This is a genomic window from Plantibacter flavus (assembly GCF_051487245.1).
Taxonomy (GTDB): Bacteria; Actinomycetota; Actinomycetes; order Actinomycetales; family Microbacteriaceae; genus Plantibacter; species Plantibacter flavus_B.
In genome coordinates, this window is the sequence record NZ_JAHVDH010000001.1 from 1 (window position 1) to 115,343 (window position 115,343).

Genomic DNA, 115,343 nt, shown 5'->3' on the forward strand with positions numbered 1-115,343 from the left:
GCGTAGTACACGGTGTTCTCCAGCAGCGACTTCTCGACGAGCACGTTGTCGCCGTGGATCTTGATCGAGTCGACGTTGCCGACCACGTGCACGTTCCGGGCGGTGAAGTCCCAGCCCTTGATGCCGTCGAAGTACACCGAGGGGAACTCAGCGACGACGTCGACGTGGTCGATGACGAGGTTGTCGAAGCCGTAGTTCGTGATCAGGCCGGTGGCGAAGCCTTTGGCCTTGCCGCCGCGGACGATGGAGTTCTTGATCGTCACGTTCGGGGCCTTCACGTTCACGAAGCCGTGGATGTCGAGACCGTCGATCACCGTCCCGGCTTCCGTCACCGTGATGTCGCCGTCGAAGCGGGTGAGGCTCGTGCCCGCGGGAACCCCGGTCGTCGTGGCGGAGGGCTTGGCAGGGGCAGGAGTGCTTCCGCCACCGGTTCCGGCGGTGGCGGTCACGGTCGCAGCGTTGCCGAACGCGATCTTCGCGGCGGAGGCGGCCGTACCGGACAGGTAGCTCCACACACGCACCGGGCCGGCAGCGCTCACACGGGCGGCCGAGGTGTCCGAGGCGCTCTGCTGCCAGGCCGGCTTCGTCGCGCCGTCCACCCAGGCGCGCACCGAGAGTTTGACCGGGTTGGTGCCCGAGACGACGCCCTCGAGGTTGAGCTTCTGGCCCGTCTGCACGGTGACGCCCGTGGCGCCGCTGACGAGTGCCGTCTCGACCCCGCCGACGACCCGTGCGATGCTGACGGTCACCTCACCCGTGGAGAGGATCCGAGCCTTCGCGCGGTAGCCCGCTGCGGTCGACGCCGAGCGGAGCTGCACGGCGACGTAGGCGGTGCGCTGGGCAGGGACGGTGAACTGGGCTGAGGCGGTGACGTCGCCGAGGTTCGTCCCGGTCACGGTCGCGGCGGCGGATGCACCGGGAGCGACGGTCAGTGAGCCGGTGGTCGCCGCGTTCGCGGCTGTGGGGATGGACACCAGTGTGCCGATCGCGATGACGAGCGAGGCGAGGACTGCGACGAGTCGTCGTGACCTGGAGGTCGAGGTGGTCGGGTTGCTCGGGTGGTGCGTGGGTGCTGAGGCGTGCTTCGGGCGCGGTGAGAGATGGGTCCCAGTCATGGGTGAAGTCCTCCGTCGGACGTTGGATTACGGTTCGGCGGATCCTGGCCCCCCGGTCAGTCCCTGTTATCTGTTCGTTAACCTTGCAGGACTGCAGAGGGGAGCGCAAGTTCCCCCTGACCAGGAAATTTCTGATGCCCCCCCACCCGGGGTACCGAGCTTGTCGACACACTTTCCGGCTCGTTCGAGCTCGTCCCCGCGAGGTGATCCGTGTCGTGCGTTGACAACCGCGGCCGTGGCACATTCAGTGGCCCGGAGCGCCGAGGGCCACGATGCGCCCGTCCAGGGCATCGACCCGTCCGTGCATGATGTCCCCCGCTGGAGCTGAGGGTCAGCTGGGAAGTGGCGCGGCAGGAGTGGTGGGGTGGCGTCCGATGGCGTTCTGAGCCGGACGGATCACTCCGTGAAGCGGGCGCGGCGCACGGCTTTTCCCGTGCGCAGGGCGTCGCCGAGCGAACGGCCGATGAGGCCTTCGCGAGCGAAACCGCTCAACAGTTCGGCCGCGAGTGCTCCGCGGTCGACCTCGGGCTCCGGGCCGTCGTCGACGCCGTCTGCGGGGCCCGCGAAACCGTCGTGGGCGAGGAGGATGGAACCCTGGTGGCAGTGGCGCACGGCGTGGGCGACCCGCTCGTGCTCGCCGACGTCTTTGACGTCCCAGGCCGTGGCCGTCCACAGCACCGTCTGCAGACCGGCGCGCTTCACGGCCTGCCATGTGTCGATGCTCTGCGCACCGTAGGGCGGACGGAACCACTCGACGGTCTGGCCGCTCAGCGCTTCGAGCTCGCGCTTCGCGTCGAGGGTGCGTCGGTAGGCCTCCTCCTCGGAGAAGTCGGTGAGGCGGAGATGGTCGCCGCCGTGCAAGGCGATCTCGTGGCCCTCGGCGACGATGCGCGCCAGGAGGTCCGGGTGTTGCCTGGCTCGGCCGACGAGGACGAAGAACGTGGCTGTCGCGCCGGCCTCGGCGAGCGCGTCGAGGACGCCGGGAGTGCCGTCGGGACTCGGGCCGTCGCCGTAGGTGATGACGACGGTCCGCTCGTCAGTGGCGACGCCGACGATGGAGCCGTAGACAGGCAGCGAGCCGGTGAGGCGTGCCAGCAGTGCCTGCCGAGCCTTCGTCATGTTCTGCACCGCCCTGTGTGTCGATCCGCCGTCCAACAGTACCTCCCCGTCGAGTCGTTGGGGGAGTGGGTGGCGGAAGGTCCCGGGTGGTGCAGTGTGGTCAGGCTTGGACGACGAGCGTGCTGTCGGCGGTGCGCTGTTCTTCGAGCTGCGCGAGGGCGCGGCGGAGCGCGGTGCTCGACGTGCTCATCGTGTACGGGAAGTACACGACCTCGACGCCGACCTTCGCGAACTCAGCCTCGAGGCGCAGGCCCTCGGCGGTGCCCCGCCAGTCGTCGCCCTTGAAGAAGATGTCGAAACGGAGGGCTTCCCAGGCTTCGAGCTTGTCCTCCCAGGTCTCCTCGACGGCCTCGTCGACGAAGCCGATGTGGCGGACGATCTCGAGGCGCTCGGTGAGCGGGACGACGGGTTCGATGCGCTTGCGGGTGCGGAGCAGCTCGTCGGACACGACCCCGGCGATGAGGTAGTCGCATGCACTCTTCGCGTGGCGGAGGATGTTCAGGTGTCCGACGTGGAAGAGGTCGAAGGCGCCGGCTGCGTAGCCCACGCGGCCCTGTCGTGCTGTCGCCTGCTGATCGGTCATCGTCCGAACGCTCCCCACTCGAGTGTTTCCCTGTCGTTGTCGGCGCGTTCATTGAGCCATCTCCGAGGCTATGAGGGTCATCAGCGCTTGCCGAGTCCACTTTCAGGTGCCACCCGAGGAGGGGGTGCCGAGTAGCTGTGAGCGGGATGTGCCAATATGCTGCTGTCTCGGGTGCGTCGCTCTGACACCGCCCGAGACCGAAGACGAGCGCGAGCTCGGAATGGGGTACAGCGGTGAGCGAATTCGATGGAGACCAGCCGGCCGGGGAACGTGCACCGGGCCACGGCGCGCCACGATCCACGCGACGCACCGTCCTCATCGTCGCGGGTGTCGTCGTCGTCGTCGCCCTGATCGCGGTCTCCTTCCTCCTCTTCCGGCCCGGTGCGACACCCGATGCCGCCGCTTCCGGTTCGCCGAACGCGACCTCGTCGGCGTCCGCGAGCCCCGGTGCGACCACGCCGACCGGGGACGCGTCACCCAGCGGTGACGCCGCCGAGCCCGGCACCCGCCCCACCGATCCACCACTCGCCTTCGACGAGGACGGCGAAGCGCTGCCCGGGGTCACCGTGAGCGTGACGAAGCTCACAGCGGTGGAGGGCGAAGCGTCGGGCGTCGGCGAGATCGCCGGCCCCGCCGTGCAGGTCTCGATCACGGTGAAGAACGGCACCGATGCGAGCCTCGACCTGCGGACGATGCAGGTCACGGCCGATGCCGGTGCCGATCGGTTGTCGAGCAGCGAACTCAGTGGCCCCGGTGTCGTGCCGTTCCCGTCGGACCTCGCAGCGGGGGACAGCGCCACGGCGGTCTACGTGTTCGGGGTCGCTGCGGGCGACCGCGACGTGTTCCGCGTGTTCGTCGACACCGTCGTGACCGCCCCGGTGCTCGCCTTCGAAGGTGCGGCACCTCCGGCCTGAGTGAGGCATCGGCGCCGAACCGAATCCGGCGCGTGGAGTCGCCCGGCGAGGGGCGCAACGGTGGGGGTCAAAATGACCCGTGTTTGAGGGATGTTGGCCGCTTCCAGGCGCTGATAGCATCCGATCGCGCCATAGCACCCGAAGCTGTGCCGTGCTCTTCTTTCACCGTTACCGGTCGCTGTCCAGGCGACTGATGGGGGCACCCGATCATGACCCGAACTCTCTTCTCGAAGGCCGCTCTGGCTGCCGTGGCTGTCGCCGCGGTGCTGACGAGTGCGCTCATCGCGACACCCGCGTACGCCGACACCGCACCGGTCGATCCCGCGAGTCCCGCGTCGCCGACCACGGTGAGTGCTGACGCGCTCCCGACCGTGCAGGTGAACGGCGTGGTCTGGCAGCAGGCCATCGTCGGCGACACCGTGTACGCGGTGGGCAACTTCTCGCAGGCGCGTCCTGCGGGAGCCGCCGCCGGCGTGAACACGACCGCCCGGAGCAACATCCTCGCCTACAAGCTGTCGACGGGTGAACTCATCCAGAGCTTCGCGCCGAGCCTCACCGGAGGCGAGGCCATCAGCGTCGCCGCCTCGCCCGATGGCTCCCGCATCTACGTCGGTGGCTCGTTCACCGCGGTCAACGGTGCGACCGTCTGGCGCATCGCCGCGCTCAACCCGACCACGGGTGCGCTCATCACCTCCTTCCTCCCGAAGCCGGCTTCGACGGTCCGCGCAATTGTCGCGACGAACGACGCCGTGTACTTCGGTGGTCTCTTCACCTCCGTCGGCACCGACCAGCGCCTGCGTCTCGCCGCCGCGAAGGCCTCCGACGGTTCGCTGCTGCCGTGGGCCCCTGCGGCCGACGGTGGCCGTGTGAACGCGATCGTGCTGTCGCCCGACAAGACCAAGGCGGTCGTCGGCGGTCAGTTCACGACCGTGAACGGTTCGAGCAACCCCGGCTACGGCGTCGCCGCCGTGAACCTCACGGACGGTGCGCTGCTGCCGTTCGGCGCCAACAGCCAGGTGCGCAACGGTGGCACGCAGGCCGGGATCACGAGCCTCACCTCCGACAACGACAGCGTCTACGGCACCGGGTACGTCTTCGGCAGCGGGGGCAACCTCGAGAACAGCTTCCGTGCATCGTGGGACGGCGGTGACCTCAAGTGGGTCGCGGACTGCCACGGTGACACCTACAGCGCAGCGGTCGTCGGGGACGTCGTCTACACGGCGGGTCACGCGCACTACTGCGGCAACATCGGCGGTTTCCCGCAGACCGACCCCTGGTCGTTCTACCGCGGCATCGCGTTCAGCAAGTCCGCGACCGGCACGGCCACCCCGGACATCTACGGCTACCCGAGCTGGGGCGGCACCGCCTCCCCGACGCTGCTGAACTGGTTCCCGAACCTCGACACCGGCACCGCGACCGGCCAGAACCAGGGCCCGTGGGCCGTCAGTGCCAACACGCAGTACGTCGTGATGGGTGGCGAGTTCAAGAACGTGAACGGTTCGGGCCAGCAGGGTCTCGTGCGGTTCGCCGTCTCCTCGAAGGCGCCCAACACCCAGGGTCCGGTCGTCACCGGCTCCCGCTTCAACCCGACGGTCACCTCCTCGGTGAACGGGCAGGCCCGCATCCGCTGGACCGCCAACTGGGACCGTGACAACAAGAACCTCACCTACCAGGTGATCCGCGACGGCAACACGGCCCGTCCGGTGTACACCACCACCCAGGAGTCCACCTTCTGGCAGCGTCCGTCGATGGGCTACGTCGACACCGGTCTTACCCCGGGCCAGACGTACCGGTACCGGGTGTTCGCGACCGACCCGTTCGGCAACATCGCGCGCTCCGACACCATCACGGTGACCATCGCGTCCGGCGGCCAGAGCTCGAGCGCGTACTCCGCATCGGTGCTCGCCGACAGCCCGCAGACCTACTACCGCTTCGGTGAGTCCAGCGGGACCACGGCTGAGGACTGGGCAGGCTTCGCCGACGGCAACCTGAGCGGCACCATCTCCCAGAACCAGGACGGCTCCGGCATCGGGGACACGAACACGTCCTACGGCTTCGCGGGCGACAACAGCACCGTGACCACGCCTGACCCCTCGCTCGGCCCGGACACGTTCACGGTGGAGAGCTGGGTCAAGACGACCACCACGAACGGTGGCAAGATCATCGGTTTCGGGAACACCGCGACCGGGAACTCGAGCAACTACGACCGCCAGGTCTACATGGACAACGCCGGCCGCATCTGGTTCGGAGTCCACCCGGGCGGCGTGCGCACGGTCAACACCTCGAAGAGCTACAACGACGGCCAGTGGCACCACATCGCGGCTTCGCTGAGCAGCGCGGGGATGAAGCTGTACGTCGACGGGCGACTCGTCGCCAGCCGTGCGGACGTCACGTCCGGCCAGCCCGGCTTCACCGGGTACTGGAGGATCGGCGGTGACAACCTCGGCGGTTGGACGAACCAGCCGAACTCGTACTACCTGGCCGGCAACATCGACGAGGTGGCGATCTACGACACCGCGCTCTCGCAGGACTCGATCGTGAACCACTTCGTGGCCTCCGGTCGTACCTCCCCGATCCCGGCGGCTCCGGCCGACAGCTACGGCGCGTCCGTGTACAACCTCGACCCGTCGATCTACTGGCGCCTCGGTGAGACGTCGGGCCAGGTCGCGGCCGACTCCTCCAAGAGCGACCACGCCGGCACCTACACCGGACGGGTGAACCAGGGTGTCGACGGCGCGATCGCGGGTTCGGCGAACAAGGCTGCGACCTTCGACCCGATCAACCAGGGCGGCTGGCAGCAGGCCGGCGTCGCGAGCCAAGACCAGTTCAGCAGCCCGTCGAGCTACGCACTCGAGCTGTGGTTCAAGACGACCACGACCCGTGGCGGCAAGCTCATCGGCTTCGGCAGCAGCCAGACCGGCACCTCCGGCAGCTACGACCGGCACGTCTACATGGAGCCGAACGGTGCACTGACCTTCGGCACGTGGACGGGCCAGACGAACACGATCACCTCGCCCGCGGGCTACAACGACGGCACCTGGCACCACCTGGTGGCGGAGCAGTCGAGCGCCGGGATGAAGCTCTACGTGGACGGCTCGTTGAAGGGCACGAACCCGCAGACCTCTGCGCAGGACTACTCCGGCTACTGGCGGATCGCCGGTGACACCACGTGGAACGGCACCGACCCGTTCTTCGCCGGGACGCTCGACGAGGTCGCCGTCTACCCGACCCCGCTGACGAACGCGCAGGTGGAGAACCACTACGCACTCGGCACAGGTGTCGTCCCGAACGTGCCACCGACCGCATCCTTCACCGCCACCGCCACCGATCTGCACGCGCAGTTCGACGCGACGGCCTCGACGGACTCGGACGGCACGATCGCTTCGTACGCCTGGGACTTCGGTGACGGCACGACCGGCACCGGCGCGACCACCACGCACGACTACACGACGGCCGGTGCGCACACCGTGACGCTCACGGTGACGGACAACAAGGGCGCCACGGCGACCACGACCCGCTCCGTGACCACGAAGCTCCCGAACGTCGCTCCCGTCGCCGCGTACAGCCCGAGCGCCACGAACCTCCAGGTGGCCTTCGACGCTTCGGCCTCGGCCGACTCGGACGGCACGATCGCCTCGTACGCCTGGCAGTTCGGCGACGGCACGACCGGCACCGGCGTGACGACGAACCACACCTACGCAGCAGCCGGCAGCTACCAGGCCAAGCTGACGGTGACGGACAACGAGGGTGCCATCGGCGAGGTCACGCAGACCATCGTCGTCAGCGCTCCCGTCCTGGTCGCCCCGACCTCGCACTTCACGGCGGCGGCCGCCGGCCTCACCGTGAACGTCGACGGTTCGACCTCGACCGACGCCGACGGGACGATCGTCTCGCACGCCTGGAACTTCGGTGACGGGCAGACCGGCACCGGCGCGACGGCGACGCACGGTTACGCGGCGGCGGGCACGTACACGATCACCCACACCGTGACGGACAACGACGGCCTCACCGGCTCGAGCAGCTCCTCGGTGACCGTCACGGCGCCGGCGAACGTCCTGCCGACCGCAGCCTTCACGGCCACGCCGAACGGCCTGACCGTGGCGGTCGACGGATCCGCGTCGACCGACAGCGACGGCACCATCGCCTCGTACGCCTGGAACTTCGGCGACAACGGCACCGGTACCGGCGCGACGGCGTCGCACACCTACACGGCCGCCGGGACGTACACGGTCTCGCTCACGGTGACCGACAACCGCGGCGGGACGAACACCATCACGCACAGCGTCGTGGTGACCGCTCCGCAGACGCCCACCTCGCTCGCCAACGACACCTTCACCCGTGCGGTGACCGGTGGTCTGGGTGCGGCGAACAGCGGCGGCACCTGGAGCATCACCGGTGGCACCGCGAACGCGAGCGTCACGGGCGGCAAGGGTGTCCTGAAGCTGACCAAGGCGGGAGCCGGCGTCAACGGTTCGCTCTCGGGGGTCTCCTCGACCTCGACCGACGCCTCGGTGACCTTCAGCCTCGACAAGGTGGCCGACGGTGGTGGAGCGTTCGTCTCCCTCGCCGGACGTCAGGTCTCCGCGGGCAACGACTACCGGGCGAAGGTGAAGGTGGCCTCCAACGGCGCACTGACCCTGTACATCACCCGCACGGTTGGCGGCGCTGAGACGACACTCAAGACGGTCGCCCTCACCGGGACGTACACCGCCGGCACCGAGTACACGGTGCGGGTCCAGGTGGACGGCTCCAACGCGACGACCATCAACGCGAAGGCGTGGCGGACGTCCACGGCCGAGCCCGCCACCTGGCAGACCACGACGACCGACACGACGGCAGCCCTCCAGGCCGCTGGTACGGTCGGCGTCATGACCTACCTGTCCGGCAGCTCGACGAACTTCCCCGTCGCGGTCTCGTTCGACAACCTGTCTGCGGTCCCGGTCGGTGCGCCGACCACGCCGCAGCCACCGGCGAACGTCGCTCCGACGGCAGCCTTCACGCAGTCGGCGGCCGACCTGGCACTGACGGTCGACGCATCGACGTCGTCCGACAGCGACGGGACGATCGTGTCCTACGCCTGGGACTTCGGAGACGGCACCCTCGCCACCGGGGTCACCGCAACGCACAGCTACGCTGCGGCCGGCTCCTACACGGTCCGACTCACGGTCACCGACAACGCCGGTGCCACCGGTACGGTCACCAGTGTCGCGACGGTCACCGCTCCGGTGGTGCCGCCGGTGGACCCGCCGGTGGATCCTGCTGCGGCCTTCGCGACGGACACCTTCGAGCGGACGCAGGCGGGCGGCTTCGGCACCGCCGACACCGGCGGGGCGTGGACGATCGCGGGCGGCGCGGCCAATGCGTCGGTCGCTGCCGGCAAGGGCGTCCTGAAGCTCACCAAGGCGGGGGCTGGCGTCAACGCCTTCCTTCCGGGCGTCTCGGCGGCGAGCGCTGACGTCGCAGTGAACTTCACGCTCGACAAGCTGGCAGACGGTGGCGGAGCGTTCGTCTCCCTCGCCGGTCGTCAGGTCTCTCCCGGCAACGACTACCGGGCGAAGGTGAAGGTCGCCTCGAACGGTGCGATCACGCTGTACATCACGAAGACCGTCGCCGGCGTGGAGACCACGCTGAAGACCGTCGCCGTGGCGGGGGCGTTCGCTCCGGGAACCGAGTACACGATCCGCACCCAGGTGTCCGGCTCGGGTACGACGACGATCAACGCCAAGGTGTGGAGCACCGCGGGCGCTGAGCCGGCGGCGTGGCAGACCACGACGACCGACACCTCTGCCGAGCTCCAGGGCCCCGGGACCGTCGCGCTGCTCACCTACCTGTCAGGCAGCTCGACGAACTTCCCCGTCTCGGTGCTGTTCGACGGCCTCGTCGCCCGACCCGTGCAGTGATCGGACGTTGATGGCATCGGATCAGTCCAGGAGCGCGCCGTCGCCCAAGCAGGGCGGCGGCGCGCTGCGCCGTGCGCGGAAACGCGCGAAGCACTTCGTCGCCAGACTCGACACCTTCTCGCTGGGACTGTTCCAGCAGCGTCGGAGACGCTCGCTGCTCGGCACCGGTGAGGTCGTCGTGTCGCTCACGAGCTACGGCGTGCGGACGCAGGCCGTCCACACGACGATCGAGTCGATCGGCCGCGGCAGGGTCCGGCCGCGTCGGATCATCTTGTGGTTGGACGACCCGTCCGCCATGGACACGCTGTCCCCGGAGCTCCGCAGTCTGCAGGCACGCGGGCTGGAGATCGCCCTGTCGGACAACCTCGGGCCGCACACGAAGTACTGGCCGTACGTCGCGTCGCTCGGGGAGCACACCGTGCCGCTCGTGACCGCGGACGACGACATCATCTACCCGCGCGGTTGGCTCGAGGAGCTCCTCAGCGCCCACCACGCCCGTCCGGGTCTGATCTACTGCTACTGGGCCCGTGTCGTGCAGCAGGACGCCTCCGGTGACTTCACCCCGTACGAGTCCTGGCCGTCCGCGACCAGCACTGTTCCGTCGCCGGCGAACTTCGCCCTCGGCGTCTCCGGGGTGCTCTACCCGCCGGTCATGCTCAACGCGCTCCTGGCGGCGGGTCGGGCGTTCGAGGCCGTCACGCCGAAGGCCGACGACATCTGGCTGCACGCCGTCGCGCTCCGCGGGGGCATCCCTGTCGCGCAGGTCCACGAGAAGGCCGTCCACTTCCTCACCGTCCCGGGCACGCAGGTCATCAGCCTGCGCTCGGACAATGTGGCGGGAACGGGGAACGACGATGCGATCGCGCGCGTGTACAGCGCAGCGGATCGGACCGCGCTGGCGGACTACACCTCGAGCGTCACGCGCGACGGACGCTGAGCCGCGCGTCTGGCCGCTCGTCGGGCGGCGACGGTTCGCGGAGGGAGGGTCCGGAGCAGCTGCTCACGACCGAGCGAGGCGTCGGCCGTCGCGATGCCGATCACGGCCCAGACGAGCACCCCGGCCACGGATCGGGTGGCCAGGGCGCTGTAGGTCTGCGGGATGATCACCGCGAGCACCCCCGCCAGCATGATGCCCGGCATCGTCACCGTCCTCCGTGCGACGACGAGGAGGTAGACCATCGTGCCGAAGTACAGCAGCGCGAACAGGATGCCGATGTCGATCGAGTACATGAGGATCGAGCTCTCGAGGCTCGTCCCGAGCCCGGCGGCCGAGCCGATCCGGTAGCTCGAGGAGATGCCCTGACCGGTGATGAAGTAGTCCGGCCACTCGCGGGCGAAGAAGTCGAGGGCGAGGACTCGTGCGCGCGTCGAGCCCGTGTCGTCCTGCACGCGCCCGAGCACGCCGGTCGCGAGCGGTGACAGGGCAGCGGCCACGATCGCGGCTGCCGCGAAGACGAGACCGACGATCCGTGCGCCGGCGCTCCGCGTCGACATGCCGATGACGTAGAGCGCCGCCACGATCATGACGATGAGTCCGAGTCGGGACTGCGAGACCAGCGCCCCAGCGAACATGAGTGCGAGCAACGGGATCCGGACCCACCAGTGACGCAGCCCGGACAGCAGTGGGGTGACCACGCAGACCGCGAGCGAGAGGGCTAGCGGCTGGTCGAGGGTCCCCATCCAGCGGTCGTGCTTCGGGTTGAACCAGTACTGGGACTCGAATCCGGCGGCGTACACGACCGGTTCCTTGAGGGACCACTGCAGGATCGCGACGGCGACCGCGATGGAGGTGAGCAGGATCAGCAGGTTCCTGAGCGCTAGCAACCGCTCCCGGGTCGCGCTCTCCAGGATGAGGAGGAACAGGACGACGGGCACGAGGATCTGGTCGACCAGCAGGTTCATGCCACCGCCGTAGTTGCCGAGGCGGGTCGTGAGAAACGCGACGACGAGGACCACGGCCAGACCGCTGAACAGCAGCACGTGCTGCGCGAGCACGTCGCCGAGGCGCGGTCCGTTGTGGATGATCTGCATCGCGACCGTCGCGACCACCAACCAGGTGGCCGGGTGGAAGGCGAGGGGACCCGCGTTCTGCCCGGTGAGCACGTACCCGCCGACCGTCGGCACCAGGAACCAGAGGGAGATCGCGAGGCCGACGCTCACGATCGGCCGGTTGCGGAGGATCAGCGCCAGCGCGACGCAGACGAGGATCCAGACCAGGAGTTGGGTCATGGGGTCCGCTGCCGATCAGCTCGCGGGTTGTGTCGCAGACGGCGCAGGCTGGGCTGAGGCGTCCTCGGACCCGTGGTCGCCGATCAGGAGCGTCCCGAGCGCCTTGTCCATCCGCTGCGCGCGACCGCTGGTCGTGCGTCGTGGCGGTCGTGGCGAGGAGTTGAGGACGGTGCCGAGGATCAGCGTCTCCGCGGGGGCCAGGGTCTCGATCGCGCGCACCAGCTGCGGCTTGGTCGAGCGGTCTCGGCCGACGACGAGGACGGCGCCGTCGACCTCACGGCCGATGAGCGATGCGTCGATGCGGGGGAGGAGCGGTGGCGTGTCGAGCAGCACGATCGGCGCCAGATCGCGCAGTTCCTCCACGAGCGTGGCGAATCGCGGCGAGGCCAGCCCCTGGGCGCCGTCGATGCGGGCCGTGCCGGCCGGGACGAGGAGGAGCCCGGAGAGCGGCGTGCGCACCACGATGTCCGACACCTCGGCCGTGCCGGCCAGGTAGTCGCTGAGACCCGGACGGTCGGTCGAGCCGAACGCGGTGGTGAGCGAGGGATGCTGGAAGTCGGCGTCGACGACGATGACCGAGCTGTGGAACCGGGTGAGGACCTTCGCGAGCTGCCCCGTGATGAGGGAGCGGCCGTCGCCGGCGTGCGCGCTCGCAACCTGGAGGACGCTGTAGCGCGGCGTCGCGGACTCGAGTTCGAGGTTCGCGATCAACCGCTCCACTGCGATGTCGACCTTCGTCACGGAAGCGGGCTCCCGACCGCTCTCGCGCTGCAGGAGGAGCGGGTTCGGGTGCAGCCGGGGAAGCGTCGCGAGCACGGGCAGGTCGAGGGCGTCCTCCAACTCCGTCGCCGTTCCGACCGACCGCCGACTCGTCTTCCGGACGATCGCGATCGTCGCACCCATCGCCAAACCGATCACGGCGCCGAGCGCCAGGTTCAGCTGCTTGCGAGGGGAGACCGGCACCTCGTTGAGGGTCGGACCCGACACGACGTTGAGCTTGACGTTCGCCAGTTCGGCGTCGCCACGGTTGTCGAGCGACGACACGAGGACACCGAACTCGTCGGCGACGGCCTTCGCGAGCGCGTAGGAGCGTCCCTTGTCGGTGTCCTGCACCTCGACGCCGAGGAGCACCGTCTCGGGGTCGGAGTAGGCGTTGATGCGCGCGGTCACGTCGGCGACCGAGAGGTCCACGTCGCTCGCGTCGATGATCTGCCGGACCATCGACTCGCTCGTCAGGAGCTGGACGTAGGAGTTGATGCGGCGCTGGGCGAACTCGTCGGCCGCGAGCGCCGAACCGCCGACGTCGGTCTGCGTGGAGACGAAGAACTTCACGGTGCTGGCGTAGACCGGGGTGCTGATCGAGTTGTACACGCTGGCGAGGCCGAGGCCTGCCACGAGGGCGATCACGACGATCCACCAGCCGGTCACGATGGCACGTAGATATCCGAGCAATGTCACGCGTGTTCTCCTCGGGTGCTGGGCGTGTCTCGAATCATACGTCCCACTGGCGTCCCATTCTGCCGCATGCGCGGTATCCTGCGCGCGGTCCGGTACTCTGGTCGAAGCGCGCATCCTCTTCTCCGCCGCCCGTCCGCACCCGAAGCGCCGACTGGCATGAGTGCTCCGCGCGATCTGCTGAGACGAGATGGGGTCGACTCGATGAGAGTCCTGATCATGCACCCGAGCGCGGAACTCTACGGTTCCGACCGCGTCCTGTTGGAGAGCGTCGCCGCATACACCGCACAGGGCGACGACGTCACCGTCGTGCTGGCCTCCAACGGTCCCCTGGAGGAGGAGCTGCGTCGCGCGGGCGCAGCGGTCGAGGTGCTCGACCTGCCGGTCCTCCGGAAGTCGATGCTCTCGCCGATCGGCCTCGTGAAGCTGGCGTCGAGCTCGCTCGTCTGGCTGTTCCGTGGCCGTCGGTTGGTCGCCAGGCTCCGCCCCTCGGTCGTCTACGTGAGCACCGTGACGATCCCGATCGCGAACCTCATCGCACGGTTCGCGCGGAAGCCGCTCGTCGTCCACGTGCACGAGGCCGAACGCAGCGCGGGTAGGCTCGCGCGCTTCGCCCTCTCGGCGCCGCTCCACCTCGCCGACCGCATCATCTACAACAGCGACTTCTCGAAGCAGACCGTCGAGATGATGTTCCCGGCGCTCGCCGCTCGGTCCGAGATCGTCCTCAACGGGGTGACGGGGCCCGCCCAGGTGGAACCGGCACGCCAGTCGCTCGACGATTCGGTCGAGCTCGTCTACATCGGCCGCCTGTCCGCGCGGAAGGGCCCGGACGTGATCGTCGAGGCCATCGACCGGCTTCCCGCCGGCCTCGGCGCGACCCTCACGCTCGTCGGCGCGGTCTACCCGGGCTACGAGTGGTTCGAGGAGGAACTGCGTGCGCGGATCGCGGAGCTGGGCCTCGCGGAGCGCGTCGTCTTCACGGGCTTCGTGGACGACGCGTACCCCTACATCTCCGCGGCCGACATCATGATCGTCTCGTCGCGCGTGGACGAGCCGTTCGGGAACACGGCCGTGGAGGCCATGCTCGCGGCCCGTCCGGTCATCGTGAGCGACACCTCGGGGTTGCGCGAGGCGGCCGGTGGGTACGAGTCGGCGGTCTTCGTCGAACCGGGCGACGCCGACGCGATCGCTCGCGCCATCACCGCGACCGTCGACGACTGGGAGCAGCGGCGCTCGGCAGCACTCCGCGACGCCGCCCTCGCAGAGCGTCGACACGGGACGGACGCCTATCGCGCCCACCTGCGTGCCGCCGTCGCCCGGGCCGGGACCGGCCGGTCGACGCGGCACCAGACGCCCCAGGCGGCGTCGTGACGTCCGTCGGGCCCGACGAGGGGGAACCAGCCGTCAGACGCCCGCAGACGGCCGCCCAGGGCGTGAAATGGTCGGCCATCGCCGTCATCCTCCGCCAGCTGGCGCAGGTCGCGAGCGCGCTCGTCATCGCGCGCATCCTCGGTCCCGCGAGCTACGGCGTCGTGAGTGCGGCGACCATCTACGTGACGCTCACGACGCTCATGCTCGACCAGGGCCTCTCGTCGGCGCTCATCCAACGTCCGGTGCTCGAGCGCCGCGCGGCCGGCGCGGTGGCCAGCCTCAACATCCTGCTCGGTGTGGCCCTCGGCGCACTCACCTGGTTCATCGCGCCCGCGATCGCCGACTTCTTCGGCGTCGACGCCCTGACCGACGTCCTCCGCATCCTCGGCTGTCTCCTCCCGCTCAAGGCCCTCGCCATCGTCCCGCGGGCCATGCTGTCGCGCGGCCTGCGGTTCAAGAGCATCGCGGTCGCCGACGTCGTCGGAGCCATCGCCGGAGCGGCAGCCGGTATCGGTTCCGCCCTCCTTGGCGCCGACTTCTTCTCCACCGTCTACCAGACGCTGTTCACCGACGCGCTCGTCGCCATCGTGCTCCTCATCGTCTTCCGCGGCCCTCTGCCGAACCTCGCCTTCCGCAGCATGAGCATGCTGCTCGGCTACAGCGTCAAGGTCTTCGCGACGAACTGCATCGCCTACTTCTCCCGGAACATCGACAACATCCTCGTCGGTCGTGTCCTCGGCGTCACCTCGCTGGCCTTCTACGGCATGGCGTATCGCGTCCTCTCCATCCCGGTCCAGCTCATCGGGCAGACCGTGAACCGGGTGCTGTTCCCGATCTTCTCGCGGAGCGCCGGCGACCGGCGTCGCGTCGCATCGCAGCTCACCGATGCGACGGAGATGCTCGCGACGACGGTGGTCCCGATCATGGCGCTCATCTCCGCCGCGGCACCACAGCTCGTGTTCATCGTCCTCGGGCCGGAGTGGATGGCCGCGGCCGCGCTCATCTCGGTGCTCGCGATCGGCGGAGCCCGCGAGACCATCTTCTACATCACGCCGTCGCTCATGAAGGCGCTCGGGTTCGCCTCGCTCAACCTGCGGTACGAGCTGCTCGCGACGGGCATGCAGGTCGCGGGCATCGTGATCGGGCTGCAGTTCGGGGTGCTCGGCGTCGCAGCCGGCTACACGATCGCCGGATTCCTCCTCATCCCGGTCCTGCTCCTCATCCAGCGACGACTCACCGGCGTGCACGTCCGCGCCCAGCTCGGCGTGATGCTCCCGGCGATCCACGCGAGCCTGTGGGGGGCTGCGGCCTATCTCGCCATCGGCCTCATCGGGATGCCCGACATCATCCACCTCCTCGTCGGCGGGACGGCGTTCTTCATCTGCTGCGTCGGTGTCTTCCTGCTGTTCCACCGCCCGACCGCCCGCCGCTACCTGCAGCGCGCGAAGGAGACCATCGGATCCGGCAACCGCCGCAGACCGAGCACACCAGGAGCTGATGCCGCATGAGCCGCCAGTCGTTCGACACCCTCACCATCGCCGTCTTGACCTACCGCCGTGTGCCGCAGGTCGTCTCCCTCATCCCGCAGCTCGTGGCGCAGGGGCGTTCGATCGACGCGGACGTGCGCGTCCTCGTCGTCGACAACGATCCGGAGGCGAGCGCCCGCGAGGCCGTCCTCAGCGCGTTCGCCGAGGCCGACGACGCAGGTGTGTACGTGCACGAGTCGACCCCCGGAATCGTCGCCGGGCGGAATCGCGCACTGACCGAATCCGCGGATCAGGACCTGCTGGTCTTCATCGACGACGACGAGGTCCCCTCCGAGCGCTGGCTCGCCGGGCTCGTCGCCGAGTTCGTGGCGGCTCGACCGCCCGTCGTGGCGGTCGTCGGCTCCGTCGTCTCCGTGTTCGAACGCGAACCCGACGCCTGGGTCGAGGCCGGGCGCTTCTTCGACCGTCGTCGCCTCGCCACCGGGACGTCGATCGAGGTCGCCGCGACGAACAACCTGCTTCTGGACCTGCGCTGGTTGCGCGAGCAGTCGATCACGTTCGACGACCGCTTCGGGCTGTCGGGCGGCTCGGACACGCTGTTCTCCCGCACGATCGTGGCCCGCGGCGGCCGCATGGTCTGGTGCGACGAGGCGGTCGTCACGGATGAGGTCCCGGCGAGCCGGATCACCCGCGAGTGGGTGCTGCAGCGGGCGTACCGGAGTGGGAACTCGTGGAGCAGGACCTCGCTCGTCCTGCAACCGACCGCCGTCGGACGGTTCCGGGTGCGTGTGCCGCTGCTGCTCCGCGGTTCCGTGCGCTTCGTCGGCGGGACCGCCCAGCACGTGGTCGGCCGGCTGACCGGATCGCTGCGCCACGACGCGAAGGGCAAGCGCACCGCCAAGCGCGGCGCTGGCATGCTGTCCGGTGCCTTCGGTGGCGTCTACAGCGAGTACGCCCGCGACCAGAACGGGTGACCCGTGGCGGCCCGCTCGCGCAGACGGCTCATCGTGGCGCTCGCCGTGGTGGCGGTCGCCGGCCTGATCGCGACCGCCGTCACCGTCGTGGCCGCTTCCGCACCCTGGCGCGCTGGGGCTGATCTCGCCGCCGACACCTTCGACCGCACGGATCAGCCCGGATGGGGAGTCCCGGACCTCGGGGGACCGTATCGGCTCTCAGGGGCGTCGGCCTTCTCGTTGGCAGCCGGAACCGGCATCGTCTCACTCGAGGCCGCCGGGACCGCGGCCGAGGCGGCGTTCACGGGAACGGTCCTCGACGACGGCCTCCTGAGCGCGAGCTTCACCCCCACGACCATTCCCGCGACGGGATCCGGCCTCCGCATCGGCCTGGTGGCCCGTTCCTCGGAGGGATTCGCCTATCGGGCGGTCGCGAAGATCGCACCGTCGGGTCGGATCGATCTGACGGCCGACCGCGTCGACGGGACGCCTGACGCGGTGACCGCGCTCGGCACGTTCGAGGGTGCCATCACGACGGATGCCGGCACCCGGACGACGCTGCAGTTCCGGGTCACGGGCACCGGACCGGTCTCGCTCGACGCGCGGGTGTGGACCGGTTCGTCGGCGCAGGCGCCCGAGTGGCGCACCCTCGCGCAGGACGGCAGTCCGGAGCGGCTGCAAGCGGCGGGCGGAGCGGCGCTGTGGGCGTACGCCTCGGCCTCCGGAGGGCCGGCGGCGCTCGCCGTGTCGAGTCTCTCCGCACGGCCCGTGGAGCGCAGCGTGCTGCCGGGTACCGAGCAGGACGACGCCGTCACGCCGCCGCTCGACCCGGACGCCGCTGGAGCGCTTCCGGTCGCGGACTTCGGGTATCCGACACCTGCGGGAGCCCGATTCGTCGATCGCGCGTCGGGTGACGACACCGGAGACGGGAGCAGGCTCCATCCGTTCTCGACGATCTCGGATGCCATCGTCGCCACACCGACGGGCGGGACGATCATCGTCTCGGCGGGTGTCTACCGGGAGACCCTGGTCGTGCCACCCGAGAAGCGACTCACGATCCAGAACGCCGTCGGTCAGGAGGTGTGGCTGGATGGGAGTCGCCCCGTCACCGGGTTCCGTGAGGCGACCGATGGGACCTGGGTGCGCGACGGCTGGTCGACGCACTTCGACGACAGTCCCTCCTATGCGCGGGGGAAGCCAGACTCGACCGAGCCCGGCTGGTCGTTCGTCGATCCTGCCCACCCGATGGCCGCGCACCCGGACCAGGTGTGGGTCGACGTTCGAGCGCTCAGCCAGGTCGCGAGCACGCAGTCACCAGGGGAGGGCGAGTTCGCCGTCGACGAGACACGCGACCGCCTCATCCTCGGCTCCGACCCGTCCTCGGCGACCGTGGAGGCGAGCGTGCTCGTGCGGGCCGTGACCATCCAGTCCTCCGGGAGCGTGTTCCGCGGGATCAACGCACGCCGGTTCGCGCCGTCGGTGCCGGACATGGGGGCAGTGCGGGTCGACCGCGGGGCGACCGACGTCACGATCCAGAACATCGTCGTCTCGGAGAGCGCGACGACCGGGGTGAGCGTCGGCGCCCAGCGTGCCGTCCTCGACCGCGTCACCAGCACGCACAACGGCATGCTCGGCGTGCACGCGGTCTACGCGGACGGGTTCATCGGGAGTCGACTGCGGGTGGAGGGCAACAACACCGAGCACTTCAACGCGGCACCGGTCGCCGGGGGCCTGAAGCTCACCAGGTCGCGGGACGTCACGGTGAGCGGCGGGACGTTCAGCGGGAACGAGGGCAACGGACTGTGGTTCGACGAGGCCGTGGTCGGGGTCGAGGTGCTGGGGAACCGCGTCGCGCACAACACCAAGCACGGGGTCATGTTCGAGCTCTCCACCGACATCCTCGCTGCGGGCAACACGGTGACCGGCAACGACGACGCGGGGATCAAGGCGTTCAGCTCCGATCGCGTCCGCCTCTGGAACAACACCGTGCTCGACAACTGGATGGACATCGTCCTGTCCATCGACGGGCGGGTCGCGACGGACCCCGACGCCGTCGGACGAGACCCTCGCCAGGCCTTCCCCGATCCCACCCTCTCCTGGGCGATGACCGACGTCCTCGTCGCCAACACCGTGGTCGGAGAGCCGAGGCAGGGAACCGGGTGCGTGGTGTGCGTGACGGACGCGCGGTCAGACGGGCGCACCGAACTCGGGGTCCGTCTCGCGGGCAACCTCTACCAGCGAGCCGACCGGTCCGCACCGAAGTCGCTCATCGTCTGGCCGGGGCGAGCGGCGAAGGAACAGTACGCGGACCTCGCCGAGTTCGAGTCGGCGAGGCGTCAGCCCGGTGCCGGCGTCGAGGTGGACGGGCGGTTGCCGGTCGACGCGCACGGGCGCCTCTCAACGGCCGTGCAGCGCGAGCTGGCGCCGGACCAGGTGCCGATCCCTGGGGACCTCCGCAGCCTGCTCGGACTCGCCCCGGGGCAGACCGGCGCCGGCCGCCGCTGAGCAGTGGAACGCCGCGGCGTGGATCGCATGTCGATCCACGCCGCGGCGAGTGGGGAGAGCCGGGTCAGTCGGCGGTCACCGGCGTCGCGCCCAGGCGGTCCATGTCACGGAACCACTTCACCGAGGCGAGCATGAGGTGCCCGGCGTTCGCGACGAACATCAGCGTGTACGCGGCGAAGAAGAGGACCGGGGCTCCGAGCAGCAGGAAGATCATGCAGAGGAAGCCGTAGTCCGTCGGGATGACGAGCAGCGACCGCAGCGGCGAGCTCTTGCGGTCGGTCGCCGCCGGCTTGTGGCCGTAGGCGGCCTTCAGCTGGTCGTTGAGGATCATCGCGAAGAACGAGACCGCTGCGACGACCGTGTAGCCCATCGGGATGAGGTACAGCGCCGGGTTCGTGAACTCGAAGTGTCGGAACACCATGATGAGCACGGCGAGGTGCAGGGTCGAGATCTTCGTGGCGTCGACCACGTGGTCGAGCCACTCCCCACTCGGCGAGCCGCCGCCGCGGAGCCGTGCGACCTGGCCGTCGGCCGAGTCGAACGCATACCCGATCGCCAGGGCCAACCACACCGCGACACCGAGCCACCAGGTGGGTGGGAGAATCGCGAGCATCGCGATGCCGGAGAAGGTGAACAGTGCGCTGATCGCGGTGACGACGTTCGGGGTGAGGCCCACCTTGTACGCGCCGGCGGCCAGGTAGCGGCCCGCCTTGCGGTTCACGTAGATGGAGTACGCCGGGGCGCCGGCGGCGCGCTTCTTCTGCGCGCCCGCGAGACGGGCGACGATGTCGGCGTACGAATCGGTCGTGCTGGGGGCGGTCGAACGGGTGTCGGCAGTGATTCGGGTCATGCCAATCCTCCGGTGCTCTCGGTGATGCGTGTCGGGTGGGGGCGATCGACCGGTTTCGGGTTCCAGTCGATGGGGAGGCGCGTAAAGCGTCCGGTGCCGTGGATGGTCGCGCCGTCGGCGAGACGCAGGGCGAGCGCCTCGTAGCCGTCGGCGATGTCGTCCCAGCGGTAGGTGGCTGCAGCGCGCGCCTGGAGGGCTGCTCCGAACGCGGCCGTCGCAGCAGGGTCCTGCTCAGCGAGCTCGACGAGTTCGGTGAGCTGCTCTGCGGTGGAGAAGAACGTCCCCTGTTCACCGACGACCTCGTGGTTGAACACGGAGTCGAAGCCGATCACGGCGGTTCCCGCGCCCATGGCGCGGAGCAGCGAGGGGTTCGTCCCGCCGACCGAGTGGCCGTGCAGGTACGTGAGCGCACCGGCGTACAGCTGGTCGAGGAGCTCCTGGTCCCAGACGCCACCGAGGAGGCGTACGCGCGGGTCGGAGGCGGCGAGGGCAGCGATGCGCTCGCTGTGTTCTGCGCCGTAGGGAGCTGAACCGACGACGACGAGCGGGTGCTTCGCGTCGCTCTTGATGAACCCCTCGACGATCAGGTCGACGTGGTTCTCCGGTTCGAAGCGTGCGACGACGAGGTGGAACGCCCCCGCCTCGACGCCGACGTTGCCGAGCAGGTCGGTGCGGGGCTGCTCGAGGATCTTCGCGCCGTAGGTGAGGAGTTCGGTCGGGACGCCGAACTGCTGCTCGTAGTAGTCGGCGATGCCGGCGGCGTCTGCGATCAGTGCGTCGGCCGTGCGCACGGACCGCTCCTCGGCCCAGCGGTAGTACCGCTTGCCGGAGCCGCTCCACTTCGCACGCTTCCACTCGAGACCGTCGACGTGCACCGCGGTCGGAACGCCCTTGGCCCGGATGAAGGGGACGAAGGGGGCGTTCGCCGCGTTGAAGACGAAGGCGGCGTCGTGGCGGCGGGTGAACATCATGTTGAGCACGGACAGCGCGGTGTGGCTGAGGGTCTCCGCCACCTTCATGCGAAGCGCCGGGAGGTGCACGAGGCGCATGCCGAGGTGCTCGGCCGGCTGCTCGGCGGCGGTGCGGCGGCAGTAGACGGTGACGTCGTGGCCACGAGCGGCGAGCCGGCTGCCGATCTCCTCGACCGCGGTCTCGAATCCGCCGTATGCGGCAGGGACGCCGCGCGTGCCGACCATCGCGATGCGAAGCGTGCCGTCGGCCTGGCGGCCGTGGGCGACGCTCCGTCGGGGACGGGTGTTTCCGTCACGACCGATCATCGGATCATCTCCGATGCGGACGGTGGGAAGAACGTCAGGGTACTGGACATAGCTGAGTTCGGGTCTCTCATGTATGCGCGACGGCCGCAGTGGTTTCGGGTCTGCGGGACGAGGCGTGGTGTCGACGTTTCGGGCGTCGGTACTCGGGTATCGGGTGTCCGGTGGGTTGCCGGTGCACGACGACGATGGCGTCGCTCGCGAGCATGCGCCTGATGCGTCCACGCTCGGGTGAGGGCGGAGTGGAGGCGCGGTCGGCTCGGGTAAGCGTCGCGGGTCTCGTCGCAGGATCGGGTTCATGCGTGCGAGTGGCGTCATTGACCAGGTGGCCCGACTCGGCGGGTTCGGGTGTTTCGGGTGCCGAGTGGTTCACCAGTTCGCGGTGGTGAAGACGACTGTATCGAAGTGTTGTCCCCTCTGGAAGGGATTTTGTCCTCTTTTTGCAGGACACCCCTCGGTTTGGGGGCATCACCGCCTCGGCGGAGGGCATCAGTACGCGCCGACGGGCTTGAGGACCACCTTCACCGTCTGCCACATGATCATGAGGTCGCCGGTGATGGACCAGTTCTCCACGTAGTAGAGGTCGAGTCGGACGCTCTCCTCCCAGCTGAGGTCGGACCGTCCGCTGACCTGCCACATGCCGGTGAGGCCCGGTTTGATGTGCAGACGACGGTGGACGTCCTTCTCGTACTCGGCGACCTCGCTCGCCAGCGGAGGGCGCGGTCCGACGAGGCTCATGTCGCCCGTCAGGATGTTCCAGAGCTGTGGGAACTCGTCGAGCGAGAACTTGCGGAGCACGCGGCCGACGCGGGTGACACGCGGGTCGTTCTTCATCTTGAAGAGCACGCCGTTGCCCTCGCTCTGGGCCATGAGGGCGGGCAGCGCGGCTTCAGCGTCGGTGATCATCGAGCGGAACTTGAACATCGTGAACCGCTCGCCGTTGCGGCCGACGCGCTCCTGGCGGAACAGCACCGGGCCAGGGCTGTCGAGCTTGACCGCGAGGGCGATGAGGGCCAACAGCGGGGAGATCAGCAGCAGACCGATGCTCGTGAGGCCGACGTCGAGGGCGCGCTTCATGATGTGGTGGCCGCCTTCGAACTGCGGGATCTCCACGTGGATGAGCGGCAGCTCCTCGACAGGACGGAAGTGGATGCGGGGGCCGGCGACGTCCGTCAGGCGGGCAGCGAGCACGAGTTCGGTCGCGGTGCCCTCGAGGTCCCAGCCGAGGCGGCGGATATAGTCGCGACCGCCGTCGACGGGACCCGCCATGATGACGGCGTCGGCCGTGAGGTTCGCGGCGGCCTGCGCCACACCGTCGACGTGGGAGACCACGGGGACCGAACGTCCGCGGCTGCGGAACGGGCCGGTCTCGTCGTCGTCCAGCACGGCTGCACCGACGACGGTGTAGCTGAGGCTGTGCTGCTTGGCGACCTGCTCGAGGACGTACTCGACGTCCTCCCGCTTGCCGACGACGACGGTGCGTGCCGTGTACTCACCGAGGTGGCGGCGGCTGATGAGCCACTTCCGCCAGATCCAGCGGGAGACGAGGAGCGCGAACGTGCCGATCGGCAGCGCGAGGATGAAGTAGCCGCGGGCGATGTCGATCTTCGCGATGAGGAACACGATCGCGAGGATGCCGAATGCGAAGGCGCTGGAGTTCACCACGCGCTTGTACTCGGTGACGCCCGAGCCGATGATGCGGCTGTCCCTGGTGCGGGTGAAGGCGAGGAACGCGAGCCAGACGGTGACGATGACGCCCGAGAGGACGACGTACATCTCCTGCGCCTGCCTGCCGAAGGGCTCGTCGCCGAAGCGCACGAGGAACGCAGCGGAGACGGCTGTGATCGCGATGAGCGTGTCGGTCAGGACGACGCGGCGGCGGTACCGCTTCGACCACTCGCGCTGCGTGAGGGTCTTCACGGAGGCGTTCGACCGCGCGGCGACGCGTGCTGCGCGGCGCCGTCGACCGATCGTGATCGGTCCGGTGAGGGGGCCGGCGAGGGGGAACGGGTTGTCCTTCACTTCGGCGCTCATGCGCCGGCTCGCTGCGTGCTCGGGTGCTGCAGGAGTGAGGAGATCGGGTGCTGACAATGGGCCCATCGGGGGTACCGACGGCGATTCGGGTGCGTCGTCATGAGGCTGCTATCCACTTGTGATGTCGGGTGGGATTCGGGTGTTCGTGTCTCGAGCGATTCGGGTCGCCCGCGGAGACGCGACGTCGATCGTGTTGCCCACGAACGGCCGACGAAGTCAGTCGTGATGAGCGTCCCCCTTGGATATCTTTCGAGTGTATGGAGCGGGGGTCATCGACGATTCCCCCACTCCAGGGGGGTCCTGGCCCCCAGTTCTGGGGGTCTAGCCCGGCTGCGACGCGCGATTCCGTCGTGATCTGCCACTTCGGCGACGGAGTCCGTCGGCGACGTTTCCCGGGGGACGGGGGTCAGCAGGGGTGCGCCGCCCGACGACTGTGGAGCAGTGAGAGGAGTCCCACTGGCGCGAGGACTACATTGGTGCCATGGATGCAGCGCGGTCGACGAGCGGTGTCGCCGGCGACCCCGCACGCGATCCGATGTCCGAGTGGCCGACCGGCCGGCTGCTGTCCACGGCCTCGCGGCTCGTCGAGCACGCCTGGCAGCAGGCGTTGGAAGGACTCGGCGTCACGCACGCCGGACTGATCGTGCTGCACCTGCTCGAGGCCGGTCCCGCGAGTCAGAAGGAACTCGCGCGGCGGGCACGCGTCCAGAACCAGACGATGTCGCGCACGCTCGACCGGCTGCAGCGTGACGGGCACATCGAACGCGTCGCAGCAGCGGATGACCGTCGCCGTCACGTCGTGACGCGCACGGACGCCGGCACGCAGGTGTGGCGGGCGGCCGACCGCCTCGAGGCCGACGTGTTCCCGGCGGTGCCGGACCAGGACGCCCTGCGTGCGCAGTTGCTCGCGATCGTCCGCTCTGGCGAGTCGGCCCGCTGGTCCGAGCTTCCGCCCGCGGCCTCCTGAGCCCGCCGCTCGGCCGCGGCCCCTGCGTTTCTTTCGACCCTCGCGGCTTTCTCGGTCCCCGCGTGTGCCTCGGTCCCTGAGCTTGTCGACGGGCGGCGCTTCGAGAGGCTCGGCGACCGGTTCGTCGCTGCGTCCGTGGTTCCGCGGTCCCCTCGCCCCCGTCCGGGGGTATTCGAGCTGGTGCTCCGGGACGAGAGTGGCTAGTGTGATCAAAGTTTCTATTGTGACTCTTGTGACGTGATTGAAGCCGCGACCCGCCGGGAGCGCCGCGATCGTGTCGTCGGAGAAGGAGAATCATGACCCCCGCTCGAACGCCTGCCGCATCGCACGGCCTCCGTCGTCCTTGGTTGGCGATGGCGGTGTCCTTCGGCGTCGTCACCGCGTCTCTCACCTTCGGCGCCCTGCCGGCGCAGGCCGACGACTACCCGAGCTGGGCGGACGTCGAAGCGGCGAAGTCGAGCGAGTCCGCCAAGGCCGCGGAGATCACGAACATCACCGCCCTCATCGCTTCCCTGCAGGAGGCCTCCGACGCCGCCTTCCGCGACGCGCAGATCGCGGCGGAGGCCTACCGTCAGGCACAGGATGCCGTGACGGAGGCGACCGCTCGGGAGTCGGCGCTCCGCGAGCAGGCCGAAGCCGCAGCGACCACGGCGAAGACCTCGAAGCAGCGTGCGGGTGCGCTCGTCGCGCAGCTCACGCGCGGCGGAGGCGGCGACGTCTCCCTCGACCTCATGCTGGGGGCCGGCCAGTCCGACGACCTGCTGTCCCGGCTCTCCGTGATGGACAAACTCAGTGAGCAGAATGCCGCGAGTTACGCCCAGGCGGTGACCGACCGGAACGCCGCGAGCGGCCTCACCGAGCAGGCCGAGGTGGCGACGACGGAGCGCGAGCGTCTCGAGGGCGAGGCCCAGACGAAGTACGACGCCGCCGAGGCCGCGTCGGCTTCCGCCGCAGCCGCGGTCGCGGTCCAGGAGCAGCAGGCCGACCAGCTCTACGCGCAACTAGCGTCGCTCAAGAACACGACGGCGGAGACCGAGCGCGGGTACGCCGCCGGCGAGTCCGCTCGGCAGGCTGCCGAGGCGGCTGCGGCGGAGGCAGCGGCGAACCAGCCGCCGGCTTCCGGAGGCGGCTCGCCGGGAGGTTCCTCCGGTGGCGGTGGATCGTCGGGCGGTGGCGGATCGTCCGGCGGCGGTGGCGGCGGTGGCGGAACGGTCTCTCCTCCGAACGCTGCCGGGGTCGAGTCCGCGATCGCGTTCGCACTCGCGCAGGTCGGCAAGGGCTACCAGCTCGGAGGCTCCGGCCCGAACGTCTGGGACTGCTCCGGGCTCACCCGTGCCGCGTACGGCAGCGGCATCGGCACCCACTCCGCGACGAACCAGTACTACACGATGCAGTCGCAGGGCCGCCTCGTCCCGTACAGCCAGAAGCAGCGCGGCGACCTCATCTTCTGGTCGAGCGGCTACGACTACTACCACGTGGCCATCTACCTCGGAAACGGGCAGATCGTCGAAGCGGCGAACGAGCGCGCCGGCACCCGTGTCGGCGGCATCTGGGGCTCCGGCGACGTCGCCGCCTACGTGGGCCGCCCAACGGGCTGACCCGATGAGCACCGCGGAGGTCGACGCACACCTCGCCGCGCTGCAGCACCAGCTGAAGCCGGCGGTCCTCCGCCTGCGTGCGGCGATCATGGCGTCCGACGACGGGTTCTCGGAGCATGTGAAGTGGAAGGCGCCCAGCTTCGTCTACGACGGCGAGGACCGCGTCACCTTCGCCCTGCACCCGGCGAACCGGATCCGCATCATCCTCCATCGCGGGGTGCGGAAGCGCGACGACAGCGCGCACTTCGTGTTCGACGACGACGCCGGCCTCGCCGTCTGGGCGACCCCCGACCGCGGCGTGGTCACCTTCGCGAGCGAGGGCGCCGCACGTGACGCCGAGCCCGCACTTCTCGCGCTCATCGCACGCTGGGTCCGCGCCTGAGTCGCCTGCACGGCCATCGCCTGCCCGCGGACGTATGATCGACTGCCGAGCGGCGACCAGACGACCTCGGAAGGACCCTGAGGAGGCGCCGTGCGGACTGCTGTGCTGGGCATCGCACTGCTGCTCGTCGGGCTCGTCGCGATGCTCGCAGGAGTGCTGCCGGGTCCGGACGCGGTCGCGGTCGCCCAACGGGTCTGGCCGATCCTCCTCTTCGTCGTCGCGATCACCGTCGTCGCCGAACTGGCCGCGGAGGCCGGGCTGTTCGCGCTGCTCGCCTCCCGCCTGGTGCGCTGGGGCCGGGGAAGCGCGTGGCTGTTGTGGTTGCTCGTCGTCGTCCTCGCCACCCTCAGCACAGTGTTCCTCTCGCTGGACACGACGGCGGTGCTGCTCACTCCCGTCGTGATCAGCCTCGCGCGGCACGCCGGACTCCCGCCGTTGCCGTTCGCGCTCACGACCGTGTGGCTGGCCTGCACCGCCTCCCTGCTCCTCCCCGTGTCGAACCTCACCAATCTGCTGGCGGAGCACGCGATCGACGAAGCATCGGCGGCCGGCGGCGGCGGACCGCTCGGACCGGCAGGGTTCGCCGCACTCATGGCAGTGCCCGCCGTCGTCGCCGTGGTTGTGCCGTGCGTCGTCCTCGCGGTCGTGTTCCGTCACCAGTTGTCGCGCCGATACGCCGTCGTGAGTGAACCGGCGGGCTCGGGGGCGACGGAGACCGAGGCGCGGGACAGTGGCGCCCCCGAGCATGACCGGTTCCTCCTGATCGCCGCTGCAACCGTCGTCCTCGTCCTGTTGCCGCTCCTCGTGTCAGGACTCCCGGTGTGGCTGCCGGCGCTCGTCGCCGCGGTCGTGCTCGGCGCGTGCTTCCTCGTCAGACGGCCGACTGCGCTGCGGGTCGCGCTCGTCCCGTGGCAACTCGTCCTGCTCGCGTCCGGACTCTTCCTCGTCGCGGAGGCTGCGCACGCCCTCGGGCTCGGGACGGCGCTCGCCGTGGTCGCCGGAACCGGTGACGACCTGCCGGCGCTGCTGCAGCTCGCCGGCGTGGGCCTGCTCGGTGCGAACCTCGCCGACAACCTGCCCGCCTATCTCGCGCTCGAACCCATCGCCGGTGATCCGGTACGGTTCGCCGCCCTCCTCATCGGGGTGAACGCCGGTGCACTCATCACGCCGTGGGCGTCGCTCGCGACGCTGCTCTGGCACAGCCGACTGACGGCCGCGGGCGTCGCGTTCGGCTGGGGTCGGTTCATCCTGCTCGGCCTCGTCGTCGCGCCACTGACCGTGGTCTTCTCGACGGTCGCGCTCTGGATCGTCCACCGCTGAGCCGGCGCTCCTCGACGCGACCTCGTCCGTTCGCCCGACATCGGGCGAACGGACGACGTGGGTCAGTGCTCGTGCCGGGCGTCGGCGGCTCGGCGCCGAGCGAACAGTTCGGCGACGATCCGGTCGATCAGGTCGAACGGGATCGGGCGGCTGAACGGGAACTGCAGGGTGTCCTTCGCCGCGCGGTAGTCCGACACCGCCTGCTCGAGCGATCCGTCGAACCGCGGGATCGAGTACAGCGCGATGTGATGCTTCCAGGCGCCGAGGTACACGAGGTACCGGTCGTCGAGCATGAAGGTCGGCATCCCGTAGCGGATGGCCTCGGTGAGCCCGGGGACCACGCGGTGCACCCGCAGCCGGATCTCCTCGATGGCGTCGGCCGCGTCGCTCGGCTGCGACGCCAGGTAGTCGTCGATGGTGGTCGGTGCGCTGGCCATGCTGCCTCCTCGCTGGAACGGCGACGCGACGGGCGCTGCAGCACCCGTCGCGTCATCGTCCCATGTCGGTGCGGGGCCGACAAGGGTGGTTCTACCGCTCCGCGAGGGCTCGGCGCACGTCGTCCTCGACGAGCTCCATGTTCATCATCGCTCCCGCCATCGACCCGGCGGCCGCCGCCTGCAACACCTGCGGGCGGAGGTTCGTGACGTCGCCGGCCGCCCACACGCCGGGGACGGCGGTGGCACCCATGGCGTCGACGGGGAGGGCGTCACCGAACTCCGCACCCCTCGGGTGCGGTGCGGGATGCAGTCCGAGCCCGGCGAACGGGGCGACCCGCACCCGCGCGATCGGAGCGACCGCGAGTGCATCGACCGGGACGGTCCGACCGTCGTCGAGTCGTGCACCCACGAGGCGGTCGTCTGCGACCACGAGCCGCTCGACCACGCCGTCGACGACCTTGATGCCGCGAGCGGCGAACTGCGCCTCCTGCTCCGGGGTGAAGTCTCCCGCGGTGTTCCGCAGGACGACGACCCGATCGCTCAGCTGGCGGAACAACTGCGCCTGGTGTGCCGCGGCGTCACGGTTCGTCGCCAGGATGCCGATCGTCTGGTCCTGCACCTCCCAGCCGTGGCAGTAGGGACAGTGCAGCGCATCGCGACCGAACCGCTCTCGGAGGCCGGGGATCGCCGGCAGCTCGTCGGCCGTGCCGGTGGCGATGAGGAGTCGGCGTGCGACGACGACGGTGCCGTCGTCGACCGTCACGCTGAAGGAGTCACCCTGTCGGGACGCCGTGGTGACGCGTCCGTCGACGAGCCGCACGCCGTAGGCGGAGACCTCCGCCCGGCCGAGACGCAACAGTTCCAGCGGCGGGATGCCGTCGCGCGAGAGGAAGCCGTGGACGCCGTCCGCGGGGGCGTTGCGGGGCTCACCGCCGTCGATCACGACGACCGAGCGGCGCGAGCGGCCGAGCATCGTCGCCGCGCTCAAACCGGCGGCACCGCCTCCGACGATGACGACGTCGACGACGACGTCGGATGCGGGGTCGGCGGAGGTCGAGGAAGGGGCAGGAGGAAGGGTGGGGTCCACGGTGTTCCGATCGGGTCGAAGGGTGCGCCGGGTCGTCTCCGCGGCACGGGACCAGCGTGCGGTGCGATGTGCTGAACCGGCAAGAAAGCTTGCCGAAGCGGCAACGTGGTCCGAGAATCGAACCATGGCGCATCGACACGACGACGCAGACGACCAGTCCTTCGATGGCGTGCTGGACGCGGTCGGGCCGCGACTGCGCGCGATCCGCCAACAGCGGGGGACGACCCTCGCGGCGCTGTCCGCCGACACCGGCATCTCGGTGTCGACGCTGTCACGACTCGAATCCGGTCAGCGCAGGCCGAACCTCGAGCTGCTGCTGCCCCTCGCTCGTGCGCACCAGGTTCCACTCGACGACCTCGTCGGTGCGCCGCAGACGGGTGATCCCCGCGTCCATCTCAAGCCGATCCAGCGGTACGGGCAGACGATGCTGCCGCTGACGCGACGTCCAGGCGGTCTGCAGGCCTACAAGCACGTCATCCACGGCGGCGACGGCCCGCAGACACCGGGGGAGCAGAAGGTGCACGAGGGCTACGAGTGGCTGTACGTGCTCAACGGGCGTCTGCGGCTCCTGCTCGGCGACCAGGACATCGTCCTGCCGCCGGGCGAGGTCGCCGAGTTCGACACCCGGCTGCCGCACTGGTTCGGACGTGCGGACGGCGACGCGGTCGAGTTCCTCAGTCTGTTCGGCAAACAGGGCGAGCGCATGCACGTGCGGGCGAGATCGACGGGTGGGCGGTGAGCACGAATCCTCTGTTCGCGGGCTCTCCCCAGGTGGAGGCGGCAGAGTGGGGCGATGCCAGACTCGACGCGTTTCCACCGCCCCGTCCCCGTCCAGCCCGGACCCGGTGAGGAGTCGGTGTGGGACTACCCGCGCCCGCCCCGCGTCGAGCCGCGAGCTGAGCGCATCGTCATCCGCTTCGGTGGTGAGGTCGTCGCCGAGTCGACGTCGGCGGTGCGGGTGCTCGAGACGAGCCATCCGCCCGTCTACTACGTGCCAGCCGCTGACTTCGCTCCCGGTGTGCTCGTTCCGGTGGAGGGAACGAGTTTCTGCGAGTTCAAGGGTGAGGCGCACTACCTCGACGTCCGGGTCGGCGACCACGTGGCGTCGGCGGCGGCGTGGACGTACCCGGATCCGCGGCCGGGGTTCGCCCCGTTGTTCGGCATGATCGCGGTGTACCCGGGCCGCATGGACTCGTGCGAGGTCGACGGCGAGGTGGTCCAGGCGCAGGCGGGCGATTTCTACGGTGGGTGGATCACCGCAGGGATCGTCGGCCCGTTCAAGGGTGCCGCGGGTACCTTCGGCTGGTAGTCCGGTCGTGACGCCGGCGGCCGGTGCGGTGTCCTGAGCCCGTCCAACGGGTTCACGGGAGAGCCATCGTCTATACACCGCCCGTTCACCGTCGCGCAACGGCTGGGGGAGCCGCACGCATCGTGCCAGTCTGACCGCAGGACGCCTTCGACGAAGAGGCGCGTGCGCAGGAAGCGGTCGATGCGATGGATGCGTTCGATGAAGCGGCAGACCCCGGCTGGTCGCTCTTGCGGGTCGTCTCTCTGTTCGGTCTCGCCGTGAGCGGCGGTGCGGTCGTCGGTGCGGTGCTCGCGGCGGGTGCGGAGTTCTTCGCCTCCGTCGGCCACCTCGGTGGTCGTCCGCTGGACGTCGCCGGGATCGCCCTGCTGGTCGGCGGACTCGTCGGAGGCATGCTCGCCGCGGTCGGTGCGGTCGGTGCACTCATCGCGCTCAGCGTGCTCGACCACTGGGGTGACCGCGGCCCGCGGCATCGTGCCTGGATCGCGGGTGGCGGTGCGGCCTTCCTCGTCCTCATCGTCGCGAGCCTCATCGCAGCGCCGATCGGCTTCGCTTCCACGGCCACAGTCGTGGCGTTCGCCGTGATCGGCGCGGGTGGGGCGGCAGGTGGTGGGCTCTACGCCTTCGAGCGGGCGCTCTCGCGGCGTCCCACGGTGTGGGTCGATGTCGACGGGGGCGGATAGCGGGATCGTTCGCCGACCGTGTCGAGGCGCCCGTCGACAGGCTCGGGGACCGGGTTCGGCGCAGGCAGGGGTTCGGTGGCGTGGGGCCCGGCGGACTCAGGGGGCCGAGACGGCGGCCGACTCCTGAAGCCGTGAGCGGTGCCAGTCGGTCTGGGTGAGCGCCGACACCCGCAGCAGGCCGGCGAGTCCGTCCCAACCGGCGGACCACCCGATGCGGGACGCGATGGTCCAGACGCTCGCCCCGGGATCGTCCGTCACGACCGCCCGCACCTCGTCGGCTCGCGTGAGGTGGTGGGCGGCGAGTTCGTCGCACCGTTCGGCGAGCCCAGAGAAGCGGAAGCCGTGCCCCGGGACGACCTGATGGTCGTCGTACCCGCGCACACGCTCGAGCGAGCTGAGGTAGGCGGAGACGGGGTTCTCGTCGCTGTGTGCGCCGAGGCCGAGGCCCGAGAAGATCGTCGGCAGGACGTGGTCGCCGGTGAAGAGGATGCCGCGGTCCTCATCGCGCAGGGTGAGGTGTCCCGTGGTGTGGCCGGGGGTGTGCAGGACACGGATCGTGCGCCCCGGCAGGTCGAGGACATCGCCGTCTTCGAGGGTGCGGTCGGCTCTCGTGCTCCCGAGGTGCCCGGCCGGCGCATCGTTGCGCTCGCTCCATGGACGGACCGTCATGTCGTCGGCCGGCACCCCCCAAGCGTCGAGCGCTGCGAGCAGTTCCGCTGGTCCGGGCGGCACCGCGGCGGCCGCCTCGTCCTCGAGGCGGTGCATGAGCACCGGGGCGGCGAGTTCCTCACGCAGCGTCCCGGCGAGGCCGAGGTGGTCGGGGTGCAGGTGGGTGACCACGACGCCGGTCAGCGTCGAGACCCCGATCGCCTGCAACTCGCGCAGCAGGTGTTCCCGCCCGGCCGCCGTGTCGGTGCCGGGGTCGATGACGATGGCGCGGCCGTCGGCGCCGAACAGCACCGAGCAGAGCGTGAACGGGTTCGCCGGGTCGCCGGTGGGGACGGCGACGACGGCGGTGTCGGTGTCGAGGTGCTCCGTCGCGGGGATCCTGCCCTCACGGAACGCGGACGCCTGCGACTCGCTGAGTGTCGTGATCATGGTGGGTCTCCGGGTGGTGTCGGGGGACGGACCAACCCTAGTCGCGCTCTGCACGAGGTCAAGGTTCAGTACCATGGTGCACATGACCGTGAACGACATCCTCATCGGCGTGATCGCCCTCATCTCCGTCCTCGGCGGCATCGGCATGGTCGGAGGACTCATCGCGATGAGCAAGTCCGGCTACCACGGCTGACGCAGCCCACGGCTGACGCAGCCCACCGCTGACGCAGCCCACCGCCGATTCGGCCCGAGGGCGGCTAGCGGGCGATCGCCTCGTCCGTCGCCTGCTGGACGGCAGCGAGCGCAGCGGCCACGGCTGAGCGCCCCAGCGACCCTTTCCGCGCGGTGGCGATGATCTTCCGTTCACTCATCCCCGCGAGCGGCCTGCTCACGACGTCGCTGCGGGAACCGATGGCGAGCGCGGGGAGGACCCCGACCGACAGTCCTGCAGCGACGTGGTCGATGACGACCTCGTAGCTGGTGAAGCGTCCGACGATGTGCGGTTCGAATCCGGCCCGGCGACAGAGCAAGGGGATGAGCTCGCCGAGGTAGGTGCCCGGTGCGTCGAACGCCCAGTGCTCCCCGACGAGATCGCTGAAGGTGACGGCATCGAGACCGGCCACCCGGTGGTCGAGCGGCGCGATGAGCAGCAGCGGGTCGGTGGTGAGCGAAATGCTGTGGACCGTCGGGTCGAGCAGGAACCCGTCCTCCTGGTCGACGGTGACGACCACATCGCACGTGCCGCGCTGCACCGCGGTCGTGCTCTCATGCGGTTCGAGCTCGATGAGTTCGACATCGAGTCGTGGGTGGGCGATGGCGAGTGCGCGTGCCGCGGGGATGAGGACGGGGGCGATCACACTCGTGAACCCGGCGATCCGCAGCCGCCCCGAAGGTTCGGATTCCACCTCGGCGAGTTCCACCTCGATCGCGTCCATCTGGGCGAGGAGCGCCCGCGCGCGTTCGACGAGCAGGGCGCCCGTCGGTGTGAGGACGAGGGTGCGTCCTCGGCGTTCGAGGAGGGCGGCGCCGGTCTCGGATTCGAGGACGGAGAGTTGCTGCGACACGGTTGACGGACTGAGGTCGAGTTCCCGACCGACGGCGCGGATCGTGCCAAGGCGGTCGAAGGCCTCGAGCAGTCGCAGTCGCACGGGGTTGAGGGCCATGGCTCAACAGTACTGAGGCCATGGAAGCGCTTTCGACAGATCGCCCAGTCCGATCAGGGGTCCGTGGCTCGCGTCATTCCCAGCGGAGGGTGGCGGGCAGATGGCCGGGTTCTTCGAGGCGGGCGTTGCGGAGCACAGCACCGTTCTGCGCGAGCGCGAGCGCCGTGACCGACAGTGACGCCAGACGCAGGCCGTCGTGCTCGTCGACGCGCACGATCGCCTCGTCGGCGCCGGTCGGGAGCACTGTGCTGTCGCGGAGGACGCGCAGCCACGGCTCCCAGCTCGCGGCCGTTTCGCCGTCGAGCGGCCCGGTCGGCGCTGCGGCAGTGACGAAGGCCGGACGCCACCGATGCACGCGTGGCACCTCGAGGTGGTCCGGTCCCTCGTGCGTGACGAGGTGCAGGCCAGGCGGCACGTCGATCGAACGGATCGACTCGCCGTCCCAACTTGTCACCCGTACGCGGTCGGCGGCCAGCTCGACGAGGTTCCACGACCGAGCCGTGCGCGCACGCTGCTCATCGACCCCCGTCGTGACCGCCTCGAGGGGGAGGACGCCGCGCGACGTCCAACCGCCCTCCGGAACGTCGAGGTCCTCGCGACGGTTGAGGACGACGGCGGCTCGCGCGCCGCCCGGGGCATCGTCGTTGCTCGCGAGCCACGCGCCGCCGGCCTCGCGGTCGTGGATGCCGTGCACTGACTCGCCGAGCTGCGGCCACCAGGCGCCCGGCGGGTCCCAGGCGCGACCCGGCTGTTCGTCGCGGAGACCGAGCATCATGATCGGCCACCGACGCTCAGGGTCGAAGTCGATGATGACGGTGCACACGCTGGTTCCTCCTGGATCGGCTCGACTCAGACAGACTAGAGGAGTGCGCGGTGTCGAAGCCCCGTACGGGAGGAGACGTCATGACGCTCGGAGCACAGCCCGCCGAAGAACGCCGACGAACGATCGTCGTCGGCATCACCGGTGGCATCGCGGCCTACAAGGCGGTCGGTGTGGTCCGCGGTTTCGTGAAGGCCGGCCACGACGTCCACGTGGTGCCCACGGAGAGCGCCCTCCGCTTCGTCGGTCTGCCGACGCTCGAGGCGATCAGCCGGAACCCGGTCACGACGTCGCTCTACGACGGCGTTGCAGAGGTCCGCCACGTCGCACTCGGGCAGCGCGCCGACCTCATCGTCGTCGCGCCGACGACCGCCAACACCCTCGCGAAGCTGGCCGCCGGCCTCTCCGACGACCTGCTCGGCACGACCGTCCTCGCAAGCCGGGCGCCCGTGCTGCTCGCACCGGCGATGCACACCGAGATGTGGCAGCACGCCTCGACCGTCGCCAACACGGCTCTGCTGCGGTCGAGGGGTGTCGCCTTCATCGGCCCGGAGTCGGGGGCGCTGACGGGCGGCGACGAAGGTCCAGGGCGCATGAGCGAGCCGGAGGACGTCGTCGCGGCCGGACTGGCACTGCTCGACGGCGCTGGCCTCACCGAGACGTCAGTCGTGGTGCACGACCTCGCCGGCGAGACCGTCGTCGTGTCCGCCGGCGGCACGAGGGAGCCGCTCGACCCCGTGCGGTTCCTCGGCAACCGGTCGAGCGGACGGCAGGGCCTCGCGATCGCACAGGCGGCGGCCGCCAGGGGCGCGAGGGTCGTGCTCGTCGCCGCTCATCTCGACACCGATGTCGCCACCGAGGCCGTGGCGACGTCCGGCGTCGAGGTGGTCCCCGTCGGCACGACGGCCGAGCTCGCGGACGCCGTCGGGAAAGCCGCCCGCGCTGCGACCGTCGTCGTGATGGCGGCAGCCGTCGCCGACTACCGCCCGGCGGACGTGTCCGAGCGGAAGATCAAGAAGGACGACTCGGGCGACGGGCTCACGCTCACCCTGGTGCGGAACCCGGACGTGCTCGCCGGCCTCGCAGCGGACGCCGCGCCGGGTCGTATCGTCGTCGGATTCGCCGCTGAGACGGCCGCGAACCGGGAGGAACTCCTCGACCTCGGGCGCGCGAAGGCGAAGCGGAAGGGCGCCGACCTCCTCGTCCTCAACCGTGTCGGATGGACCGCCGGCTTCGGGACGCCGGACAACGAGGTGGTCGTGCTCGATCGCGACGGGTCCGTGGCCTCGGAAGTGGCCGGATCGAAGCGGCAGGTGGCCGACGCACTGCTGGACCTCGTCCTCGCCCAGCGCCTCCGCGAGCGACACTGAGCCTGTCTCGGACCATCCGCGTGGCCGGCGACTGACGCGAATCCGGCCGTCCGTGTGGCGTGCCTGCCCCCGAACGGGGCTGAACGCTGCCAGCATGTGACCATGCCCCGTCTCCGTCCTGCCCGCCGACGAGCTTCGATCGCCGCGGCGCTCGCCGGGATCATCGTCCTCACGATGGGCGTGACGCAGCCCGCGACGGCAGCGGAGTACCCCAGCTGGGAGGACGTGGAAGCCGCCCGCTCGAGCGAATCGTCCAAGCAGACGACGATCGTGCAGATCGAGGGACTCGTGCAGGCGCTCCAGTCCGCGGCGGCGCTCGCCGAAGCCGAGGCCGTGCTGCGCGCGGACGAGTACGAGGCCGCGCAGCTCGCGGTCGACGAGGCGAGCTATCGTGCGGTCTCCCTGCGCGGGCAGGCCGACGCCGCCGCCGCGGCAGCTGACGCGTCGAAGCGCCAGGCCGGCGCCCTCGTCGCGGCGTGGCTCCGCACCGGCTCTGTCGACCTCAGCACCGCGGCGTTCCTCGACGGCGACGAGCCCGAGGCGCTCCTCGGCAGGCTCAGCACGATCACGAAACTCACCGAGTCGACCGACGGCACCTACGATCGCGCGCGCACCGATGCCAACACGGCATCGTCGCTGACCGAGCAGGCGACCGTCGCTGAAGCTGCCCTGGGCGAGCTCGCCGTCGCTGCGGAGACCGCGCTCACGGAAGCCGTTCAGGCGCGGGCGGACGCTGAAACCGCGGTGTCGGAACAGCAGCAGTACCTCGCGACGCTCGAGGCGCAGCTCGTGGTGCTCCGTGAGGATCGTGCCGCGACGGAGGCCGACTACCGCAAGGGCGAAGAGGTCAAGGCTGCGGCTGCTGCTGCGGCTGCTGCTGCCGCTGCGGCCGCTGCTGCAGCCGCCGCAGCAGCAGAGGCAGCGGCCAATGCCGGCGGTGGCGGTGGCGGTGGCGGTGGCGGTTCGGGCGCCGTCGGCGGTCAGGGCTGGGCGCTGCCGATCTCAGGCCGTATCACCGACAACTACGGTCCTCGGCCGAGCCAGCCCGTCGCGGGCGTGAACCCGTTCCACTCGGGCACCGACCTCGCAGCGGGTTGTGGCCGGACCGTCTACGCCGCGAGCGCCGGCGAGGTCACCTACGCCGGTTGGCTCGGCACCTACGGCAACTGGGTCCTGATCGACCACGGTAACGGCGTCCAGACCGGGTACGCCCACAACAGCTCGATCCTCGTCGGCCGCGGCCAGTGGGTGTCGGCCGGGCAGGGCATCTCGCTCGTCGGGTCGACGGGTGCGTCCACGGGCTGCCACGTGCACTTCGAGGTGCGTGTCGGCGGCTCCCGCGTGAACCCCGTCCCGTTCATGGCCGACCGCGGCGTCTGGCTCGGCTGACCTCCGGCCGCGACGGGTTCAGAGCCCGAGGCGCTCCAGCTCTGCGTCCATCCGCTTCGCCATCTCGGCGTAGCCCTCGTCGTTCGGGTGCAGGCCGTCCGAGGCCATCCACTCCGGGTGTCCCTCGATCCAGTGTGATGCCCCGGGGACGGTGTCGGCCCCGATGTCGGCGGCACCGTCGGCCACCCACTCGATGATGGTCTCGATCGCCGCCGGTCGCTCGTCGGTGTACCAGAACGGTTCGACGACGATGAACCGGGCGTCGGGCAGCGCGTCCTTCAGCCGGTGCAGGTCGGTGTCGATCTGGCTGTGGATCTGGTCCGCCGCGCGGTCGAAACTGAAGGCGTCGTTGAGGCCCATCGTCACGAACACGATGTCGGGCTGTTCGGCGATGATGAGCGACGGGAGGTCGCCGCTGCCGTCTCCGAACCCGTCGCGGTGGTTGACGAAACCCAGGCCGTTCACGCTCGGGTTGAACTCGCGCCAGCCGCGCTCCTCGCTGATCACGGTCGACCATCGCTCGGCCGGGTCGCTCGCGCCGGTGCCGAGCGTGTACGAGTCCCCGTAGAAGGCAACGAGCGGTCCGTCGCCGTCCGCGACGGGCGCTGCAGCGGGTGAACTGCACGAGGCGAGAGCGGTGGCGAGCGTGAGCGCGGCGGCGGTGGCGAGCAGGCGAGATCTCATGGTTGTGCTTCGGAGCGACACCGGCATCGGATCTTCGCAGACGCAGATACGTCGATTGAAGGAGATCGCACCCGCACCTGCATGGGATAGCATCCGAACATGCCGCAGATTCGGATCAAGGACGCGGCCCTGTTCCTCGGGGTCAGCGACGACACCATCCGCCGATGGATCGACCAGGGTGTCCTCGAGCGCTCCACGGACGATGCCGGTCGCGGCACGGTCGACGGGCTCTCGCTCGCCCAGCTGGCCCGACGGAACGCCGTCCTGCCCGTCGATCCCTCGGAGATCGGCCGTTCTGCGCGCAACCGGTTCGTCGGCATCGTCACCGACATCACCATGGACACCGTCATGGCGCAGGTCGAGCTGCAGTGCGGACCGCACCGGGTGGTCTCGCTGATGAGCAGTGAGGCCGTGCGCGAGCTCGGTCTCGAGCTCGGTGCCACCGCCATCGCCGTCGTGAAGGCCACGACGGTGCTCATCGAGACACCGAAGGCACGATCATGATCACCCTCGCCCACCGCTCCACGCCCGCACGGCTCGCCGTCGGCCTCGCGCTCGGCGCCGCGCTGCTGCTGAGTGCCTCGGGCTGCTCCTCGGCCGCCCCGGCGGCCACGCCGAGCGCATCCGGCTCCGCAGACGCCCTCAGCGGTTCGATCACGGTCTACGCGGCGGCATCGCTCAAGACCACGTTCACCGAACTCGCGAGCGCGTTCGAGGACGAACATCCCGGCACCACCGTCGAGCTCACCTTCGCCGGCTCCTCGGACCTCGTCACGCAGCTCACGAACGGTGCACCGGGTGACGTCTTCGCATCGGCCGACGAGAAGAACATGGCGAAGCTGACGGACGCCGGCCTCACCGAGGGCACGCCGGTCGATTTCGCCACGAACGTCCTGCAGATCGCCGTCCCGCCGACGAACCCGGCCGGCATCGCCTCGTTCGCCGACCTCGCGAAGCCCGGGGTGAAGACCGTCGTCTGCGCGCCGCAGGTGCCGTGCGGGGCCGCGACCGTGGCGGTCGAGACCGCCACCGGCGTCACGCTCGCACCGGTGAGCGAGGAGTCGTCCGTCACCGATGTGCTCGGCAAGGTGACCTCTGGGGAGGCCGACGCCGGGCTCGTCTACGTCACCGACGTCATCGCCGCCGGCGACGCCGTCACGGGTATCGCGTTCGACGAGTCCTCCGAGGCCGTGAACACGTACCCGATCGCGCAGCTCGCCAGCAGTGCGAACCCGGACGTCGCCGCAGCCTTCGCAGCGTACGTCGTGAGCGACGCCGGCCAGCGGGTCCTGAAGGCCGCCGGCTTCGGCGCTGCATAGGCTGCGAGCCCGGGCTGATGACGACCTCCGGATCAGGCGTGCCCCGCTGGGTGGTCGCCATCGCGGTCGTCGGGGCGGCGTTCGTCCTCCTGCCGCTCGTCGCGATCGTGCTGCGGGTGGACTGGGCGGACTTCGGCGCCCTCATCACCTCGGAGTCCTCCCTCGCTGCGCTCGGACTGAGCTTGCGTACCTCGCTGATCGCGACGGCGCTCTGCATCCTGTTCGGTGTGCCGCTCGCGATCGTGCTCGCCCGCACGAACTTCCCCGGGCAGCGGGTGCTGCGCTCGCTCGTGCTCCTACCGCTCGTGCTGCCGCCGGTCGTCGGCGGCATCGCGCTGCTGTACACCTTCGGACGCCTCGGGATCCTCGGCGGGCCGTTGCAGGACGCGGGGATCACCATCGCCTTCTCCACGACAGCCGTGGTGCTCGCGCAGACCTTCGTCGCGATGCCGTTCCTGGTCCTCAGCCTGGAGGGGGCGATCCGGACGAGCGGTTCGCGGTTCGAGGGAGTCGCCGCGACCCTCGGCGCCTCGCCGACCACGGTCTTCCGCACGGTCACGCTGCCGCTGCTCGCCCCGGCGATCCTCTCGGGGGCTATCCTGTCGTTCGCACGCGCGCTCGGCGAGTTCGGTGCGACGCTCACCTTCGCCGGGAGCCTGCAGGGCGTGACGCGCACGCTGCCGCTCGAGATCTACCTGCAGCGCGAGACCGACCCGGATGCCGCCGTCGCGCTGTCGCTCGTGCTCGTCGTCGTCGCGGTGCTCGTCGTCGGGGTCGCCGGTGCCCAGGGGTCGGGGCGTCGGCGGTCGCTCCTTCGAGGTGGCCGCACCACCCTCCCCGAGGGTGCCGGTGTCGGTGTCGTCCACCCCGGCGGGCGGAAGGCATGATGGCGGGCGCCCGGGACCAGGCGTCGCTGCACCTGACGGCGACGCACCGCGCGAGGGATTGGGAGCTGTCGATCGACCTCGCAGCGGGGGAGACTGTCGCGGTCCTCGGCCCGAACGGCGCGGGGAAGTCGACGCTCCTCGCCGTGCTCGCCGGGCTGCTCCGACCGGACACCGGTCATGCGACGCTCGCCGGACGCGAACTCTTCCGGCTCGGTGAGGGGCGGAGCAGCTGGCTCGCGCCGCACCGGCGGGGGATCTCGCTGCTCGCCCAGGAGGCGCTGTTGTTCCCGCACCGTTCCGTGCTCGACAACGTCGCCTATGGGCCGCGGAGTGCCGGCATCCCACGGGCTGAGGCTCGCGAGCTCGCACGCAGACGGCTCGCCGACGTGGAGGTCGCCGAGTTGGCCGACCGCCGACCGGCGGAACTGTCAGGTGGGCAGGCGCAACGGGTCGCCCTCGCGCGTGCGCTCGCTCCCGAGCCGTCACTGCTGCTGCTCGACGAACCGATGGCGGCGCTCGACGTCACGGTCGCACCCCAGCTGCGCCGGATGCTCCGCGAGCAGCTCCACGGACGCACGACGCTGCTCGTGACCCACGAGGTCCTCGACGCGTACACGCTGGCCGATCGCGTGGTGGTGCTCCGCGCAGGCCGGGTCGTGGAGCAGGGACCCACGACGGACGTCCTCGAGCGCCCTCGCACCGCCTTCACCGCCGATCTCGCCGGGCTCGACCTCGTGACCGGCGCGCGGACGGACCACGGGCTGCGTCTGGAGGACGGCAGGGAACTCGTCGTCGGCGCACGGGGCGTCGTCGACGACGGGGCGCTCCGGGTGGGTGACGCGGTGGCGTGCGCATTCCGTCCGGGTGCGGTCGACGTCCGCTCGGCGGGTGATGGACCGGCGGGCAGCACCCTGCGTGCGGCCATCACCGACGTCGAACCGCGCGGCGACATCGTACGCGTCCGATCGGCGTTGGTCGCTGCGGACGTCGACGTCCAACGGTTCGCCCAGGCGGGTTGGTCCACCGGCGACGTCGTCGACTTCGTCATCGATCCGGACGCAGCGCTCGTCTACCCGCGCTGAGCGAGGGGCTTGCCGGACCTACGGGGCGGGAGCCGGGCCGTCGGTCGGTTCGGCGACGGGCAGGAACTCGTCGACGCCGTCGACCTCCTGCTCGATGGAGTCCTCGGTGGTCTCGCGATCCTCGGGGACGTTCGGCTATGCTGCATGCTTGCTCATGCGACCACGATACGACGGGGCGACGCGGGATCGCACGAATCGCCTGCATCGATCGCGGGTCCCCGCTCGAGGTCCGGGTCGACGACGTACCCTGGTCCGGGAAGAGGCCGAACCACGGTCGACATCGAGAGCCGAGGACGAACGATCGTATGACCCGCATCCTCATCGCTACAGGGACCGGCCGGTACAGCGACCCCTGGCACCCGTTGGAGACGACGACGCAGCTCATCGCCAACGCCTTCGCGGAAGCCGGGGACGAGGTCGAGACCACGGATCAGGTCGACGAGGCGTTGACCCGGCTCGCCGACGTCGACGTCCTGGTGGTGAACGCTGCCGACCCCTGGCGCAACGGCGAGACCGGGAGGGGGCAGGCACCTGGCGCGGCCGACGGTCTGTCGGCCGCACTCGCACGCGGGATCGGGATCCTCTCCATCCACAACGCCGTCTCCAGCCTGCGCGACTACCCCGAGTGGCGCGCTGCCATCGGAGGGGCCTGGGTGCCGGGGCGATCCGGTCATCCAGAGCTTGGGCCGGCGACGATCACGGTCACCGACGAGGACCACGACGTCACGTCCGGTATCGAGACGTTCGAGCTGGTCGACGAACGGTACAGCGACCTCGACATCGATCACGACGTGCACGTCCTCCTGTCGCACCGCATCGACGACCGGGTGCAGCCCGCTGCGTGGACCAGGGAACACCTGCAGTCGCGGATCGTCGTCTCGACGCTGGGCCATGATCCGCGTTCATTCGAGTCTCCGGAGCATCGACGGTTCCTCGTCCAAGCCGCACACTGGGCGCACGAATGCAGCGGCACGAGATGACCGTCCGCTGGTCCTTCGACGACCGCGGCCTGTCCGCCGTGAGCGGTCACCGCGACGTCGCACGCCACCAGGATGGAACCGGACTGCCGCCTGCGCGCTCGCCGCGCCCGTTCCTCCACCCGATCTCCTCGCTCGCCGGCGTCCTCCTCACGGAGGTCGAGCCCACCGACCATCCGCATCATCTCGGCGTGTCGATGGCGATCGCCGACGTCGACGGCGTCACCTACTGGGGCGGTCCGAGCTTCGTCCGTGACGAGGGCTACGCGATGCTCGACAACCACGGCACCCAGACCGTCGTGAGCCAGGAGCTGCGCGGCGGTCGGCTTGATCACGAGGTGCAGTGGACGGCGCCGACCGGCGTGGTCCAGCTGCGCGAATCACGCGCGACCACGCTGGAGACGTCCACGGTGCCGACGGCGATCGACGAGGTCCGGACCCGCACCGGTGAGGCCGCCGGAGCAGTCCTCCGCGTCGTCGTGTCGAGCACGCTCCGCAGCACGTCCGGGGTCGTCACGATCGGGTCCCCAGCCACGAACGGTCGAGCGGGGATCGGGTACGGAGGGCTCTTCTGGCGCATGCCGCACGGCACGGTCGAGACGGTGTGGAGCCCCGCGGGCGCCGGTGAGCATCTCGCGAACGGCTCGTCCGGTGCGTGGGTGGCGTTCGTGCTCGCCGACAAGACCGGGCCGGCCAGTCTGCTCTTCCGACGACCGGCCGGTTCGGGGCAGGACGCCGAACGGCCCTGGTTCGTGCGCGCCGACGAGTATCCCGGCGTCGGCCTCGCCGTCGCGAGCTCGACGGTGACCCAGGTCGATCCCGAGCATCCGCTGACGACGACGCTCGAAGCGGTCGTCGTCGACGGACGGCTCGACGCACCGTCTGCCGCCGCGCTCCACCGCGCACTCACCGTCTCCCGAGAGGATGCAGCATGACCCACCAGGACCAGCCCGCGATCGTCGTCGTCGGGATCCACGGCCACGGGGCTTCCCACGTCGAGGCGGCCCGCGCGCTCGTCGCTTCCGGCCGCGCACGAGTGGCCGGGCTCGTCGATCGCACCCTCACCGACGAGGACCGTGCCGTCGGCGACGCGCCACTGTTCGAATCGCTCGACGACTGTCTCGCCACGGTGTCCGCGGACGTCGTCGTGCTGTCGACACCGATCCACACGCACCTGGGGCTCGCAGTGACGGCTCTCGAGCACGGGGCCGACGTCCTGCTGGAGAAGCCTCCGGTCACTTCCGCGGCGGAGTACCGTGCGCTGCTCGCCGTCGAGCAGCGCACCGGTGGGCTCGTGCAGGTCGGCTTCCAGAGCCTCGGCTCGCACGCGATCGGGATGATCCGCGACCTGGTCGCGGCCGGGACGATCGGCGAGGTCCGTTCGTTCGACGCCGCCGGGACCTGGGTGCGCACGCACGGTTACTGGACGAGGGCGGCCTGGGCGGGACGGCGACAGATGAACGGCGTGCCCGTCGTCGACGGGGTCGTCACGAACCCCCTCGCCCACGCGGTGCAGACGATGCTCCGGCTCGCCGACGCGACGCGCGAGGGCCGTCTCGAACGCATCGAGCTCGACCAGTACCGGGCGAACGACATCGAGGCCGACGACACCTCGGTGGTGCGGCTGACGCTCACCACCGGCGAGGTGCTCACCGCGGCGCTCACCCTCTGCGCCGCCGAGGACACCGATCCGATCGTCACGGTCCGTGGAACGGAGGGTGACATCCGGTTCGCGTACACGCGCGACCGTGTCGAGATCGCGCTGCACGGACAGGAGGCCCGCATCGTCGACGTCGAGCGCACCGGACTCATCGAGAACCTGCTCGAGGCGAGGGCGTCGATCGGCGGTGCGGAGCCGGTCGCCCTGGTCAGCTCACTCGAGGACGCCGCGGCGTTCACCGCGATCCTCGACGCGATCCGTGCTGCTCCGGAGCCTCGCCCCATCGCGACGGCGTTCGTCGACTGGCGCGGATCCGGCGCCGAGCGACACCCCGTCCTTCCCGGCATCGGGGAGCTGGTCGAGCGTGCCGTTCTGACGAGCAGCACCTTCGCCGAACTCGGGGCGCCCTGGGCTCAGGAACCTGCCGACCGCGACGCGTCCTGAGCGCCCGCGACCGTGCGCGAGCCGTCCATGAGGATCCGCACGGCTGTCGGGCCGACGCCGTGGATGCGCAGGAGGGCTGCCGGGGCGAGACGGTCGAGCTGTTCGAAACGGGTGATGCCGTGCGCGGTGAGTTCGCGCATCGCGACCTGACCGATGGACGGCGGGAACTCGGACGGCTCCTGAGGCACGATCTCGACGAACAGTGCTGCGATGCGTTCCTCGATGTCGTCGCGGATGCGGCGGACGGCCACGATGCCCTGGCCGGCCGGGTCCTCGAGTTCCCAGTCCTCGTAGCGCTTTCCGGGGAAGATCGGGCAGGCGTCGCCGCACCCCATCGTGATCACGACGTCCGATGTCCTGACGGCCTCGGTCGTGAGGATCTGCGGGACGGCCGCGGTGATGTCGACCCCGTGCTCGGCCATCGCCTCGACGGCGACCTCGTTGATGCTGTCCTTCGGCGCGCTGCCGGCGGACAGCACCTCGATGCGGTCTCCGGCGAGGGCGCGGAGGAAGCCGGCGGCGATCTGCGAGCGGCCTGCGTTGTGCACGCAGACGAAGAGGACGGTCGGGGTCGGGGTCATGTGGTCTGCCTGTCGTGTCGCGTGCCGAGAGTGGGGGAGTGGTCGAGCAGGTCGACGAGAGCAGTGTACGTCGCGAGCGGTTCCACTCCCCGCGCGAATCCGCCGGTGATCTCGAGGGACACGAACCCGTGCAGCGCCGCGCGCAGGATCCGACCGGCATCCGTCATGGCGACGCTGTCGAGGCCTCGACCACCGAGCACGCGTTCGAGGAGGAGGACGAGTTCCCGGTCGGCGGGAACGCCTGCGTCGGTGCGTGCGTCCGTCACCGAGAAGGCGAGAGCGTATCGGCCGGGGTGGGCGAGGGCGAAGCGGCGGTAGCTCGTCGCTGCCGCGGTGAGGGCATCCGACCCGTGGAGTCCCGCCGTGGCGACATCGAGTTCGCTGCTCAGCTGGGCATGCGCGAGCGTCGCGACCGCGGTGCGCAGGTCGTCGGTGCTCCTGACGTGCTTCAGGAGCGCTGGAGCCGAGGTGCCGAGTTCCCGGGCGAGGGCGGCGAGCGTGAGTGCCTCGGGCCCGTGGGCGTCTGCGAACGCGGCGGCACCGACGATCACCCGTTGACGGGAGAACTTGGGCCGGAGGGCGAGTGCGTCGGTCATCGCATCGAGCCTATCCGTCTCGCGCACGCGCCCGAATCCGTGCAGGCTTCGGCGCATCCCGAGTGGTCGCCGTCGACTCGCGGGCGCCCGCTACTCGCGAGGCTCGGTGGCTGGCAGTTGGTCGGCGAAGAAGCCGATCCCGGCCTCGACCTCCGGCAGAGTCGGGCCGGGGTGCCAGTTCAGATGTCCGTGGATCATCCCCCGCGCGAGCCGGACCTTCACCGGCACACCCGCGTCCTGAAGCTGGCGTGCGAAGAACTCGCTGGACTCCCGGAGGTCGTCGTACTCGCTGATGAGGATCGCGGCGGGGGGCATGTCGCTCAAGTCGCTGTGGCCAGGCATCGCGTACCTGGGCACGCCGTGGATACGGCCGACGTAGTTCCGTTGCGCGCTGATCATGTCGTCCGGTGTCGCACGCGCCGAGCTGGGCAGCGCGTGCAGCGCACGGGCGACGTCCGGACCGCTGCTCGGCAACGGAAAATGGAAGACCCCGTATGCCAGGAGCATGCCGTCCGGTGTGCGACCGCGCTCATCCCGCAGTCTCATGGCGACTGAAGCGGCGAGATTCGCGCCGGCACTGCCTCCGCCGATGAAGGCTGCTCCATCGGTGTCGTACTCGCGCATGAGCCAGAACCACGCAGCGTGGACGTCGTCCAGCGCCGCCGGATACCTGCCGGAGTCACCGACCGAGAGCCGGTAGTCGACCGACAGGACGATCGCGCCACGTCTGGTGGCCAGTTCGGCCGCCACGACGTGCGCTTCCGCCCAGTCGATCGAGCCGGAGGTGAATCCGCCACCGTGGAGCATCATCACGCGAGTCTGACCGCTCCAGGACGTCCCGCGCGGTCGGTACAGTCGGGCTCGCGCGCTGTGACCTTCGTGATCGACGGTGACCTCCGAGATCTCCACGTCGTCGGGAGGTGTCCACGCATCGGGCGAGCGGGTGAACTCCTCGTGGATGTGGGCTGCGTCGTACCCTCGAGCCACCAGCTCCTCCCGTTCGGTGAAGCGTTGGATGAAGAACGGGTCGAGCGGCATGGAGTCTCCTGGGTCGATGTGATGGGGTTCGCGTCGAGTGTGTGAGCGTCGTCAGTCGAGCGATGAGTGCGTGGTGACGAACTCGACGACCTCAGAGACGACGAGGTCACGTGTCGGCACCGACGCCCAGCCGTGGTCGGCGCCGTCGATCAACGTGATCTCGGCTCGGTCGGGATAGATCTCGCGGTACCGCTCGGCGTAGGCGACGGGGATGAAGTCCGCGGTGCCGTGCAGCACTCGGACCGGACCGCCGTACCCTCGGGCCGAGCCGTAGACGTCGAACGCCGGCGCACTCTTCAGGAAGTCGGTGCCGAGGCGGCTGCCGGAGAAGTCGAAGTAGCCGAGTTCCTCGGCCGTGTCGAAGGTGCGGCCCTGTAGTGTGCCTGAGCCGATCTCATCTGCGAACGAGGCGGCGGGCGACAGCATCGTGAGGGACCGGATCCGCCCACGGAGCTGAGCGGCGGCGACGCTCGCGATGACGGCCCCCATGCTCATTCCGATGAGGTGGATGCGGGTGTCGTCGACGATGTCCAGGGGCGCGACCGCGCGCACGATCCCGAGCGCATCGGCCAGGTCGCGCTCCACGCTGATGTCGGTGAAGCTGCCGTCGCTCTCGCCCTGCCCGGTTCGGTCGAAGGCGGCGGAAACGACTCCCGCATCGGCCAATGCGCGACCGAGCCTGGTGAAGAGCCCGCTCTCCATCCTGTTGGAGCCGAATCCGTGCAGGAGGACCGCCGTCGGCAGGGGGCCTGTGGCATGGGGAGGGCGGTAGATCGTCCCCCGGAGTGTTCGCCCGTCGATGGAGGTGGAGATGGGAGTGAGTGTCATGTGTTCGTTCCGTTCAGGAAGTTGGCGATGCGGCATCGACGGTCGAGGTCGGGACGGTCCCGGACTCCGGGTCAGCCTCGTCCTCGTGATCGAAGGCGGTCCCGACGCTCCGCCGGAATCCCAGGTAGCCGACGAGGAGGCCGACCATGCTGACCAGTGCGAGCGCGATGTACAGCCCCCGTGGATTGAAGGTGAGCAATGCCGGCGTCACGACTGCGAGCAGGGCTGCGGCGATCCGTGACGTGCCGTAGACGAGGCCTTGCGCCGTCGACCGGATCAGGACCGGGAAGGACTCCTGCGTCCAGACCTTCATCATCGTCTCGTAACAGAAGGCTCCAGCGACGATGACGAGCAGTACCGACACGATGACCGTGACGAAGGTGAACCCGAAGACCGCCGGAACGAGGTACGACGCGACGACGCCGATCGCACCGACCACGTAGAACGGCATACGGAGAGACGTGTCTGCGACGCGCATGAAACAGAGGGCGGCGAGGATCGCCGCGGGGAGTCCGAGGAGGGAGACGGCCGAGTACTGCTGGATGTCGACCTTCGCGACGTTCACTGCGACATAGGTGCCGAACGACCCGCCGATCGTCACCGCCAAGGTGGTGAGCGAATAGTAGATCAGCAGTGTCCAGGTCGCGCGGCGGTACGGCTTCCGGAAGAGGTCCCTGATCTGAGACGTGTCTGCCCGGATGGTGCGGATGCCCTGCGTCTGCTCGGACTTCGCGGTCGACCACGAACGCGATTCCGGCACCGTCAGTCGGAGGACGAAGGTGACGAGCCCGATTGCGGCGACACCACCGAAGAGGATCTGTCCGCCCACACCTCCGAGGCCGCCGGCCACGACCGTGGTCAGAATGGCCGTAGCGATGCCCAGGGTGCCCAACACGTTCGAGAAGATGATGATCTTGGCGCGGTTCTTGTCGGAAGCCGCTTCGGAGATGGTGGCCAGGGAAACAGGCAGGTCTGCCCCGACGCCGAGCCCGAAGAGGGCGACGGCGATCGCGAGCAGCCCGAACTGCGGGGCCGTTGCGGCCAGGCCGGCGCCGATGACGATCAGAGCCATGGTGACAAGGAAGACACGTCGTCGCCCGAGCTGATCGCCGAGGCGGCCCCCCGCGAGTGCGCCTGCAGCGACCGCTGCAGTGCTGATGCCGGTCAGTAAGCCGACCTCGTTGGGAGTGAGCCCGACCGACTGTTGGTACAGGACCAGCGCCGTGCCGATTCCGGTGAGCGCCATGCCGTCGACGAAGGTGGCCATGCCGCAGACGAAGCCGACCCACCATTCGTTCGGCTGTCGCTTGGTTGAGAGTTCTTGCACAACCACGTCGTGCTCCTTTGCTGAGTGGATGAGGGCGCGCGCGTCGTGGCATGAAGACGTCGCCAGACGCTGCTAACTGCTGTTAGCTGGTGACTATAATCGGAAGCGGGCGGATTCGTCAATCGCGGTGACAAGCAGTACTCACTGGCACGGTGCGGTCCATGATGCGAGAAGAGGGCTCGATGGCCAGGGTCACCCAGGCGGACGTCGCGGCGCGGGCGCGCGTCTCCCGCACGGTCGCGTCGTTCGTCCTGACCGGGCGCAACGATCAACGGATCTCGGAGGAGACCCAACAGCGCGTGCGTGACGCGGCTGCAGAGCTCGGGTATCGGCCGAACCGCACTGCGAACATCCTGCGGACGGGCACGTCCGGCACGGTGGCGTTGGTCTCCGACTTCATCGCCAGTACGTCGACAGCCAATGCCTTGATCCGGGGTGCGCTCGAGGGGCTCCGTTCCCGCGACAAACTCCTGTTCACCGTCGAGACGCTCGGTCGCCCGGAACTGGAGGCCGCCATGCTCGAGGACTTGCGTGACCGCCAGGTCGACGGCGTGATCTACGCCTCCATGTTCACGCGCTCGGTCGTCGTGCCCCCGGTCATCCGCGATCTCCCGTTGGTGCTCCTCAACTGCGTGAGCGCGGATGACGCGGAGTTCGCGACAGTCGTCCCAGACGAGATCAGGGCCGGAGAAGCCGCTGCGGCCGCGCTGATCGGAGCGGGCCATCGGGATGGCATCTTCTTCGTCGGCGCGCTCGAAGAAGGGATGACCGGAGGGGCGGAGTGGCATGGCTGGACGCCGCTCGCCCTGTCCGAGCGGCTCCATGGGATCCGGAGACGCCTCGCCGCGCACGGCGCTGAGCTCGCCGGCATCGTCCCGGTCGCCGACGATTGGGATCCGCACAATGGGAGGCGCGCCGTGGAGCGGCTCCTGCGCGACGGTGCCCGTCCGACCGCTCTGATCTGCGTCAATGATGCGGTGGCCTTCGGTGCCTACCAAGCATTGTCGGCGGCGGGGTGGGTCGTTCCCGACGACGTCTCCGTCGTGGCTTTCGATGACAGCCAGCTCGCGAGTTGGCTCGAGCCTCCGCTCTCATCGATCGCGCTCCCTCAGGACGAGATGGGTCGCATGGCGGTTGATCTGCTGCTCGATCCCGGGAGGGGCGTCGACACCGTCAGGGTCCCGATGCCGTTCCGGGCCCGTGGATCGATCGGTGTCGCCGGACCAGCGGCGTCTCACAGGATGTGAGGGCAAGAAAGACCCCCATCATGGAGAAGCGAGATGGGGGTTCGTGGCTCCGACGGGCACCATCACCCGCTGGCGGGAGGACGTTCGGCCAGCGGGCTGGTTCGTCGGCCATCGCCCGGCGCCTACTCATCCGACGTGACGCGCCCGAATCCGCAGGCGCGTGCATCCGGCGGGCCGCGTGGACCGGGCGGATGGCGACGACGGCGACTCCCGGGGGGCATGCGCGGGCTTCAGGGGTGCGTGCGCGCGGACCGGCTCCGAGACAGGGTGGAACCCGCGCCGCGCCAGAGCTCCACGAGATCGTGGGTCGGATCCCGGAGCCACTGCAGCTGCAGACCGTCCAGGAGGGCGAGCACTTCGATCGCGAAGGCCCTGGGGGCCGCATGCCAACCGCTCGCGAGGTCCTCGAGCGCGCCGAGACCTTCGCGCGTGCGCTCCTGGAAGTACTCGTGAGCCGGGTGGGCCGGGTCGAGGGCCTCCGCTCCGAGGATCGTGTACAGGCGGACGATCTCGGGTTGTTCGGCGTTGCGCGCGACGAGGGCGTCGAGCGATGCCCAGGCCCCGGCCTCGTCGGCCGCGGTGAACCGGGCGGTGATGTCCTGCATGTCCCGGTCGTCGCGGCTCCGGAGCACCGCGACGAGCAGCTCCTCCCGCGAGGAGAAGTGGTGCTCGATGCCGGCACGGGTCATGTCGCAGTCCTCGGCCAGCCGTGACAGCGTGAACGCGTTGTAACCGCGCTCGGCGATCTGACTCGTCGCGGCGTCGATGATGAGGCCCCGGCGTTCGCTCGGTGCGAGTCGGGTGCGTGTCCTTGCCGGCGCCATTGGATCAGCCTGACACATCGCGCCTTGCGCTATTTGTTGCGCTTGCCTACAATTCATTTACCTGCACTGATGCAGGTAAGAATCGGAAGGTTTCCTGATGTCGACGAAGACCACAACGACGGCGTTCTCGGACAGTGTCGAACGCGTACGTGGAGGCGCTCCAGTCCTGGCCGTGGCCGAAGAGCTGCTGGGCCAGCTGACGCCGGAGGAGCGACTCTGGCTGCTCGACGGAGACGACGACTTCTGGCCGGGCCTCGGCGAGATGAGCGCCGGGTACAACATGCGACCGATCGTCATGGGGAGCATCGAGCGCCTGGGTGTTCCGGGACTTCGGTTCAGCGACGGACCGCGCGGCGTCGTGATGGGCAACTCGACGGCGTTCCCGGTCGCGATGGCGCGCGGCGCGACGTGGGACGTCGATCTGGAGGAGCGCATCGGCCGGGCGATCGGCGCGGAGATGCGGGCGCAGGGGGCGAACTTCTTCGGAGGCGTCTGCATCAACCTGCCCCGACACCCTGCCTGGGGTCGCGCCCAGGAGACCTACGGCGAGGACAGCCTGCTGCTCGGTGAGTTCGGGTCGGCGCTGACCCGCGGTGTGCGCCGTCACGCGATGGCGGTCGCGAAGCACTACGCCCTCAACTCGATGGAGAACGCCCGCTTCACCGTGGACGTCACCGCCGACGACGCGACGCTCCGTGAGGTCTACCTCCCGCACTTCCGCCGCGTCGTCGAGGCCGGTGTCGACGGCATCATGACCGCCTACAACAGTGTCAACGGCGAGTGGGCGGGGGAGAACGAGCGGCTCATGGAGGGCATCCTCCGCGGCGACTGGGGCTTTGACGGGGTGACGGTCTCCGACTTCATCTTCGGACTGCGCGATGCGGCGAAATCGTTGCGCGCCGGGCTCGACGTCGAGGAGCCGTTCCGACAGCAGCGGGCCGAGGAACTGCCCGGCGACCTCGCGTCCGGCCGCGCGTCGTGGTCGGACGTGGATCGTGCTGCGCGGCGTATCCTCGCAACCCAGCTCGCCTTCTTCGCGCGTGAGCTCGATCCGGAGCCCGACGCCTCGGTGGTGTTCTCCGACGCCCACCGCCGGCTTTCGAAGGAAGCCGCCGCCACCGCCGCAGTCCTCCTCAAGAACGACGCCGTCGACGGTCGACCACTGCTTCCGCTCGCGGCTGACGAACTTCGACGGGTGGCGGTCATCGGCCGACTCGCGGACCTGCCGAACACCGGGGACGGCGGCTCGTCGAACGTCCGCTCGCCAGCGGTCGTCACACCGCTCGCCGGGCTCACCGACGCCCTGCCCGCCGCGACGATCGACTTCGTCGGCGCCGACGATCCGGCGGCGGCCGCCGACGCCGCACGTTCGGCGGACGTGGCGATCGTCGTCGTCGGCTACACGGCGGCCGACGAGGGGGAGTACATGGGCGACCTCGGATCGCAGCCGCAGATGCTCGCCCTGTTCCCGCCGGCGCCGGACGGCGTGGAGGTCGCCGCCGCACTGAGCTTCGATCAGGGCGAGCAGCCGCTCACCATGGGAACCGCCCTCGGCGGCGACCGCCGTTCGCTGCGCGTGCGGCCGGTCGATGCGGAGATGATCCGCGCGACGGCGGCGGCGAACGCGCGCACCGTGGTCGTCATCGTGACAGCGGGAGCGGTCATCACCGAGGAGTGGCGCGCGGAGGTCCCCGCGGTGCTCGTCGGCTGGTACAGCGGGAGCGAGGGCGGTGCGGCGCTCGCGGAGGTCCTGCTCGGTCGGCACGACGCGGCCGGCCGCCTGCCCTACTCGATCCCGACCGACGAGGCTCATCTGCCGGTCTTCGACATCGACGCGACGAGCATCACCTACGATCGCTGGCACGGTCAGCGGCTCCTCGACCGCGACGGCGTCGAGCCGGCGTTCCCGCTCGGCTTCGGGCTCTCGTACACCACCTTCTCCATCGGTGGTGTCGAGGTCACGGACGTGGTCGACGAGGCGTTCTCCGCGGTCGTCACCGTCACCAACACGGGAACCCGCGCCGGACGACACGTCGTGCAGGTGTACGCGGTCGTCGACGCGCCCGACTTCCCCGGACGAGTGCTCGTCGGGTTCGCTCCGGTCGAGCTGCGCGCAGGCGAGTCGCGGACGATCACCGTTCCCGCGTCGACGAGACCCCTCCAGCGCTGGACCGCCGCCGGATTCGCGCCCGCTGCCGACTCGGTGCTCGTCGAAGCCGCCTCGTACTCGGGCGACCCGTCGGCGACCACCGCGCGACTCGCGCTCGGGTAGCGCCCGCCGGCGCCCTCCCTTCAACCGATCCACTCACCGAACACGCTTCACCGAGCAGAAGGACGACGATGTCCCACCCCGATCAGACGACCCCGAAAGCCCGCCCCGGCGGGGCCCCGGACACGACCAGCATCACCGCGCAGCCGAACGACGGCCGCACGCACTTCCGCCCGATCCGCCTGGGGTTCGCGCTGTTCCTGGGCGGCGCCCTGTGGATCGGCCCGTTCTTCGCGAACAATGCCGTGCTCCTGCCCGCCAGGCTCGAGCAGATCGCGCCGGACGACAAGGTTGCGCTGGTCGCACTGCTGGCGATCACCGGTTCGATCGTCGCGATGCTCGCGAACATCGTGTTCGGGGCGCTCAGTGACCTGACGCGGAGCCGGCTCGGCAGACGGGCGCCCTGGATGATCGTCGGATCGGTCGGCGCCTCGGCGTCCTTGTTCGCATTGCTGTCCACGGAGTCGGTGACGCTCGTCGTGGTGTTCTGGATGGCGTTCCAGCTGTTCCTGAACGCCATCGCCGCGCCCCTGCTGGCGACGCTCGCGGACCGGGTGCCACCGGCCCGCCGTGGCACCTACTCGGCCGTGTACGGCGTCGGAGTCCTCTTCGGTGTCTTCGGCTCGCAGATCATCGCGTCATCGTTCGTCACGGCTCCCGCGACCGGCATGGTGGTCTTCGCGATCGCGGTGGTCGTCGCCGGTCCGCTGGTCGCCGTCATCGCGCCGGAGAAGTCGAACACCGCTGTCCCGCGGGAGGCGTTCAGCGCGGGCATGGTCGCCCGGAACTTCGCCTTCCCGCGGCGAAACGCGAGGGACTACTACCTCGCCCTGTCCGGCAAGCTGCTCTTCGTGCTCGGTACGTACTCGCTCACCGGATACCAGCTCTACATCCTCACGGACTACATCGGGCAGCCCCTTGCCGAGGCGGGTGGCACCATCGGACTGATGGCGCTCATCCAGCTCGTGACCGCGCTGATCTTCGGGGCGATCTCCGGCCCGATCTCCGATCGGCTAAAGCGACGGAAGGCTCTCGTGATCGGATCGGCGTTCCTCGTCGCGTGCGCGTCCCTGTTCCCGTTCTTCGTGGCCGAGCCGTGGGCGATGCTCGTCTACGCGCTGATCGCCGGGATCGGCACCGGCGTGTACAACTCGGTCGATCAGGCGTTGAACACCGAGGTGTTGCCGAGCCCCGACAATGCGGCGAAGGACCTCGGCATCCTCAACATGGCCAACACCGGAGGACAGATCCTGGGCCCGGGCGTCACCTCGGCCATCGTGGGCCTGACCGGAGGGTACGGCGCGGTGTTCATCGTCGCCACCGGGATCGTCCTCGCATCCGGGCTCCTCATCAGGCCGATCCGATCCGTGCGGTGAGGCGGCAGCGCCGGCCCCTGCGGGCGTCGTTACGGACTCGTGCTCACGAGGGCACCGGTCGGGACGGGCGCACGCGCGAGCCTGCGTTTGCGGCGCGGGTCAGGTCGAAGAGGTGGTCATGCTCGGCGCGATCGAGGTCGAGGAGCGGGCGATGGCGTCGCGGACGTCCATCGCCCCACGTCCACGCGAACCCGTGCGTACCTCGTAACGGCGCGCACAAAGAAACCCCCACCATGTAGAAGCTAGGCGGGGGTTTCAGTGGCTCCGACGGGCGTCGATCCCGTGACCTCACGATTTTCAGGGCGGCTCTGTCAAGGGTTACTGCGGAATGCTGAGAGATACCGAAATGCCCGGTCGTTGGTCTTTTCCGATGCCAGAGATTGCGGCTTGCGGTTCGCGTTTTCGCGGAATAGACGCGGGGTTCCCTCCAGGAGGCTAGCCGTTAAACCCGCTCGCGGGGCAGCACCATATCTGGTCGTCGTAGGACGGCACGAGCAAGATCTCCCTCGCGATTCCGGTCCAAGGCGACACGGTGAAGGCTGGAATCGTTCGCTAGCTGCAGGACGCATCGACTAACACTCCAAATCACTGGAACTGAGAGGAATCGTCATGACAACGCAGCTCACAGCCCGCGCCACCCGAGACGAGGGTGGCACGCGGACGATCACGATCCCCGAACTCACGTCCGCCGCACCCAGCGGGGCGACGATCGTCGCCACCGGCTCCGCGCTCACGCATCGGGCGTGTAGAAAGCAGCATCGGATCGAGTCCCAGAAGCTGTGGGGGAGTGCCGCGGGGTGCGTTGTCTCGTCGTTTTTGTGGCGTGAGGGTCTTGACTCGCGTGCGGGATGCGAGCGATGAGGTCGGTTCGTTGAAGCCGATGCGGCCGGTTGCGCCGATGCCGAGGATCTGCAGGTCGACGCCTCCGGATTTGAGCGCTCAACCAGCTGCTCTTTTCAAACTTGCACCCGCCATACCGACCGGTGCACGAGACCAGTCATCTTGACTCTATCCTCATGGTCTGGGCGGAGGCCCTCGTCCGGTTCACGCGTACTCACGCTGTAACCCCTGATTCGCCGCATCGTGTGGACAGTCGGCGGGTGGGCGCGGCTGGTCGATCGGCGGTGGCTCGACGCGCGGTCGCGGCCGCATTGCGTAACTGGCTCCTTCGACCATGCTCCAGCCAGGTTTGCAGGCAGCGGGTTCTCTGTCAGACACGCAGCTCACCGCTCGCTATGGCGGGCGTCCGAACCCATTTGACAGCTCGGTCACTGATCAGATCGACCGTGTCTGCGAACGAATCTCCGTCGAAATTCTGCCAGCTTGCAAGATTGAGTCCTTTCGCGTTCGATCTCGTTGCGTCAGTACCCGAGCTGTGCGATCGCGTCTTCGACACGCTGGCGTGTCTCGGGCCGCACGAGGTCGCGGTTGTTGAGCACCCGGGAGACGGTCACATGGGAGACTCCCGCCAGCTTGGCGACGTCGACCATGCGGGGGGGGGGGGGGACACGTGATCTCCAGATACGTCACGGATGCGAACAGATGCAGACGAATCCTCCCACGCCGGGCTCGTCGACAAGGACGGTCGTGAGCGATCTCGCGAGCGGTTGCTCGAGGAGACGCGCCCACGACCGTCGTGTCAGTCGAACCGCACGCTGTCGATGTTCAGGCCGGTATCACCGGCGTCGTTGCGGAAGGTGACCACTGCGCCGGCGGGGATGGCCGTCGTGAGGGAAGCGCGGTTCCAACCGGTGTACCAGCCGCCGGTCGCCGTGAAGGTGAGCGTGCCGACATCCGTGCCGTTCACATAGACGCTGATGCCGCCGGCCACTGGCGCCGCGTACCTGATCGAGAGTGCTGTGCGCGTAGTCGCACTCGTGACCGAGACGGCATCCCCGACCACGTCGAGCTGGCACACCGCACCCTGGTTGAAGGTGGTGATACCGGTTGCGCAGGCCAACGCCCGGCCGACGAAGGTGCCGGCGCTCTCCGGCTCGACGAACTCCGCCGCTACTCGCGTGAACGTCACCTGGTCTGCGTTCAGCCCGGCATCACCGGTGGCGTTCTTGATGGTCACCGTTGAGCCTGCCGGAATCGCTGCGGGCACTGAGACCGTGTTGTACGTGCCGTACCACGCTCCAGTCGAGCTGAACGCCAGGGACGCCACTCGGGTGGAGCCGACGTAGACGCCGATGGTCCCGGACGTCGCTGCGGCGTACTTCACCGTCACTGTGTCCGACTGGGCCACATCCGGGAAGGACACGCTGTCGCCGACCTTGTCGAGCCGTTCGACGACCTTCCCGCCCGAGGCCGCGGTATCAGTCGCCACCCGCGCGCGGCCCCCGAACGTACCGGACTCCGCCTCGACGGTGTTGCGTGTGCGCTGCCCGTTCGCCGCGACGACGAGCGATTGGTACGGTGCCTGGAGCCCGGCGTCTGTGGAGGTGGCTTGAGCCGTGCTCGTCCAGCCGACACGATTGCCGGTCACGGTGGTGGTGAGTGCCGATCCCCCGGCCTGGAGCAGTTTGGTCTCACTGACGCCTGAGGAGTTGACGACGTTGTCGGCGATGGTCAGCCCCGACACGAAGGCGTTGGCGCCCCAGACCCACCACCAGGTGCCGTTGAAGTCGTCGATGACGTTGGCCGCGATGGTGAGGCCGGAGGAGGACTGGTCGGTGTACAGCGGATTTCCCTGTGATGCACCACCTGTGTGCTCGATGAGGTTGTGGGAGATGGAGGATCCTGGCTGGGCGCCGAGCGTGTAGATCGCACCGCCGTCGTGCATCTTGGTCATCGTCTTCGACACGATGTTGTAGTCGACGGTATTGTTCCCCGCGACCGTGCTCTTCGACCCGGCCGGCTTGTGCTGGTAGTAGTCGTTGAAGCCCCAGCCCATCGAGATGCCCGTGTAGGGAGCGTTCGAGATCTCGTTGTGGGTCACCGAGAGCCCTTGTGCGTAGTAGATCGCGAGCGGCACCGTCTGGAGGAACTCGGCCCCAGCACGATCGACGACGTTGTTCGTGATCGTGTCATTGGTGGGCGCTCCCTCGACTCCGGTCGGCAGGTCGCCGTCGCCGATGTAGGTGTTGTACGGTGACCCGACCGTGATCGCGGAGCCGCTGATGTCGATGAATCGCGACCCCGAGACGACGGAGTCGACCGTGTCGTTACCGAGGTTCAGGGCACCGGCACCCAGTCGGGTGAAGGTGTTGGCGGCGAACGCGATCCGTTGTGCGTTCTGGACCTCGACCGCGGCAGGCATGACGGTCGTGTTCGCGTAGCCACTGGTGCCACTCGGGCCGACCGCTGTGTGCCAGTTGCCCGTCGACCAGTACTTGGAGTACAGGGCGTTCGACTGAACGGTGCTCGCTCCGACCGAGGAACCGACGTCCAGCAATGACCAGTGCATGTTGGCGACGGTGAAACCGCTGAACGCGATGTCGTGGACGCGTGCGCTCGTCGAGGTACCGGCGATGGTCATCAGCTTCTCGGCGCGGGGGGCGACCACGCTCGCGGTCGAGAGGTCGACGGTGGCAGGCTTGCTGTAGTACAGCTTGCCAGCGGTGCGGTCGAAGTAGAACTCGCCTGGCTGATCCAGGAGTTCGATCGCGTTCTGCAGGTAGAAGTTGTTCGCACTCAGCTTCACGCTGTCGAAGAACGCCGAACCCCATGGTTGCGGCGTGGTCAGGGCGATAGCACCCATCGGTTGCTGCAGGGTCGCGACGCGGTTGCTTCCCGACGTCGTCACCGAGGTGAGTCCGACGACGTGGAAGGAGAAGCCGTCCTGGTTGACGATCTCCATGTCCGACTGCTGTGACAGGCTTGCAGGCAGGCCGGAGCCGGAGAGGGTGATGCCCGCGAACGTGCTTCCCCCGTCGAGCGCCCACGGGTCGGTTGCTGCGACGGTGTAACTCCCGGACCCGCCGATCGCGGCCTGGACACCCGTGCTGCGCGCCAGCACGGCACGCTCGCCATTGACGTAGAGGGTGCGCAACTTCGTGGTGCGGGCGAGGTCGGCGACCCAGATGTTCCCCGACTGCAGGGTCCAGCCGGTGACCGCATCGCCGCCGTTGAACACCGGGGTCTCACCCGGATACGCCTGGTAGCTGACGGTGTAGCCGTTCGTTCCGGAATCCGCGATCCCGAAGGTGACCGCAGAGGAAACGGGGTAGCTCCCGCCGCGGAACTGGACGACGATGTCGCCCGTCATCGAGGAGTTGACGCTTGCGACGCGAGCACGCGCTCCGTCCAGGGTCTGCAGCGGGGCGGCGAGGGTTCCCGCAGCGGAGTCGGACCCGGTGGGTGTGACGTAGATCGTCTGCTGGACGGCCGCGTGGGCCGGCGGCGCTTGGAGGACGCTGAGCACGAGCGTGCTGAGCGCGAGGGTCGCGACGAACGTCGCGGCGAATCTTCGTCGCGATCGATCCTGCGTGGGGTGAGGCGTGGACAGCGTCATTGCTGAACTCCTTTGTGAGGTGGTGCGTTACACGTGAGCGGCCAGTGCAGCCGGGTAGTCGAGTCCCTGCGGCAGACCGACACCTGGTTCGGCGCGGGCGTGGATGAGCCCGTCAGAATCGACGATCGGATCGCGCGTCACGGTGCTGCTCGTGACCAGCGATTCATAGGAGGTGGTGTTGGGGATGATCATCGCGAGGTGCTCGTGCGCGATGCCCGGGCCGTGGATCTCTGCGCGGAGTTGGAACGCTTCTGCCAGGTGGGCAATGCGGAGCGCGCCCGTGAAGCCGCCCTTCAGCTCGGTGCTCGTCCGCACCGAGGTGGCGCATCCACTGGCGATGAAATCGGCCGTGTTGTAGTGCGCTCCGTCGGAGGTCTCCCCGACGAGCAGTGGCACCTCGACGCGCTCGGCAAGGCGAGCGTAGGAATGCACGCTGAACTCGCGCATCGGTTCCTCGTACCAGTCGAACCGAGCCTCGGAGAGGGCGCGGCCGAGGTAGATCGAGTCGGGGAGGTCGAAGCCGGCGGAGCCGTCGAACATCAGCGGCACGTCCGGTCCGACGTGCTCACGAAGCGCGAGAGACAGGCGGGCATCCTGGCGGGCGTCGCCCCAGGCATGCAGCTTGATCGAGCGGTACCCGAGGGCGAGGCACTGGTCCGCCACGTCGAGGTACTGCTCGATCGACGAGAACGTGCTCGTTGAGGCGTACGCCGGCAGCGACTGTCGGAAGCCGCCGGCGAACTGCCACAGGGGCAATCCGGCTTGCTTCGAAGCCAGGTCCCAGAGGGCCACGTCGATCATGCCCATCGTGTAGATGGGGAACTCTTCGACACGGTCGAGCTCCCACATCCGGTGCCAGATGTATTCGCGGTCGAGGGCGTTGAGGCCGATCAGGTCCTCGCGAATACGGCGATCAACGAGATCCTGTGTGATCACACCATTGCGGCTGAAGGCGACACCCTCGTGGCCGGTGTCGGTGATGATGCGGATGACCGCGGATACCCGGTCGGTCGGGGATCCGGGGAGACCGTGACGCCAGTCGAAGGCTGGCGAAGCCGCCGGCTGGTCGACGAGGTGGCATTCGATGTGAGTGATGTTCACGAGGGGGTTCCTTCCTTGGAGCGAGTCTGCTCCGAGGTGAAGTCGATGGTGTGTGGCCGTCCGCCGACGAGTGAGAGCTCGAGCTCGTGATGGGGGGTCGTCAGCCGAACGGTGCGAGTCACGGTCGAGGAGACTTCGAGGTCGGTTACGGATCCCGCGCGCCAGCGGAAGCTCACATCCACGCCGCCGTACGCGCGGAGGTTCGTGACCGCGCCCGAGCGCCAGCGCGCGGGCAACGCGGGCAGCAGCGTGATGCCGCGGGTGTCGCTCTGGACGAGGAGTTCGACGAGGGCAGCCGGGAAGCCCATGTTCGCGTCCGACTGGTGCACCGCGTCTGCCGTCGGCTTGCCGTCGAACTCCGGGAAGGCATGGAGGAGTGAACCAGGTGCGGTGCCCATGCGAACGACCGACTCGAGGCTTGCGAGCGCGCGTTCACCGTCGCGGAGCCGCGCCCACGCGGCTGCAGTCCACACCCTCGACCATCCGCCCCAGCCGTTCGACGTCGACTCGACGTTCGCCTGCCTTTTCAGGAGGGTCGTGCGTGCGGCATCGGCGAGGGGCGACGCGCTGACGTAGTCGTCCGTCCCCGGGTAGAGCTCGTAGAGAGGCGACAGATGACGGTGGCCGAGTTCAAGTGCGCGGTATGCCCAGGTCCACTCAGGAATCTCGCCATCGATGATGGGTACCTCGGGGAGTCGTTCGAGTACGGACACCCATCGCGCCACCGCCTTCCGCTCTGGAGCGTCGGCAGCTGCCGCGGACGCGCTCACGGCGGTGATCGCGCTCCGCAGGGTGTCCCGGATGAGCCAGATGTCGAGTGTCGGCGCGATGCCCAGCCACCCGTGTCGCCAGTACTCGGGATCGACTGCTCGGCTGGCGGGCCGAGCCACGCCCTCCAAGAGGTACGCGTTCTCCGGGGTGGACGACGGTGAAGGCACGAGCCGCCCTTCCTCGTCCTCGACGAGCCACCCTTCGACGAAGGTCGCCGCGCCGATCAGAGCGGGCAGGAGCCGCTTCGCGTACTCGCGCTCCGGGTACCGCTCGTGGTGCTGCCACAACTGCTGGACCAACCAGAGGCCAGCGGCGGGGAACAGGCCGACCTCGACGAGTGTGGTCGGGGCGGTGTTCAGCCACACGTCCGTGTTGTGGTGGACGACCCAGCCCTCCGCCCCGTAAATTTCTCGCGCGGTGCGTTGGCCAGCCACGGCGAGGCCGTCGACCAGGTCCGCGAGTTGGTCGACGCTCTCGGTCAGGTGGAACGGGTCGGCGCTCCAGAGGCACATCTGAGCGTTGATGTTCACGGTCCAATTGCTGCACCAAGCGGGCTCGGTGTCCTCGTTCCACACTCCTTGGAGGGTGGGAGGAAGCGTTCCGCCGATGCTGCTGGCGATCGTCAGATACCGTCCGTAGTCCGCCATCAGCAGCGTCAGCTCGTCGTCGATCCCGCCGGCTCGCACGGCGTGGACGCGAAGGTCGGTCGGGAGCCCGCGGAGCGTGAGCGCGGCTGCATCGTCCAGGTGCAGGGCGACGCGCGAGCGCTCGAAGATTGCTCGATGTGCCGCTCGGGCATCCTCGACGATCGTCGGCCGGTCCGCTGCATCGTCCAACAACGCCTCGATCGCGGGGGCGATGCCGTCTGCGGTCGGTGAAACGGCGACCGCGACCGCGATCGTCCAGCTGCCCGGTTCGAGCACGATGTGCTCACCGGAGCGTGTCCAGGCGCCCCCGAGGACCCGTACCCCGATACCGAAATGCAGAGAGGTGCCGCCCGTGACGTGCTTCGCACGGTAGCTGTCGGCGACGAGAACGCGGTTCGGCTCGACCTCGTGCCATCGGCCCTGGAAGACGAGACCGTCATCGGTCGTCGCGCCGAAGGGGGAGGTCACTGACATTCTGGTCGCCCGCTCGCCGGTCTGCGTCACGATGAACACGGAGGGGGTGCGCGATGCGATCACGTCGCGGACCACGCTCGCGTCCTCATCGAGTGTCCATTCGAAGGCCGCCACGCCGTCGGCAAGGTCGAGGGAGCGGCGCATCGAGACTGGGGAGGCCTCATCGACGCTGAGCTCCAGCGCGCCGAGTGGTTGGAACGCTGCTCCGAGCCGTGGCGTGCCGAGCAGATGCTGCGCAGCCGCCTGCGCTTGGAGAATTTCGCCTGAGGCGAGGGCATCACGAACCTCGTCGAGTGCTTCGCGGGCGCCTGACAGCTCACGCTCTCGTGGGCCAGGCGACCAGAACTGCTCGTCGTTGAGGGCGAGGGCCTGGTGGTCGAGATCGCCGTAGACCATGGCTCCGGACCGGCCGTTGCCCACAGGAAGCCCCTCGAACCAGGTCGAGCCGGGTCGCTCGAACCAGAGGATGGGGTTCGACATCGTCGTCATGGGGTCGCTTCCCTCGCGTCGCTGGATGGGTACCCCACTATATAACTATGATTCATTATCCGGTCAAGTCTGTCATTGATCGGTGCCTCGTCGGCGAACTCTCCGATGATTGTTCGCGTTGATCATCCAGGCCTGGTAGGACGGAACCGGAATCACCAACGGATGGAGAGAGGGCACATGAGCGCAGGAGTTGCAGGCACGGTCGGCTACCGGCCGGGCTACGAGATCGCTGCCGAGCGGATCATCGAACTGATCGTCGAGCGGGATCTCGCTCCCGGGGACCGCCTTCCGACCGAGCAGAACCTCGCCGATCAGCTCGGCGTGAGTCGGAGTGTGACCAGGGAGGCCATCAAGGTATTGGCTGCGATCGGCAGGGTCAGCGCGCAACGTGGTCGTGGACTCTACGTCGGGCGAGGGACGGCCGCATCCAGCGGCAGCCTGCTCGCGGGTCATCGCTTCGTCCCAGGTCGGATCGAGCAGGTGGAGCAATTGCTCGAGTTCCGCTTGGTGCAAGAGGTGTACTCGGCCGGTCAGGCTGCTCGAAAGGCCACGCCGCCAGTGCTGAACCTGCTCGATGAGGCGATCACGGACGCCGCTCGTGCGCTGGAGGACGACGACCGTTCACTGTGGGCCGACGCTGACACCCGGTTCCACCTGGCCATCGCACAGGCCAGTGGCAACGAGTTCATCCGAAGTGCACTGGAGGGCGTGCGGCAGTTGCAGGAGCAGGTCGTCGTCCTCGCCTTGCACGGCGGTTCGGGCGGGAGTCTCCGTACCGCGCACGACGAGCACGTCGCCATCCTCGCGGCGATCCGGGCCGGCGACGCGACGGCTGCTTCCGAAGCTTCGCGCTTGCATCTGCAGCACACGATCGAGGGCTATCGCGAGGAAATCGCATCGCTCGTTGCGGCGCCGGGTCGGTGAGAGAATAAGTACTATTCATTTTGAATATGCTGCGGTAGAGTCCTACTCATTCCGCAGTGAGTGACCGTGAGTCAGTCGGATGCGGCCCTATCACCCTGTTGACAGAGAGGTCAATCGCAATGAAGACACAGCACCCGAAGGCACGGCGGTTTGCAGCCGCCGCTGTCGTAAGCGTCGCGATCGCCGCGGCGCTCGTCCTGAGCGGTTGTACCGCATCGGGCTCAGCCGGTTCCGGAGCATCGGCTGACGGCGATGGGCAGTTGCTCGTCTGGGCAGACGCAACGCGCCAGCCGGCCGTCGACGCCTACGCCAAAGCGCACCCTGCCGTGAAGATCGACGTCGTCACCGTTGACGGCGGTGACCTGGCGTCGAAGCTCTCCCTGCTTGCGAGGGACGCGAAGTCCCTCCCCGACGTGGTGTTCACCGCCAACGGCGAGAGCGTCAAGTTCGCCCAGGACTTCGACTTCTCCGCCGACCTGACCAACCTCGTTGACAAGAAGGTCCGCGACGGTTTCGGCGCGGCCCTCACCGCCTGCACAGTCGACGGGAAGGTCTACTGCCTGCCGCAGGACATCTCCACGCAGATGCTCTGGTACAACAAGCCCCTGTTCGACCAGTTCGGTTACACCGTGCCGAAGACCTGGGAGGAGTATGCCGCGCTCTCGACGAAGGTCGCGACCGAGCACCCCGGCTACGTCACCGGGAGTTGTGGCGACGGATTCTGCCCCAACGTCTACTACCGCGGCTCGGACTGCCCCGGCGTGACCGAACAGGGCAAGGACGCCCAGATCAACCTGGCCTCGAACCCTGACTGCACGCGCGTGACCGACATGCTCGACCCGCTCATCGCGAACGGTTCCGTCAAGACGCTCAGCCCGTTCGACCCGGACATGACCACGCTCGGCACCGACAACAAGGTGCTCATGCTTCCCGGTTTCGTTTGGTACGGATCGGTGTTGTTCGAGGGCAGTTTCAAGAACGCCGCAGGATCGATAGCGGCCGCACCGCTGCCGAGCTGGGGCGACAAGAAGCAGGGCGCGGGGGCCGCAGTCGGCGGCCAATGGATCGTCAACGCCAAGAGCAGCGACCCCGTGGCGGCGTCCGCGCTCATCACCGCGCTGACCACCGACGACGAATCGCTCGCAGCGGCCGTCACCTTCCCCGCCTATGAGCCCGCCGCCGCTGCCTGGATCGCGAAGTCCGCCCAATCCGGCTACTACGCCGTCGACCCGACCGATACGTTCACCTCGGCGCGAGCAGACGTGACGGGGAACCTCTACACCCCGACCGGATTCGAGATCCTCACCTCGTTCCAGAACGCAGTTTCACCGAAGCTGAAGGAGGGTGCAGCGCTCTCCTCGCTGATCGAGACGTGGGAACAGGCGCAGGCGCAGTCCTTGACCGACGCCGGCTGGAAAGCTGTCATCAAGTAGCGCAAGTGTTCCGACAGATGGGCTGGGCGATCCTGCCCAGCCCATCGACACCAGTGAGGCAAGTCATGAGTACAGCACTACCGACCAGAACCCGTCGGAGGACAAGGCCGACCAGACGGGTCAGATCGGGTCTCGCGTGGGTCCTCCTCGCGCCGTACCTGGTCCTCCTCGCGGTCTTCGCGATCATCCCGGTGGCGAGCGCGCTTTGGTCCAGCTTGGGCGGTGACGCCGACTCGCGAAACCCGTTCGGGTTTTCCACGATGATACGTGCGTTCTCGAACCTCAACTTCCTGCCGGCGGTGATCAACGTCGGTACCTTCCTGGTGGTCTTCCTGCCCGTCCTGCTCGCCTTCGCCACGGCAGCGGCACTGGTCCTGCACAGCCGTCCGGGACGGTTCGCCACCGTGATGAAGCTGGTGTACTACATCCCCGGCGTCGTCGTCGGGGCGCCGCTCGTGCTGCTCTGGCTGTTCATGCTGACGCCCCAGCTCAGCCCCTTCCAAGGGATCCTCAACGCCTTCGGCTTCGAGACGGGCGCTGACGTCTTCACCTCGCAGAACCTGCCCGTGATCTTCGCGATCATGTCGATCTACGCCGGAGTTGGCGGGTGGATCGTCGTCCTGTACGGATCACTCGACGCTCTCGACACGAGCATCATGGAGGCGGCGAAGATTGATGGCGCCGGCTCCTGGCAGGTCGCTTGGCACATCAAGTTGCCTCTCATCACCCGCTACATCGCGTTCATCGGCGTGATCAGTTTCGCGGGTGCCGCTCAGCTCGTCGCGGAGCCGAACCTCGTCGGTGCGGCGCTTCCGGGCACCGTGAGTGACACCTGGTCGTTGAATCAGCTTGCGTTCTACTACGCGTTCAATCAGAACGACGCGGGTGCGGCCAGCGCCTATGCGATCTTCCTCGTCGTGATCGGCCTCGCGGCAGCGCTCTTCCTCATCTACGGCCTGCGTACCTACTCGGAGACGGAGAAGACCACATGACCGCGATCAGCCTCACCCCGCGAGGCGGCGGCACGCGACATGGTTCCCTCGTCGGACGTGGAGCGCGGATCGTCCTCCTCCTGCTGGTGGGCGTCGCCTTCGCCGCGCCACTCTTTTGGTTGGTCCTGGCACCGACGAAGACGGAGAGCGAGCTCACCTCGCTACCGCCATTGGCATTCGGTTCCTTCGAGAACGTCGGGACGGCCTGGAACAATCTCATGTCGTTCAACGACGGCATGCTGCTGCTCTGGCTCACAAACTCCATCGCATATTCCGTCGCTGGAGTGATCATCGCCGTGGTCGCAGCAATCCCTGCGGGCTACGCCCTGGCGATGTACTCGTTCCGAGGCCGCCAACTCGTGCTCACGCTCACGCTCATCGGAATGATCTTGCCTACCGCGGCGACCGTCATCCCGATCTACCGGGAGCTCGCGCTTGTCGGGCTCACAAACACGGCTTGGGCGGTGATCTTGCCCTCGGCGTTCTTCCCCTTCGGCGTGTACCTGACGTATCTGCACTTCCAGACAGCGCTCCCGCGCGAGCTCGTCGAGGCAGCGAAAGTGGACGGTGCGAGCGAACTGCGTGTCTTCCTCTCGCTTGGGCTCCCATTGGCAAAACCTGCCGTTGCGCTCGTCACGTTCTTCGCCTTCGTAGCAACCTGGAACAACTACTTTCTGCCCTACGTGATGTTGGTCAACGACAAGCTGTACACCTTGCAACTTGGCATCGCGACGCTGTTGAACTCGGCGCCCGTCATCAACGCTTCGAATCAAAGCGACCTCCCCATCCATAAGCCGGAGGCCGCCCTCGCCGCCCTCGTCGCGATCGTGCCCATCGCCATCTTCTTCTTCGTGTTCCAACGCTTCATCGGCACGGGCATGCTGTCCGGGGCAGTGAAGGAATGATGGAACACGTCATCACCGAAGGAACTCTTGAATGCTGAGCCATACATCGGGATCGGTACTGCAACTCCCCACGTTGGGGATGGGGGCCGCCCAATTGGGCAACCTCTATCGGGAGATGACTGACGCTGAGGCATCGGCCGCTGTTGACGCCGCGTGGGACGCCGGAATTCGATATTTCGACACTGCTCCGCACTATGGCCTGGGATTGTCAGAACGCCGCCTTGGTGCTGCGCTGGCCTCACACCCTCGCGATGAGTATGTGTTGTCGACGAAGGTCGGGCGCTTGCTTGTGCCGAGTGGGCTCCCGGCCGGCGCAATGGATGACGGTGGCTTCGCCGTGCCGGCGACGCTCCGACGTGAATGGGACCTGAGTCGCGATGGTATCCGTCGGTCTGTGTCTGAGAGCCTCGAACGGCTGGGCCTCGACCGGATCGACATTGCCTATCTGCACGATCCGGACAATCACGGAGCCGAGGCGCATGCCGAAGCCATCCCTGCGCTCGTCGAATTGCGTGACGAGGGGGTGCTGCGTGCTGTGGGGGCCGGCATGAATCAGTCAGCCCTGCCTGCGGAGTTCGTGCAGCGTCACGACGTGGACGTGATCATGCTGGCCGGTCGCTACACCTTGCTCGATCAGGGAGCGCTCGACGACCTGCTTCCGGTGGCCGCCCGCCGCGGCGTTGGTGTCGTCGCCGCTGGTGTCTATAACTCCGGGGTGCTGTCGCGACCTCGTCCGCCTGCTGATGCGTTTTACGAGTATGAACGGGCGCCAATGGAGCTCATTGCTCGGGTGCACGCCATCGCAGACGTCTGCGAGGAATTCGGCGTCCAGCTGCCCGATGTCGCAATTGCGTACCCGCTTCGGCACCCCGCTGTCGTGTCGGTTGTCGTCGGTATGCGTACGGCAGACCAGGTGCGCGGCACGATGGAACGGGTGAACCGTGAGATCCCGGAGGCATTGTGGACGGCGCTCGACGAGCGTGGGCTCGTGCGTCGTGGCTGAGACCATTGTCGATGCCCACCAGCACGTCTGGGATCTCGGTCGCGCCGAGTACTCGTGGCTCGGACCGGATGCTGGTGTTCTGCATCGTTCCTTCGACATGGCCGAGGTGCTTCCTGACTTCACAGCCGCGGGCATCACCGGGAGTGTGCTCGTGCAGTCCGCGGACAACGACGATGACACTGAGTACATGTTCGAGGTCGCGCGTCGGACTCCGCAAGTACTCGGCGTCGTCGGATACGTTCCGCTGCACGAGCCCGATCGAGCGGCTGAGCGCCTGGCCGAGCTGCTCAGAGACCCGCTGTTCTCGGGGGTACGTAATCTCACCCACAATCGAGCCGACCCGCACTGGCTGCTTCGAGACGATGTCGGGGCCACCCTCAGCCTCCTCGAAGACGCAGATGTGGCTCTCGACGTTGTCGGCGTGCTCCCAGAGCATATGCGGGCGGTACTGACACTGTCTGAGCGTCACCCGCGGCTGCACATGGTCCTCGATCACCTGAACCGGCCACCCATCGGCGCTGCCTCGGCCGAACCGTGGCGTTCCCTCATTGCGCAGGCCGCCCAAAACCCACTGGTGGTGGGAAAGGTCTCCGGACTGTACTCGACTGTCGGCGACCCTGCAGCTTGGAGCGTCGACGGTCTCCGACCCGCATTCGAGCACGCGCTCGACGTTTTCGGCCCGAGTCGGCTGATCTACGGGGGTGATTGGCCGGTGTCGCTCATCGCGGGTGGCTACGCGCGTGTGTTCTGCGGCATCCACGAGCTCCTGAATGGCGTCTGTGCCAACGATCGGTCACGCATCCTCGCCACAAACGCTGCAAATTTCTACAATCTCAACCTGTCAAAGGAGACCGCATGACCAGTTTCACCCTCGCTCGACTTGGTTCGCCGGGAGCTGAGATCCCAGTCGTGCGCGTGCACGGCCGGACGCTTGACGCTCGCGCCGTCAGCGCCGATTTCGATGGTGCGTTTTTCGCGTCGGCAGGAATCGATCGTCTGCGCAAGGCTCTCGGGACGCTCCCCGCGCTCGACACGGCAGAGGCTCTGCGTGTCGGTGCTCCGATCGCTCGCCCCGGCAAGATCGTCTGCATCGGCCTCAACTACCGTGATCATGCCGAGGAGACTGGAGCGGAGCTGCCGGACGAACCGGTGCTCTTCATGAAAGATCCATCCACCCTCGTGGGGCCATTCGATGATGTCCTCATCCCGCGCGGGTCAGTGAAGACCGACTGGGAGGTGGAGCTCGGCGTCGTCATCGGTGCCGAGGCCCGGTATCTCGATTCCCCTGCTGACGCGCTCGCGTGTGTTGCCGGTTACGCGGTGTCACATGATGTGTCTGAGCGCGAATTTCAGCTTGAGCGCGGTGGTCAGTGGGACAAAGGAAAGAGTTGCGAGACCTTCAATCCCTTCGGCCCGAACCTTGTCCCGGCTGACCAGATCGGCAACCCACAGGAGCTGGGTTTGCGTCTGAGCGTGAACGGCGTGGTTCGCCAGAACGGTACGACGGAGAACATGCTGTTCTCTGTTGCGCACGTGATCTGGTACATCAGCCAGTTCATGGTTTTGCACCCGGGTGACGTCATCAATACGGGGACACCGGCCGGTGTCGCGCTCGGCATCGCCGGCAATCCCTACCTGCGTGCCGGTGATGTGGTCGAACTTGAGATCGATGGGCTCGGCCGCGCTCGTCAGAACCTGGTGCAAGCATGACCGCGCCAGAGTTCGACGGACTCGTCGCTGTTGTGACGGGTGGTGCGTCGGGCATCGGTCTCGCTGCTGCTCAAGCCCTGGTGGCCCGAGGAGCCACGGTCGCTGTGCTCGACCGAGCCATAGCTGGACTCCCGGAACCGTTGCGCGGATTTGTCGCCGATGTCTCGGATCGCGCCTCAGTTGAACAGGTGATCAACGCCATCGCGGCCGAGTTCGGCGGCATCGATGTTCTCGTGAACAACGCTGGAATCAGCGCCTTTGGCACGGTGGAAGAGAATGACGATGCCGAGTGGGCTCGCGTTCTCGACATCAATGTTGTCGGAATGGCGAGGGTTGCGGCGTCGGCTCTGCCATGGCTCCGGCGTTCGAACGCAGCCGCTGTGGTCAATCTGTGCTCGATTGCGGCACTGAACGGTCTTCCGCAGCGCGCGTTGTACGCCGCCTCGAAAGGTGCCGTGTTGGCACTCACCTATGCGATGGCGACCGATCATGTACGTGAGGGGATTCGCGTGAACTGCGTCAGCCCTGGCACCGTGGCGACGCCGTTTGTTGACCGCATGTTGGCCGGATTCGCTGACCCGGTCGCTGAGCGGGCCGCACTCGATGCGCGTCAGGCCACCGGCCGCATGGTTGAACCGGCGGAGGTCGCTGCCGCGATCGTGTATCTCGCCAGCCCGCTGTCTGGGTCGACGACCGGTACCACGCTCGAGGTTGATGGCGGAGTGACGCATCTGCGGATGCGACCGCGCGAGGCCGGCAAGCCTCACGAGGTGAGCAAGTGAGGCGCCTCGCGTCCGTCATCGGACTGCCAGCCGGCAACGTCGAGGAGTATGAGCGCTTGCATGCCGCCGTTTGGCCCGCCGTTCTGGACCGACTGAGCCGGAGCCACGTGACCAACTACTCGATCTATCGGCACGGCAAGCTGCTGTTCTCCTACATGGAGTACGTAGGCGACGACTTCGAGTCAGACATGGCCGCCATCGCCGTCGACCCGACGACCCAGGAATGGTGGGCGGTGTGCGAACCGTTGCAGCGGCCGCTACCCGACGGCGCCCCAGATGAGCGGTGGAGGGATCTGCCCGAAGTGTTCCACCTCGACTGATCGGGCGCTCGGGTGTTCCGTCGCTTCGCTCGACCAGCCTATTTGGAGGACGGCAGACCGGTAGCTGTCGTGGATGAAATAGGAGATTGTGCCGCGGCAGTTTCGCTGAGCGCCCGCGGCGGCGGCCCGTTAGAGCGAGAGGACGGTCCGCGGCGATCGCCGCCGATATGCTGACCGCATGATCGGACTCGTGTCCAACCGGACACTCGCGTGTGCCCGACATGCAGCGACCACTGTGCTCGTGATTCTCTCGGTCGGCACGCAACTGCGCCTGGTCATCGGAGGCGGGCGCTCGTCGGGTGTGTTGACCTGGGCGGGGCATAGTCCCAGCGGACACCCCGTGTCCGATCAGATGTGAGCCACAAGAGGGCAATCTGTGGCCGGTGGAGTGCGACGACGGGCAGTGGGCCGGCCGGAACACCCAGTGGGGAACGATTCGCATCCGAAGCTCGACGCACTGGTCAACACGACCTGGCCAACGATGAAGGCCGAGCGCCCCACGGAGGCCGAGCGGGCGCAGTTCGTCTACGACCTGTTGCGCGAGGTGTTGGACTACGTGAAGTACGATCTCCACGGACCCGACTCGGACAACCCAGAGCGCGATCGCCTCGGCCGAGCCGTGAGGATGTGAGCGTCAGCGGAGTCGATGACACCCTGGAAGCACCCTTTTACTCCGGCACGCACAACGATTCGGCTCGACTTCCGCGCACAGGGCCGCGCAGCGTTGCGCACGTTGCTCGACCGAATCGATGGAGGCATCGATACAGCTTTAGAGGTCCCAGCACCCACGCTGATCCTTCGCGGATCCACTGGGCCATCAGCACCTCATCGAAGCGACCCGCTCCCGGTGTATCGCATAACCTGACGGCATGGTCGAAACTCCGAAGGTGTGAGTGACAGAGCAATCCGCGATCGGGTCGCATATAGCACGCAAGAGACGTACACCTAGACCTTTCTCCGGGCTGCATAGTGGGACCCTCCCGAATCGGCGACATCACCATCGTCGCCACGTCGGAGCGTTTCGGATCAGCCGAGCTCACGATCGCCGCGGTTGAACCTCGAGCGGATACCTCGGGTTGAGGGTCGGGCGCGGTGCGGCGGAGTCAGATCAGGCTCAGCGATCCGCGGACGAGGCGGAATGTGGTCGTCACCACGTTCGACGCCGGCGAGGGTGACCAGCCCGGGTCATCGAGGTAGGTGCGCACATCTGACCTGAGCGTCGCGAAGTATTCCAGGTGCTCATCCACAAACGTCGCTGGGTCGGCCCCATCGTGTCGTGCCAGACTGTCCGGCACCTCGTCGAGACGGCGCTCGAACACCGACGTGTATTCAATCATGGCGGCAGGTTGCCCGGCCGAGTCGAGTACCCATCGACGGCTTCCAACGGAGGGGATGGACTCTCCCCGCTGGTCATACACGACGCGAAGTGTCGTCGACCCCGATTTCCTACCGTCCAGGATGTCGGCGACGAAGCGGTCGCGGTCCTGCCCAGGCGACCCGAGCTCCCAGGGAGCCGTGTAGCCAACGGTCGTCGGTGCGGACGCCCTCAAGATACGTTCGCAGAGCTCCATGGTCCGGACGTTGTCCCATGCGGCTCCGGCCGCGGCCTCCGGATCTTTGAGGAGCGCTGCGAAGTGTGTCATCTCGTCGACGAAGCCGCGAAGTTGCAGGTCTGCGTTCCCGCCGGACATCGTGCTTTCGCTCGGGTTGTGCACGGTCGTAACCGTCGACAGGTCACCCGCAATCGCAGCGGACTCGGGCGCGTCGTGGATGGACAAGCGGCGTGCGCCGTCCGTCTCGAGCCAGCCGCGGTCCCCGGAGATAACCAATCGCTCGATCTCTGAGTCGTGGCTGGGGAGACCGGCGAGCTGCAGGGTGCCGACGACACCGGTCTGTTTTGAAAATGCGGGGTTTTTGCGGGGTGGCCGACTGTTAGCTCTCGAGGACATAAAGAAACCCCCACCATGTAGAAGCTAGGCGGGGGTTTCAGTGGCTCCGACGGGCGTCGATCCCGTGACCTCACGATTTTCAGTCGTGCGCTCTACCAACTGAGCTACAGAGCCGAGTACATCAGATGCACGACGGCGACGATGTCTCAAAAGAAGAAGCCCTCCCTTGCGAGAGGGCTTCCGACCTTTTGCGACCCTGACGGGACTTGAACCCGCGACCTCCGCCGTGACAGGGCGGCACGCTAACCAACTGCGCTACAGGGCCATACTTGTTGAATTTCTGTGGTGCTGTGCTGCGGTGTTTCTCTTGCTGCTCAGCCGCGCAGACTCACTATACCTGAATCTGAGTGACTGTTTTTCCAGTAGTCATTGGTGACCCCAACGGGATTCGAACCCGTGCTGCCGCCGTGAAAGGGCGGTGTCCTAGGCCTCTAAACGATAGGGCCGCGAAGCGGTGAAGCTTCATGACTACCGAGCGACAAGCATACGGATGAATCGGCAGAATCCAAAATCGAGTCGTCGGGGTCGCTCCGAAGAGACCGTGACGGATCTCGCGACAGGCCTCGAATGACCGCTGCGGCGTTCGGCTCCGGGGTTAGCCTCGGGCGTGGAGCAGCGTGGTCGGCCCCGATGTTCGTGGCTGCCCGCACCTCACCATGGCCCCCATTCGGGGGTATCGTGAGGGCTGTTGCGAATGTGACCGATGTGACTGCAGTGAACCGAGATGAGCCGTACTTCATGAGCAAGAGACTTCCCGGTGCCTCGCGCCGAGGCCGCACGATGACCGCTGGGGCGGTGTCGTCAACTCGCTGGCGCGCCCGTCTGGCAGCAGCCGTGGTCATGTCCCTCGCGATCATCGGGTCCTTCGGTGTCGCCGCTCCCGCCGTCGCCGCCGACTACCCGTCCTGGGACGATGTGCAGGCCGCCAAGGGCAATGAAGCCGCGAAAGCCGCCGAGGTCACCAAGATCCAGGACTTCATCGCGCAGCTGAAGGTCGAGCTCCAGCAGGCCCAGGCCGAGGCGGAGAAGCGCGGTACCGAGTTCCAGGCCGCCGAGGAGGCGTTCTTCGAAGCCGACGCGCGCGCCACGGCCATCCAGGCGCAGGCCGACGCGAAGACGACCGAGGCCGACACCGCCACGAAGCAGGCCGGTCGCGTCGCCTCGCAGCTCTACCGGTCCGGTGGCGCCGACCTTAGCCTCAGCCTCTTCCTCGACGGTGAGAGCAAGGGCGCGAGCGACCTCCTCTCCAAGCTCGGCAACATGAGCCAGGTGGCCGAGCACAGCAACACCGTCTACGAGCAGGCGGTTGCAGCCCGCAACACGGCAGCGGCCCTCGGCGAGCAGGCCGGTGTCGCCCGCGACGAGCGTGAGTCCCTGCGCCAGGCCGCGCAGGTCGCGATGGAGGCCGCTCAGGCCGCAGCCACCGCCGCGGCCGACAAGCTGCAGACGAACCAGGACCTCATCGTCACGCTGAGCGCCCAGCTCAAGGCGCTGCAGGACACGACGGCCAAGACCGTCAAGGAGTTCGAGGTGGGTGAGGCCGCCCGCAAGGCGGCCGAGGCAGCGGCGGCGGCGGCACGCGGCGAGAGCGCGGACGGCGGGCAGCTGAGCGCGCAGGGCTGGGCCATCCCGGCCTCGGGCAGCATCTCCGGCACCTACGGCTACCGCGACCCGATCTCGACCGGTGGCGGCAGCTCCGGCAGCTTCCACCGCGGTACCGACATCGCCGGTGGCTGCGGCATCCCGATCTACGCGGCCACCTCGGGCACCGTGAGCTACGCGGGCTGGTACGGCACCTACGGGAACTTCGTCCTCATCGAGCACGGCTCGGGCGTCTCCACCGGGTATGCGCACATCGTCGACGGCGGCATCCAGGTCGGCGTCGGCTACCAGGTCTCGGCCGGCCAGGTCATCGCCTACACGGGGACGACGGGCGCCTCGACCGGCTGCCACCTGCACTTCGAGGTCCGCATCAACGGCAGCGCGATCGACGCCCAGCCGTTCATGGCCGACCGCGGCGCTCCGCTCGGCTGACCGACGCCGCACAGCGTGCACAACTCCTGCACGGCTCGTCGGCTGGGGTGTTCACGGCCCCGACGAGCCGGTTCCCCGGGCAGCCCGGGGAAGTCTGCAGGAGTTGCGGGCAGACCCGATGCATGACGAAGCGGCCGGCACCCTCGGGTGCCGGCCGCTTCGTCGTTCGCGGTGGGTGAGGGTCAGTGACCCTCCGCCTTGAGCTTGTCGAAGCCCGCGAGGATGATCTTCTCGGCGGCTGCGGCGTCGCCCCAACCGTCGATGCGAGCCCACTTGCCGGGCTCGGTGTCCTTGTAGTGCACGAAGAAGTGCTCGATCTCGTCGCGCGTGGCCTGCGGGATGTCGTTCAGGTCCTGGATGTGCGCCCAACGCGGGTCCTTGTACTGCACGGCGATGACCTTGTCGTCGCCACCGCCGTCGTCGGTCATGTGGAGCACACCGACGGGACGGACCTTGATGCCGACACCGGGGAAGGTGGGGAAGTCGAGGAGCACCAGCACGTCGACCGGGTCGCCGTCCTCACCGAGGGTGTTCTCGAAGAAGCCGTAGTCCGCCGGGTAGACGAAGCTCGTGAACAGCACGCGGTCGAGGAACACGCGACCGGTCTCGTGGTCGATCTCGTACTTGTTGCGGCTGCCCCGCGGGATCTCGATGACGGCGTCGTACTCGGCCATAAGCCTGCTCCTTGCGAGGTTGGGAAGAGAGGTGAGTCGGCGAGGTCGCCGACGACCACCAACCCTAACCGATCCGCTCCGGGACGCGGCTGAGCGGGCCACGCCGGCCACGCCGTGCAATAGCGTGGAGCGCGTGAACGACGTCCGACCCCCGCTCCACCCGTCCGTCGCAGCCGTCCGGAAGGCGGTGCGCGATGCGATCGCGTCGGTCCGACCGGTCGCAGCACCGAGCGGTGCTGACCTCCTCGTCGCGCTGAGCGGCGGCGCCGATTCGCTCGCACTCGCCGCTGCCACCGCGTTCGAGGCCGCGAAGCTCGGGCTGCGTGCCGGCGCGGTGATCGTGGACCACGGCCTGCAGCTCGGCTCGGACGACGTCGCCGCCGACGCCGCAGAGCAGGCGCGGTCGCTCGGACTCGACCCGGTGCTCGTCCGCACCGTCACCGTGGGAGAGCAGGGAGGACCGGAGGCTGCGGCCCGAGACGCCCGGTACGCAGCGCTCGAAGCCGCGCGCGTCGACAGCGGTGCGCAGCACGTGCTCCTCGCCCATACACTCGACGACCAGGCTGAGACGGTGCTGCTCGGGCTCTCGCGCGGGTCCGGGGCCGGGAGTCTGCAGGGGATGGCGGCCGTGAGCGGTTCCCTCCTGCGGCCACTCCTCGGCGTGCGCCGGGAGCAGACCCACGATGCGTGCGAGGCCGAGGGACTCCAGGTCTGGCAGGACCCGCACAACCGCGACGACGCCTTCGCCCGGGCCCGTGTCCGCGAGCGGGTGCTGCCGGTGCTCGAGGCGGAGCTCGGCCCTGGGATCGCCGAGGCACTCGCGCGGACCGCGGACGCCATGCGCGAGGACGCCGACGCGTTCGAGGAGATGATCGAGGAGACCATCGAGGAGATCGTCGAGCATGCCGAAGCCGGCATCTCGGTGAGCGTCGCCGCCCTCGCCGCGAACCCCGCCGCGCTCCGGCAGCGGGTGATCCGCTACGTCGTCCAGAGCGAGTTCGGCGTCTCCCTCTCGCGGGTGCAGACCATCGAGGTCGCGCGCCTCGTCACCGACTGGGCCGGGCAGGGGCCGATCGACCTGCCGGGCTGCTCCGCGAGTCGGAGCAACGGACGGATCGTCTTCACCGCCCGCTGAGCGCTCCAGTGCGTGCTCGTGCGACGATCGTCGCACGAGTCGGGCGGGCATCTCGCATACACTCGACGCATGGAGCAGAGCGACATCCCGGACGACCTCACGACCATCCTCGTCACCGAGCAGGAGATCCGCGACAAGCTCGCCGAACTCGCGCGGCAGATCGAGATCGACTACGCGGGGAAGGACGTCCTGCTGGTCGGCGTGCTGAAGGGCGCGGTCATGGTCATGGCAGACCTCGCCCGCGAACTGCGCATCCCGCTCGCGATGGACTGGATGGCGGTCAGTTCCTATGGCGCCGGCACGAAGTCGAGCGGTGTCGTGCAGATCCGCAAGGACCTCGACGCCGACCTCACGGGTCGCCATGTGCTGATCGTCGAGGACATCATCGACTCCGGTCTCACGCTCTCCTGGCTCCTCGAGAACTTCGCCTCGCGCGGGGCCGCGTCCATCGAGGTCTGCGCACTCCTCCGGAAGCCGGAAGCCGCCAAGGTGCAGGTCGACTGCCGCTACGTCGGCTTCGACATCCCCAACGACTTCGTCGTCGGCTACGGCCTCGACTTCAACGAGAAGTACCGCAACCTCCGCGACGTCGGCATCCTCGCCCCGCACGTCTACGCCTGAGACCCGGCACCGAGCCTCAGACCACCGGATCCGTGGCCGACCGCCGCACCTGGAACACTCGTTAAGCCCACGGCAAACATGGGGGAGGCATCCAGCAGCGAGGGGGTAGCCTGATCCTCGACGCGGCAACGCCCGTCGACCCCTCCTGCAGAAAGGGAACGGGCCAGTCCCGGCCTCTCACTATGAACTTCAAGCGTCTCTTCAAGGGTCCCATCCCGTACCTCATCATCGCCGCCCTGGTCTTCTGGATCGGCATCAGCCTGATGAGCATGAACGGCTTCCGCGAGGTCTCCACGCAGGAAGGCCTCGCCTTCCTCGAGAAGGGGCAGGTCAAGGAAGCGGTCATCACGGACGGCGACCAGCGCGTCGACCTCACACTGACGAAGGCCGACGACGAGTACGGCCAGCAGGTGCAGTTCTACTACGTGAACGCTCGCGCCGCAGACGTCATCGAAGCGGTCGACGCCGCAGCTCCGTCCGGCGGCTACAACGACAAGGTGCCGCAGCCCAGCTGGCTGCTGTCCATGCTCGGGATCCTGCTCCCGCTGCTGCTCATCGGCGTGTTCTTCTGGCTCATGCTCTCGGGCATGCAGGGCGGCGGGAACAAGGTCATGCAGTTCGGCAAGTCGAAGGCGAAGCTCGTCTCGAAGGAGTCGCCGAAGGTCACCTTCGACGACGTCGCCGGGGCCGACGAGGCGATCGAGGAGCTCGAGGAGATCAAGGACTTCCTCAAGGAGCCGGCGAAGTTCCAGGCCGTCGGTGCACGGATCCCGAAGGGTGTGCTGCTGTACGGCCCTCCCGGAACGGGCAAGACCCTCCTCGCCCGCGCCGTCGCAGGCGAGGCCGGCGTCCCCTTCTACTCCATCTCCGGCTCCGACTTCGTCGAGATGTTCGTCGGTGTGGGTGCGAGCCGCGTCCGCGACCTGTTCCAGCAGGCCAAGGAGAACTCGCCGGCCATCATCTTCGTCGACGAGATCGACGCCGTCGGTCGTCACCGCGGCGCCGGCATGGGCGGCGGGCACGACGAGCGTGAGCAGACCCTCAACCAGCTCCTCGTCGAGATGGACGGCTTCGACGTCAAGACGAACGTCATCCTCATCGCGGCGACGAACCGTCCCGACATCCTCGACCCCGCGCTCCTGCGTCCCGGCCGCTTCGACCGCCAGATCGGCGTCGACGCCCCCGACCTCGCCGGCCGCAAGAAGATTCTCGAGGTGCACGGCAAGGGCAAGCCGCTCGCGGCGAGCGTCGACCTCGAGGTCGTCGCCCGCAAGTCGCCCGGCTTCACCGGCGCCGATCTCGCGAACGTGCTCAACGAGGCCGCCCTCCTCACGGCGCGCTCGAACGCGCAGCTCATCGACAACCGCGCACTCGACGAGGCCATCGACCGCGTGATCGCCGGACCGCAGCGCCGCACCCGCGTCATGCGCGAGCAGGAGAAGCTGATCACCGCGTACCACGAGGGCGGTCACGCGCTCGCCGCTGCGGCGATGAACAACACCGACCCCGTCACCAAGGTCACGATCCTCCCGCGCGGCCGTGCCCTCGGGTACACGATGGTGCTGCCGCTCGAGGACAAGTACTCCGTGACGCGCAACGAGCTGCTCGACCAGCTGGCGTACGCGATGGGTGGTCGCGTCGCTGAGGAACTCGTGTTCCACGACCCGACGACCGGAGCCTCGAACGACATCGAGAAGGCCACCGGGATCGCCCGCAAGATGGTGACCGAGTACGGCATGACCACCGACGTCGGCGCCGTGAAGCTCGGGCAGTCGTCCGGTGAGATGTTCCTCGGGCGCGACATGGGACACCAGCGCGACTACTCCGAGGAGATCGCCCAGCGTGTGGACGCCCAGGTCCGCGAGCTCATCGAGGCGGCGCACGACGAGGCCTGGCAGGTCATCACCGCCAACCGCGCCGTGCTCGACCGCCTCGCCGCGGAGCTCATGGAGAAGGAGACCCTCGACCACGTGCAGCTCGCGGAGATCTTCAAGGACGTCAAGAAGCTCCCCCCGCGTCCCGTGTGGCTCTCGAGCAAGAAGCGCCCGATCGGTTCGGGTTCCGCCGTCGGATCGGCCGCGTTCACCGCGCCGATCGACGCCGGAGCCGCCGATGGCGGTGTCAGCTCCGAGCCCGAGTCCGAGGCCCCGGCGAAGCCGAAGCGCACCCGCGTCACGAAGCCTCGCCCGGCGACCGCCTAAACCGGCATGACCGGGGGTGAGCACGCCGTGGACGACACGGCTCCCACCGCGCAAGCCGGGCCCGCCGAGGGCCCGGCTTCGCGGCCGTCCGTCGACCGTGCCAGGATCGCGGCGGCGGTTCTCGAGATCCTCGAGGCGATCGGCGAGGACCCGGGTCGTGCGGGGCTCGCCGACACACCGAAGCGGGTCGCAGACGCGTACGCCGAGTTCTTCGGAGGTCTCGGTCAGGACGCCGTCGCCCACCTCGAGCGCGTCATCCCCGTGGGCGAGGACGGGACCGGCGACATCGTGCTCGTGCGCGACATCAGCTTCCGATCGGTCTGCGAGCACCACCTGCTGCCGTTCCTCGGCACGGCGCACATCGCCTACCTCCCCGACGAGCTCGTGATCGGCCTCGGCGCACTGCCGAAGGTCGTGGAGACGCTCGCCGCACGTCCGCAGGTCCAGGAGCGCCTCACCGAGCAGATCGCCGACGCCATCGTCACCGGGCTCGCCCCGCGCGGGGTGCTCGTCGTGCTCGACGCCGCCCACGGGTGCGTGTCGATGCGCGGCCCCCGTCAGCTGTCGAGCACCACCGTCACGGTCGCGAGCCGCGGCGCCCTCGAAGCACCGGCCGCTCGGGCCGAGCTCATGGCGCTCATCGGGGCTTCCGCGAACCCGGAGCGCTGACGCCGTGGCGAGACTCGACCGAACCGGCCCCGGGACGACCCGTGCCACGCCCTTCCAGATCATGGGTGTCGTGAACGTGACGCCCGACTCCTTCAGCGACGGTGGCCGCTACCTCGACGTCGACGACGCGATCGCACACGGCCTCGAACTGGTCCGAGCCGGCGCGACGATCATCGACGTCGGTGGCGAGTCCACGCGGCCGGGAGCCGCCCGGGTGGACACGAGCGAGGAGCAGCACCGGGTCGGGCCGGTCGTCGCCGCCCTCGCCTCGGCCGGCGTGCGCGTGAGCGTCGACACGATGAGCGCCGAGACGGCCGTGTCCGCAGCCCGGGCCGGCGCGTCGATCATCAACGACGTCTCCGGGGGCCTGGCCGACGAGCGCATGCCGGCGGTCATGGCCGACTCCGGTCTGGCCTGCGTCATCAGTCACTGGCGGGGGCACTCCGCCGACATGGCCAGTCGTGCACACTACGACGACGCAGCGGTCGATGTCGCGCGGGAGCTCGATGAACGGGTGTCCGTGCTGCTGGGGCAGGGGCTCACCGCTTCGCAGATCATCGTCGACCCGGGGCTGGGCTTCTCGAAGCACACCGAGCACAACTGGCGCATCCTGGCGAGGCTCGACCTCCTGCAGAGCCTCGGGTATCCGGTGCTCGTCGGGGCGTCGCGCAAGCGGTTCATCGGTGCCCTGCTGACCGGCGATGCCCCGATGGAATCTCGCGACGCTCCGACCGCGGTCGTGAGCGTGCTCGCCGCGCAGGCAGGAGCGTGGGGAGTCCGGGTGCACGACGTCGCTGCGACGCGGCTCGCGCTCGACACGCTCGAAGCATGGCAGGGTGGAGCCGATGACTGACTCGATCACCCTCACCGGCCTCCGCGCCTTCGCGCATCACGGCGTCTTCGACTTCGAGCGCGAGGCGGGGCAGGAGTTCGTCATCGACGTGACGGTCTCCCTCGACCTGCGCCCGGCTGCCGGTGGCGATGAGCTGGGAGCGACGATGCACTACGGCGAGCTCGCCGAGGCCGTGGTCGCCGCCGTCGAGCGAGACCCCGTCGACCTCATCGAGACGGTCGCCGAACGCATCGCGGCCGTCGTGCTCGCGAACGAGCGTGCCGAGGCGGTCCGAGTGACCGTCCACAAGCCGAGCGCGCCGATCACCGTGCCGTTCGCCGACGTCGCCGTCACGATCGAACGTACAGCGGCCGACCGGGTCGCCGCGGGCTCACCGAACGGGCAGCGCGACTGATGGTCTCGCGCACCCCGATCCACGACCCGGCACGTCGCCCGGGCCCGCCGAAGGCTCCGCTCGTGACGGCCGTCGTCGCCGTCGGCGGCAACCTCGGCGATCGCCGAGCGACGCTCATCGCCGCATGCGAGGAGCTCGCGGCGACCCCAGGCGTCGTCGACCTCCAGCGTTCGCCGCTCGTGAGCAGTGCGGCCGTGAAGCTCAGCGGTGTCGACGAGTCGGCCCCGGCCTACCTCAACGGGGTCGTCGTGCTCCGCACCCGCCTCACCGCCCACGCGCTCCTCGACGCGTTGCAGCGCATCGAGCTGGCCCATGGGAGGGTCCGGGAGGAACGCTGGGGCGACCGCACGCTCGACCTCGACCTCATCGCCTACGACGACGCCGTCATCGACGACGACCGACTCACCGTCCCGCACCCACGGGCCGCCGAGCGCGCGTTCGTCGTGGTGCCGTGGCTCCTGCTCGACCCCGATGCCGCGCTGCCCGGCGTCGGACGCCTCGACTCCCTCGCCGCAGCCCAAGACGGCACGGTCACCGCTGACGAGGAGCCGACCCGATGAAGCGGACGACGCCGACGCCACTCATCGTCCTGGCGGCCACCGGAGTGGTCTTCGGGTTCCTGCTCGAGGTGGCGAGCGTGTCCGGCGGAGGAGCGTCGATCATCCCGCCGGTCACCTTCTCGGTCTCCCTTGTCGCGATCGCGATCATCCTCATCGCGTTGGCCTGGCCGATCCGTCGCAGCACGACGGGACGCGCCACCAAGCGCATCGACCCCTTCCGCGCGATGCGGGTCGTCGCGCTCGCGAAGGCGTCCAGCCACGCCGGGGCGCTCGTGGCCGGCGCCACCGTCGGGATCCTGCTCTTCGTCCTGACCCGCCCGATCATGCCCGCGCTAGGCTCCTTGTGGCTGGTGATCGCGTCCATCGTGGGATCCGCCGCACTCGTCGTCGCCGCTCTGGTGGCCGAGTGGTTCTGCACCGTTCCGAAGGATGAAGATGACGACGCCGCACCCGGGGGAGCCCCGTCCCACACCTGAACCGCTGATCGAGACGTCGTTGCAGGAGTTGCCCGTCTCGGATCCCGCCCGGCGGGAGGCTGCGGACCTGGCGGTCGCCGAGGGCACGAGCAAGCGTCTCGACCTGCCGGACGCCGAGTGGCGCCGGGTGAGCCCGAAGCTCATCGCCGTGGAGTTCCTCTCCTGGGGCGCCATCCTCCTCATCGGTGTGGCCGTGGCGCTGTTCACCGCCCTCGTCTGGGAGTGGACGTGGATCTGGTGGCCGTTCGCGGCGTTCGCCATCGTCACCCTCATCACCGCGATCTTCATCCCGCGACGCGTGCGCGCCATCGGCTACCAGCTGCGTGCTGACGACCTGCTGTTCCGCCGGGGCATCATGTGGCAGCGTTTCGTCGCCGTGCCGTACGGGCGCATGCAGCTCGTCGACATCAACCGCGGACCGTTGTCCCGCGCGTTCGGACTCGCCGACCTCAAGTTCGTGACGGCGTCGGCCTCGACCGGGGTCGTGATCTACGGCCTGCCGGAAGCCGAGGCGGAAGGACTGCGCGACCACCTGGTGGCCGTGGCGGAGAGCCGACGGACCGGACTGTGAGCGCACAGCAGCCGCCCCGATTCGACGCCCCGGCTCCTGGTCCGCGCGTGAAGCGGGAGGCGGAGGCGATCGTGCCGCGCGTCGCCGGCCAGAGCCTCGTGGACGGCCAGTGGCACCGCCTCCACCCCGCGACCCCGCTGCTGCGGGGTGGTATCGCCTTCGTCGCGATCCTCGGCATCGTCATCGCGAACCTCCGGGAACGCCTCATCGAGCTCTTCATCCCGGGGCCCGGCATGGAGGCACCGGAGGACCCGGTCGACTACGTGCTGAACCACGGCATCGTCGGATGGGTGCTCCTCGCCGTGGCCGGCGGACTCATCGTGGTCATCGCACTGTTCTGGTTGTCGTGGCGCATGCACACGTTCCGCGTGACGGACGAAGCCGTCGAGGTGCGGAGTGGCGTGCTCTTCCGCACGAACCGCAAGGCCAAGCTCGACCGCATCCAGGGCGTCTCCATCGAGAAACCGCTGCTGGCCCGCCTCATCGGTGCCTCGCGCATCAACGTCAGCGTCGCAGGCCAGGACGCGAACGTGAAGCTCGAGTACCTGTACGCGGCCGACGGAGACGGCCTGCGCCAGGACGTCCTCACCCTCGCGAGCGGTGTCAAGCTCGCCGAACGGCAACAGACGGCTCGGAACGAAGCGGCCGTCGCGGGCGACCTCGGGGTGCCAGGCGAGCAGGTGCAGCCGAGCGGACGGGACATCGGCGGCAACGTGACCCGTTTCGTCACCGACCGGGTGGACGACTTCATCTCCCCGGAGCTCGACCCGCAGGCCGCGCCGCCCGAGTCCGTGGTTCGGCTCACGCTCGGACGACTCATCGGCTCGACCGTGCTCAGTCCGTTCACGGCGATCGTGCTCGTGTCCGTCGTCGTCGGCGTCGTCCTCATCGCCAACGGCATCGACTGGGCGTGGTTCTGGCTCGTACCGATGGTCCTGAGCCTCGGCGCGTTCCTGTGGTCGAGCGTCACGAAGTCGCTCCGATACAGCATCGCGGCGACACCCTCCGGGGTTCGGGTCGGCTTCGGGCTGTTCTCGACCACGAACGACACGATCCCGCCCGGCCGCATCCACGCGATCGAGGTGTCGCAGCCCATCATCTGGCGTCCGTTCGGCTGGTGGAAGGTGCGGATCAACAAGGCCGGCCTCTCGCTCGAACAGGCCGCCCGCGGCGCGTCGAACAACACGGTGCTGCCGGTCGGTTCGCTCGTCGACGCCGCACAGGTCGTCGAGCTCATGCTCGCGGGCCGGATCGACGGCAGTGCCTGGGGGCCGCTGCAGTCGGCGCTGTCGACGCGCGACGGCATCGGCTTCGTCGGTTCGCCTCGCCGATCCATGTGGATCAACTGGTTCTCCTGGCGGCGGACGGGGTACGCCCTCCGCGACGGCCTGCTGCTGTTCCGTCAGGGCGTCGTCTGGCGCAGGCTCCACATCATGCCGCTGGCACGCCTGCAGAGCATCCGGATCGACCAGGGCCCGCTGCTCCGTGCCCTCGACCTCGCCTCGGCGACCGCCCACACGGTGCCCGGCCCGGTCATCGCGAAGCTCCCGGCCATGGCACGCGACGAATCGGTGCGCCTGTTCGATGCGGCCGCCGAGGCGATCGTGGTCGCGCAGTCCACCGACCGGAGCCACCGCTGGGCGAGCTTCGACGCAGGACATCTGCCGGCTGAGGCGCAGGCGGCAGCACCCTACGTCGTGGCCGACGCGGCTGCGGCGTCTGCGGACGACGGTGCGGCGCCGACCACCTCGACCGGGCACGACGGCGAGGGGGCCGCTCGATGAGCGCCGACATGCGCAGTGCCCGTCTCGGGGTCGGCATCATCGGCAGCGGACGGGTCGGACCCGTCATCGGTGCCGCCCTCGGTGGCGCGGGCCACGCGATCGTCGGCATCACGGCGGTCTCCGAGGAGAGCCGCGACCGCGCGGGGGCGCTGCTGCCGGGCGTCCCGATCCTCGAGCCCACCGAGGTGGTCGAGCGCAGCGAGCTCGTCGTCATCGCCGTTCCGGACGCCGAACTGGAGTCGCTCGTCGAGGGCTTGGCGGCAGTCGGTGCGTGGCAGCCCGGCCAGCTCGTCGCCCACACCTCACCGCGGTACGGGGTCGGGGTCCTCCGGTCCGCCGCGGCCGCTGGAGCGATCCCGCTCGCCCTGCATCCGGCGATGGTGTTCACGGGGACGACGCTCGACCTCGCACGGCTCCACGAGACCTACTGCGCTGTCACCGCTCCCTCCCCGGTGCAGCCGATCGGCCAGGCACTCGTCGTCGAGATGGGTGCGGAGCCCGTGATCGTCGCGGAGCAGGATCGAGCGGCGTACGCGGAGGCGGTGGAGACCGCCGCGAGCTTCTCGCGCGCCGTCGTGCAGCAGTCCACCGCCATGCTCGCCGACATCGGTGTCGACAACCCCGGCGGTTTCCTCTCCTCGCTCGTGCGTTCCTCGGTCGACGAGGCGCTCCGCGGTGCGACGACCCCGGACGTCGACGAACTGCTCTGACGAGCGCACCCGTCCGCCCCAGACGGGCGGACGGGTGCGGTGTGCCCTGCGGCGAGCGGAGGAGGGTTCAGCGTCGGCGGTGGAACAGCGCGTCGACGGCGAAGCGCCCCGGGCCGGTGCATGCGAGCGCGAGCGCCGCGACGCCGAGCAGCATCACGAACTCGAAGCCGCCGTCGGCTGCGAAGAAGCCGGCCGACAGGTGCACGAGGACGAGCGCGACCGCCATGTTGACCGCGAGGAGGACGCCGACGATCCGGGTGCCGAGCCCGACGACGAGCAGGACGCCTCCAAGCACCTCGAGGCCGGCGACGACGGCTGCGGCGACCTCGGGGGCGGGGATGCCCATGCCGCCGAAGCCCTGCGCGACGCCGGGGATCGTGTCGACGAGCACCTTCTGCAGGCCGTGCGCGAGGAACACCGCACCGAGGGCGAGGCGCAGCAGGAGCAGGCCGGCCGAGAGCCCGGCAGCGCGGACGGGAGAAGCGGGTACGGCAGGCGTGGGCGGGACGGTCGTGGGTTCCTGGGCCTCGGTGCGCTGGTGGTCGTTGATGGTCGTCATGACGAGCCTTTCGAGTTCGTTGATGGCGTCTGGTACCCCGATCGGGGGTATCCGGTCTTCGAGCCAAGCACGCCGCGCACCCGCGCCGGTGTCCTCCGAATGGTTCTTCCCAGGCCCTTGCCAGGTGCTCGAAAGGAACACCACATGTTCGCCGCCGTGCGCAGAGCACCAGTCCTCCCCGGTAAACTCCAGTGACCGCACGAGGAGAATCGCACCGCATGACTGACACGACGCCAGAGCAGATCGACGACGCAGCAGAGCAGGCAGAGCTCTCCGAGCAGAAGGCCGTCCGACTCGCGAAGCGCCAGCGCCTCATCGACGAAGCAGCGTCCGGTGCCGGCGGTGCGTACCCCGTCACGCTCCCCATCACGGACACCATCCCCGCCGTGCGAGCGCGCTTCGGCGAGCTGCAGCCCGACGAGGCGACGGGCGTCACCGTCGGTGTGGCCGGACGGGTCGTCCACCTCCGCAACACGGGCAAGCTGTGCTTCGCGAGCCTGCAGGCCGGCGACGGCAGCCGCATCCAGGCCATGGTCAGCCTCGCCAACGTCGGCGAGGAGCAGCTCGCGGCGTGGAAGGAGCTCGTCGACCTCGGCGACCACCTCTTCGTCTCCGGTGAGGTCATCTCCAGCCGCCGCGGCGAGCTGTCGATCATGGTGGCCGAGTGGGCGATCGCGGCGAAGGCGATCCTGCCACTCCCGAACCTCCACAACGAGCTGAGCGAGGAGACACGGGTCCGCAGCCGGTACCTCGACCTGATCGCGCGCGAACAGGCGCGCAAGAACGTCCTCGACCGGGCGAAGACGGTCGCGAGCCTCCGTCAGACCTTCACCGAGCGCGACTTCGTCGAGGTCGAGACGCCGATGCTGCAGGTCATGCACGGCGGCGCCTCCGCCCGTCCGTTCGTCACCCACTCGAACGCGTTCGACACCGAGCTCTATCTGCGCATCGCTCCCGAGCTGTACCTCAAGCGTGCGGTCGTCGGCGGCATCGACCACGTGTACGAGATCAACCGCAACTTCCGCAACGAGGGCGCCGACTCCACGCACAGCCCCGAGTTCGCGATGCTCGAGGCGTACGAGGCGTACGGCGACTACGGCACGATGGCGGACCTCACCCAGACCCTCATCCAGAACGCCGCGCTCGCCACGAGCGGGAGCCACGTGGTCACGTGGGCCGATGGCACCGAGTTCGACCTCGGCGGCGAGTGGGACCGGATCTCGATGTTCGAGAGCCTCTCCGCTGCAGCCGGTGTGGAGATCACGCCGCAGACTCCGCTGGAGCAGCTCAAGGCACTCGCCGAGCGCGAGGGCGTCGAGGTGCCGCATCCCATCCACGGCAAGTACGTCGAGGAACTGTGGGAGCACTTCGTCAAGGGCGGGCTCGAGCGCCCGACCTTCGTCATGGACTTCCCGGTCGACACGAGCCCGCTCGTCCGCGCCCACCGCAGCATCGACGGCGCCGTCGAGAAGTGGGACCTCTACGTTCGCGGCTTCGAACTGGCGACCGGCTACTCAGAGCTCGTCGACCCCGTCGTGCAGCGCGAGCGGTTCGTCGAGCAGGCGAAGCTCGCGGCGCAGGGCGACGTCGAGGCCATGCGGCTCGACGAGGAGTTCCTGCGGGCGCTCGAGTTCGGTATGCCGCCGTCGGGCGGCATGGGCATGGGCATCGACCGCCTGCTCATGGCGCTCACGGGTCTCGGCATCCGCGAGACGATCCTCTTCCCCCTGGTCAAGTAGCCCCAGGGCTCGACCACCCTTCGACAGTCAGGCGCGACGATGAGCATGATGGACCCCGGTGATCACCAGGACCCGCAGAAGAAGGGTCCGTCGACGGCGCGGATCACCATCTGGATCGTGGTGGGCGGCATCGGCGTGTATTTCGTCGTCAGCGGACTCTGGGGAGCGCTCTCGGGCGGGAGCTGACGGTCCGGGCCTCGTCCGCTCGGCCGACGCCGTTCCCTGAGCCGGTGCCTGCGCCTGCCGCTGCCTCCATCGGCCCCTGCCGGTATCGGTCCCTGAGCCTCTCGAAGGGCGGGTACGATGGAACCCATGATCGAGGACTACTGGCTCAACGCGCTCTGGTCGCTGCTGCCCACCGTGGTCGTCGGTGCCATCTTCTGGATCGTCATGCGTGCGATCCTGCGTTCGGATCGCAACGAGCGCGCGACGTACGCCAAGATCGAGGCGGAAGAGCGTGCGCGCCTCGGCCTCCCGGCGGCCGACGCCGCGTCCTCCCGCGAGGCCTGACGCCTTCAGTCCCGGCGCGTTCGTCCGCGCCGTCGGTACCGGTCACTAGGCTGGAGCCCTTCGGCACCTGAGTGGATGGGCGACATGACGATCGAGTTCTCCTGGAACTGGCTGGGTATCACCGCCCTCGTCCTCGACTTCATCATCCGCGTCGTGGCCGTCATCGTGGTGCCCCGCAACCGCCGCCCGACCGCGGGCATGGCCTGGCTCCTCGCGATCTTCCTCATCCCGTACATCGGGGTGCTGGCCTTCCTGCTCATCGGAAACCCGAAGCTCCCGCGGAAGCGGCGCAAGAAGCAGTACGACATCAACGTCTACATCCGGCAGACGACGCGTGATCTCGTCAAAGCGAACCTCACGTCGAACGCTCCTGCCTGGTTCCGCTCCGTCGTCACCCTCAACCGCAACCTCGGTTCCATGCCGTTGCAGGGAGGGAACTCGGCCCACCTCATCGGCGACTACGAGACCTCTCTGCACGCCATGGCGGAGGACATCGACCGCGCCGTCTCGTTCGTGCACGTCGAGTTCTACATCCTCACCTGCGACCGGACGACGAAGCCGTTCTTCGACGCGCTCGAACGGGCCGTCGCGCGGGGCGTCACGGTCCGTGTCCTACTCGACCATTTCGCGAGCTGGCGGACCCCGGACTACAAGCACACCCTGAAGCGGCTGACCGACATGGGGGCGAAGTGGGCGCTCATGCTCCCGCTGCAACCCCTGAAGGGCAAGTTCCAGCGCCCCGACCTCCGCAACCACCGCAAGATGCTCATCGTCGACGGCGTCGTCGCCCACATGGGCTCGCAGAACGTGATCGACCGCAGCTACAACAAGCCGGGCAACATCAAGCGCGGACTGCAGTGGCAGGAGCTCATGACGCGCGTCGAGGGACCGGGCGTCGCAGGCATCAACACGATCTTCCTGAGCGACTGGTACAGCGAGACGGGTGACGTGCTGTCCCAGGAGGTCGGTCTGCTCGAAGCCGTGCCGACTGGCGACCTCGAGTTGCAGGTGGTGCCGAGTGGGCCGGGCTTCGACGGCGACAACAACCTGAAGCTCTTCCTGACCCTCATCTACGCGGCACAGCGTCGAGTCGTCATCACGAGCCCGTACTTCGTCCCGGACGAATCGCTGCTCGCTGCCGTGACGACGGCGGTGCAGCGCGGCGTGCCCGTCGACCTGTTCGTCTCCGAGATCGGCGACCAGGCGATGGTGTGGCACGCGCAACGCTCCTACTACGAGGCCCTGCTGCGAGCCGGCGTGCGGATCTTCCAGTACCCGGCGCCGTACATCCTGCACGCCAAGCACTTCACGATCGACGACGAGGTCGCGGTCATCGGCTCGAGCAACATGGACATGCGCTCGTTCGGTCTCAACCTCGAGGTTTCCCTGCTCGTTCGTGGCGCTGAGTTCGTGAGCGAGATGCGCGCCGTCGAGGACGGATATCGGGAGATCAGCAAGGAGCTGACGCTCGCGGAGTGGTTGAAGCAACCGCTGCGATCGACCGTGCTCGACAACCTCGCGCGGCTCACGTCGGCGTTGCAGTAGTCGTTCGACCAGCTAAGCAACACTGGTCGGGCTTCTGAAATGTTTTCATCCGATATGTTGTCTGGATCATCCATCGTCATCGAGGAGATCCATGCCGAACGCCGTCCGACACCGCTCGCTCATCGCCCTCCTGGTCGCAGTCGGTCTCATCGCCGCAAGCGCGACACCGAGCGCCGCCCAGGAGCCGCACGCCACTGAACCCATCGACGATCCCGAGACCTCGATCCTGCAGATCCGCGCGAACGTGACGTCCACGATGACCGGAAGCGCCCCCTTCGACGCGTCCTCGGGGCCGGGGCTCGACGTCAGTGGCGCGGACGCCGTGCTCCGGTCGCACGACAGTGTGACGTACGGCCTCGAGATGCAGCTGATCGGTGCCGCCACCGACGACCGCGTCGTCATCGAACACCGACTCCCGGAGGGCCTGCGTTGGCCGGTAGCCTCCGCCCTTCCCGGGACGTGCCGAGCCGGTTCCACCGTGAGCGACGACGGGAGGACACTCCGATGCGTCCGTGGCGACGTGCGTCCCAACTCGGTGAGCACGGTCTCGCTGGTGGCGAGCCTCGTTGCCAGTCAGCGACAGGGGACCGCGGTTCCGCACGATCCGGAGGCGATCGTGGTGACCGCCGAGGACGCGTCCACCGGTGAACCGGTGCGCGCGACGGCCACTCCGGAACCGATCGTCGTCAGCAGCGCCCCGCGCATCAACCTCGGGGTCGCCCGCGGCGCGGTCGTCCCGGGTGTCACCGAACGGGACGGAACGCGCGGCTACTACCTCCCGCACAGTGTCTACCTCTCGATCACCGGATACAACAGTGACGGTGGGCGCGGCGCCCGGGGGGCCACCGGGCCTGACGGGCCGGTAACGTTCCGGATCGACCTGTCCGGGTACACGGCCGGTTCGCGAATCGCATCGGTCAACGCCGTCAGTGCGCCCGTGCCCGCGCTCTGTCTCGTCGGTGCGTTCAACACCGACGTGTTCCCCGAGGCGCGCGGCGGCGGCGTCGGAGCGGTGACGGACTCAGGCACCTGGCAGTGCTCGCCGTCCGAGGACGGCCGGTCCATCGAGGTGACCGTGTCCGGCGCAGACCTCACGGGTGATCACATACCCACACAGAGTGGAACGGGGAAACCCATCGCCACCCGCGGCTACCTCGCGCTCGGACGATTCGGGGTGTTCGTCCCCGAGGTCGACGTACCGACGTCCGGCGGTGTGCCGGTCTCGCTGGTCCTGGACCAGCTGAGTGCGGACGGGAGCGACGTCGACGGCGTGCTCATCCCCAACGCGCAGGACTCACCGGAGGACAATTCTGCGAGCGCGACCATCGCACGACGATCAGGAGCCGGCACGCACATCAGCCGGTACGTCGATCGCCGCACCGAGAACGGACTGGTGCCCGGACAGAGCACGCTCGGCTCCGGCGACGCCCCCGTGGTGGCCGGTCAGCGCTTCGAACAGGCGACCTCGTGGACGAACGACAACACGGACGATGCCCTCGACGACGCCATCCTCTGCGCGGTGTTCGATCCGAAGACGCAGCACGTGGTGGGGCGTCCCGACGGGACACCTCCGGTGCAGACGCAATCGGGCGCCGGGCCGCTCATCGTCGAATACGGCACACGCCGGACCGTCGATCTCGACGCCAGTGACGCCGTGCGCCAGGAACAGTTGGACGCTGTGACCTGCGACGACGATGACGATGCCTGGAGCACGGCCGTCCCCGAGACGGACGAGGTGACGAAGGTTCGGGTGCGTCCGGCGAGTGGGTCGATCCCGGTCCGAGGCTCGTTGACGGTCTGGGTCCAGCTCGCTGCGAAGCAGGGGGTGGAGCTCGGTACGCCGATCACGGTGACCTACAGTGTCAAGTCCTCGGGCAACGGACCCGACCGTGAATCGTCGAGCGAGGTCGTCCGCGACGGTTGGTGGCACGGTGTCTACCGGTCACAGGACGGCAACGCCCACTATCCGCGCGGGGATCAGCTGATCGCCGCCGATGTGCACCTGTCGATCATGAAACGCGCGATCGATCCCGCGACTGCGCCCGGGCAGCCAGCGCCCATCACCACTGGCGGTTCAGTCGCATTCGAAATCGCTCCGGTGATCGTGAGTCAGGACGACGTGGGCACTCGCGCCGACCACACGAGGGTCGTCGACCTCCTGCCCGCCGGACTCGTGTTCGAAGCGGATTCGGCCTCGCCGCAGCCGACCACGGTCGAGACCGACGCCGGCGGGAACACACGTCTCGTCTGGGAACTCGGCACGATCCACGACGACCACGAGCCCGTGATCACCTACCGTGCGACCGCGGGCGCGCTGGCGTCCGGTGAACTGGTGAACCGGGTGCTCATCGCGAGCCCGGATGATCCGACGTCGCCCGACGACTTCCCGGCGGACGTCACCACGAAGAACACGCATCTGTCACGGCAGAGCGTCATCGTGACCGCGGCGACCGGCCTGCAGATCGACAAGACCAGCGCGCAGCGCGCTGTCGAGCCAGGAGACGCCGTCGAATACCTCCTCACGTTCGCCAACCTCAGCGCCGACCAGATGCAGCAGGACGTCGCCGTCATCGACGTCCTGCCGTATCCGGGCGATCGTCGGGGTTCGACCGCGCAGGGTCGCCTTGCCGGACCCGTCGACACCCTGGCCGAGGCGCGCTACACCGCCGCGTCATCGGCACTCGTCGACGAGTTCGTCCAGGCGGACAGCGGCGATGACTTCGGGCGTCTCCCCGACGGACACCGTTGGTGCACGCCGCACGAGTTCGGCGAGGCCGGATGTCCGAGCGCCTTCGGCGAGGTGACGGCGCTCCAGATGACGCTCGCGGAACTTCCTCCTGCCGCCCACGCGGGAGGGCGCTACACGCTCGACACGACCGCGACGACCACCGAAGACCGCTTCGCGAACGACGCCGTCATCCATTCCTCGACGCAGCTGCTCGGCGCTCGCTCGCACATCGTCGAGACCGACGTCGTCACCTCGGCCGTGGGCGAACGGATCTGGTGGGACCTCGACGCGAACGGACTCGACGACGACGGTGTGGAGGGCGGACGCGGCGCAGGCATACCGCAGCTCGAACTGCGGCTCGCCGGCACGGACAAGTTCGGCGCCGTCGTGGACCGACGGGCGACGACGGACGACGACGGCCACTACCGGTTCGACGGACTCATCTCAGGCACGTACGAGATCGCGGTGACGCCGCCCGCCTCGGCGACCTTCACGCGTCTCAGGGAAGGGGGCGACGACCTCCGGAACTCCGCCGTTGACCCTGAGACGGCACTGATGTCCGACATCGTGGTGGAAGACCCGTCTCTAACACTCGAGGACGGACTCGACCTCCGCTGGAACGGGGGACTGCTCGCCGCCGATGGTGCGCCGGCCCCGGGCCCGAGCGGACCCACGGATGCGCTGGTGCAGGCTGGATTCGGCGGAGGGACGGCCCTTCTGGTGTCGCTGAGCGGACTGCTCCTCGGGGTCGCGGTCCTGGTCGCCCGTCGGCGGTTGCGCACACGCCCACCGGGGAGGTCCGGGCACTGAGGACGGTGGTGCCGCGTCGACATCGCTCGACGCGGCACCACCGGGCTGCGACCATGAGGCATGGACCTCTTCGCACGGATGCCCGAGCTGTTCCCCCTCATGCGCGGCGGCGGAGCCTTCCTGGTCCTCATCGGCCTCGGTATCGTGGCCGGCGCGTTCACCCGTCAGCGGCGCACGCGCCTGGTCTGGCTCATCGTCGGCGCGGCCCTCGGTGTGATCGTCATGGCTGTCGGTGGAGCGACGAAGGTCATCTTCGCGGGTCTTCCGTATCCTGCGGTCTGGCAGTGGATCGTGCTCGGCGTCGCGTTCCTCGTGGAGATGGGTCTCGTGAACGTCGTCCTGCGGAAGGTGCCGGACTGGAACTCGCGCCCGTTCTGGCTGTGGATCCTCTTCATCGTCGGCGCACACTTCCTCATCCTCGGCCCGAGCCACGGGCCGGTGTGTTTCCTCCTCGCGCTCGCGTGCATGGCGAACGCCCTCATCGGGCTGCGGGCGACATCGGTCGACCTCCGGTGGTTCTGGGCGGTGGACGGGGTGCTCAAAGTCGTGGGCGGCGGGCTCATGGTCCTGCTCAGCTTCAGCCTCGGGTGACCGTCGGCCTCGCGCGACGAACCTTGGAATGTCCGCCGAATCGACCACAGACGCTGCCGGGTGCCATCCCTATACTGGGGGCAAGTCAGGCCCACGAAGGCGTCGCCTGCTCCCGGTCGGCTCTTCGCCTGACGCGATCGAAGGAGGCATCTGTGCACCACACCGATATTCCGACCCGCGCCGACATCGTCGAGCTCGCCACCGCTCGAGAACCCTGGAGTGTGTCGATCACCCTCGCGACGAGCACCAACCCGTCGGACACGAGTCACATCCGCCTCGACCTCAAGAACCAGGTCAAGGTGGCGACCGAGCAGTTGACGGCCGGTGGAGCAGACCGCAGCGTCGTCGCCCGGTTCGCGGAGACCGTGGACGGCCTGCTCGAAGACCCCGACTTCCTCCGGTACCTGTCGTCGAGCCTCTCGATCTTCATCAGTCCGAACCTCACCCGCTACTTCCGCGTGCCGAACGTGCTGCAGTCGTGCACCGAGGTCTCCGACCGCTTCTACATCAAGCCGCTCATGCGCGCCCTCACCTTCCCGCAATCCGCGTACGTGCTCGCCCTCGCCCAGAGCGGGGTGCGCCTGGTCGCCGTATCGCGGGACCTCCCCGCGACGAGCATCGAGTTGGAGGGGGTGCCGGCGGACGTCGCAGCCGCCGCGGGCGTCGACTCGATCCGCGGCCGCGGTTCCGACGGGCGGAGCCCACAGGGACGCATCCAGGGCTCTGAGGGTCAGAAGGTGCGCATGCAGGAGTACGCGCAGGCGATCAACAAGGCGCTCGCGCCGGTGCTCGCGGGTTCCAAAGAGCCGCTGATCATCGCCGGGGCCGAGCCGATGACGGCGATCTTCCGTTCCGTGTGCACCTACAAGCACGTCGTCAAGCCCGAGATCGAGGGCAACCAGCAGGAGCGCTCCGACGAACAGCTCGCCGCCGCCGCACGACCGATCCTCGACGAGCTGTACGCCGCCGAACTCAAGGCACTGTGCGACGAGTTCGGCACGAGCGCCTCGAACGGTCGGGCGGTCACCGACCTCGGTGACGTCGCCCGCGCGGCAACCGCGAAAGCCGTCGACACCCTGTTCGTCGACATCGACCGCAGCGTGCCGGGCACCGTCGACGAGGAGAGCGGCGCCGTCACCCTGGCATCCGACGCCGATGCAAGCAACTACGGCGTCATCGATGAGATCCTCCGCCGGGCTCTCCTGTCCGATGCGCGGATCCTCGCCGTGCGTGCCGACGACGTCCCGGGCGGCGGGGCGCTCGCCGCGACCGTCCGGTTCCCCGTCTGAGCGGCTCGACACCCGCACCACCCGCAGCGCACGTGCCCGGTGCACGTGCGCTGCGGCGTTGCCGGGGCTGCGGCATCACGCCCACGGCGAACAGGGGCCAAGAGAGCCCAGACGGTCGTTACTCTCGACGTAACGGCATCACCACCCTGCCCGGTGCCGGAGGAGAGTGATCATGTTCGAGAGATTCACCGACCGTGCGCGTCGAGTCGTCGTCCTGGCCCAAGAAGAGGCCAAGATGCTCAACCACAACTACATCGGGACCGAGCACATCCTGCTCGGCCTCATCCACGAGGGCGAAGGAGTGGCCGCGAAGGCGCTCGAGTCCCTCGGGATCTCCCTCGATGCCGTGCGCGAGCAGGTCACCGACATCATCGGCACCGGCCAGCAGCAGCCGACGGGGCACATCCCGTTCACGCCGCGCGCCAAGAAGGTGCTGGAGCTGAGCCTGCGCGAAGCGCTGCAGCTCGGCCACAACTACATCGGCACGGAGCACATCCTCCTCGGCCTCATCCGCGAGGGCGAGGGTGTCGCAGCCCAGGTGCTCGTGAAGCTCGGCGCCGACCTCAACCGCGTGCGCCAGCAGGTCATCCAGTTGCTCTCCGGCTACCAGGGCAAGGAAGCGGCCCCCGTCGGCGGCAACCAGAGCGAACAGCAGGCACAGGGCGGATCCCAGATCCTCGACCAGTTCGGCCGCAACCTCACGCAGGCCGCTCGCGACAACAAGCTCGACCCGGTCATCGGCCGCGACAAGGAGATGGAGCGGGTCATGCAGATCCTCTCCCGTCGTTCGAAGAACAACCCGGTCCTCATCGGTGAGCCCGGCGTCGGCAAGACGGCCGTCGTCGAGGGGCTCGCCCAGGCGATCGTGAAGGGCGACGTCCCCGAGACCCTGAAGGACAAGCAGCTCTACTCGCTCGACCTCGGCTCGCTCATCGCCGGAAGCCGCTACCGCGGTGACTTCGAGGAGCGCCTGAAGAAGGTCACGAAGGAGATCCGCACCCGCGGCGACATCATCGTCTTCATCGACGAGATCCACACCCTCGTCGGTGCCGGCGCCGCAGAGGGCGCGATCGACGCGGCCTCCATCCTCAAGCCGCTGCTCGCCCGCGGTGAGCTCCAGACCATCGGTGCCACCACGCTCGACGAGTACCGCAAGCACTTCGAGAAGGACGCGGCGCTCGAACGTCGCTTCCAGCCGATCCAGGTGCAGGAGCCGTCGCTGCCCCACACGATCAACATCCTCAAGGGACTCCGCGACCGCTACGAGGCCCACCACAAGGTGTCCATCACCGACGGTGCGCTCGTCTCGGCAGCGAACCTCGCCGACCGCTACATCTCCGACCGCTTCCTGCCGGACAAGGCCATCGACCTGATCGACGAGGCCGGCGCCCGCCTGCGTCTGTCGATCCTCTCGAGCCCTCCGGAGCTGCGCGAGTTCGACGACAAGATCGCCGGCGTCCGCGAGGCCAAGGAGACGGCCATCGAAGAGCAGGACTTCGAGAAGGCGGCGTCGCTCCGCGATGAGGAGAAGAACCTCCTCGGCGAGCGTCTGCGCCTCGAGAAGCAGTGGCGCTCCGGCGACGTCAAGACCACGGCCGAGGTCGACGAAGGCCTGATCGCCGAGGTGCTGGCACAGGCCACCGGCATCCCCGTGTTCAAACTCACGGAGGAGGAGTCCTCGCGGCTGGTCTTCATGGAGAAAGCGCTGCACCAGCGGGTCATCGGTCAGGAGGAGGCCATCTCGGCACTCTCCAAGACCATCCGCCGCACGCGCGCAGGTCTCAAGGACCCGAAGCGTCCCTCCGGCTCGTTCATCTTCGCCGGCCCCACGGGTGTCGGTAAGACCGAGCTGGCGAAGGCGCTCGCCGAGTTCCTCTTCGATGACGAGGGCGCGATGATCTCGCTCGACATGTCGGAGTACGGCGAGAAGCACACCGTCTCGCGACTGTTCGGTGCTCCTCCCGGGTTCGTCGGCTTCGAAGAGGGCGGCCAGCTCACGGAGAAGGTGCGTCGCAAGCCCTTCAGCGTCGTCCTGTTCGACGAGATCGAGAAGGCGCACCCCGACATCTTCAACTCCCTCCTCCAGATCCTGGAAGAGGGCCGGTTGACCGACGGCCAGGGCCGCGTCGTCGACTTCAAGAACACCGTCATCATCATGACCACCAACCTCGGTGCTCGTGACATCGCCGGTGGTCCCGTCGGCTTCCAGATCGAGGGCAACGCCTCGACCGGGTACGACATCATGCGCGGCAAGGTCAACGAGGAGCTGAAGAAGCACTTCAAGCCCGAGTTCCTCAACCGTGTCGACGACATCATCGTCTTCCCGCAGCTGTCGAAGCCGGAGCTCCTGCAGATCGTGGACCTGTTCACGAAGCGTCTGTCGGAGCGTCTGCTCGACCGCGACATGACGATCGAGCTGACGCTGCCCGCGAAGGAACGTCTCATCGAGGTCGGGTTCGACCCGACCCTCGGTGCCCGTCCGCTGCGTCGCGCCATGCAGCGCGAGGTGGAGGACCAGCTCTCCGAGCAGATCCTGCACGGCGAGCTGAACGCGGGCGACCACGTGCACGTCGACTTCCTCGACGGTGCGTTCACGTTCACGACCTCGGCTCGTGGCGAGTCCGTCGGTGCCGGGGTCAACGCCCAGGCGTCTCTCGGTACGGGCTCCGCGACGCCGGACCTCGCGATCACCGCAGAGTAGTCAGATCACGTCAGGCCCTTCGACAGGCTCAGGGAACGGTCCTCCGTTCTCGGGTCGGTCGGAGGGCCTTCGTGTGTCCGGCGACGGTCAGCTGGGCCTCAGCCCCGGGGGTCCCTGAGCCCGTCGAGGGGCGTGTCCCGTCCCTCCGGTCCCCGAGAGCCCGTCCCTCCGGTCCCCGAGCCTGTCGACGGGCGCCGTACGGTCTATCCCAGGCGGTCGAGGTACCGCAGGATGATGCCCTCGCGGAGTGCCCATGGCGAGACGTCGAGTTCGCGGACGCTGAAGGCGGCCATCGCCTCGGAGAGCACGATGCCGCCCGCGACGATCTGGAAGGTGCGGTCGGCGGTGATGCCGGGGAGCGCCGGCCGGGCATCGGCCGGGATGCGCGCGAGACGGGGGATCCAGTCGTCGAGCTGGCTGCGTCGGAGGAGTGAGCGTTCTGTGCCGCCGATGCCGTCGGCGACGGAGCCGGCGAGACGAGCGAGCGAGCGGATCGTCTTCGAGGAACCGACGACGTGGTGGGCTTCGGGTTCCGCGGCGAACGCGGGGAGCGCGTCGGCGAGCACTCGGCGGGCATGCTGCCGCAGTGCCTCCTGCTGCTCGGCAGTCGGCGGATCGTCGTGCAGGAATCCGACCGTCGAGCGTCCCGCGCCGAGGGGGAGCGAGATCGCGACGTCGGGATACTCGTCGCCGCCAGCCGCGATCTCCAGGGATCCGCCACCGATGTCGAGGAGGAGCATCTCGCCGGCGGACCAGCCGTACCAGCGGCGGACGGCGAGGAAGGTGAGCTTCGCCTCGTCGTCGCCCGACAGGACCTGCAGCGCGATGCCGGTGCGCTCCTCGATGAGTGCGAGGACCTCGGGGCCGTTCGTCGCTTCTCGGATGGCGGAGGTCGCCATCGAGAGGAGCTCGTCGAGCCCGCTGTCTCGCGCGATGGCCGCCGCAGCGCCGATGGAGTCGAGGATGACGGCGACGCCCTCGTCGCTGATCGAGCCGTCGGGGGTGAGGTAGCGCATGAGGCGCAGCACCGACTTGTGCGAAGACTGGGGGATCGGGCGCGCGCCGGGGTGAGCGTCGACGATGAGCAGATGGACCGTGTTCGAACCGACGTCGAGAACTCCAAGGCGCATGCGCTCACAGTAGCGGCTCGGGTGGTGAGGTGCCGGTGCCAGCGCGGTGCGCTCGACCGGGTGCGACTGCGGCCGCTCCCGCCATCGGTCGCGACACGGCCCGCGCTCGGGCGAGCGCACCGCGCTGGCACGGCGAGGAGACGGCTGTGCTGCCCACGGCGTAGGATCGGCCGCATGACGGACTCCCCGGCGACAGGTTCAGCACACCGCACCCGCACCCTCGTGATCCTCGGCGCCGGGGGAGACCTCACGGCTCGCCTCCTGCTGCCCGGTCTCGCCTCGCTCCTGGCATCGCCACGAGGCGCGGACATGCGTCTCATCGGCGTCGACCGGTCGGCATCGACCGACGACGCCTGGCGGAAGCGTGTCGCGGCGTCCTTCGCGGAGTCGCCGTCGAAGACCGCGGACACCGTCATCGCGCACACGAGCTACGTGCAGGCCGACGTGTCTGACCCCGCCGACCTGGCCCGTGTCCTGGAGGCGGCCGGGCCGGACGTCTCGCTCTACTTCGCCCTGCCGCCGGCGGTCACCCTGCTCGCCTGCAAGGCGCTGCGCACCCTCGACCTCCCGAAGGGCATCACGCTCGCGCTGGAGAAGCCGTTCGGGACCGACTACGCGACGGCCCGCTCGCTGAACCGCCTGCTGCAGCACCTCGTGCCAGAGGAGCAGGTGTTCCGCGTCGACCACTTCCTCGGCAAGTCCACCGTGCTGAACCTCCTCGGCCTGCGCTTCGCGAACCGGATCTTCGAGCCCTTGCTCTCCGCGGACAACGTGGAGCGGGTCGACATCGTGTTCGACGAACAGCTCGCGCTCGAGGGACGCGCCGGGTACTACGACAAGGCGGGTGCGTTGATCGACATGATCCAGAGCCACCTGCTCCTGGTGCTCGCATTCGCGGCCATGGAGCCCCCGGCGAGCGTCGACGCGGAGGACCTCCGCGGCGGCATGGCGCAGGTGCTGCGCGCGACGCGACCGTGGAAGAAGGACGGCACCGCGAGTCGACGCGCCCGATACGGCGCCGGGACGATCGGGCGACGGAAGCTCCCCGCCTACGTCGACGAAGCGGGCGTCGACCCTTCGCACGGCACCGAGACGCTCGCGGAGATGACGCTCGCGATCGACAACTGGCGATGGGCCGGGGTGCCGTTCGTGCTGCGGTCGGGCAAGGCGCTGGCCGACGCTCGGCAGGAGATCGTCTTCACGTTCAAGCCGGTACCGCATCTGCCGGCCGGCTTGCACGGGACGACCACGCCGGCGCGGCTCCGGATCGGACTGAAGCCCGCGTCGCTCGACCTCGACCTGATGATCAATGGCGAGGACGACCCGTTCGAGCTCGACCCGGTGGCGCTGCACGCCGAACTGCAGGCGGGCCAGCTGAGTGCGTACGGGGAAGTGCTCGCGAGCATCCTGGACGGCGACCCGACGCTGTCTGTGCGAGGGGACGTCGCCGAGCAGTGCTGGCGGATCGTGTCGCCAGTGTTGAGTGCGTGGCGGAAGGACGCCGTGCCGATCGACACGTACGCGGCCGGTTCCGCGGGCCCGAAGTCCTGGCACTGAGCAGTCAGGGGTGGTCGCCAGCGCGGTGCGCTCGCGCGAGCGCGGTGCACCGAGGCGAGCGCGGGGCCTTGTGCGGCAGAACGCACGGATCGGCTTCGGCGCGGGCCATCGACGCGAGCGCGGTGCTCCGGAGGCCCGCGCTCGCACCAATGGCCCGCGCTCGGATCAGCGCACCGCGCTGGCCTCAGTAGACTTTCGGCGGGGGCCGAGGCTGGGAGGCACGATGGTTGAGGATGCTCGTCAGGAGTACACGGTTCGTCGCGCACGGACGAGCGATGTGCCGCGCATCCAGGCGCTCGTCGAACCACTCGTACAACAGCGCATCCTGCTCGGCAAGGACGACGTCGTGTTCTACGAAGCCGTGCAGGAGTTCCGGGTCGCCGAGACGACCGACGGGGAACTCATCGGCTGCGGTGCCCTGCACGTGATCTGGGAGGACCTCGGCGAGGTCCGCACCCTCGCGGTCTCCGGAGATCACCTCGGAACCGGCGTCGGCCACGCCCTCGTCGCGCGCCTGGAGAGCGATGCGATCGAGCTCGGCCTGCGCCGGCTGTTCTGCCTCACCTTCGAGACCGGCTTCTTCACGAAGCACGGGTATCAGGAGATCGGCGAGGAGATCGTGCCTCCCGAGGTCTACGCGCAACTCGTGCGCTCGTCGGACGAGGGTGTCGCCGAGTTCCTCGACCTCGCGCGGGTGAAACCGAATACGCTCGGTAACACCCGGATGCTCAAGCTGCTCTGAACCTCGCCTTGAAGGTTTGCGCTCATCGGTTGGCCCGATGAGAACGGTCACATTCGCGTTCTGACCAGGGAAATTCAACGGAATCGGTGGAGTGGCCGTGCTCAAATGAGCACGTGTCGGTTAACGTCCCGTTCACATTCGGGGTGGTCTTCCGTCACGTATGTCCAGTAGCTTCTCAGGCACTGCCCATTAGCCTGTGCCCCGAACGGGTGTGCTTTCGCGCGCTCCGGACGAGGACAGCCCTGGATTCGGAGCCACATGTCGTCCAAACGTCCCTGGAGGCTGACAGCCTTCGCCGCCCTTGCCGGGCTCGTCGCCGCACCACTCGTGGCGACGCCCGCAGCTGCCTCGACCGACGGCCTCGGCGTCGTCATCAACGAGGCCTACCTCTCGGGCGGAAGCGCCAACGCGCCGTTCACCAACAAGTTCGTCGAGCTGTACAACCCCGGCACCGCTGCGGTGGACGTGAGCGGCTGGTCGCTCCAGTACCGCTCAGCCGGGAGCACGGCAGCCTCGTCGACGACTGTGCCGCTCACCGGCTCGATCGCCGCCGGCGGCTACTTCCTCGTCTCGGGTGGCAGCAACGGTGCCAACGGTGTCGCGCTCCCGACCCCCGACGTCACAAGCGGCCTCAACGCCTCAGGTGCGAACGGCACGCTCGCACTCGTGGCCTCGACCACGGCCGTGACCCTCCCCGCCGGCTCGGTCATCGGAGACAGCACGGTCGTCGACCTCCTCGGCTACGGCACCTCCAACACCTTCGAGACGGCGGCCTCACCCTCGCCCTCGGGCAACTCGGTTCCGCAGTCCATCGCCCGCACCTCCTTCGCGGACACGGACGACAACAGCGCCGACTTCACCCTCAGCGACTCGGTCACCCCGCAGAACAGTGGCGGCGAGACCCCGGTCGACCCGGAGCCGACGCCCGAACCGACGCCTGAGCCGACCACGCCGGTCGAACCCGGGGTCGCGACGATCGCCGAGATCCAGGGCACGGGAGCTGCGAGCCCGATCGTCGGCCAGACGGTGACGACGACCGGATTCGTCACGGCGAGCTTCCCCACGGGCGGCTTCAACGGCTACTACCTGCAGACCGAGGGAACGGGCGGCACGATCGACCCCGCGACCCACCTCGCATCCGACGGGATCTTCGTCTACTCGCCGTCGACGGTCGCGAACGTCACCGTCGGCCAGTACCTCCAGGTCACGGGCGTCGTCGACGAGTACTTCGGCCTCACCCAGCTGAAGGTGACGGACGCCGCGGCGGTCACCCCGCTCGACGCGACCGGCATCGCCGCACCGACCGCCGCCGCCGTCGCGTTCCCGAGCACCGACGAGGAGCGCGAGCGCCTCGAAGGCATGCTGCTCGCGCCGGCCGGCGACTACACGGTCACCGAGAACTACGACACGAACCGCTACGGCGAGCTCTCGCTCACCGCTTCGGCCACGCCGCTCGTCACCCCGACGGTCCTCGGCAAGCCCGGCTCCGCCGAGTACCTCGCGGCCCAGGCCCGATACACCGCTGAGCTCGTCGTCCTCGACGACGGTGCGACCCTCGACTTCTCGAAGGCCGCGAACACCGGTGTCCCGCTGCCCTACCTCTCGAACACGGCGCCCGTCCGTGTCGGTGCGGCCGTCGACTTCACGCAGCCGGTGGTCTTCGACTTCCGCAACAGCAACTGGAAGTTCCAGCCCACGCAGCAGCTCACCGGCGACAATGCCCAGGCGGTGCAGCCTGCGACGTTCGAGGACACCCGTTCCACCTCGCCGCGTGGCGTGGGCGGCGACGTGTCGCTCGCGACCTTCAACGTGCTGAACTACTTCGCCACCACCGGAGACTCGCGCACCGGGTGCACCTTCTACACCGATCGCGACGGCGGCAAGACCACCGTGAACAACTCCGACGCCTCCGGGTGCGGTGTGCGCGGGGCTGCGACGGCGGAGAGCCTCGCGCGTCAGCAGGCGAAGATCGTCTCGGCGATCAACGCGCTGGACGCCGACGTCGTCTCGCTCGAGGAGATCCAGAACTCCGCATCGATCGGTCTCGACCGCGATGACGCCCTGCAGACGCTGACCGCTGCGCTCAACGCGGCTGCCGGCCAGGACACCTGGGCGTTCGTCCCGTCGCCCGCCGCGGTCCCCGCGGACGAGGACGTCATCCGCACGGCCTTCATCTACAAGCCCGCGACGGTGGAGACGGTGGGCGAGAGCCGCATCCTGCTCGACTCGCCCGCGTTCGACAACGCCCGCGAGCCCGACGCACAGGCCTTCAAGCCGAAGGGCGCCGACGACGCGTCGACGTTCCTCGTGATCGCGAACCACTTCAAGTCGAAGAGCACCTCCTCGGCCGCGACCGGCGACAACGCCGACACCGGCCAGGGCGCCTTCACCGGCGACCGCACGCGCCAGGCCGAGGCGCTCGTCGCCTTCGCCGACACGGTGTCGAAGGACCTCGACACCACGAAGGTGTTCCTCGTCGGAGACTTCAACTCCTACGACGCCGAGGACCCGCTCGACGTGCTCCGCGAGGCGGGCTACATCAGCCAGGAGGCGAAGACCGGCAAGTACACCTACGCCTACGACGGTGCGGTCGGCTCGCTCGACCACATCTTCGCCTCGGCCGACGCCGACGCGAGCGTGACCGGCGCGGACGTGTGGAACATCAACTCGGTCGAGTCGATCGCGCTCGAGTACTCGCGCTACAACGCCAACGTCACGAACTTCCATGTCGACGACATGTTCCGTTCGAGCGACCACGACCCGGTGATCGTCGGGATCAGCGCTGACGCGAGCGAGAGTGCGACCGTCAACCTGCTGAACATCAACGACTTCCACGGTCGGATCGACGCCAACACGACGAAGTTCGCGGGCACGATCGAGCAGCTCAAGGCGATGTTCGCGCCCGACCAGACAGCGTTCATCTCCGCGGGTGACAACATCGGCGCCTCGCTGTTCGCCTCGTCGTCGCAGCAGGACCAGCCGACGATCGACGTGCTCAACGCCCTCGGGCTCGCCGCTTCCGCGGTGGGCAACCACGAGTTCGACCAGGGCTACGGCGACCTCGTCGACCGGGTCATGGCGAACGGCGACAACGCCGCCTGGCCGTACCTCGGCGCGAACGTCTACGAGAAGGGCACCCAGACGCCCGCCCTCGACGAGTACACGATCATCGAGGTCGACGGGGTGAAGGTCGCCATCATCGGCGCCATCACCGAGGAGACCCCGACGCTCGTCTCGCCCGCCGGCATCGCCGACCTCGACTTCGGGGACCCGGTCGAGGCCGTCAACCGCGTCGCGGCGCAGCTCACCGACGGCGACGAGTCCAACGGTGAGGCGGACGTCATCGTCGCCGAGTACCACGAGGGCGCTGGAGCCGGCACGCCGGACGGCGCGACCCTCGAGCAGGAGCTCGCCCAGGAGAGCGCCTTCACCGAGATCGTCACCACGACGAGCGCGGACGTCGACGCGATCTTCACCGGTCACACGCACAAGCAGTACGCGTGGGACGCCCCGATCCCGGGTGTCGCAGGCAAGACTCGTCCGGTGCTCCAGACCGGCAGCTACGGCGAGTTCATCGGCCAGATCACCCTCACGGTCGATCGCGCCTCCGGAGACGTGACCGCGTACACGGCGAAGAACGTCGCCCGCACCACGGCAGCCGAAGCGGACCTCGTCACCGAGTTCCCCGTCGTCGCCGAGGTCAAGGCCATCACCGACCAGGCCCTCGCGGTCGCCGCTGAGATCGGCAACCAGCCGATCGGGTCCGCGACGGCCGACATCACCCGTGCATTCAACAACGGCGTGAAGGACGACCGCGGCGCAGAGTCCACCCTCGGCGGCCTCGTCGCAGACGCCCTCCGCGCCTCGCTCTCGAGCGCCGACCGCGGCGGGGCCGACATCGGCATCGTCAACCCGGGCGGCATGCGCGAGGAGATCCTCGCCGGTGAGATCACGTACGCCGAGGCCAACGCGGTCCTGCCCTTCCTGAACAACCTGTGGACGACCTCGCTCACGGGTGCCCAGTTCAAGACGGTGCTGGAGCAGCAGTGGCAGCGCGACGCAGCGGGCAACGTCCCGTCGCGTCCGTACCTGCAGCTCGGTCTGTCCTCGAACGTGCAGTACACCTTCGACTCGACCCGGGCCGAGGGCGACCGCATCACGAGCATCACCGTCAACGGTGCCGCCATCGATCCGGCAGCCAGCTACCGGATCGGATCCTTCAGCTTCCTGCTGCAGGGTGGCGACAACTTCCGTGAGTTCACCAAGGCGACGGACACGCGCGACTCCGGTCTCGTCGACCGCGACGCGTGGATCTCGTACCTGACGGCGTCGAGCCCGGTCTCGCCGAACTTCGAGCGTCGCAGTGTCGAGGTCACGAACGTGCCGACGGCAGCGGTCAAGGCCGGTGCCACCGTCTCGTTCAACGTCGGCAAGCTGGACCTCACGTCGACGGGCAGCCCGGTGAACACGACACTCGCCATCGAGCTGAACGGTTCGCCGGTCGGCACGGTCCCGGTCACCGCCGGAGCCGCCACGGTGTCCTTCACGGTGCCCGCCGGAACCCCTGACGGTGCCGCGACGGTCTCGCTGACCGCACTCGAGTCGGGGACGAACCTCACGGTCCCGATCACGGTCGCGACGCCGCCGGTGGTCACCCCGCCGACGCCCGTCCCGGACTCGGCACTCATCCAGGCGCTGAAGGACCTGATCAAAGCGATCACGGACTTCATCATCGGGAAGATCGCCACGATCCACGTCGGCAAGGAGTACGCCGGCACCTGGGTCAGCGTGTGGCTGCACTCCGAACCGATCCTCATCAGCGACGGCTTCGTACAGGTCGACGCCGACGGCAACGTCCAGGTGACGGTGCCGGAGGACGCACCGGTCGGGGCACACCGCCTCGTCGTGCAGGACGCCGACGGCAACGTCATCGGCTGGCAGGACATCGTCGTGCAGGCCGCGCCGGTCGACCCGGGCACCGACCCGGGCACCACGCCCGGTACCGGCAGCGGGACCGGCTCCGGCACCGCCGGGGGTACGCAGGACGGCAGCCTGAGCAGGACGGGTGCCGAGCCGTGGGGCAACCTGTCCCTCGCGGCCCTGCTGCTCATCGGTGGCCTGGCGCTCATGATCGCCCGACGCCGCAGCGCGCAGCACTCGTAGTGCTCGTCCGCTAGCGACTCCGCAGCACCCGATGCCCCGTCATCGGTCGGACCACGGTCCGTACCGACGGCGGGGCATCGGGGGTTTTCGGGGTTCCCCGCTTAATCTGTCACCATGTCGAGTCCCACGAATCCCCGCGGACCGCTGCCGGCTTCGGTCTACCGGCGTCGTCGGTTGGTCGTGTTCGGTGCGCTGCTGGCCGTGATCGTCCTCGTGATCGTCCTGATCGTGTCCATCACGTCGCGGTCCGGGGGGACCCCGACCGCTGCCTCGCCATCGTCGACCCCGTCGTCGACGCCCAGTGAGTCGTCCGGCGAGGCGCCGGCCGCGACGACGCCGCCGATCGACGAAGCTGCGACCACCGACCCCGGTGCTGCCGCAGCCTGCACCGCGGACCAGATCACCGTGGAAGCGATCGTGAACGGCACGAGCTTCGCTGCGGGGGAGCTGCCGCAGCTGTCCTTGAGCGTCACGAACACGGGGTCGGCTGCGTGCACCATGAACGCCGGCACGAGCCAGCAGGTGTTCACGGTGTCGAGCGGCGACGAACCGTACTGGACGTCGACCGACTGCCAGACCGCGCCGAGCGACCAGCAGGTGCTGCTCGAGCCGGGGAAGACCGTTGCCTCCAACCCGCCCATCACCTGGGATCGCACGCGTTCGGCGCCCGACACCTGTGACGCAGCGCGCGATCCGGTCCCCGCGGGAGGCGCCTCGTACCACCTGAACACCTCCATCGGCGGCTTCGCCTCCTCCGACAGCACGCAGTTCCTCCTCAACTGAGCCTGAGCGACCGGCCCGCGTCCACAACTCCTGCTGATCGCCGCCTGGCACGCCGCGAGCCCCGAATCGGCGGTTCGCCGCGCCGATCCTGCCGGTCTGCTGCAGGAGTTGTGATGGGGAGCGACTGGATGGAGCTGCGAGAATAGGGACATGGCGAAGCAGAGACGTCCCGAGTTCCGATCCCAGGCGCTGGCCGATGCGCTCGCCACAGGCGACATGGTCGCGGTCGCGTACGCACTGCGGAACGGTCGGTTCGTCGTACCGCTCATGAAGCCCGGCAACCCCGACAAGCCGACGGAGACCGGCGAGGTGTGGATGTTCCGCCAGCCCGAGACGGCGCGGTTGGCGCTCCTGCTGTTCTCCGACGCGAAGAACAAGCCGTCGTCCCTGCCGCCGTACGTCGGGCTGCACGACGGCGCGTGGTTGGCGAGCTTCCTGCGGACGTACGGCGACGACATCGAGACGGTGCTGTTCGACGTCGCCGGCCCGTCGTCGTTGCAGGCGTCCCCGGAGGAGCTGCTGCGGGTGCTGAAGATCGAGCCTCCAGCGGCCGAGTAGGACCCAACCCGCCGGTTCGTGCGTCGTCACCGAGCGCACAACTCCTGCGATTCCGCGGTGCCGGGCGCACCTCTGCGCCTCGGCGGGCCACCGCTCCGCGTTCCGCAGGAGTTGTGCGCACGGCGACGGTCAGACAGGCGGTCGGACAGGGGATCGGGCCGCCGGGTCCGCTCCTTAGAACGCCGGTTCGATTTCTGCGGCTCGGACGACGGGGGTCGCGCGCGCCGCAGCACGTTTCGCCATGCCGAGAACGATGGAGAGGTCGGCGCTCGCCTCGGCGTGCAGCAGCGTCTTGTAGCCGAGTCTCGTCGCCTCGGAGCCTCGTTGCTTCGCGACGCTGACCGGCCGGACTTCGCCGCCCAGGCTGATCTCGCCGTACGCTGCGAGGTCGTGGGGGATCGAGAGGTCGCGGAAGGCAGACACCAGGGCGAGCGCGATGGCGAGATCGGCCGCCGGTTCGGTGAGTTTCACGCCGCCGACGGTCGAGACGTACACGTCGTAACCGCTGAAGTCGTAGTTGAGCCGGCCCTGCAGGACCGCGAGGATCATCGAGACGCGTGAGGCCTCGACGCCGCCGGTGACACGGCGCGGGTTGGGGGCGGTCGTCTTGTCGAGGAGCGCCTGCACCTCCACCGGAAGGGCTCGTCGCCCCTCCATCGCAATGGTGACGCAGGTGCCGGCGACGTTCGTCGCGCGGCTGAGGAACAGCGCGCTGGGGTCGGGGACCTCGGCGATGCCGTCGCCCGTCATCTCGAAGCAGCCGACCTCGTCCGTCGCGCCGAAGCGGTTCTTGAGCGTGCGGAGGAAGCGCAGTGCCGTGAATCGGTCGCCTTCGAACTGGCAGACGACGTCGACGAGGTGTTCGAGGAGCCGGGGGCCTGCGATCGAGCCGTCTTTCGTGACGTGGCCGACCAGCAGGATGGGGAGGTCGCGCTCCTTCGCGATGCGGGTGAGGACGGCGGAGACCTCCCGCACCTGCCCCGGCTGACCGGCGAGACCGTCCGACTGCGAGGAGGAGAGCGTCTGCACGGAGTCGACGATGAGGAGCTGCGGGTCGACCTGCTCGATGTGGCCGAGGACGGTGGCGAGGTCGGTCTCGGCAGCGAGGTAGAGGTCGTCGTGGAGGGCGCCCGTGCGCTCGGCGCGGAGGCGGACCTGGCTGACCGACTCCTCGGCGCTCACATACAGCACGCGCGCGCCGGTCTGTGCTGCGCGGGACGCGACCTCGAGCAGCAGCGTGGACTTGCCGACACCGGGCTCGCCCGACAGCAGGATGGCGGCGCCGGGCACGATGCCGCCGCCAAGCACGCGGTCGAACTCGGCGATGCCGCTCGACCACCGAGGTGCCTCGGTGGCGAGTGCCTGGGTGATAGGGCGTGCCGCCCGCTCGTCGGATGCGCGGATCGGCGTCAGTTTGCCCAGCACACCCGTCGGCGCGGTGGCCTCCACGACCGTTCCCCACTGCTGGCATTCGCCGCAGCGACCGGCCCACTTCGCGGTGGTCCAGCCGCATTCGGTGCAGCGGAATGCGGGGGAGGAAACCTTGGCCATGCGGTTAGCCTAGGCGTGGCGTCCGACACCTGCCGCCCGCTGTCGCGGCCTGTGGAGAACGAGCAGGCCCAATTCGCGTCATGGCCGGACTTCTATTACACTCGACCCCGGTACCGTGTCCGAGCGGCCGAAGGTGCAACTCTCGAAAAGTTGTGTGCTTGAAAGAGCACCGTGGGTTCAAATCCCACCGGTACCGCCATGATGAAGCCCCCTACATCCCTGCAAACCCCTGGGAAGTAGGGGGCTTCTCTCCGTGCTACGGCGTCCAGCTGTGCCGCTGCGGCAACATGTGCAAGCCGCTTCACCGACGTTCGGGGAGCGATTGCGCTCAGACACGTGCCCGACCAACCCCGAGTTCTGCTCGAGTTGCGTGCATCGAGAGCTCTAGCCAACGGTCGTCTCGCATCGAGGAGCGGATTCGTCGCGCTCTGGATCAGTTCTGCAGACGCCTCGCGTTCACCCGGCCCAGTGGATGCGGCATCGGCATGACCAGCGGCCGTGTTCGATCGTGCTGTTCGGGGCCGGACGGAGATTTCTGTGACCGCTCGAACCGCGCGAGATGCGTTCATACGCCGTGCGAGGTTGACGGCGTTGCGTTCATTGCACGTCGCGCGGAGGTGCGGCTTGCTCGCCGGGGATCGACGCTGGGGTGGTGAGAGGGACGGCGGCGTCCTCTTCTGCCCGTGTCAGCGCTTCGGGATCGGCCGCAGCACGCCGCGCGTCCAAGTCGGCGTTCACGACCGGCAGTATCTTCAGGTCGAATTTGGAGTAGAAGATCATGAGGACGATGATGCCGAGGTAGACGAGCGCTGGGATGCCAGCAAAGAGTCCGACGATAGCGGTGTTCGCCGATGCAGGCTGGACGTCGAGGGTGCCGTCGTATCCCGTTGCGCTGAGGCTCGCGCCCACGAGGAGGCCTGCTGCGCCGATTCCAACGCGACCCATGACGCCTGTCAACGCGCCCATGGTGCTTTCCAGGCGTCGCTTTCCCTTCCACTCGTTGAACGCGCACACGTCGAGGATCATCACGCCACCCAGATAGCTGAGGGGGAGCGCTGCGAAGCCGCCGAGGAGTGCGCCGACACCCAGGAGGATCAGGCTGCCATTGGCGAACAGATAGAACCCGGCGCCGATGAGGCCGATCATGCAGCCGGCGATCATGATCTGCGAGATGGCGAATCGCTTCATGAGTCGCGGGAACAGCAGGATGAGGGGCAGGATCAGCACGGCTGCACCTGCGACGGCTCCCTGTAGTGCGAGATTGCCGACGACATATCGGAAGTAGTAGGAGATCATGTTGGCGCCGTTGATGCCGCTATTGAGGAAATAGAGCCCTGCAATGAGCCAGATCCATTTGCCCGCGCGGAGCGTCGAGATCAGATCACCGATCTTGATCGGCGGCGCACCGGTGTCTGCAGTCTTGAACTCCTCCTTGACGAAAATGAAGCGCGTCATGCCGAGGATTCCCAAGGGGACCGCGACACAGAGCATCACGATGGACCAGCGCGCTGGATCCTTGTCGGCCCAGTTGAGGCCGATCGGGAGGGCGATCGTCAGGGCGATCCCCGCGATCGTGGTGAAGATACCGGCCCGGGTGTACACCTTGGCGTAGACACGGCGGTTGGCGAACGCGCGTGCCATGTAGAGGGTGTCGTTCGAGCGCAGGAGCGTGTCGAAGAGGACGTTGATCGCGAGGAAGGTCGTGAAGACCCAGATCGTCCGTCCGGAGATGTCGAGCGATGCTGGCGTCGAGAACAGGGCCCAGGTGGCAAGCCACACACCGATGACGGCGAATTCGTAGGGTCGAGCCTTCCCCCACCGTGTCTCGGGGCTCCGGTCGATGATCCACGAAGCCAACAGCCCACCGGCGATGTTGCACAGGCTGCTGACGAGGATGATCACACCGACCATCGCGGCGGGGATGCCCAGCGTATCCGTGGCGTAGATGGCCATGTATCCGAGAACGATGAAGTTCGCGCCTGCGGAGATTCCAGCGCCTGCCCACGCAAACAGTTTTCCGAAGGGGAGGCGGTCCGGGTCTGCTCGTTTGTCGATCCGGGTACGGGTCATTGTCTAACTCCTTTGTCAGTCCAGTGGTGAAGCGGTGCGGTGAGGAGCAAGAAGGTCGCTGTCGGTCGGGTAACCGGGGTGGTGTGCTCGTCTGGCTCCAGTAAAGCCACTCTCGCTGAATTTGACAAGCGATTGCCAATTTGGATTTGGCAACTTCTGGAAACGCAAGCCCCCACGCGTTCGTGGAGCCGCGATCGAGACCACACGCGGCGTCTGGAGTCGTCAATGCGTTCGGAGACGGACGCGGTCGAGGTCGTCCTCGGCGAACGCGCCGGTGGAGATACGGAGATCGGATCCGAAGTCGACCGGCCGTACTCCTACCCGGGACGTCGAGCCGAACTGCAGGACGCGCGGCGGATCAATCGGGTGCGCCGGTGGATTGCCGAGGGATGAACCGGGTTCCGAGAGCGGGGCCTTCGACTGTCAGACGGGTGGGTTCACAGAACAATTCGACCGCGTGCGCGCCGAGTTCCGTGAGCGGACTGCGGATCGTAGAGAGCGCGGGCGTCGTGAGATCCGCGCCGAAGATGTCGTCGAAGCCCACCACACTGAGGCGGCCCGGTATCGCCAGCCCCTGCGCCTGGGCGGCTCTGAGCAGTCCGAGCGCCATCAGGTCGTTGTAGGTCATGACTGCGGTGGCTTCCGCCGTCACGATGCGTTGCAGGAGTTCGGCGCCGCCGTCCAGCGTGGGAGCGGCCGGCCCGATCTCGCGGAGCGGCAGTCCCGCGGCGATGGTGAGGGCCCGCAGGACCGTCCATCGGTGCGAACTCATCCACGAGGTGCGCGGTCCGGAGACGTACGCGATCGATCTGTGCCCGAGTGCGACGAGGTGGGCGAGCGCGTCTCGCATGCCGGGCCGTACGTCGGGGATCACCGAGGGGATTCCAGGTACCTCCCGATTCACCAGGATCACCGGCTTGAGTTCGTTCAGTTCGACGATGTCGGTGTCCGTCAGGCGGGAAGCGACCAGGATGAGGCCGTCCACTGACGGTTGGAGGCGTTCTGCGGTTTCGAGCTCGGTGGCCGGGGACTCTTGTGATTCAGCGACGACCAGAGTGTTGCCGCGACGGGCCGCCGCCTGTTCCGCGCTCCGGATCAGGTCGAAGTACACCGGGTTCGTGATGTCGGACAGGACCAGGGCCAGCGTGCCTATGCGGCCGGTCGGGAGCGCACGTGCGATCGGGTTCGTCCGGTATCCAAGCGCCTCGGCGACGAGCCGAACCCGCTCCTCCGTCCGGATGTTGAGCCGCCCAGGTCGGTTGAGCGCGCGCGAAACTGTCGATGCACTCACTCCGGCTTCTGTCGCGACGTCGTAGATCGTCGGAGGAGCCTTCTTTCCGATCTTCGCGTCCTCGGGCGTCTCGTCCTTCTGTGGCACTCGAGCCTCCTGGCGTCTATTCAGTCTGCGACGGGAGCGTCGCGGCTTCTGCCGGCTTTCCCGGGCTGATGATCATGTCCAGGAACGTGTCAACGGCCACACCCACGTCGAACCCGTTCTTGTCGAACAGCCACTTGTGTCGGAGGCCGTCGGCTGTGGCCAGCAGGATCGTTGCGAGTTGGGCGGGTTCCACGTCGACCAGCAGACGGTCGTCGTCGCGGAGCTGTGCGAGAAGCCGGGTGTAGAACGAACGGATTCCGGCGAAGCGCTCCGCCAGGGCAGCGTGGGCCGGGTGGTCGGCCACGGACGCCTCACCGGACAGGACGGCGTCGAGCTCGAGCAGTTCCACCGAGGGTGACCCGATGCTGCGCGTCGCGCGACGGAGGATCTCGCGCGGATCGTTCCCATGCTCGCCGACGGCGCCGATCGCGTCGGCGATCTGCAGATCCCGAAGCGTGATCACTGCGAGGAGGAGGTCCTCTTTCGTGGGGAAGTGGTGCAGGAGACCGTTGTGACTGACGCCGGCGCGGCGCGCCACCTCTGCCATCGTCGTGGCCTGAAACCCGTTTGCGGCGAACGCTTCCAAGGAAGCGACCACGATGACTTCCCTGACACGGGCAGATTTGGCGTACGGGCCCCGGACTGTCGCTGCTGTCATGATAGAAGTCGTCTCCTCGCGTGAATTCAGCATTTTCCTGCCGTTTTCAGCATACGGCTCACGTTGTCCTCGCCGACGGATGGTCAGAGGGAGGTCGGCCGTGGTGGGTGAGGCCCTCATCGTGGACGTCTCCCGAGGAAGAGGGGCACGGCTCCGCCGACCAGTGCGAGGGCTGCCGACGCGAGGTAGAGGACGACGTACTGGGACTCCCGTGAGGCGGCGAGTCCGAGCAGGAGCGGCGCAACGAGGGGAGCGACCGCGCTCGGGATCCGCTGGGAGAACGAAGCGATCGCCAGGAACCGGCCCGCTTGCGTGGAGCGGTAGGGCAACACGTCGAGCACGAGTGCTTGGCCGGCGGACCCGAAGGCGGCGATGCCGAGGTTCGTGACCAGCGCACCGACGATCAACATCGGGAAGGTCCAGGCGAATGCGGACACCGCGCTGCCAGCGGCGAAGACGATCGCAGATGCGGCGACCCAGCCGCGTCGGGTGCCGACGCGGTCGGACAACCAGCCTGCCCCAAGCGCTCCGAGCGACGCGGAGACGATGCCCAAGGCGGAGATGGCAGCCATGACCGTTGACACCTCCGTGACAGAGACACCGAGCCGCTGAGCGTAGAAGTACGTTCCATACGCGACGGTGAGCGAGAGTCCGAAGAAGAAGAAGAACCGGCCGCTCAGCACCCAGGCGAATCGTGGATGTTGCCGCGGGTGGAACGCGAGACTCCTGATGAATCGGGCGACGGTGAGCGGCTCGCCGAGTTGCATGTCCCGTGAGTCAGGCTCGTGGACGAAGACGACGAACATCCCGACGAGCGCGGCACCGATTGCTGCTGGAATCAGGAAGAGCAGGACCGAGTCGTCAGCGAACTGTCCGGCGACGAGGATGCCGAGAACCGGCGAGACCTGGCCGGCGAGATTCACCAGGCCGGAGACCTGGCCGCGCTGTCGTTCCGGCAGCCTGTCGGCGAGCAGATTGCCGATGGATGCCCCCGTGGTCCCCCAAGCCACGGAGGTGAGCATCCATCCGAGCCCGAGGACGACCAGGTTGGGGCCGAAGGCGAACACCGGCACCGCCGCGAGTCCGATCACGATTCCCAGCACGGCGAACGGCTTGCGTCGGCCCCACCGTGTCCTGGTCCGGTCGCTGACGATTCCGGTCAGCGGTGCGGCGACGAGCGAGCACACGGCTCCGGCTCCGAGGATGAAGCCGAGCACCTGCTCGCTGTCTGGAGCGAGTTCGGTGAGCCTGACAGCCATGGAGAACACCATCGGAACGATCAGGGCGATTCCTGAGCCGAACGAGGCGACGACCAGCAGAAGGATCGTGTGCCAGGGGGCTCGCGATTCGCGATCGACACCGTCATCAGCGATCGTCGAGGGGTCGCCAGGGTCGACGCTTCCTTGTGCAGCGATCATCGGATCGACCGACATGCTCGTCGCTGCTTCGGTCGAAAGACGACCGCTCGTTTCCTCCGGTGTCATGCCCGGCACCGCGCCCGTCGCATCACGCGTCCGTCGGAGGGGTCGGTTTGCGATTCCCGATCCGCTTCCACCGCTCGCGGAGCGAATGCGCCGCGCCCTTGGGTTTGCGGTCGCGCGAGAAGATGCCCTTCCGGTTCCCCTCCACCCGATGTATCCCCACCGTCGTCTGGAAGTCCGCGAAGTTCCACACCTGTTCGCCGACAAATGATGGATTGCGATCGAACACGCGGTGATGCATCGAGAGATAGTCGCGCTGGTACTCCTCGGTCCAGGGGACGTCCCAGACCGAATGGGCGCCCGGAAGCGTGTCGACGCCGTACTCCGCCATCATGATCGGCTTCCCGAACTTCTCCGACCACCCCCGAAGATCGTGTTCGAGGTACTGCTCGGCCGTCTGCAGGTCTCCGACGGCGACGTACCAGCCGTAGTACCGGTTCAGACTGATGACGTCCAGGAGGTCCGCCACCCGATCGTTCTCGAAGGTCGCGAACATGACTTCTGCAATCGTGATCGGTCTGGTCGAATCGAGTTCGCGCGCGAGGTCGATCAGTGGAGCGAAGTACTCCCTGGCGCCCTCCTCGTTCGTCGCCGGCTCGTTGGCGATGCACCAC

General features: G+C 68.5%; 93 protein-coding genes, 4 tRNA genes and 4 pseudogenes (1 of these 101 running past the window's edge). 63 read left to right on the forward strand and 38 right to left on the reverse strand.

What is annotated here, in order from left to right; all coding sequences use genetic code 11:
- The 3 genes and pseudogenes from KXS11_RS00005 to KXS11_RS00015 form a co-directional block, all read right to left on the reverse strand.
- Window positions 1-1,115 (reverse strand): annotated as a pseudogene (locus KXS11_RS00005) (hypothetical protein); the annotation flags it as partial.
- Window positions 1,116-1,511: 396 nt separating this feature from the next.
- Window positions 1,512-2,234 (reverse strand): polysaccharide deacetylase family protein, encoded by a 723-nt coding sequence (locus KXS11_RS00010; protein WP_437383303.1) that lies wholly within the window; start codon window positions 2,232-2,234, stop codon window positions 1,512-1,514.
- 100 nt (window positions 2,235-2,334) lie between these two features.
- A complete protein-coding gene (locus KXS11_RS00015; RefSeq protein WP_437383305.1) occupies window positions 2,335-2,817 on the reverse strand; it encodes an adenylyltransferase/cytidyltransferase family protein in 483 nt (160 codons plus the stop codon).
- Window positions 2,818-3,050: 233 nt separating this feature from the next.
- Between KXS11_RS00015 and KXS11_RS00020 the strand changes: the two genes are divergently transcribed.
- The 3 genes from KXS11_RS00020 (at window position 3,051) to KXS11_RS00030 (ending at window position 10,568) form a co-directional block, all read left to right on the forward strand.
- On the forward strand, window positions 3,051-3,731 hold the full coding sequence (locus KXS11_RS00020; RefSeq protein ID WP_437383308.1) for a hypothetical protein: 681 nt from the start codon (window positions 3,051-3,053) through the stop codon (window positions 3,729-3,731).
- A 209-nt stretch (window positions 3,732-3,940) separates the two neighbouring features.
- Window positions 3,941-9,631, forward strand: coding sequence for a PKD domain-containing protein (locus KXS11_RS00025; protein ID WP_437383310.1), 5,691 nt, complete (start codon window positions 3,941-3,943; stop codon window positions 9,629-9,631).
- 10 nt (window positions 9,632-9,641) lie between these two features.
- Window positions 9,642-10,568 carry a glycosyltransferase family A protein gene (locus KXS11_RS00030; protein ID WP_437383313.1) on the forward strand — a complete coding sequence of 309 codons (927 nt, stop codon included), beginning with the start codon at window positions 9,642-9,644 and terminating at the stop codon, window positions 10,566-10,568.
- Here the strand turns inward: KXS11_RS00030 and KXS11_RS00035 are convergent.
- Entirely contained in the window at window positions 10,535-11,860 is a 1,326-nt protein-coding gene (locus KXS11_RS00035; protein ID WP_437383316.1) for a hypothetical protein, read from the reverse strand. The genes KXS11_RS00030 and KXS11_RS00035 overlap by 34 nt on opposite strands.
- A 15-nt stretch (window positions 11,861-11,875) precedes the next feature.
- On the reverse strand, window positions 11,876-13,318 hold the full coding sequence (locus tag KXS11_RS00040; RefSeq protein ID WP_437383318.1) for a Wzz/FepE/Etk N-terminal domain-containing protein: 1,443 nt from the start codon (window positions 13,316-13,318) through the stop codon (window positions 11,876-11,878).
- Window positions 13,319-13,534: 216 nt separating this feature from the next.
- Between KXS11_RS00040 and KXS11_RS00045 the strand changes: the two genes are divergently transcribed.
- The 4 genes from KXS11_RS00045 to KXS11_RS00060 are packed head-to-tail and all read left to right on the forward strand — an operon-like array spanning window position 13,535 to window position 19,631.
- Window positions 13,535-14,686 carry a glycosyltransferase gene (locus KXS11_RS00045; protein WP_437383320.1) on the forward strand — a complete coding sequence of 384 codons (1,152 nt, stop codon included), beginning with the start codon at window positions 13,535-13,537 and terminating at the stop codon, window positions 14,684-14,686.
- Window positions 14,683-16,194: a lipopolysaccharide biosynthesis protein gene (locus tag KXS11_RS00050; RefSeq protein WP_437383322.1), complete on the forward strand. Its 1,512-nt coding sequence runs from the start codon at window positions 14,683-14,685 to the stop codon at window positions 16,192-16,194. Before KXS11_RS00045 ends, KXS11_RS00050 begins: the two co-directional genes overlap by 4 nt.
- On the forward strand, window positions 16,191-17,147 hold the full coding sequence (locus KXS11_RS00055) for a glycosyltransferase family 2 protein (protein ID WP_437383323.1): 957 nt from the start codon (window positions 16,191-16,193) through the stop codon (window positions 17,145-17,147). The genes KXS11_RS00050 and KXS11_RS00055 overlap by 4 nt, the downstream gene beginning before the upstream one ends.
- Window positions 17,148-17,150: 3 nt before the next feature.
- Window positions 17,151-19,631, forward strand: a complete 2,481-nt coding sequence (locus tag KXS11_RS00060) for a right-handed parallel beta-helix repeat-containing protein (RefSeq protein ID WP_437383325.1) — start codon at window positions 17,151-17,153, stop codon at window positions 19,629-19,631.
- Window positions 19,632-19,695: 64 nt separating this feature from the next.
- On the opposite strand, the gene KXS11_RS00065 is transcribed toward KXS11_RS00060, so the two are convergent.
- From KXS11_RS00065 to KXS11_RS00075, 3 genes are all read right to left on the reverse strand, one after another.
- Entirely contained in the window at window positions 19,696-20,481 is a 786-nt protein-coding gene (locus tag KXS11_RS00065; RefSeq protein WP_437383328.1) for a CDP-alcohol phosphatidyltransferase family protein, read from the reverse strand.
- Window positions 20,478-21,758, reverse strand: a complete 1,281-nt coding sequence (locus KXS11_RS00070) for a DUF1972 domain-containing protein (protein WP_437383330.1) — start codon at window positions 21,756-21,758, stop codon at window positions 20,478-20,480. The genes KXS11_RS00065 and KXS11_RS00070 overlap by 4 nt, the downstream gene beginning before the upstream one ends.
- 486 nt (window positions 21,759-22,244) lie before the next feature.
- Entirely contained in the window at window positions 22,245-23,789 is a 1,545-nt protein-coding gene (locus tag KXS11_RS00075; RefSeq protein ID WP_437383332.1) for a sugar transferase, read from the reverse strand.
- A gap of 481 nt (window positions 23,790-24,270) precedes the next feature.
- Here KXS11_RS00075 and KXS11_RS00080 point away from each other — a divergent pair, with 481 nt between their 5' ends.
- The 4 genes from KXS11_RS00080 to KXS11_RS00095 all read left to right on the forward strand — a co-directional run bounded on the left by KXS11_RS00080 (window position 24,271) and on the right by KXS11_RS00095 (window position 28,056).
- Window positions 24,271-24,756 (forward strand): MarR family winged helix-turn-helix transcriptional regulator, encoded by a 486-nt coding sequence (locus KXS11_RS00080; RefSeq protein ID WP_437383335.1) that lies wholly within the window; start codon window positions 24,271-24,273, stop codon window positions 24,754-24,756.
- Window positions 24,757-25,052: 296 nt separating this feature from the next.
- The gene (locus KXS11_RS00085; RefSeq protein WP_437383337.1) at window positions 25,053-26,354 is read left to right on the forward strand and encodes a C40 family peptidase; all 1,302 of its coding nucleotides are present in this window, start codon (window positions 25,053-25,055) and stop codon (window positions 26,352-26,354) included.
- Window positions 26,355-26,358: 4 nt separating this feature from the next.
- Window positions 26,359-26,736 carry a DUF1801 domain-containing protein gene (locus KXS11_RS00090; RefSeq protein ID WP_437383338.1) on the forward strand — a complete coding sequence of 126 codons (378 nt, stop codon included), beginning with the start codon at window positions 26,359-26,361 and terminating at the stop codon, window positions 26,734-26,736.
- Between the two features lie 90 nt (window positions 26,737-26,826).
- Window positions 26,827-28,056 (forward strand): SLC13 family permease, encoded by a 1,230-nt coding sequence (locus KXS11_RS00095; RefSeq protein ID WP_437383341.1) that lies wholly within the window; start codon window positions 26,827-26,829, stop codon window positions 28,054-28,056.
- A 62-nt stretch (window positions 28,057-28,118) separates the two neighbouring features.
- Here the strand turns inward: KXS11_RS00095 and KXS11_RS00100 are convergent, their stop codons facing one another.
- Both KXS11_RS00100 and KXS11_RS00105 read right to left on the reverse strand, forming a co-directional pair.
- Complete coding sequence (locus KXS11_RS00100; RefSeq protein WP_437383343.1) at window positions 28,119-28,493, reverse strand: iron chaperone; 375 nt, start codon at window positions 28,491-28,493, stop codon at window positions 28,119-28,121.
- A gap of 91 nt (window positions 28,494-28,584) precedes the next feature.
- The gene (locus tag KXS11_RS00105; protein ID WP_437383345.1) at window positions 28,585-29,580 is read right to left on the reverse strand and encodes an NAD(P)/FAD-dependent oxidoreductase; all 996 of its coding nucleotides are present in this window, start codon (window positions 29,578-29,580) and stop codon (window positions 28,585-28,587) included.
- 124 nt (window positions 29,581-29,704) lie between these two features.
- On the opposite strand from KXS11_RS00105, the gene KXS11_RS00110 reads away from it, so the two are divergent.
- The 3 genes from KXS11_RS00110 (at window position 29,705) to KXS11_RS00120 (ending at window position 31,569) form a co-directional block, all read left to right on the forward strand.
- Window positions 29,705-30,319, forward strand: coding sequence for a helix-turn-helix domain-containing protein (locus tag KXS11_RS00110; RefSeq protein ID WP_437383347.1), 615 nt, complete (start codon window positions 29,705-29,707; stop codon window positions 30,317-30,319).
- A 54-nt stretch (window positions 30,320-30,373) separates the two neighbouring features.
- Window positions 30,374-30,889 carry a DUF427 domain-containing protein gene (locus tag KXS11_RS00115; RefSeq protein WP_437383350.1) on the forward strand — a complete coding sequence of 172 codons (516 nt, stop codon included), beginning with the start codon at window positions 30,374-30,376 and terminating at the stop codon, window positions 30,887-30,889.
- A 185-nt stretch (window positions 30,890-31,074) separates the two neighbouring features.
- Window positions 31,075-31,569 carry a hypothetical protein gene (locus tag KXS11_RS00120; RefSeq protein WP_437383352.1) on the forward strand — a complete coding sequence of 165 codons (495 nt, stop codon included), beginning with the start codon at window positions 31,075-31,077 and terminating at the stop codon, window positions 31,567-31,569.
- A gap of 96 nt (window positions 31,570-31,665) precedes the next feature.
- On the opposite strand, the gene KXS11_RS00125 is transcribed toward KXS11_RS00120, so the two are convergent.
- The 3 genes from KXS11_RS00125 to KXS11_RS00135 form a co-directional block, all read right to left on the reverse strand.
- Window positions 31,666-32,667 carry an MBL fold metallo-hydrolase gene (locus KXS11_RS00125; protein ID WP_437383355.1) on the reverse strand — a complete coding sequence of 334 codons (1,002 nt, stop codon included), beginning with the start codon at window positions 32,665-32,667 and terminating at the stop codon, window positions 31,666-31,668.
- Between the two features lie 257 nt (window positions 32,668-32,924).
- Window positions 32,925-33,830 (reverse strand): LysR family transcriptional regulator, encoded by a 906-nt coding sequence (locus KXS11_RS00130; RefSeq protein ID WP_437383356.1) that lies wholly within the window; start codon window positions 33,828-33,830, stop codon window positions 32,925-32,927.
- Between the two features lie 73 nt (window positions 33,831-33,903).
- Window positions 33,904-34,653 carry an NRDE family protein gene (locus KXS11_RS00135; RefSeq protein ID WP_437383359.1) on the reverse strand — a complete coding sequence of 250 codons (750 nt, stop codon included), beginning with the start codon at window positions 34,651-34,653 and terminating at the stop codon, window positions 33,904-33,906.
- An 80-nt stretch (window positions 34,654-34,733) separates the two neighbouring features.
- Here KXS11_RS00135 and coaBC point away from each other — a divergent pair, with 80 nt between their 5' ends.
- Both coaBC and KXS11_RS00145 read left to right on the forward strand, forming a co-directional pair.
- Complete coding sequence (gene coaBC / locus KXS11_RS00140; RefSeq protein ID WP_437383362.1) at window positions 34,734-36,020, forward strand: bifunctional phosphopantothenoylcysteine decarboxylase/phosphopantothenate--cysteine ligase CoaBC; 1,287 nt, start codon at window positions 34,734-34,736, stop codon at window positions 36,018-36,020.
- A 102-nt stretch (window positions 36,021-36,122) separates the two neighbouring features.
- Window positions 36,123-37,409 carry a peptidoglycan DD-metalloendopeptidase family protein gene (locus tag KXS11_RS00145; RefSeq protein WP_437383364.1) on the forward strand — a complete coding sequence of 429 codons (1,287 nt, stop codon included), beginning with the start codon at window positions 36,123-36,125 and terminating at the stop codon, window positions 37,407-37,409.
- A gap of 18 nt (window positions 37,410-37,427) precedes the next feature.
- On the opposite strand, the gene KXS11_RS00150 is transcribed toward KXS11_RS00145, so the two are convergent.
- Window positions 37,428-38,093 (reverse strand): SGNH/GDSL hydrolase family protein, encoded by a 666-nt coding sequence (locus KXS11_RS00150; protein ID WP_437383367.1) that lies wholly within the window; start codon window positions 38,091-38,093, stop codon window positions 37,428-37,430.
- Between the two features lie 99 nt (window positions 38,094-38,192).
- Here KXS11_RS00150 and KXS11_RS00155 point away from each other — a divergent pair, with 99 nt between their 5' ends.
- From KXS11_RS00155 to KXS11_RS00185, 7 genes are all read left to right on the forward strand, one after another.
- Window positions 38,193-38,597: a TOBE domain-containing protein gene (locus KXS11_RS00155; RefSeq protein WP_437383369.1), complete on the forward strand. Its 405-nt coding sequence runs from the start codon at window positions 38,193-38,195 to the stop codon at window positions 38,595-38,597.
- On the forward strand, window positions 38,594-39,412 hold the full coding sequence (modA, locus tag KXS11_RS00160; RefSeq protein ID WP_437383372.1) for a molybdate ABC transporter substrate-binding protein: 819 nt from the start codon (window positions 38,594-38,596) through the stop codon (window positions 39,410-39,412). The genes KXS11_RS00155 and modA overlap by 4 nt, the downstream gene beginning before the upstream one ends.
- Before the next feature lie 17 nt (window positions 39,413-39,429).
- Complete coding sequence (locus KXS11_RS00165) at window positions 39,430-40,299, forward strand: ABC transporter permease (protein WP_437383374.1); 870 nt, start codon at window positions 39,430-39,432, stop codon at window positions 40,297-40,299.
- On the forward strand, window positions 40,299-41,381 hold the full coding sequence (locus tag KXS11_RS00170) for a sulfate/molybdate ABC transporter ATP-binding protein (protein ID WP_437383377.1): 1,083 nt from the start codon (window positions 40,299-40,301) through the stop codon (window positions 41,379-41,381). Before KXS11_RS00165 ends, KXS11_RS00170 begins: the two co-directional genes overlap by 1 nt.
- 305 nt (window positions 41,382-41,686) lie before the next feature.
- A complete protein-coding gene (locus KXS11_RS00175; RefSeq protein ID WP_437383378.1) occupies window positions 41,687-42,361 on the forward strand; it encodes a ThuA domain-containing protein in 675 nt (224 codons plus the stop codon).
- Complete coding sequence (locus KXS11_RS00180; RefSeq protein ID WP_437383379.1) at window positions 42,343-43,293, forward strand: DUF6807 family protein; 951 nt, start codon at window positions 42,343-42,345, stop codon at window positions 43,291-43,293. Before KXS11_RS00175 ends, KXS11_RS00180 begins: the two co-directional genes overlap by 19 nt.
- Window positions 43,290-44,462, forward strand: coding sequence for a Gfo/Idh/MocA family protein (locus tag KXS11_RS00185; protein WP_437383381.1), 1,173 nt, complete (start codon window positions 43,290-43,292; stop codon window positions 44,460-44,462). The genes KXS11_RS00180 and KXS11_RS00185 overlap by 4 nt, the downstream gene beginning before the upstream one ends.
- A gap of 182 nt (window positions 44,463-44,644) precedes the next feature.
- Here KXS11_RS00185 and KXS11_RS00190 read toward each other — a convergent pair.
- The 5 genes and pseudogenes from KXS11_RS00190 to KXS11_RS00210 all read right to left on the reverse strand — a co-directional run.
- Window positions 44,645-45,043 (reverse strand): annotated as a pseudogene (locus KXS11_RS00190) (arsenate reductase ArsC); the annotation flags it as partial.
- Window positions 45,040-45,639, reverse strand: coding sequence for a TetR/AcrR family transcriptional regulator (locus KXS11_RS00195; RefSeq protein WP_437383383.1), 600 nt, complete (start codon window positions 45,637-45,639; stop codon window positions 45,040-45,042). The gene KXS11_RS00195 and the pseudogene KXS11_RS00190, both read right to left, overlap by 4 nt.
- Before the next feature lie 90 nt (window positions 45,640-45,729).
- Window positions 45,730-46,677 carry an alpha/beta hydrolase fold domain-containing protein gene (locus tag KXS11_RS00200; RefSeq protein WP_437383385.1) on the reverse strand — a complete coding sequence of 316 codons (948 nt, stop codon included), beginning with the start codon at window positions 46,675-46,677 and terminating at the stop codon, window positions 45,730-45,732.
- Window positions 46,678-46,728: 51 nt separating this feature from the next.
- The gene (locus KXS11_RS00205; protein WP_437383386.1) at window positions 46,729-47,505 is read right to left on the reverse strand and encodes an alpha/beta hydrolase family protein; all 777 of its coding nucleotides are present in this window, start codon (window positions 47,503-47,505) and stop codon (window positions 46,729-46,731) included.
- Window positions 47,506-47,518: 13 nt separating this feature from the next.
- The gene (locus KXS11_RS00210) at window positions 47,519-48,838 is read right to left on the reverse strand and encodes an MFS transporter (RefSeq protein ID WP_437383387.1); all 1,320 of its coding nucleotides are present in this window, start codon (window positions 48,836-48,838) and stop codon (window positions 47,519-47,521) included.
- Window positions 48,839-49,014: 176 nt separating this feature from the next.
- Here KXS11_RS00210 and KXS11_RS00215 point away from each other — a divergent pair, with 176 nt between their 5' ends.
- Complete coding sequence (locus KXS11_RS00215; RefSeq protein ID WP_437383389.1) at window positions 49,015-50,079, forward strand: LacI family DNA-binding transcriptional regulator; 1,065 nt, start codon at window positions 49,015-49,017, stop codon at window positions 50,077-50,079.
- Between the two features lie 230 nt (window positions 50,080-50,309).
- Here the strand turns inward: KXS11_RS00215 and KXS11_RS00220 are convergent, their stop codons facing one another.
- Window positions 50,310-50,903, reverse strand: coding sequence for a TetR/AcrR family transcriptional regulator (locus KXS11_RS00220; protein WP_437383391.1), 594 nt, complete (start codon window positions 50,901-50,903; stop codon window positions 50,310-50,312).
- Window positions 50,904-51,000: 97 nt separating this feature from the next.
- Between KXS11_RS00220 and KXS11_RS00225 the strand changes: the two genes are divergently transcribed.
- A complete protein-coding gene (locus KXS11_RS00225) occupies window positions 51,001-53,175 on the forward strand; it encodes a beta-glucosidase (RefSeq protein WP_437383392.1) in 2,175 nt (724 codons plus the stop codon).
- A 68-nt stretch (window positions 53,176-53,243) separates the two neighbouring features.
- Complete coding sequence (locus tag KXS11_RS00230; RefSeq protein ID WP_437383394.1) at window positions 53,244-54,548, forward strand: MFS transporter; 1,305 nt, start codon at window positions 53,244-53,246, stop codon at window positions 54,546-54,548.
- A gap of 798 nt (window positions 54,549-55,346) precedes the next feature.
- Here KXS11_RS00230 and KXS11_RS00235 read toward each other — a convergent pair.
- The 5 genes and pseudogenes from KXS11_RS00235 to KXS11_RS00255 all read right to left on the reverse strand — a co-directional run.
- Window positions 55,347-55,478 (reverse strand): annotated as a pseudogene (locus KXS11_RS00235) (glucosamine-6-phosphate deaminase); the annotation flags it as partial.
- 434 nt (window positions 55,479-55,912) lie between these two features.
- A pseudogene (locus KXS11_RS00240) lies at window positions 55,913-56,038 on the reverse strand (LacI family DNA-binding transcriptional regulator); the annotation flags it as partial.
- Between the two features lie 149 nt (window positions 56,039-56,187).
- The gene (locus tag KXS11_RS00245) at window positions 56,188-59,004 is read right to left on the reverse strand and encodes a hypothetical protein (RefSeq protein WP_437383396.1); all 2,817 of its coding nucleotides are present in this window, start codon (window positions 59,002-59,004) and stop codon (window positions 56,188-56,190) included.
- A gap of 27 nt (window positions 59,005-59,031) precedes the next feature.
- Complete coding sequence (locus KXS11_RS00250; protein ID WP_437383397.1) at window positions 59,032-60,105, reverse strand: enolase C-terminal domain-like protein; 1,074 nt, start codon at window positions 60,103-60,105, stop codon at window positions 59,032-59,034.
- The gene (locus KXS11_RS00255) at window positions 60,102-62,486 is read right to left on the reverse strand and encodes a glycosyl hydrolase family 95 catalytic domain-containing protein (protein WP_437383399.1); all 2,385 of its coding nucleotides are present in this window, start codon (window positions 62,484-62,486) and stop codon (window positions 60,102-60,104) included. Before KXS11_RS00255 ends, KXS11_RS00250 begins: the two co-directional genes overlap by 4 nt.
- Window positions 62,487-62,663: 177 nt before the next feature.
- On the opposite strand from KXS11_RS00255, the gene KXS11_RS00260 reads away from it, so the two are divergent.
- The 11 genes from KXS11_RS00260 to KXS11_RS00310 all read left to right on the forward strand — a co-directional run bounded on the left by KXS11_RS00260 (window position 62,664) and on the right by KXS11_RS00310 (window position 71,420).
- Window positions 62,664-63,410, forward strand: a complete 747-nt coding sequence (locus KXS11_RS00260) for a FadR/GntR family transcriptional regulator (protein ID WP_437383400.1) — start codon at window positions 62,664-62,666, stop codon at window positions 63,408-63,410.
- Between the two features lie 119 nt (window positions 63,411-63,529).
- Window positions 63,530-64,843: an ABC transporter substrate-binding protein gene (locus KXS11_RS00265; protein ID WP_437383402.1), complete on the forward strand. Its 1,314-nt coding sequence runs from the start codon at window positions 63,530-63,532 to the stop codon at window positions 64,841-64,843.
- A gap of 260 nt (window positions 64,844-65,103) precedes the next feature.
- Window positions 65,104-65,835: a carbohydrate ABC transporter permease gene (locus KXS11_RS00270; RefSeq protein WP_437383404.1), complete on the forward strand. Its 732-nt coding sequence runs from the start codon at window positions 65,104-65,106 to the stop codon at window positions 65,833-65,835.
- Window positions 65,832-66,740, forward strand: a complete 909-nt coding sequence (locus tag KXS11_RS00275) for a carbohydrate ABC transporter permease (protein ID WP_437383405.1) — start codon at window positions 65,832-65,834, stop codon at window positions 66,738-66,740. The genes KXS11_RS00270 and KXS11_RS00275 overlap by 4 nt, the downstream gene beginning before the upstream one ends.
- 31 nt (window positions 66,741-66,771) lie before the next feature.
- A complete protein-coding gene (locus KXS11_RS00280) occupies window positions 66,772-67,743 on the forward strand; it encodes an aldo/keto reductase (RefSeq protein WP_437383407.1) in 972 nt (323 codons plus the stop codon).
- Complete coding sequence (locus KXS11_RS00285) at window positions 67,736-68,602, forward strand: amidohydrolase family protein (protein ID WP_437384112.1); 867 nt, start codon at window positions 67,736-67,738, stop codon at window positions 68,600-68,602. The genes KXS11_RS00280 and KXS11_RS00285 overlap by 8 nt, the downstream gene beginning before the upstream one ends.
- Window positions 68,599-69,453 (forward strand): fumarylacetoacetate hydrolase family protein, encoded by an 855-nt coding sequence (locus KXS11_RS00290; RefSeq protein ID WP_437383409.1) that lies wholly within the window; start codon window positions 68,599-68,601, stop codon window positions 69,451-69,453. Before KXS11_RS00285 ends, KXS11_RS00290 begins: the two co-directional genes overlap by 4 nt.
- On the forward strand, window positions 69,450-70,235 hold the full coding sequence (locus KXS11_RS00295; protein ID WP_437383410.1) for an SDR family NAD(P)-dependent oxidoreductase: 786 nt from the start codon (window positions 69,450-69,452) through the stop codon (window positions 70,233-70,235). Before KXS11_RS00290 ends, KXS11_RS00295 begins: the two co-directional genes overlap by 4 nt.
- A complete protein-coding gene (locus KXS11_RS00300; protein ID WP_437383412.1) occupies window positions 70,232-70,555 on the forward strand; it encodes an L-rhamnose mutarotase in 324 nt (107 codons plus the stop codon). The genes KXS11_RS00295 and KXS11_RS00300 overlap by 4 nt, the downstream gene beginning before the upstream one ends.
- 424 nt (window positions 70,556-70,979) lie before the next feature.
- Window positions 70,980-71,186, forward strand: a complete 207-nt coding sequence (locus tag KXS11_RS00305; protein ID WP_437383414.1) for a hypothetical protein — start codon at window positions 70,980-70,982, stop codon at window positions 71,184-71,186.
- 15 nt (window positions 71,187-71,201) lie between these two features.
- Window positions 71,202-71,420: a substrate-binding domain-containing protein gene (locus tag KXS11_RS00310; RefSeq protein WP_437383415.1), complete on the forward strand. Its 219-nt coding sequence runs from the start codon at window positions 71,202-71,204 to the stop codon at window positions 71,418-71,420.
- A gap of 238 nt (window positions 71,421-71,658) precedes the next feature.
- Here the strand turns inward: KXS11_RS00310 and KXS11_RS00315 are convergent, their stop codons facing one another.
- The 4 genes from KXS11_RS00315 to KXS11_RS00330 all read right to left on the reverse strand — a co-directional run bounded on the left by KXS11_RS00315 (window position 71,659) and on the right by KXS11_RS00330 (window position 72,950).
- Window positions 71,659-72,504: an ASCH domain-containing protein gene (locus tag KXS11_RS00315; RefSeq protein ID WP_437383417.1), complete on the reverse strand. Its 846-nt coding sequence runs from the start codon at window positions 72,502-72,504 to the stop codon at window positions 71,659-71,661.
- Between the two features lie 41 nt (window positions 72,505-72,545).
- Window positions 72,546-72,618, reverse strand: a tRNA-Phe gene (locus tag KXS11_RS00320).
- A 77-nt stretch (window positions 72,619-72,695) separates the two neighbouring features.
- A tRNA-Asp gene (locus KXS11_RS00325) sits at window positions 72,696-72,769 on the reverse strand.
- Window positions 72,770-72,874: 105 nt separating this feature from the next.
- Window positions 72,875-72,950, reverse strand: a tRNA-Glu gene (locus KXS11_RS00330).
- 292 nt (window positions 72,951-73,242) lie between these two features.
- Here KXS11_RS00330 and KXS11_RS00335 point away from each other — a divergent pair.
- Window positions 73,243-74,538 carry a peptidoglycan DD-metalloendopeptidase family protein gene (locus KXS11_RS00335; RefSeq protein WP_437383418.1) on the forward strand — a complete coding sequence of 432 codons (1,296 nt, stop codon included), beginning with the start codon at window positions 73,243-73,245 and terminating at the stop codon, window positions 74,536-74,538.
- A gap of 182 nt (window positions 74,539-74,720) precedes the next feature.
- On the opposite strand, the gene KXS11_RS00340 is transcribed toward KXS11_RS00335, so the two are convergent.
- Complete coding sequence (locus KXS11_RS00340; RefSeq protein ID WP_437383420.1) at window positions 74,721-75,212, reverse strand: inorganic diphosphatase; 492 nt, start codon at window positions 75,210-75,212, stop codon at window positions 74,721-74,723.
- Window positions 75,213-75,345: 133 nt separating this feature from the next.
- On the opposite strand from KXS11_RS00340, the gene tilS reads away from it, so the two are divergent.
- From tilS to KXS11_RS00395, 11 genes are all read left to right on the forward strand, one after another.
- The gene (tilS, locus tag KXS11_RS00345; protein ID WP_437383422.1) at window positions 75,346-76,347 is read left to right on the forward strand and encodes a tRNA lysidine(34) synthetase TilS; all 1,002 of its coding nucleotides are present in this window, start codon (window positions 75,346-75,348) and stop codon (window positions 76,345-76,347) included.
- Between the two features lie 69 nt (window positions 76,348-76,416).
- A complete protein-coding gene (gene hpt / locus KXS11_RS00350; protein WP_437383424.1) occupies window positions 76,417-76,968 on the forward strand; it encodes a hypoxanthine phosphoribosyltransferase in 552 nt (183 codons plus the stop codon).
- Between the two features lie 182 nt (window positions 76,969-77,150).
- Window positions 77,151-79,169 (forward strand): ATP-dependent zinc metalloprotease FtsH, encoded by a 2,019-nt coding sequence (gene ftsH, locus KXS11_RS00355; RefSeq protein ID WP_437383425.1) that lies wholly within the window; start codon window positions 77,151-77,153, stop codon window positions 79,167-79,169.
- Between the two features lie 6 nt (window positions 79,170-79,175).
- Entirely contained in the window at window positions 79,176-79,838 is a 663-nt protein-coding gene (gene folE, locus KXS11_RS00360; protein ID WP_437383427.1) for a GTP cyclohydrolase I FolE, read from the forward strand.
- 4 nt (window positions 79,839-79,842) lie between these two features.
- Entirely contained in the window at window positions 79,843-80,691 is an 849-nt protein-coding gene (gene folP, locus KXS11_RS00365; RefSeq protein WP_437383429.1) for a dihydropteroate synthase, read from the forward strand.
- Window positions 80,684-81,085 carry a dihydroneopterin aldolase gene (folB, locus tag KXS11_RS00370; RefSeq protein WP_437383431.1) on the forward strand — a complete coding sequence of 134 codons (402 nt, stop codon included), beginning with the start codon at window positions 80,684-80,686 and terminating at the stop codon, window positions 81,083-81,085. Before folP ends, folB begins: the two co-directional genes overlap by 8 nt.
- Window positions 81,085-81,645, forward strand: a complete 561-nt coding sequence (folK, locus tag KXS11_RS00375; RefSeq protein ID WP_437383433.1) for a 2-amino-4-hydroxy-6-hydroxymethyldihydropteridine diphosphokinase — start codon at window positions 81,085-81,087, stop codon at window positions 81,643-81,645. The genes folB and folK overlap by 1 nt, the downstream gene beginning before the upstream one ends.
- Entirely contained in the window at window positions 81,642-82,121 is a 480-nt protein-coding gene (locus tag KXS11_RS00380) for a DUF3180 domain-containing protein (protein ID WP_437383434.1), read from the forward strand. The genes folK and KXS11_RS00380 overlap by 4 nt, the downstream gene beginning before the upstream one ends.
- Window positions 82,122-82,188: 67 nt before the next feature.
- Window positions 82,189-82,692, forward strand: coding sequence for a PH domain-containing protein (locus tag KXS11_RS00385; protein WP_437384113.1), 504 nt, complete (start codon window positions 82,189-82,191; stop codon window positions 82,690-82,692).
- Window positions 82,689-84,476, forward strand: coding sequence for a PH domain-containing protein (locus KXS11_RS00390; RefSeq protein WP_437383436.1), 1,788 nt, complete (start codon window positions 82,689-82,691; stop codon window positions 84,474-84,476). The genes KXS11_RS00385 and KXS11_RS00390 overlap by 4 nt, the downstream gene beginning before the upstream one ends.
- Window positions 84,473-85,186 (forward strand): Rossmann-like and DUF2520 domain-containing protein, encoded by a 714-nt coding sequence (locus KXS11_RS00395; RefSeq protein ID WP_437383438.1) that lies wholly within the window; start codon window positions 84,473-84,475, stop codon window positions 85,184-85,186. The genes KXS11_RS00390 and KXS11_RS00395 overlap by 4 nt, the downstream gene beginning before the upstream one ends.
- 67 nt (window positions 85,187-85,253) lie before the next feature.
- Here KXS11_RS00395 and KXS11_RS00400 read toward each other — a convergent pair whose 3' ends face one another.
- Entirely contained in the window at window positions 85,254-85,745 is a 492-nt protein-coding gene (locus KXS11_RS00400) for a DoxX family protein (RefSeq protein WP_437383440.1), read from the reverse strand.
- Window positions 85,746-85,963: 218 nt separating this feature from the next.
- Here KXS11_RS00400 and lysS point away from each other — a divergent pair, with 218 nt between their 5' ends.
- The 8 genes from lysS (at window position 85,964) to KXS11_RS00440 (ending at window position 97,658) form a co-directional block, all read left to right on the forward strand.
- Window positions 85,964-87,484, forward strand: a complete 1,521-nt coding sequence (gene lysS / locus KXS11_RS00405; protein ID WP_437383441.1) for a lysine--tRNA ligase — start codon at window positions 85,964-85,966, stop codon at window positions 87,482-87,484.
- 39 nt (window positions 87,485-87,523) lie between these two features.
- Window positions 87,524-87,670: a hypothetical protein gene (locus KXS11_RS00410; protein ID WP_437383443.1), complete on the forward strand. Its 147-nt coding sequence runs from the start codon at window positions 87,524-87,526 to the stop codon at window positions 87,668-87,670.
- Window positions 87,671-87,796: 126 nt separating this feature from the next.
- A complete protein-coding gene (locus KXS11_RS00415; RefSeq protein WP_437383444.1) occupies window positions 87,797-87,994 on the forward strand; it encodes a hypothetical protein in 198 nt (65 codons plus the stop codon).
- Between the two features lie 75 nt (window positions 87,995-88,069).
- Window positions 88,070-89,539, forward strand: a complete 1,470-nt coding sequence (gene cls / locus KXS11_RS00420; RefSeq protein WP_437383446.1) for a cardiolipin synthase — start codon at window positions 88,070-88,072, stop codon at window positions 89,537-89,539.
- Window positions 89,540-89,630: 91 nt separating this feature from the next.
- A complete protein-coding gene (locus KXS11_RS00425) occupies window positions 89,631-93,077 on the forward strand; it encodes an SdrD B-like domain-containing protein (protein WP_437383447.1) in 3,447 nt (1,148 codons plus the stop codon).
- 60 nt (window positions 93,078-93,137) lie between these two features.
- A complete protein-coding gene (locus tag KXS11_RS00430) occupies window positions 93,138-93,668 on the forward strand; it encodes a DUF6609 family protein (RefSeq protein WP_437383449.1) in 531 nt (176 codons plus the stop codon).
- 152 nt (window positions 93,669-93,820) lie between these two features.
- Entirely contained in the window at window positions 93,821-94,957 is a 1,137-nt protein-coding gene (locus KXS11_RS00435; protein ID WP_437383450.1) for a baeRF11 domain-containing protein, read from the forward strand.
- Window positions 94,958-95,129: 172 nt separating this feature from the next.
- On the forward strand, window positions 95,130-97,658 hold the full coding sequence (locus KXS11_RS00440; protein WP_437383452.1) for an ATP-dependent Clp protease ATP-binding subunit: 2,529 nt from the start codon (window positions 95,130-95,132) through the stop codon (window positions 97,656-97,658).
- A gap of 203 nt (window positions 97,659-97,861) precedes the next feature.
- Here the strand turns inward: KXS11_RS00440 and KXS11_RS00445 are convergent, their stop codons facing one another.
- The gene (locus tag KXS11_RS00445; protein WP_437383454.1) at window positions 97,862-98,788 is read right to left on the reverse strand and encodes a Ppx/GppA phosphatase family protein; all 927 of its coding nucleotides are present in this window, start codon (window positions 98,786-98,788) and stop codon (window positions 97,862-97,864) included.
- A gap of 174 nt (window positions 98,789-98,962) precedes the next feature.
- On the opposite strand from KXS11_RS00445, the gene KXS11_RS00450 reads away from it, so the two are divergent.
- The 5 genes from KXS11_RS00450 (at window position 98,963) to KXS11_RS00470 (ending at window position 107,591) form a co-directional block, all read left to right on the forward strand.
- Complete coding sequence (locus tag KXS11_RS00450) at window positions 98,963-100,345, forward strand: glucose-6-phosphate dehydrogenase (RefSeq protein ID WP_437383456.1); 1,383 nt, start codon at window positions 98,963-98,965, stop codon at window positions 100,343-100,345.
- A gap of 223 nt (window positions 100,346-100,568) precedes the next feature.
- Window positions 100,569-101,087, forward strand: coding sequence for an amino-acid N-acetyltransferase (locus tag KXS11_RS00455; RefSeq protein WP_437383458.1), 519 nt, complete (start codon window positions 100,569-100,571; stop codon window positions 101,085-101,087).
- 258 nt (window positions 101,088-101,345) lie between these two features.
- A complete protein-coding gene (locus tag KXS11_RS00460; protein WP_437383459.1) occupies window positions 101,346-106,250 on the forward strand; it encodes an ExeM/NucH family extracellular endonuclease in 4,905 nt (1,634 codons plus the stop codon).
- 114 nt (window positions 106,251-106,364) lie between these two features.
- A complete protein-coding gene (locus KXS11_RS00465; RefSeq protein WP_437383461.1) occupies window positions 106,365-107,033 on the forward strand; it encodes a hypothetical protein in 669 nt (222 codons plus the stop codon).
- Between the two features lie 150 nt (window positions 107,034-107,183).
- Entirely contained in the window at window positions 107,184-107,591 is a 408-nt protein-coding gene (locus KXS11_RS00470) for an SseB family protein (protein WP_437383463.1), read from the forward strand.
- A 174-nt stretch (window positions 107,592-107,765) separates the two neighbouring features.
- Here KXS11_RS00470 and radA read toward each other — a convergent pair whose 3' ends face one another.
- Complete coding sequence (gene radA / locus KXS11_RS00475; RefSeq protein ID WP_437383465.1) at window positions 107,766-109,142, reverse strand: DNA repair protein RadA; 1,377 nt, start codon at window positions 109,140-109,142, stop codon at window positions 107,766-107,768.
- 109 nt (window positions 109,143-109,251) lie between these two features.
- On the opposite strand from radA, the gene KXS11_RS00480 reads away from it, so the two are divergent.
- Window positions 109,252-109,341 (forward strand) — tRNA-Ser (locus tag KXS11_RS00480).
- Window positions 109,342-109,739: 398 nt separating this feature from the next.
- Here the strand turns inward: KXS11_RS00480 and KXS11_RS00485 are convergent.
- The 5 genes from KXS11_RS00485 to uidA form a co-directional block, all read right to left on the reverse strand.
- Complete coding sequence (locus KXS11_RS00485) at window positions 109,740-111,212, reverse strand: MFS transporter (RefSeq protein ID WP_437383467.1); 1,473 nt, start codon at window positions 111,210-111,212, stop codon at window positions 109,740-109,742.
- Window positions 111,213-111,570: 358 nt separating this feature from the next.
- Entirely contained in the window at window positions 111,571-112,590 is a 1,020-nt protein-coding gene (locus tag KXS11_RS00490; RefSeq protein ID WP_437383468.1) for a LacI family DNA-binding transcriptional regulator, read from the reverse strand.
- A 16-nt stretch (window positions 112,591-112,606) separates the two neighbouring features.
- On the reverse strand, window positions 112,607-113,368 hold the full coding sequence (locus KXS11_RS00495; RefSeq protein ID WP_437383470.1) for a TetR/AcrR family transcriptional regulator: 762 nt from the start codon (window positions 113,366-113,368) through the stop codon (window positions 112,607-112,609).
- A complete protein-coding gene (locus tag KXS11_RS00500) occupies window positions 113,365-114,681 on the reverse strand; it encodes an MFS transporter (protein ID WP_437383472.1) in 1,317 nt (438 codons plus the stop codon). Before KXS11_RS00500 ends, KXS11_RS00495 begins: the two co-directional genes overlap by 4 nt.
- A gap of 73 nt (window positions 114,682-114,754) precedes the next feature.
- A protein-coding gene (uidA, locus tag KXS11_RS00505) for a beta-glucuronidase (protein WP_437383474.1) crosses the window boundary here: on the reverse strand, window positions 114,755-115,343 show its 3' end. Its footprint extends 1,211 nt past the window's final position; only the last 589 of its 1,800 coding nucleotides appear in the window; the start codon falls outside the window, past its right edge — the gene reads right to left on this strand; it ends in the stop codon at window positions 114,755-114,757.

What these genes read in the sequence shown, in the direction of transcription:
- KXS11_RS00445 (WP_437383454.1), bottom strand. Translation starts at nt 98,788, where the DNA reads ATGCGCCTTGGAGTTCTCGACGTCGGTTCGAACACGGTCCATCTGCTC.
- KXS11_RS00470 (WP_437383463.1), top strand. Translation starts at nt 107,184, where the DNA reads ATGGCGAAGCAGAGACGTCCCGAGTTCCGATCCCAGGCGCTGGCCGAT.
- KXS11_RS00115 (WP_437383350.1), top strand. Translation starts at nt 30,374, where the DNA reads ATGCCAGACTCGACGCGTTTCCACCGCCCCGTCCCCGTCCAGCCCGGA.
- KXS11_RS00315 (WP_437383417.1), bottom strand. Translation starts at nt 72,504, where the DNA reads ATGTCCTCGAGAGCTAACAGTCGGCCACCCCGCAAAAACCCCGCATTT.
- KXS11_RS00085 (WP_437383337.1), top strand. Translation starts at nt 25,053, where the DNA reads ATGACCCCCGCTCGAACGCCTGCCGCATCGCACGGCCTCCGTCGTCCT.
- KXS11_RS00010 (WP_437383303.1), bottom strand. Translation starts at nt 2,234, where the DNA reads ATGACGAAGGCTCGGCAGGCACTGCTGGCACGCCTCACCGGCTCGCTG.
- KXS11_RS00075 (WP_437383332.1), bottom strand. Translation starts at nt 23,789, where the DNA reads ATGAGCGCCGAAGTGAAGGACAACCCGTTCCCCCTCGCCGGCCCCCTC.
- KXS11_RS00335 (WP_437383418.1), top strand. Translation starts at nt 73,243, where the DNA reads ATGAGCAAGAGACTTCCCGGTGCCTCGCGCCGAGGCCGCACGATGACC.
- KXS11_RS00400 (WP_437383440.1), bottom strand. Translation starts at nt 85,745, where the DNA reads ATGACGACCATCAACGACCACCAGCGCACCGAGGCCCAGGAACCCACG.
- KXS11_RS00465 (WP_437383461.1), top strand. Translation starts at nt 106,365, where the DNA reads ATGTCGAGTCCCACGAATCCCCGCGGACCGCTGCCGGCTTCGGTCTAC.
- KXS11_RS00080 (WP_437383335.1), top strand. Translation starts at nt 24,271, where the DNA reads ATGGATGCAGCGCGGTCGACGAGCGGTGTCGCCGGCGACCCCGCACGC.
- KXS11_RS00440 (WP_437383452.1), top strand. Translation starts at nt 95,130, where the DNA reads ATGTTCGAGAGATTCACCGACCGTGCGCGTCGAGTCGTCGTCCTGGCC.
- KXS11_RS00090 (WP_437383338.1), top strand. Translation starts at nt 26,359, where the DNA reads ATGAGCACCGCGGAGGTCGACGCACACCTCGCCGCGCTGCAGCACCAG.
- KXS11_RS00015 (WP_437383305.1), bottom strand. Translation starts at nt 2,817, where the DNA reads ATGACCGATCAGCAGGCGACAGCACGACAGGGCCGCGTGGGCTACGCA.
- KXS11_RS00180 (WP_437383379.1), top strand. Translation starts at nt 42,343, where the DNA reads ATGCAGCGGCACGAGATGACCGTCCGCTGGTCCTTCGACGACCGCGGC.
- KXS11_RS00230 (WP_437383394.1), top strand. Translation starts at nt 53,244, where the DNA reads ATGTCCCACCCCGATCAGACGACCCCGAAAGCCCGCCCCGGCGGGGCC.
- KXS11_RS00275 (WP_437383405.1), top strand. Translation starts at nt 65,832, where the DNA reads ATGACCGCGATCAGCCTCACCCCGCGAGGCGGCGGCACGCGACATGGT.
- KXS11_RS00125 (WP_437383355.1), bottom strand. Translation starts at nt 32,667, where the DNA reads ATGATCACGACACTCAGCGAGTCGCAGGCGTCCGCGTTCCGTGAGGGC.
- ftsH (WP_437383425.1), top strand. Translation starts at nt 77,151, where the DNA reads ATGAACTTCAAGCGTCTCTTCAAGGGTCCCATCCCGTACCTCATCATC.
- KXS11_RS00070 (WP_437383330.1), bottom strand. Translation starts at nt 21,758, where the DNA reads ATGATCGGTCGTGACGGAAACACCCGTCCCCGACGGAGCGTCGCCCAC.
- KXS11_RS00415 (WP_437383444.1), top strand. Translation starts at nt 87,797, where the DNA reads ATGATCGAGGACTACTGGCTCAACGCGCTCTGGTCGCTGCTGCCCACC.
- KXS11_RS00430 (WP_437383449.1), top strand. Translation starts at nt 93,138, where the DNA reads ATGGACCTCTTCGCACGGATGCCCGAGCTGTTCCCCCTCATGCGCGGC.
- radA (WP_437383465.1), bottom strand. Translation starts at nt 109,142, where the DNA reads ATGGCCAAGGTTTCCTCCCCCGCATTCCGCTGCACCGAATGCGGCTGG.
- KXS11_RS00280 (WP_437383407.1), top strand. Translation starts at nt 66,772, where the DNA reads ATGCTGAGCCATACATCGGGATCGGTACTGCAACTCCCCACGTTGGGG.
- KXS11_RS00255 (WP_437383399.1), bottom strand. Translation starts at nt 62,486, where the DNA reads ATGACGACGATGTCGAACCCCATCCTCTGGTTCGAGCGACCCGGCTCG.
- KXS11_RS00245 (WP_437383396.1), bottom strand. Translation starts at nt 59,004, where the DNA reads ATGACGCTGTCCACGCCTCACCCCACGCAGGATCGATCGCGACGAAGA.
- coaBC (WP_437383362.1), top strand. Translation starts at nt 34,734, where the DNA reads ATGACGCTCGGAGCACAGCCCGCCGAAGAACGCCGACGAACGATCGTC.
- KXS11_RS00165 (WP_437383374.1), top strand. Translation starts at nt 39,430, where the DNA reads ATGACGACCTCCGGATCAGGCGTGCCCCGCTGGGTGGTCGCCATCGCG.
- KXS11_RS00055 (WP_437383323.1), top strand. Translation starts at nt 16,191, where the DNA reads ATGAGCCGCCAGTCGTTCGACACCCTCACCATCGCCGTCTTGACCTAC.
- folB (WP_437383431.1), top strand. Translation starts at nt 80,684, where the DNA reads ATGACTGACTCGATCACCCTCACCGGCCTCCGCGCCTTCGCGCATCAC.
- KXS11_RS00030 (WP_437383313.1), top strand. Translation starts at nt 9,642, where the DNA reads ATGGCATCGGATCAGTCCAGGAGCGCGCCGTCGCCCAAGCAGGGCGGC.
- KXS11_RS00120 (WP_437383352.1), top strand. Translation starts at nt 31,075, where the DNA reads ATGGATGCGTTCGATGAAGCGGCAGACCCCGGCTGGTCGCTCTTGCGG.
- KXS11_RS00215 (WP_437383389.1), top strand. Translation starts at nt 49,015, where the DNA reads ATGGCCAGGGTCACCCAGGCGGACGTCGCGGCGCGGGCGCGCGTCTCC.
- KXS11_RS00155 (WP_437383369.1), top strand. Translation starts at nt 38,193, where the DNA reads ATGCCGCAGATTCGGATCAAGGACGCGGCCCTGTTCCTCGGGGTCAGC.
- KXS11_RS00270 (WP_437383404.1), top strand. Translation starts at nt 65,104, where the DNA reads ATGATACGTGCGTTCTCGAACCTCAACTTCCTGCCGGCGGTGATCAAC.
- hpt (WP_437383424.1), top strand. Translation starts at nt 76,417, where the DNA reads ATGGAGCAGAGCGACATCCCGGACGACCTCACGACCATCCTCGTCACC.
- KXS11_RS00295 (WP_437383410.1), top strand. Translation starts at nt 69,450, where the DNA reads ATGACCGCGCCAGAGTTCGACGGACTCGTCGCTGTTGTGACGGGTGGT.
- KXS11_RS00485 (WP_437383467.1), bottom strand. Translation starts at nt 111,212, where the DNA reads ATGACCCGTACCCGGATCGACAAACGAGCAGACCCGGACCGCCTCCCC.
- KXS11_RS00500 (WP_437383472.1), bottom strand. Translation starts at nt 114,681, where the DNA reads ATGTCGGTCGATCCGATGATCGCTGCACAAGGAAGCGTCGACCCTGGC.
- cls (WP_437383446.1), top strand. Translation starts at nt 88,070, where the DNA reads ATGGGCGACATGACGATCGAGTTCTCCTGGAACTGGCTGGGTATCACC.
- KXS11_RS00065 (WP_437383328.1), bottom strand. Translation starts at nt 20,481, where the DNA reads ATGACCCGAATCACTGCCGACACCCGTTCGACCGCCCCCAGCACGACC.
- KXS11_RS00195 (WP_437383383.1), bottom strand. Translation starts at nt 45,639, where the DNA reads ATGACCGACGCACTCGCCCTCCGGCCCAAGTTCTCCCGTCAACGGGTG.
- KXS11_RS00260 (WP_437383400.1), top strand. Translation starts at nt 62,664, where the DNA reads ATGAGCGCAGGAGTTGCAGGCACGGTCGGCTACCGGCCGGGCTACGAG.
- KXS11_RS00460 (WP_437383459.1), top strand. Translation starts at nt 101,346, where the DNA reads ATGTCGTCCAAACGTCCCTGGAGGCTGACAGCCTTCGCCGCCCTTGCC.
- KXS11_RS00495 (WP_437383470.1), bottom strand. Translation starts at nt 113,368, where the DNA reads ATGAGGGCCTCACCCACCACGGCCGACCTCCCTCTGACCATCCGTCGG.
- KXS11_RS00455 (WP_437383458.1), top strand. Translation starts at nt 100,569, where the DNA reads ATGGTTGAGGATGCTCGTCAGGAGTACACGGTTCGTCGCGCACGGACG.
- KXS11_RS00205 (WP_437383386.1), bottom strand. Translation starts at nt 47,505, where the DNA reads ATGACACTCACTCCCATCTCCACCTCCATCGACGGGCGAACACTCCGG.
- KXS11_RS00425 (WP_437383447.1), top strand. Translation starts at nt 89,631, where the DNA reads ATGCCGAACGCCGTCCGACACCGCTCGCTCATCGCCCTCCTGGTCGCA.
- KXS11_RS00200 (WP_437383385.1), bottom strand. Translation starts at nt 46,677, where the DNA reads ATGCCGCTCGACCCGTTCTTCATCCAACGCTTCACCGAACGGGAGGAG.
- KXS11_RS00310 (WP_437383415.1), top strand. Translation starts at nt 71,202, where the DNA reads ATGACACCCTGGAAGCACCCTTTTACTCCGGCACGCACAACGATTCGG.
- KXS11_RS00045 (WP_437383320.1), top strand. Translation starts at nt 13,535, where the DNA reads ATGCACCCGAGCGCGGAACTCTACGGTTCCGACCGCGTCCTGTTGGAG.
- KXS11_RS00025 (WP_437383310.1), top strand. Translation starts at nt 3,941, where the DNA reads ATGACCCGAACTCTCTTCTCGAAGGCCGCTCTGGCTGCCGTGGCTGTC.
- KXS11_RS00265 (WP_437383402.1), top strand. Translation starts at nt 63,530, where the DNA reads ATGAAGACACAGCACCCGAAGGCACGGCGGTTTGCAGCCGCCGCTGTC.
- KXS11_RS00225 (WP_437383392.1), top strand. Translation starts at nt 51,001, where the DNA reads ATGTCGACGAAGACCACAACGACGGCGTTCTCGGACAGTGTCGAACGC.
- KXS11_RS00130 (WP_437383356.1), bottom strand. Translation starts at nt 33,830, where the DNA reads ATGGCCCTCAACCCCGTGCGACTGCGACTGCTCGAGGCCTTCGACCGC.
- folK (WP_437383433.1), top strand. Translation starts at nt 81,085, where the DNA reads ATGGTCTCGCGCACCCCGATCCACGACCCGGCACGTCGCCCGGGCCCG.
- KXS11_RS00145 (WP_437383364.1), top strand. Translation starts at nt 36,123, where the DNA reads ATGCCCCGTCTCCGTCCTGCCCGCCGACGAGCTTCGATCGCCGCGGCG.
- KXS11_RS00340 (WP_437383420.1), bottom strand. Translation starts at nt 75,212, where the DNA reads ATGGCCGAGTACGACGCCGTCATCGAGATCCCGCGGGGCAGCCGCAAC.
- KXS11_RS00380 (WP_437383434.1), top strand. Translation starts at nt 81,642, where the DNA reads ATGAAGCGGACGACGCCGACGCCACTCATCGTCCTGGCGGCCACCGGA.
- modA (WP_437383372.1), top strand. Translation starts at nt 38,594, where the DNA reads ATGATCACCCTCGCCCACCGCTCCACGCCCGCACGGCTCGCCGTCGGC.
- KXS11_RS00290 (WP_437383409.1), top strand. Translation starts at nt 68,599, where the DNA reads ATGACCAGTTTCACCCTCGCTCGACTTGGTTCGCCGGGAGCTGAGATC.
- KXS11_RS00220 (WP_437383391.1), bottom strand. Translation starts at nt 50,903, where the DNA reads ATGGCGCCGGCAAGGACACGCACCCGACTCGCACCGAGCGAACGCCGG.
- KXS11_RS00100 (WP_437383343.1), bottom strand. Translation starts at nt 28,493, where the DNA reads ATGGCCAGCGCACCGACCACCATCGACGACTACCTGGCGTCGCAGCCG.
- KXS11_RS00450 (WP_437383456.1), top strand. Translation starts at nt 98,963, where the DNA reads ATGACGGACTCCCCGGCGACAGGTTCAGCACACCGCACCCGCACCCTC.
- lysS (WP_437383441.1), top strand. Translation starts at nt 85,964, where the DNA reads ATGACTGACACGACGCCAGAGCAGATCGACGACGCAGCAGAGCAGGCA.
- folE (WP_437383427.1), top strand. Translation starts at nt 79,176, where the DNA reads ATGACCGGGGGTGAGCACGCCGTGGACGACACGGCTCCCACCGCGCAA.
- KXS11_RS00410 (WP_437383443.1), top strand. Translation starts at nt 87,524, where the DNA reads ATGAGCATGATGGACCCCGGTGATCACCAGGACCCGCAGAAGAAGGGT.
- KXS11_RS00175 (WP_437383378.1), top strand. Translation starts at nt 41,687, where the DNA reads ATGACCCGCATCCTCATCGCTACAGGGACCGGCCGGTACAGCGACCCC.
- KXS11_RS00110 (WP_437383347.1), top strand. Translation starts at nt 29,705, where the DNA reads ATGGCGCATCGACACGACGACGCAGACGACCAGTCCTTCGATGGCGTG.
- KXS11_RS00150 (WP_437383367.1), bottom strand. Translation starts at nt 38,093, where the DNA reads ATGAGATCTCGCCTGCTCGCCACCGCCGCCGCGCTCACGCTCGCCACC.
- KXS11_RS00035 (WP_437383316.1), bottom strand. Translation starts at nt 11,860, where the DNA reads ATGACCCAACTCCTGGTCTGGATCCTCGTCTGCGTCGCGCTGGCGCTG.
- KXS11_RS00170 (WP_437383377.1), top strand. Translation starts at nt 40,299, where the DNA reads ATGGCGGGCGCCCGGGACCAGGCGTCGCTGCACCTGACGGCGACGCAC.
- KXS11_RS00185 (WP_437383381.1), top strand. Translation starts at nt 43,290, where the DNA reads ATGACCCACCAGGACCAGCCCGCGATCGTCGTCGTCGGGATCCACGGC.
- KXS11_RS00395 (WP_437383438.1), top strand. Translation starts at nt 84,473, where the DNA reads ATGAGCGCCGACATGCGCAGTGCCCGTCTCGGGGTCGGCATCATCGGC.